Below are 115,343 nucleotides of genomic sequence, written 5' to 3' on the forward strand. Positions count from 1 at the left end.
TGCGTAAAATCACCAAGAACCGGGGCTCATTTCCAAGCGATGATGCATTGACCAAGCTCTTCTATCTGGCGCTGAGAAACATCAGCAAGAAATGGACGATGCCAATCCGGGATTGGAAATCGGCACTGAACCGCTTTAGCATCCAATTTGACGAAGGATGCCACGGCATTGAACCAAACTCCGTTTACACAAAAATTCTTACACCCTCCATGTGGGGGCAGGAATTGATGTGAATCTGCCACATCATGGCCATATGCGTATGTTGATCTAAATATGAGCTTCAGCTGCCGGATGCAAGCAGAAGGGTGCGCCCGAAAAAGCTTAGCGCTGTAATGCGAGGTTGAGCTCCGTACGCCAGTTCGCCGGATCGGGATCCGATTCTGGACCGGACAAATAGCGCTCCCAAAAGTTCCATTGTATCGACAGACCTGCCTTTGTCACATCACCGATCAATGCTCCCCAGCCAGCTCCGAGCCCTGCATAATCGCCCTGATAGAGGCGGCGAGCCACGCGAGCGGCCGGTAACCGACTCATCACGACGCGACCGTCTGGTGTGATCGGTTCCGTAACCGGAAATCCCACTTCGAAATCGAACGTATCGGAAGGGCGGCGGCGATGCCATGAAAAGAGGGGGCCGCAAGGCGTCACCTTCTGTCGGGCCAGTACGGCAATCACCTCATGGATGGCAGGCCCCATCACCATCTCGATCTGATCACGCGGTACAATCAGATGAATGACGGCGGTCATCTCCTCATCGGTATCAACCAGCTGTAGTGATGACTGCATATCCGCCTCCTGTGATATTGATAACATGATCCAATCATGCAGCACATTCTTTCGCAAAGGAAATGAAAAGAGGGCGCCCAAAAGCGCCCTCTTCGAATAAGCCAGCAGTATCGGATCAGCGCGGCAGGGTGGTTGTTCCCATCAGGAATTCATCCACTGCACGGGCACACTGACGGCCTTCGCGAATCGCCCAGACAACCAGCGACTGTCCACGGCGCATATCACCTGCGGTAAAGACCTTGTCGATACTGGTTGCATAGTTCTGATCATTGGCAGCCACGTTGCCGCGACCATCCTTCGCCACACCGAGCTCTTCGATCATGCCTTCGTGGACAGGATGGACAAAGCCCATCGCCAGAGTCACCAGCTGAGCTGGCAACTCGAACTCGGAGCCGGCCACTTCATTCAGCTTCCACTGACCATTCTCCTGAGCCCACTCAACACGAACGCACTCAATCGCCTGCACATGACCATGCTCATCGCCAATGAAACGCTTGGTGGAAACACACCAGTCGCGATCACAACCTTCTTCCTGAGAAGTGGAGGTGCGCAGCTTCATCGGATAGTAGGGCCAGGTGGTCAGCTTGTTCGGTTTGGCATCAGGCTTCGGCAGAATTTCCAGCTGAGTCACGGATTCTGCACCATGACGGTTGGAGGTACCGATACAGTCGGAGCCGGTATCACCGCCACCGATCACCACGACATGCTTGCCGGCAGCAGAAATGAACTCCTCTTCCGGAATCTCATCGCCGAGTACACGCTTGGTGTTAAGGGTCAGGAATTCCATCGCATAATGAACACCCTTGAGCTCACGGCCGGGTACAGGAAGATCACGAGGCTTTTCAGCACCACCGGAGAGAATGACGGCATCAAAATCATTGACCAGCTCGGCTGCGGATACATTACCGCCAACGGTAGAGTTGACACGGAAATCAACACCCTCGGCACGCATCTGGGCCATACGACGGTCGATCACGGATTTGTCGAACTTGAAGTTCGGAATGCCGTAACGCATCAAACCGCCAATGCGATCATTCTTTTCAAACAGGACGACATCGTGACCGGCACGGGCCAGCTGCTGGGATGCAGCCATACCGGCAGGGCCTGAACCGACAACAGCAACACGCTTGCCGGTCTTTTTGGCGGCAATCTGCGGGGTGATCCAGCCTTCCTGCCATCCTTTTTCGACGATGGAGAGCTCGATGTTTTTAATCGATACAGCATCGCCGATCAGGTTCACAGTGCACGCCTCTTCACACGGAGCCGGACAGATACGACCGGTGAACTCCGGGAAGTTGTTGGTGGAGTGCAGTACATCCAGAGCCTCACGCCAGCGACCGTGATACACCGCATCATTCCAGTCCGGGATGATGTTATTGATCGGGCAGCCGTTATGGCAGAAGGGGATGCCGCAATCCATGCAACGGGCACCCTGTGTGCACATATCCTCAGGCAAACGGGCAAACTCGTTGAAGTGAGTAATGCGGTCTGCAACCGGCGCATAACTCAGGTTTTCGCGAGCATGTTCTTTGAATCCGGTAGCCTTACCCATGGATGGTCTCCTTTGCAGTTGCTGTCTTCTCAGCTTCCATTTCTGCCAGTGCACGGCGGTATTCCACCGGGATCACCTTAACGAATTTACCGAGGTAATCGCTCCAGTTAGCCAGAATACGCTTACCCAGAGCGGAGTTGGTATAATGCACATGACGCTGAATCAGTGTCATCAGAATCTTCTGATCATTCTGGCTGAGTGCATGCTTGATATCCACGCGACCGTGGGTCTCAAGATCCGGGCCCTGATGATCAAGTACTTCCAGTGCGTCCGCTTCCGATGCCACCGGCTCCAGTGCAACCTGAGCCATGTTGCAACGGCTTTCGAATGTTCCATCCGCATCGAGCACATAGGCAATACCGCCGGACATGCCTGCTGCGAAGTTACGGCCGGTTTCGCCGAGAACGACAACCGTACCACCGGTCATGTATTCACAACCATGATCACCAACGCCTTCAATCACAGCAATGGCGCCGGAGTTACGTACGGCAAAACGCTCACCGCCGACACCGCTGAAGTAGCACTCGCCCTCGGTGGCGCCGAACAGAACGGTATTACCGACGATGATATTCTCTTCTGCAACAATCTTCGAATTGGCAGGCGGATAGATGGCGATACGGCCACCGGAGAGGCCCTTACCCACATAGTCGTTGCCTTCACCAGCCAGATCAATCGAGATACCACGGGTCAGCCATGCACCCAGCGACTGACCGGCGGTACCACGTGCCTTGATGGCAATGGTGTCATCGGCAAGACCGGCGTGGCCATAACGCTTGGCTACCTCACCGGCGAGCATGGTACCGAAGCTGCGGTTGACGTTGCAGATCGGCGTCTCAATGACGACCGGTGTTTTGTTCTCGAGTGCAGGCATCGCCTCAGCAATCAGCTTGTTATCAATCAGCTTGTCCAGACCGTGATCCTGACGCTCGGTGTGGTAAACAGAGGAACCGTTGGCCTCGACCTGATGGAAGATCGGGGAGAGATCCAGGCCCTGGGACTTCCAGTGCTTGATCGCTTCATTGGTATCGAGCATATCGACACGACCGATCATTTCATCAAAGGTACGGAAGCCAAGTTCCGCCATGATTTCACGAGCTTCCTCAGCTACGTACATGAAGAAGTTTACCACATCCTCAGGCTTGCCAACGAACTTGGCGCGCAGCTCCGGATCCTGGGTTGCGACACCGACAGGGCAGGTATTGAGGTGGCATTTACGCATCATGATGCAACCTTCAGCGATCAGGGCGATCGTACCGAATGCCACTTCATCGGCACCCAGCAGGGCGGCAATGACCACGTCGCGACCGGTACGCATCTGGCCATCAGCCTGCAGAACGGTGCGTCCACGCAAACGGTTGAGTACCAGGGTCTGCTGGGTTTCAGCAAGGCCAAGCTCCCATGGCGTACCGGCATGCTTGATGGAGGTCAGTGGCGATGCACCTGTACCACCATCATGGCCTGCAATCACCACGTGGTCGGCATGCGCCTTCACCACACCGGCAGCAACGGTACCGACACCGATCTCGGAAACGAGTTTCACAGAGATATCGGCAGCCGGATTGGTGTTCTTCAGATCGAAAATCAGCTGGGCAAGATCTTCAATCGAGTAGATATCATGATGTGGCGGTGGCGAAATCAGACCAACGCCAGGGGTCGAGTGACGTACGCGACCGATGCGCTTGTCCACCTTGTGACCGGGAAGCTGACCGCCTTCACCCGGTTTCGCCCCCTGTGCCATCTTGATCTGAATCTGATCGGCATTGGCAAGATATTCGGTGGTCACACCGAAGCGGCCGGATGCAACCTGCTTGATAGCAGAGCGCATGGAATCACCGTTCGCCATTGGCTTGAAGCGAGCCGGCTCTTCACCACCTTCACCGGTATTGGACTTGCCGCCAATGCGGTTCATCGCGATGGCGAGGGTGGAGTGTGCCTCATGTGAAATGGAGCCAAAGCTCATCGCACCGGTAGCAAAGCGTTTCACGATCTCTGCTGCAGGCTCAACCTCATCGATGGAAATCGGATTGCCGCCCCTGAATTTGAACAGGCCGCGCAGGGTCTTCAGTTTACCCGCCTGATTGTTAATCAGCTCGGCATACTCTTTATAGAGAGGGTAGCTGGAGGTACGGATCGCATGCTGAACCTTGGCAATCACATCCGGTGTCAGGGTGTGGTCATCACCACGGACACGCCATGCGTAATCACCACCGACATCGAGTGCATTCTTGTAAATCATCACACCACGGAATGCATCGATATGACGCTGGGTCGCTTCTACAGCGACTTCGTTCAGGCCTGCACCTTCGATCTGGCTGGCCGTACCGGTGAAGTATTTGTTCACCAGCTCGGATGAGAGACCGACAGCCTCAAAAATCTGGGCGCCGCAGTAAGACTGATAGGTGGAGATGCCCATCTTGGACATCACCTTGAACAGGCCCTTGCCAATCGCCTTGATAAAGCGCTTCTCGATCTCGGCTTCGCTCAGATCCTCAGGCAGCTGCCCCTGACGCTTCATATCCACCAGTGTTTCGAAGGCAAGATATGGGTTGATCGCTTCAGCACCATAGCCGGCAAGGCAGGCAAAGTGGTGTACTTCACGGGCTGAGCCGGTTTCAACGACCAGACCGGTTTCGGTTCTGAGGCCCGTACGGATCAGGTGATGATGTACAGCAGAGGTGGCCAGCAGGGCAGGAATTGCGATGTTTTCCGCATTCATGCCACGGTCGGAGAGAATAATAATATTGTAACGACCATGGACCGCTTCTTCAGCCTGCTTGCACAGGTTGGCGATCGCGGCTTCCATGCCTTCAGCACCCTGATCGACCGGATAGCAGGAGGAGAGGGTGATGGTACGGAAACGATTGTCGGTATACTGGTCGATATGACGAATCTTCTCCACATCAACATTGGAAAGAATCGGCTGATGTACTTCCAGTCGCAGCTGTGGCTCACTCTCTTCAAGACCGAGCAGGTTAGGGCGGGGACCGATGATAGAGGTCAGGCTCATCACCATCTCTTCACGAATCGGGTCGATCGGCGGATTGGTGACCTGAGCAAAGAGCTGACGGAAGTAGTTATACAGCGGCTTGGCACGGTTGGAGAGAACAGCAAGCGGGCTGTCGTTGCCCATCGAGCCGGTGCCTTCCTGACCGGATACGGCCATCGGCGTCAGCAGGAACTTGATATCCTCCTGGGTGTAGCCGAATGACTGCTGACGCTGCAGCATGGTATCGCGATCCGGAGTCTGTGGTGCAATTTCCTGCGGCAGGTCTTCCAGCTGAATCTGGGTCCTGGCCAGCCACTCCTGATATGGACGGGCGGAAGCCAGCTGCTGCTTGATTTCGGCATCATCAATGATGCGACCCTCTTCCAGGTCGATCAAAAGCATCTTGCCCGGCTGCAAACGCCACTTCTTAACAATCGTCTCTTCCGGAATATCAAGCACACCCATTTCAGAGGCACCAAGTACCAGTCCATCATCTGTAACCAGATAACGGGTAGGGCGCAGACCGTTACGGTCGAGGGTGGCACCAATCTGGCGACCATCGGTAAAGGCAACAGCGGCAGGGCCATCCCATGGCTCCATCAGTGCAGCATGATGCTCATAGAAAGCACGACGCTGCTCATCCATCAGCTTGTTGCCGGACCACGCTTCAGGAATCATCAGCATGGCAGCATGGGCAAGTGAGTAACCACCGGCAACCAGCAGTTCCAGTGCGTTATCGAAACAGGCGGTATCACTCTGCCCTTCATAACTGATCGGCCAGAGCTTATCGAGATCCTCGCCGAGCAGTTCGGACTTCATCGAGTGACGGCGGGCGTTCATCCAGTTGATGTTGCCGCGCACGGTATTGATTTCGCCGTTATGCGCCATCATGCGGAACGGATGTGCCAGCTCCCATGACGGGAAGGTGTTGGTGGAGAAACGCTGATGCACGAGAGCAAGAGCGGAGGTCACACGCGCATCGCGCAGATCCTCGTAGTAGGGAGCCACCTGATGTGAATGGAACATACCCTTATATACAATCGTACGGCTGGAGAGTGATGCGGTATAGAAGTTGGCTGCATCTTCAAAACCAAGCGCGGTCACAGCACTGCTGACAACCTTGCGAATGACATACAGCTTTCTTTCAAACGCATTCTGATCGGCACAATTGCTGCCACGGGCCACAAACACCTGGCGGATAAATGGCTCGCAGGCAGTCACACTTTCCGGCAGGTCTGCACGGACAGCATCAACCGGCACGTCGCGCCAGCCGAGCAGGGTTTGTCCCTCATCCGCAATAGCCTTCTCATAGAGATTCTGGCAGGTCAGACGGTGTTCCTCGTTGCGAGGAAAGAAAATCATACCAACGCCATAATCACCTTCTGACGGCAGTTCGAAGCCGAGGTCAGCAGTAACAGCTGCAAAAAAATGATGTGGAATCTGCAACAGAATGCCGGCGCCATCGCCTTCACGAGGATCGGCACCGGAGGCACCACGATGGGTCAGGCGCTCAAGAATCTCCAGCCCTTTCTCAACAATATCATGGCTCTTCCTGTTTTTGATATGGGCAACAAAGCCGACGCCACAGGCATCATGTTCATGTTTAGGATCGTACAATCCCTGGCGACCCGGCGCCCGTTTCACTGTCTGATTCACAGAGGGTTGCGACTGACTCATCTTTTTACCTCACTGATTGGCATACTCATCGGCAGCAATGTCATGGACAAACGACACGCAGAACGTTGCGTTGACACAGGGTGTCCAGACACCGCCCCCCCCGAAGCATTAAAAAAGGAGGCGCAATATAGCGAAAGCGATACGATTTCTCCAGTATCATCTATATATCAAAGCCGAAAGTGGAAATATGGCTATCCGTTCCCGCATGAATAAATCACGATCCTGCCCTCTGCCATACGCACAAGCCTTACCCTTTTCTTAAAAAATCGACGAGTTAGACAAACAGGATAACGTATTACTGCGCCATTCAGGGACGCAAATGGCTGGCCATCAGCCTGAGTGCCCATTTTGTCGGTGTGATTTTCTGCAACAGGTAGAGCAGCCGATGCCGCCTTCCCGGTACACAATAACCACCTCCGCGGGCCAGGGTCAGCAGTGCTGCCTGAATAATTCCGGGAACAGGGCTTCTGAAAAAACTACCCGGCCCGGACGGCATGCCTGAAATCTCACGGAAACCGGTCGGGGAGGGGCCAGGCGCCAGCGTCACAACCCGGACGCGCCCGGCAAGTTCGGTGCGAATCGCCTCACTCCAGTAGGTCAAACCGGCCTTGGCCGCTGCGTATGTACTCATATAGGGCAGTGGCGTCACCCCGGCCAGTGAAGAGACATTGATAATAAAACCCTTGTTTTTCAGTAACCCGGGCAACAGAGCGTGAGTAAGTTCGATCGGTGCTTTCAGATCCGTTTTGATCACATCTATCTGAGGCACAATGCCGGTCTGTTCAAAGCTGCCCCAGATGCCGAAGCCGGCGTTGTTAATCAGGCCGGCCAATGGCACCGAACCGATCCCGGCCAACAGTGTTGCCACACCTTTTTTGGCATTCAGATCGGCCAGTATCAGGCGGTGACGGGCAGGATGACGAAGAGTATTGAGCGTCAGCAACAGGCGGGGCTCATCTCGGCCGTGCAGAATCAGCGAGTAACCGAGTGCCTCCAGCTGCCTTGCAAACTCAATGCCGAAACCACCGGATGCACCGGTGATCAGTACCAGCCCCTGATCCGCAAGCGGCTCAGCCACGACTGATCTCCTGCATGCTTCTTTGCCGACCATCAAAGCACGCAACCGATGTCACCCCATATGACTGCAACAGCGACAAACATGCATCCATACCGTGGCCCACCTCGACAGGGGAATGGGCATCCGATCCGAATGCAAACGGAATCCCCATCGCCGCAGCTTTCTCAATCAGGTGAGCTGCAGGGTAGATTTCACCGACAGGCTTACGCAAACCTGCCGAGGAGATTTCCATCGCCACATCAGCCTTCAGGATTGCCTGCAGCATCCGATCTTCAGCTGCAGCCACACGGGCAGATCCTGCCGGAGCCCTGTGACCAAATTTCTTAATCAGATCCGGGTGGCCGATGATGTCAAACAGACCACATTGGGCCGAACGTGCAACAAGGTCAAAATAGTCACAATAGGCATCCTCGATCACGCACTGATCCCAGACATCGATCGTATCCGGATTATCAAATGCCCAGTCACCGATATAGTGAACCGACCCGATCACATAATCCCACGCGTATGAATCAATCATCTCCGCAACATAGGATTCGGTCCCCGGATGAAAATCCGCTTCAAGCCCGATGCGCACCGAAAGCCGGCCACGACAGTGATCGCGGACGCGCTCCACCTCCTGCAGATAATCAGGCAATTCACTGCGATCCATACGCCATGGCTTGTCATAGAAAGAGGGCATCGGCGAGTGATCGGACATACCGATCTCCCTTAGGCCAAGACTTATCGCCGCATCGGCGTACTCCTGTACGCTGCCGGTGGCATGGTTGCAGCGTGGCGTATGCATGTGATAATCGGGAACGGGGTTAAAGGATTCTGTCGACATGGGCTGCATACTAACCGCGCCCAACAGATAATTCATCGGTCATCACCTGTGCATTCACAGATGCAAATGCGCCTGAAACTGGCTGGATATGCAGATGAATCCACGGCAGACAGGCCTACTGACTCTGCGCATTCTTTTGCCAGGCAAGACGACATGGTTAAAAATGTTTGACAGGGACGATGAAATTGCCAAACTGCGCCGCGTTGCAAACGAACGGACGACGTTCTGGCAACTAAAATTTGCGCCTATAGCTCAGTTGGTAGAGTAGCGGACTTTTAATCCGTGGGTCGATGGTTCGAGTCCATCTGGGCGCACCACCATTTAAAAAGGGTCGGCAGAAATGCCGGCCCTTTTTTTATTATCGTGATGACAATGGCCACGATAAACAGGGAACAGAGGCCATTGCTCTATTTGGCCAGATCGGTGCAGGTTACAACACTGCCGCATCCTCACTTGCCACCTGACCGGCTACTTATTATAAATCTGAATCGCTCTTGTTTTTTCGGCTCACGCTGTCATCTGCCGGTCACACGGCAATACAATCAATACGATCGAAAAAGCACGGCCTCATGGCATCCCCTCAAAGCCTGTGGTGCCTGATGAAAGATAACAGGAAACAGTGGTAACTTTTTGATTATCCGTTGATAATCGATATTCGGAAAGAAGGAGATCATGTGAAAAAAAAGGTGGTGGATGAGTCTGCCGAAATGCAGGCGCGACTCGATCAATTTATCGATGCAGTGGATCAGGAGCTCGATCACCCACACCACCATGATGCATCCCGGCATCCACACAAAGCCGACAGCTTTTCATGGGTTGAACAGGAACCGGAAACCGGCAAGAGCCGGAAAATGAGCAGCGACAACCAGCATCCCCATGTCCACACGGCAGGGCACCCGTCCTATTTCACGTCACTACTATTCACCTTTATCGGCTCCACCAGCGTAGTATTGCTATTGCTGTGGCTCTTCTGGCCTGCTGCCGATGATATTCTGGAAAGAATGCCGGAGATCGCTGCACGACAACCTCTGGCACTTCAGCCACCATCATCGGATACTTCTCCTGCAAGTGAATCTGCACCTGCACATACGACTACACATCAGTCGCCACTCGCAGAACAACCGGCAGCCACCGCAACTCAATATGCCGAAGCTGGCCCGTCAGAGGAGCCTGGCGAAACATCCCGTAGCGAAGCTGCCGCCATTGATGCCACAGCTGCACTCAAGCAACAGCCCGAACAACCGGAAAAAGTCACGGACAGCCCTGGCAGGATGGCTGCTGCCGATGCCGTACAGTATGCAACCGACAAGTTTCTTCATGTAGCAGTCAATATTGCCATTATCCGCTCTTCACCTGTTACGGGCAGCGTGGTCGCTCGCCTGAAAAAACGCACCCGCGTCAGGGTCACAGATCGTGAAGGGGAGTGGTTCCATCTTCTCTTTTCCGATGGCCGTATCGGCTGGGGCCACAAGGACCTCTTTGCCGAGGCTCAGGCGTTGATCGACAGCGAAAAATCAGCATCCACACCGTTGGACCACATCATAGCGCCACCACCTGCCGCAACGGATGTTGCATCCACGGCCATAACGCCACCCGAAGCCCGGGATCAACAGGGTAGCACTGATCAGGAGGAGACCCCGATCGATTCACCATCGTTGCAACAGCAGCCAGTTGAGCCGGCAGCGGAGGCACCACCCGCATCGGACACCGCTCCGGCTGGCGAGCCAGAGATAGCCCCAACTCAATCGCTTGAAACAGTCCGGCCATCCCCCGAAACAGCCGCCACACCAGCGACTGCAACTGATTCGACAGCGACTCAGCTTGATCAGCCGGTTTTGTTACCGCAAGGCAGCTATTCTCCGAATAAATTTCTTACCGTATCCGCTGATATTGCCGTGATGCGTCAATCACCTGTGACAGGCAAAGTGATCTCCCGCCTGAGAAAGGGGACCATGGTCAGGGTCATTGGACGCGAGGGCGACTGGCTGCGCATTCGTTTTCCAGGTGGTCGCATTGTCTGGGGCCACATGAAGCTGTTCGACACACATGACACTGCGCCCGAAAGCACAACACCTGCATCGCTCGTTCCCGCAGCACAGACAGACAGCTCATCAACAAACAACCCAGCCGACAGCACTAACCCACACATCGATGTCAGCAAACCCAGGGATATCCCGGTTCCGGCAGTCACTACAGCCAATGAAAAAGGCGCAGATAGTGCTGATAACACCGGCCACACCACTCCAGCGCCGGTTGCAGAAAAATCATCAGAGACAGCAGCAACCACAGAGCCGCTGCCGACAGGCCGATATTCACCCCATAAATTTCCTGTCGTCACGGCTGATATCGCTGTCATTCGGGAATCACCTGTTGATGGTAACATCGTCGCCCGCCTGAGAAAGGGAACCATGGTCAGAGCCATTGGTCGCGAAGGTGACTGGCTCCATATCCGCTTCCCGAATGGCCGCCTGGTTTGGGGCCACAAGGATCTCTTTGGCCCCAGGGAAGAAGCGGAAAGCAAGGCGCCATAAGCGCGACTACGCCCCCGTATAAAACAAAAGACCCATAAAAATGGTTCATCCCGGAAGTCCGGAAACCAGTGCAGCTCAGGATGCGTTGGGATGCTGCCTGATCGCCCCCTAATAAGATTTGCCGAATAATATCGGGAGCGGCTTTCTTTCAACACTTTCTTTACCGATAAAGAAAGGGGATAGCTCTGCTTTAGCAGAGTAGTCGTATCGCTTAAAAAGCATCTTATCGCTTACAGGGAATCAAAAACTTTCCTCAGCCATTTTTCCGCTGTGCACGATGAACCTAAAAAAAGGGGAGGCCTGATGCCTCCCCTTAGGGGTCACTAAGGAAGCGCTGATTCATTCGGCGGTTCCGAGCGAGCCATGGACGGCCGCTTCAATCCGGCAGGATAGCCGGATTGGACAGCCTTGCCGCCGCCAGGTGAGCTGCAGGATGCAGCGAATCAAATCAAACGCGTAAGTGCCTGATTTGCAAGAAAAGACAAAACAAAGCCTGTGTCTTTGTGAACTGATTTTTGCCTGGAGGGCAATAAATCAGCATCTCCCTAAAAAATCATGAGCGATCTGCGTTCGTTCTACAGATGCATCTGGGTTAACCAGCGCTCCAGAAAGTGAATATTAAATTCGGCATTCTGGAAGCCGGGGTTGGCAAGCAGGCGCTGATGCAGCTCCTGATTGGTCGTAACACCAAGAATGACCAGCTCATCGATCGCACGCTGCATGCGACGGATGCACTTCTTGCGATCGCGGGCATGGGTAATGATCTTGGCGACCATGGAGTCATAATAGGGGGGGATGGAGTAACCGGTATAAAGGAATGAATCCACCCGCACACTGCGACCACCCGGTGCATGAAACAGCTCAACCGTTCCCGGAGAAGGGGTGAACTTGAACGGATGCTCGGCATTGATACGGCACTCGATGGCATGTCCCTTCATCTTGATATCATTCTGGCTGAAGGCAAGCTGTTCACCGGCTGCCACACGGATCTGCCACTCGATCAAATCGACACCGGTAATCCACTCGGTAACCGGATGTTCTACCTGAATACGAGTGTTCATCTCAATGAAATAAAACGACTTATCAGGATTCATCAGGAATTCGATGGTACCCGCACCGACATAATCCACGGCCTTGGCAGCAGCAACACCGGCAGCACAGATGGCTGCACGCGTCTCTTCATCCACAAAAGCGCTTGGCGCTTCCTCCAGTACCTTCTGATTGTGGCGCTGCATGGAGCACTCACGCTCAAAGAGGTGAACGATGTTGCCATGCTTGTCGCCAAGCACCTGCACTTCGATATGCCGCGGTTCTTCCAGATACTTTTCGATAAACACCGTATTGTTACCGAAGGCAGCACCGGCCTCGGACTGGCACATGGAGAAGGCATTGGGAAGCGATGCCTCACTGTGAACCACTTTCATACCACGACCACCGCCGCCGGCAGAGGCCTTGATGATCACCGGAAAGCCGGCCTCTTTGGCAATGCGTCTTGCATCCTCAATGTTATCAACGGCACCATCAGATCCAGGTACAAGCGGTACACCGGCGGTCTGCATTTTCTGCTTGGCAGAGACCTTGTCCCCCATAATGCGCATTGATTCCGGTGAGGGACCGATCCAGGTCAGACCTGATTCACCGACAATCTCGGCAAATGAGGCATTCTCGGCCAGAAAACCGTAACCGGGATGAATGGCTTCTGCATCGGTCAGTTCCGCCGCAGCCATAATGGCAGCGATATTCAGGTAAGATTGGCCTGCCGGGGCAGGGCCAATACAAATGGACTCATCAGCAAGGCGTGCATGCATGGCATTTTTATCCGCTTCCGAATAAACGGCCACCGAACGAATACCCAGCTCCTTACAGGCGCGGATAATACGCACTGCTATTTCGCCACGGTTGGCGATTAGAATTTTGTGAAACATGAGTGCTCCCGTTACGCCTGCGGAGTGATAACGAAAATCGGCTGGCCGTACTCCAGTGGAGAGGCGTTATCAACCAGAATTGATTCCACAACACCGCTGTATTCCGCTTCAATCTCGTTCATCATTTTCATTGCTTCGATGATACAAAGCACATCACCCTTGCTGACCCTGTCGCCCACTTTAACAAACGGGGCAGCATCAGGACTTGCAGCAGCGTAAAAGGTGCCAACCATCGGTGACTTCACAACATGCTCGTCATTTTTCTGTGCAGCAGCCGGAGCTGCCGCCTGAGGTGCAGCAGGGGCGGAAGCCTGCGGCGCAGCCATCATCTGAGGCATCATCGACGGTGCCTGCTGCATCATGATGGTCTGGGTTTGCCGCGAAATGCGCACGGTCTGATCGCCTTCAGTCACTTCAATTTCGGTAATATCGGTGCCCTTGACCAGCCCGATCAGCTTGCGAATCTGCGATAAATCCATTATTTAGCTCCTGTTTGTATCTATTTGTTTTGTAAGCGTAAAAACTCATTGAGCCCGCGCAGGGCGAGCAGGTAGGACGAAGGGCCAAAGCCGGCAATCACGCCGATAGCCGCATCAACCAGCATGGAACGATGGCGGAAGCTTTCCCGCCGGTGAACATTGGAAAGATGAACCTCGATAAAGGGCAGGGAAACCGCCAGCAAGGCATCACGCAAGGCAATACTGGTATGGGTATAAGCGGCCGGATTGATCACAATACCATCAATCCCGTCACATGCCGCCTGATGAATCCGGTCAATCAGCGCACCCTCATGATTGCTCTGAAACGCAGTGACCTCAACAGAGAGCGACTGCCCCAGATCAACAAGCGAGGCATTAATCTCCGCCAGTGTCTGATTGCCATAATGGCCGGGTTCACGGGTGCCCAGCATATTCAGGTTGGGGCCGTGCAGCACAAGGATATGAAGTCGCTTCAAGCGGTGGTCTCCGTCTGCCATTTATCTCTTAACTGTAGTAATTCAGGGTTATGCGGGTTACGCTCAATCAGGCGCGCCAGCATTGCTTTGGCCTCATCGTGTTCACCCTGCTCAAAAAACAGCCGTGCCAGTGTCAGTGAGGCAGGTGGCTCCTGTTGCTGTTGCATGGACTGCAGATGGAGGGCACGCCTGGCACTGGCAATACCGGCATCGAAATGGCCCAGTTCACGCTGGACACGCGCCAACAGCTTCCAGGCCCGGGTTTCAGCTGGTGCAAAGGCAACCAGATCGACAAGAATAACCTCTGCTGTTTCCAGCTTGCCATTTCTGACCGAGGCAATGGCAGCGGCCATGCCTTCGCTAACGCCGCGCCAGTTCACAGGCCTCGGGGCTTGTCTGGTTGAATGGCGGCTATTGGGTGCCGGAGTGCTTGCTGCTAGCATGCCCGTCACGCTACGCAGCGGAATATGGCGGGTCAATCCGGTTTTGTTAAAAATGGCCAGAAAGAAGCTTCTATCGGGCCGATTCTGAGCAAAAACGGTGCATTTCCTGAACTTTCTGAGAGGACGCATGTCGGATAAAATTGTCATTCAGTTAAATGGTGAGGAGCGCCAGGTGGCAGCTTCAACCCTGGCGGCACTGGTCAGCGAGCTCGGACTGGAGCAGCGCATGATCGCTATTGAACGAAACCTCGAAGTTGTACCCAAAAGTCAATATGCTTCGACCCCCCTGCAGTCCCATGATCGGATTGAACTCGTTCATATGATCGGTGGTGGCTGATACGGGCTGTTTTGTACAGGTAGTGTAACAATCTTCCCGACCATTTTCAGTCAGTATATATTAATAGTGATGGGGAATGCGGTTTCGGGTGCATCAAATTGGCGGAGGCAAAATGGCAGAAGACATTTTCAGGGTAGGAACCTACGAATTCAGATCACGACTGATCGTCGGTTCGGGTAAATACAAGGATTTTGAAACCACCAGGAATGCCACCGAGGCTGCCGGTGCTGAAATGATTACCGTTGCCGTTCGTCGGGTGAACATCACCGATCCGGGCAAAGAGAATCTGCTCGACTATATCGATCCGAAAAAATATACCATCCTGCCCAACACTGCCGGCTGCTTTAATGCCGATGATGCCGTACGAACCCTGCGACTGGCTCGTGAAGCCGGCGGCTGGGATCTGGTCAAACTGGAAGTACTGGGTGATACCCAGACGCTCTATCCGAATGTGGTCGAAACCATCAAGGCTGCCGAAGTACTCGTTGCGGAAGACTTTCAGGTCATGGTGTATACCAATGACGACCCGATCGTTGCCACCCGCCTTGAAGAGATCGGCTGTGTTGCCGTGATGCCGCTGGGCAACCCAATCGGATCGGGCAGGGGCCTTGCCAATCCGTTTAATATCCGCGTTATCAAGGAGCGGGCTCATGTACCGATCGTCGTCGATGCGGGCATTGGCACTGCCTCCGATGCTGCCAAGGCGATGGAACTTGGGGCGGATGCCTGCCTGATCAATACGGCTATCGCTGAGGCAAAAGATGAATGCATGATGGCGCGCGCCATGAGCGAAGCGGTCCGGGCCGGCCGTCTGGCTTATCTGGCCGGCCGCATGCCGAAGCGCTCGTTCGCCTCGGCCAGCTCACCAACCGAAGGCTACATCTGGGATTAACAGATTTTATGACCTTGCAAGAAGATATCTGATGCCTGTAGACGTTCAGGCAAATCAAACACATGTACAGGTTGATTTGTCTCGGAGAGGACTCATTTTCCGGAACGTCCGTAGCTATGGATGGATATTTTGCGACGTCGTTGAAGATTACTCGTACTGCAGGGGAAGCAACGTTTCGCAGCGTTAAAACAGGGATGGATTGAATGCAGGGCCGGCGATAGTGTCGTTGCTGCCGTTTGCCGGTGACTGGCCGTTCCGATGGAACCTCTGCGAAAATTTGTCTCCTCTGCGGTGAACAATAAAGGATTTGAACATGACTGAATTGAAAAATGATCTGTTTTTGCGCGCATGCCTGCGACAGGATGTAGAACGTACACCGGTATGGATGATGCGCCAGGCAGGTCGCTATCTGGCTGAATACCGTGCAACCAGACTTCGTGCCGGCGGCTTCCTGAACCTCTGCCGTTCTCCTGAACTCTGCTCAGAGGTGACGCTGCAGCCGATCGATATTCTTGGTGCCGATGCGGCGATTCTCTTCTCTGATATTCTGGTCGTTCCGGAAGCAATGGGCATGGAGCTGACATTCGGTGCAGGTGAGGGGCCTAAATTCCCTGATCCGATTACCTGCCGTGCCGATGTCGAAAAGCTGCCTGTATTAACAGATCCGACCAGAGAGCTTGGCTATGTCATGGATGCGGTCAGCATGATTCGTCGCGACCTTCAGGGCCGTGTTCCGCTGATCGGATTTGCCGGTTCACCATGGACCCTGGCCACCTATATGGTTGAAGGAGGCGGTTCGAAGAACTTCTCCAAAGTGAAGGCCATGATGTTCAATGAGCCTGAAACCATGCATCTGTTGCTGGAAAAGCTGGCCGACTCGGTCGCAGCATACCTCAATGGCCAGATCGCCAGTGGCGCACAGGCTGTGCAGATCTTCGATACCTGGGGCGGCATCCTGACCACCCGCGATTACAAGGAGTTCTCACTGCAGTACATGCAGCGCATTGTTGAGCAGCTGACGCGTGAAAACGACGGTCGCCGCGTACCGGTAATTCTCTACTCCAAGGGCGGCATGGGCTGGCTGGAAGCGATGGCTGATACCGGTTGTGACGTGCTGGGACTCGACTGGTCGATTGATATCGATGTGGCAAAAGCACGGGTAGGCGATCGCGTGGCCCTGCAGGGCAATATGGATCCGACCATGCTGTATGCGAAACCCGAGCGCATTCGTGCCGAAGTGAAGGATATTCTGGCCCGTTTCGGACACGGTAACGGTCATGTCTTCAATCTCGGCCATGGCATTACACCGGATGTACCGCCTGAGCATGCCATTGAGTTCTTCAAGGCCGTACGTGAAGAATCAGTGCGTTACCATGGCTGAACCTGCCATCTCGCATCATCGTTACGGGCGCTCATGAGCGCCCGTAACGAATCACACAACATGGCACTCTTCTGCGACTTTGAAAATGTCGCGCTGGGTGTACGTGATGCAAAACTGGCCGCATTCGATATCCAGCGCGTACTTGAGCGGTTACTGCTGAAGGGCAATATCGTCGTTAAAAAAGCCTATTGTGACTGGGCACGCTACAAGGACTTCAAAGCGCCGATGCACGAGGCCGCGTTCGAGCTGATCGAAATTCCTCATGTACGGCAATCCGGAAAAAACTCCGCAGATATCCGTATGGTCGTGGATGCGCTGGATCTCTGCTACACCAAGGCCCATGTCGATACATTTGTCATTATCTCGGGCGATTCCGATTTCTCTCCGCTTGTCTCCAAGCTGCGTGAAAACAACAAACTGGTCATTGGCGTTGGCGTCAAACAATCCACTGCGGATCTGTTAACATCCAACTGTGATGAGTTCATCTATTATGATGATCTGGTGCGCGATTCCGAAAAACAGGTCAAATCCCGCCGCCGTCGCTCCGGCAAGGGCAGGGCAAAGGCCAAAGCAGATAACAACAGCGAAGTTGTAACTGATGAAACAACCCTGTTGCAGGAGGGCATCGACCTGGTTCTTGAAACCATCGAGGGACTGTTCAAGGAGCGGGGCGATGAAGACAAGGTCTGGGGCTCAATGGTCAAACAGACACTGAAGCGCCGTAAACCCGGTTTCTCTGAAGGGTATCATGGCTTCAGCAGTTTCGGACAAATGCTCGAAGAGGCAGAAAAACGCGGGCTGCTGACGCTTGAGAAGGATGAGAAGTCCGGCGGCTATATTATCAAGAGCTATAACCACGAGGAATAAACAGAGAACCGGAGCATCATGCTCCGGTTTATCTGCGTGCGTGCGGATTAGCCTGATAAGCCTCGATCAATGCCCGTTTCAGTGATGGATGCTCTTCCAGATTACTGACGCCCAGATATTTCTCGGCAATCGGCTGCAGCACCCGGACTACACTCTCTTCCAGCCATGCTTCCCTGAACCCGTCAAAATCAAAGTGGCCATCATGCAGATAACGACTGGCAAGGCCGGATGCATGATGAAAGCTGAGCGCCTCCATCACCATCACGTCAAATTCATGTGAGTAACTGCCGATTCCATTCTCGGCCGCCAGCATCTTGTAGATATACTCAAGCGGCTCTTCATGGCGCATACACTCATCAAGGTTGATCACTGCCGTTGGTGTAAGGCAGCAACCCCGAAAGTAAAACTCGATACTCACTTCAATATGATTCATGCCGCCATCATAACAGCCGTAATCAACTTCGACACCACTGTTTCACAACAGTATGCGCCATGGCTGATCGGGCGGGGAAGGGTGAAACCATATGAGATCACAACCGGCAGAGAGAAAGAGGGCTGGATATGCTCACAGCCCCCAGCGTTTTTTACTCAGTGAGAAAAGAAATTTGCGGCGTTTGTCCGGTGGCATGCTGCGCAGGGCGGCAAGGTATACCGCTTCCTCTTCGGTATGAGATTCGGCAAGCATACAGGCTTGCCGCTGACCATCCGCGTTCAGGCTGTTGAACAGCATCAAAGCTTCAGTACTGAGGTTTTCAGGGTTCAATCGGGTACCGCTGCTCCACTAAAACCGTTCCGGCACGAATGTCTGGGTATCAATGGCAGGTCGCTGATAATCACCCTGCTTCACTCGTTCCGGCAGCACAATCGGCTCAGGTGTTGAGGCCTCATAGGGAATGGCATCCAGGATATGGCTCAGGCAGTTGAGGCGAGCCCTTTTTTTATCGTCGGCCTCGACCACATACCAGGGTGCTTCCGGTATATCCGTGTAAAAGAACATCTGATCTTTCGCCTTCGAGTACTCTACCCAGCGATTGCGGGACTCCAGATCCATCGGGCTCAACTTCCAGTGTTTGGTAGAATCATTCGCCCGTTTCTGGAACCGTTTTTCCTGCTCCTCATCGCTGACGGAAAACCAGTATTTCAATACCAGTATACCGGAGCGAACCAGCATACGCTCAAACTCCGGGCAGGAGCGGAGAAATTCGCGATATTCATCATCAGTGCAGAAACCCATGACCCGCTCAACACCGGCCCGGTTATACCAGCTGCGATCAAAAATCACGATTTCACCGGCTGCAGGGAAATGCTGCACATAACGCTGATAATACCACTGGGTCTTTTCACGATTCGATGGGGCAGGAAGCGCAACCACATTACATCCGCGCGGATTTAGCGGCTCAATCAACCGTTTGATCGTGCCACCTTTGCCAGCTGCATCACGACCTTCAAAGATGATCATGACACGCAGACCGTTCTCCTTGATCCAGCACTGCCACTTGACCAGCTCGCTATAAATATCCGATAGCGCCTTGTTATAGTCTGCTCGAGAAAGCTTGACCCGTTTACTCATAACTCCTCCTCCCGTCCGGATATCATAACACCGTGCCCCTAAAACACCAAAGAGGCAATCCACATTTATCGGGTCTGTCTGTTTCAGCATGCAAATCACCGGATCTGCAACTAACATGCGCCACCGCAGAAAAGGGGGAAGTTGAATAATGATTGAGGTAATCTTGCTGGCCGTGGCCCTGTCGATGGATGCCTTTGCTGTATCGATCGGTCTCGGAGCGAAAACAGACCAAAAAAGTGCAGGCAAACTTGCGATCCAGGCAGGCCTCTGGTTCGGCCTGTTTCAGGGCATCATGCCATTGATCGGTTATCTGGCTGGTCACGGACTGCTTGGCTGGGTTGAGGCCTGGGCTTCGTGGATTGCATTTGCGTTGCTGTTGCTGATTGGTGGCAAGATGGTATTTGAATCTTTTTCCGAAGGCGTCGAGGAGGAGATCGCCATCATTACCCACAGGGTGATGATGATGCTGGCCATCGCCACCAGTATCGATGCGATGGCGGCAGGGTTTACTCTGACTCTGCTGGATGTAAATGCCTGGCTTGCCTGTCTGATCATTGCAGCCACCACGTTCATGTTCAGCTGGGCCGGAGTCTATATCGGTCAGCGCAGTGGTACCTGGCTTGAAAGCAAAGCCGAGCTCTTCGGCGGAATCGTGCTGATTCTGATCGGCTTCAAAATGCTCCTGTTTTAGGGCCTGTTCACATCGATACGATCCACTGCCGCATGCACCATCCGGCTGCAATCGGGACAGCATGCAGAGATCAATACAGGCATCCTTTCCGCTTCAAACAAGCGCAGCTGATTTGTCACCTGTTCAACCTCCAGCCACTTTTCATCCAGCCGGATTTTTTTACAGAAACTGCAGATCGGCAGGTGGTGATCGGAAAGATCGTTGTCGGCCCGTAACAGTTGCATGCATTCGCGGTGTTCGCTCCACAGCAAGCGGCTGTTGAACTCAACCCTGCCATCTGCGAGCCGGTGCACCTCAAGCCTGATCAGGCGGCGCATGGATGAGCTATCGCAGCGGATGGAAAGAACGATGCTCTCTCCGGATGCCCTGACTGCATCAATGACAAGCTGATAGAGGCAGGCAGTCTCTGCATCAAAGCACGAGAGCAGCGGGCGACCAATCAGCTGAGCAGGTGTACAGCGTTCATCCGCACCATTCAGGTTGGTGAAATCAAGCCAGTTCTCACTCAATGCACAGATGCGGTTCTGTGCATCAATCTGATAAACAAGCATTTGCTCGCCGGTTAACACCATCACTCCTCCAGTCGATACGACAGGGGCAATCCTGCAATGATCACTGACTCTGATATTGCAGTCTCTGGCAGAGTTGGTCAATTACATTTATAATCCATTTCCATATGGCCCAGCCATTTCTTCCGGGATGATTCGTCCAGCCTTAGCCGCAGATTTGCCGGCACTGATCACTATTGAAAAGCGCTGCTTTGATGCGGATCGCATCTCCGAGCGCAGCTTCCATCATCTGTTAACCCGTGCGAATGCCCTGACCCTGATCGAGGAGAAGCGGGGAACCATACGCGGTTATGTAATGCTGTTGTTTCACCGCAACACCTCGATCACCCGCATGTATTCCCTGGCCGTTGATCCGTTATGGCGCGGGAAGGGGATCGCTCATGCACTGATTGCGGCCGCAGAAGCGAAAGCCCTCGATCGGGGCATGGTATCCATGCGCCTTGAGGTGCGCGTTGATAACAGCGGTGCCCAGGCACTGTATCGAAAGCTTGGCTACCGGCCGTTTGCAACTGTCAGCCAATATTATGAAGACGATGCTGACGCATTGCGGCTTGAAAAAGAGCTCGCTCCCCATCTTTCCGCAAAAAAGTCGCCCGTCCCGTTTTACGCCCAGACCCTGGAATTCACCTGCGGGCCTGCATGCCTGATGATGGCCATGAAGGCGTTGTCGCCAAAAATGAAGCTGAATCGCACCCTTGAGCTCAGACTCTGGCGCGAAGCAACCAGTATCTTCATGACCTCCGGTCATGGCGGCTGCAGCCCTTACGGCCTTGCACTCTCCGCCCGCCAGCGTGGATATCAGGTGACACTCTATGTACGCAGGGACCCGGAGATGTTTGTCGACTCCGTGCGCAATGATGAAAAGCGCGAGGTCATCCGGCTGGTGCAGAAAGATTTTATTCAGGAGATAGGGCGCTCCGATATTCAGGTGCGTGAAAGAGCCATCACCATTGCAGAGATGGAAAAGCGTTTTCGCGCCGGTGCCATCCCGATTGTGCTGGTCAGCTCCTATCGCCTGACCGGTGACAAATCTCCTCACTGGGTCGTAATTACCGGCTTTGATGAGCACTTTATTTATATCAATGAACCGTTTGTTGATCGGGATGACGGGGAGACCGAAACCACCTGTATCGGCATCCCCATTTCCCGGAGCGAATTTGAGCGCATGACCCGGTATGGCAAAAACCGGCAATACGCAGCCGTGCTACTGAAAAGGATGGAATCAACATCATGAATCTGAACCCGCGTTACACCATTGTTGTGGATCGCGCATCTGACTGGAAGTGGGAGATCGATGGCCTGCGCATTCTGGAAGCGGATGAATATCTGACCCACTGGAGTCGGCCGAAAAAACGCCCCATTCGCATCATCAACCTCTGCCGGCGCTACAGCTATCTGAGCGGTGGCTATTACTGCTCTCTGCTGGCGGAGGCCCGTAACGATCTGCCGATGCCAACGGTGGCGGATATTCTCGATCTCTCCCGTCGCAGTCTGTATGCCTTTGCGCTGCCCGAGCTCAACCAGCGTATGAATAATACATTCCAGCGCCTGGCTGAACCGCCGGAGAGCGATTTCACCCTTTATATCTTCTTCGGTCAGGCCAGTGACAGCCGCTTTCACCGCCTGGCCAACGAGATTTTTGATATCTTCCGCTATCCGCTGATCAAGGTGCGTATTGCTGTGGGTGCAAACAGAGCCATCAAATCCATCACCCCTCTGGGGCTGGACAAGGTGGTGAAGGATAATCTGGCCACGTTCTTCGAGCAGAGTATCCGCCACTATACACGCCTGCCGGAACGCCGGCGCAGCAGCCGCAAACATGCGCTTTACGATCTGGCTATCCTTGCTAATCCGGGCGAACAATTGCCACCGTCGGATGCCGATGCACTTCAACGGTTTGTCAAAGCAGGAAAAGCACTGCGCATGGATGTCGAGATCATTCAGGCACGTGACTATCATCGTATCCCCGAATTTGACGGGCTGTTTTTACGCGAAACAACGGCACTGGATAACCACACCTTCCGTTTTGCCCGTAAGGCCGAGGCAGAAGGGCTGCCTGTCATCGATGATTCCAAATCAATCCTGCGTTGTACCAACAAGGTCTATATGTGGGAGCGTTTAAGTAACCATCAGCTGCCAACGCCGCATACCATTCCGCTCAATCGGGCAGTGTTCGATGAGCAGGTTATCACCATGCTGGAAGAACAGCTTGGTTATCCGATGGTATTGAAAATACCCGATGGCTGCTTCTCGCGTGGCATGTTCAAGGCGGCCAACAGGGGGCAGGTAAGGGATGCTGCCGCCAGCCTGTTTGCCAACTCTCGCCTGATCCTGGCACAGGAGTTTATGTATACCGCCTACGACTGGCGTATCGGCATTTTAAACGGCAAGCCGCTTTTTGCCTGTAAATATAAAGCATCAAGAGGGCACTGGCAGATCGTCAACCACAAGGATGACGGCAGTGTGGTGGCCGGAGGTTTCCAGACGCTGGCGGTTGAGGATGCGCCCGAACACGTGGTCAGCCTGGCCACAAAGGCAGCGGCCTTAATCGGAAACAGCCTCTACGGGGTAGACCTGAAAGAGAATGATCGGGGCGTATTCGTCATCGAGATCAATGATAATCCGAATGTGGATCACGGTGTTGAGGATAAGGTACTCAAGGGCGAGCTTTACACGGAGATCATGCGTGAATTTATCCGGCGGATTGATGCTTCCCGTTTGTAAAGCGCTAACAGCGCGGATTGCGGGAGAAGGGGAGTGCCCCGCATAAAAACCATGATCTATTCATGACTTACCTTATTTACCTCACCTGAAAGGCCACTCAGCGCCTGGGCAATACACTGACGGCTGCGAAACAGAAGCATCTGCTGCCAGTCCCGGGTTGCCGGGTAAAAGTGCCGACGAATATCCGCCTTGATGCTCCGTGTGTGCGGTGCATGCCAGTCCGGCTCCCCCTGCCGATGCAACCAGTGATCGGCCCGCAATACCCGGATCATATTTTCAAACGAATAGGTACCGAACTCAAGGGCGATAAAAACCACCACATCTCCCAGCATCTGCTGCCAGCCGTAATCGGATAAGCCCTCTTTGGCCACTGAGGTGGATGTGCCCATTGCAGGTTCGGTGACCGATGCACCATACCACTGACGGGCAAGTCGCACACCGGTACTGTCAGGAGCATGGTCACAGATCGGCTCGCCATAGCCGAACGGCCCGAGACCTGTGTGAAAATCAAGCACAGCGACACGACGGCGCTGCTTGAGATGGAACTGCTCAACAATCGTCTCAACGGTCCGCCGTGACCATGAGGGCTGGATTCCGCCGTAAAAAAGACCATCGGCATGGGTGAACTGGCCGGCGGAAAGGGCGGATTCATAGGCTTCCCGACCAAAATAGTCGGCGTATTCGCTCAGGCGGAGATCAGCAGCAGCAAGCGCACGCTCATCAAGGTCATGTGGTACGATGGCATCAGCCAGCTGGCAGTAGCCGTGATTTTCCGGCAACGGGCGCGAGAAATCGATAAAGTTTCGATTCAGATCAACACCCTCTTCATTCACCCGGCGCAGCCAGGCAAAACCATGAGGATTCAGTGCATGCACCATCAGCACAGCCGTATCATCCGGTACACAGCCATGGCGTAACCAGTCAATTTGCGCCGCAGAACCACAAAAGCCTTCCACACCATGTGTAGCTGACAACAGCACCAGTACAGATGTCGCATCCTTAGCGCCACACCAGACCACATCAGAGGCCAGCGCCTCACCGGTCGGCCCCGTGAACGGATGCGAATAACTGGTAACCTCGAAGCCGGCCACCTGTGCTGAGGCAAGAAAGCGGCGGCGAGCATCCGCATAATCGCTGGCAAACACATCGGCATGGAATGGAGCAACAGGCATTGAAACCTGCATCATGGTGCAACCTCGCTGAGGAGATAGTGATGGATTGTGCCATCCGGGCAAACAATCAGAACGCCATCATTTCAATTCAGGACATCTCTCAATTGAGCATCATCCTGCGGCTGACAAAGCCAGGCAAGGTGCTGCAGCAACAGGCCTTGTAAACTGCCACAGCCCGACAGCATAAGTGTGTGAAAAGGGGGCTACTCGGCGGATTGATCCATCAATTCAGGCCATGCATCACGGACATATTCATACCCGGACCACAATGTCAGGCCGGCAGCAACCCAGAGCAAAACCAGTCCGATTTCATGCATGGAAATGCCCATGACATTGATATGCAGCAGCAGGGTGGCAATGGCGATCATCTGTATGGCCGTCTTCCATTTGGCAATGCGTGATACATGAACCACCGTCGCCCGCTGGGCAAGCCATTCACGCAATGCACCAATCGCGATTTCGCGACCAATAATAATAACGGCAAGAACAGCAGGGGCCTGACCGCTGGATACCAGCAGTACCAGTGCCGCCGCAACAAGCAACTTATCGGCAACAGGGTCAAGAAAGCGCCCGAATGGCGTCTCCTCACCACGAGAGCGGGCAAGATAGCCATCAAACCAGTCGGTAATAGCAGCCAGCGTAAACAGGATGGCGGATGCCCAGTAACCGGAGCTTCCCGGCAAATAGAATGCCAGTAAAAAGACCGGAATAATAATCACCCGGCCAATGGTTAACTGATTGGAAAGCGTCCACTTCATACGGGGCCAGTATCGCTGAAGTTGCCGCCGGGTAAAGGACTGATCAATGCGTTGTCACAGATGAGGGGGTCTTCAGCGGAGCAACCGTCTTGATTTCGCCATAGGCGGACTCGTAGCGGCTGATATTTTCATTAAGGATCGAGACAATGCGTTTGGCATGTGAAGGAGATACAAGCACGCGCGCATTGACCAGGCCGACCGGAGGCGTAGCCAGTATAAAATCGAGCACGAACTCTTCACGCGTATGGGTAACAACCATCTGGTTGGCATAAACGCCGCGCTGAATCTCGGCAGGAAACTGAATCTGCATCTCGTGTTGTGAATCTTCTCTGTCACTCATCGGAGTGCTCCTGTTGTTTTTTGACATCCTGATACAGCGCTTCCTGCTCATCCAGACTCAGCTGCTCAAGCGATGTTGCATGGATCTGCGCTTCATGCTCCATGCCTCTGAAACGCCGTGCAAATTTCCGGCTGGTTTTCATCAGACACAATTCAGCATCAAGATCGAGTTTGCGCGCCAGGTTAGCAAGCGTAAACAACACATCACCGAACTCATCTTCAAGCCGGTCCAGACCGGCCTGTGTCGTAATTTCATGCTCAAGCTCAGTCATCTCTTCACGCATTTTGGTCATCACATCGGCAGCATATTGCCAGTCAAAGCCGACACGCGCCGCACGCTGTTGCTGTTTCTGGGCATATTTCAGAGCCGGCAGCGGAGGAATACCATCCATCAGACTGGTACGACCGGTGTGTTCCGCATCTTTCAATGTATCCCACTGGCGGCTTAAATCAGCAGGGCGCGCATGCTCGAATACATGCGGATGACGATAAATCATCTTGCTTACCAGCGTATCGATGACATCACCGAGATTAAACTGATCGGCTTCTTCAGCCAGGTGTGCGTAAAAAACAACCTGCAGCAACAAATCACCAAGTTCGTTCTTAAGCGGGAGCCAGTGCCCCTGATTGGCCTCATCAACGGCTTCCAGAACCTCGTGAACCTCTTCAAGGGTATAGCGTCGCAAGGAGTGAAGTGTTTGCTCACGATCCCAGGGACATTCATCCCGAAGAATTTGCATCAGCGTACGCAACTTATCGTAATAATTATCTTTATCGTGGATACGTTCAGGCATGGTTACTTCCATAACTTTACATAATATTCATTATGCGACATTGCATATTGATTGCTGGCAGAGCTCATACACCTGCCTTCAGCGCTTTTACGAGCAATCCGGCGAGCATGGCCAAAACAGATTTCAAAATCAAATACACGGCCGTCAGATTGATAGAGTGCGCACACATTTTTGCCACTGCCCCCGGGCTTTGATAGTCTCAGCGGCCGGCGACGCAGCCAGATGCTTTTGCAGTAAAAGGACCCACTCATGGCTTTTGATCTTCAACCGATCACCATCTCAGGCAAGGAAGTACTTCCGCTCATTGAGGGCGGCAAAGGCGTTGCCGTATCCACAGGCGAAAGTTCCGGTGCCTGGGCTGCAGCTGGCGGCGTCGGTACATTTTCTGCCGTCAATGCCGACAGTGTTGATGAAAACGGTAACATTGTCCGCACCATTTATCATGGAAAAAACCGTTTGCAGCGCTTTGATGAGCTTGTCTCCCAGGCGATTGCCGGTGGTATCAAACAGGCGCGCATCGCGCATGAAGTATCCAATGGTCAGGGCCGTTTGCATATGAATGTGCTCTGGGAAATGGGCGGCGCCGAGCGGGTACTTGAAGGTGTCATGGATGGTGCCAAAGGCATGATTCATGGTATTACCTGTGGTGCCGGCATGCCCTTCCGACTGGCTGCACTGGCCGCCAAGCATCAGGTACACTATTACCCGATTGTGTCATCAGCACGCGCATTCCGCGCCCTCTGGATGCGCTCATACCGCAAGCTTCCTGATCTGCTCGGCGGCGTTGTTTATGAAGATCCATGGCTGGCTGGCGGTCATAATGGTCTGTCCAACTCGGAAAGTCCGGATGTGCCGGAATCCCCATATCCTCGCGTAGCTGCTCTTCGTCAGACCATGAATGAATTCGGCCTGCACAACACGCCGATTGTCATGGCCGGTGGTGTATGGTTTCTGCGTGAGTGGGCAAACTGGCTGAATAACCCTGAAATCGGCCCGATTACCTTCCAGTACGGCACTCGTCCCTTGTTAACACAGGAGAGCCCTATTTCTGATGCCTGGAAACAGCGCCTGCTTAAACTGAAAAAAGGCGATATTAAACTCAACCGTTTCTCGCCAACCGGCTTTTATTCATCTGCTGTTTACAACTCGTTTCTGCATGAACTGTATGCGCGTTCTGATCGTGAAATGGCATTTGTAGATCACCCTGCCGGTGATCATACCGCTGAATTCACCTTTGGTGTGCGCAACAAACAGGTCTACCTGACGCCCTATGATCTTAAACGGGCAAAAGAGTATGTAACCGAAGGATTCAGTAAACCGCTGGCTACACCGGACTCTACACTTATCTTTGTAACCCCTGAAAAAGCAAAGGAAATCAGACAGGATCAGCTAGACTGCATGGGCTGTCTGTCACAATGTCAGTTCAGTAACTGGGCCGCCAATGAGCAAGGCACCACCGGCCGCAAGGCGGATCCGCGCAGCTTCTGCATTCAGAAAACGCTGCAGGATATCGCTCATGGTGGTAACCCGGATACCAACCTGATGTTTGCCGGCCATGCCGCCTACCGCTTTGCTGAAGACCCCTTCTATGCCAATGGCTTTGTGCCCACAGTGAAGCAACTGATCGATCGCATCTGCACAGGCGACTAAAACCGCGTCACCCATCCTTGATGACGCCCTGTTGCACGCATGGAAACGGGATCATGCATGCAACAGGGCATTTTTTTTATTCAAAGCCGCCCCGATATTTTTGTCCTGCGAATCCCTCATACGAGCCATTCACTGCATCCGCAGCTCTTTTCTGTAGTGAATCACTCGGTTCGGCAAATCTATAAGGGGAAATCAAGCGGCATCCATTCATCTTGACCTGAACTGGTTCCCGGACTTCCGCGATGAACCGATTTTTGCTCGACCATAAGCCACGGAAACAAGCCCCCTTCTGCCATTACGCATCAAAAACCATGGCATTCATACTGCAGTGCAGGGAATCGATATCGATCGGCTTGTAAATCAGCACGGCATTCAAGCGTTCGACCTCTTTCAACAGCCCTGCATCAGCAAAACCGGTAATCGCTATGATCGGAAGCAGTGGATTATGATGACGGACCCTGCCGATCAACTCGCTGCCATCCATTTGCGGCATACAAATATCCGTCATCAACAAATCAATCGAATGATGATTTTGCTCGAACAGCGTCAATGCCTGTTTGCCATTGGCGGCTTCAATCACGTCATAACCGAAAGACTCAATAATCTGCAGCAGAAGCTCACGAATCGAGTGATCGTCATCCACCAGTAACACCCGTTTGACCTGCTCTGAACGTATCTGACCTATAGTCATCATATAACCTCACATCCAGCCACACAGGCATGCAGTCACGCCCGGGGGAAAGATTGCTGTGATTACATATCACAGTACTATTTATTTAAACATAGTCAGGATTATAAAAACCGATATCAGATAAATTCCTATTTAACAGTACGGATATATCAAATGGGTTGCCTGCAATCGCGATCAACAGTCATCAGAGATCATCAGAGTCACACAGATCAACGTTCAAGCGCACCACCACAACTTGACCCCTGGCCTGCGGTGCACCCATAGCAGTGGTCCATCACGATAACCCCGTTACCTCTGATATCCTGATGGATAAGGTCACGAAGATGCACATGCCCCCCCTGCTCCGCAGTCATGGCCAGATTCAGCATCTGATTAAAATCACAATCGTAAACATAACCCTGCCAGTCGACACTGATCAGACGTTTGCACATCACACCTGCGAGATTTTTTTCGCTGAATGATTTACGTAACAGATGCATGTAATCATCCAGTGTACCGCGCGAAACCAGCATACTTCCAAATCGCTGAATCGGCATATTGGTAATCGTAAACAAACTGTTGAAGACAATGCCATAGCGCTGGTACAACTCCCGCTTGTAGGCCGCTTCAAGAGGCTTCTGGGGAGGAGGCAAACTCGGCCCCTGCGGATTATACACCAGCGTCAGTGAAAGCCCTGAGCCCTCATGACCATAGCCGGCATCATTCAAACGTGTCAGGGCACGAATACTGCGCTCAAATACCCCCTTACCACGCTGTGCATCAACATTGTCCTCCAGATAACAGGGCAGCGATGCAACCACCTCCACGCCATGAGCGGCCAGAAAGGAGACCAGATCACCGTGTTCCGGTTCCTCCAGAATGGTCAGATTACAACGGTCAATCACCCGTACACCCACTGCTCTGGCCCGTTGAACCAGCATACGAAAGTGCGGGTTCATTTCAGGTGCACCACCGGTCAGATCGAGCGTTACAATTTTTCCGGCCTCAAGAAACTCAAGGATGCACTCCACGTTCTCCCTGCTCATGATTTCCGTCCGGCGCGGGCCTGCATTGACATGGCAGTGCAGACAGGACTGATTACATAGATAACCGAGATTCACCTGCAATGTGTCCAGACTCTCCCGCTGAATCGCCGGAAAATCAGTTCGCTTCAGTAATGGCAACATCTCGTGCATAACCAAAATCCACCTTTTAAATCGCTGTTGTGATCTTCAGGCAGATCATAGGGTGAAAGGTCATGAATTTCATTACTGGAAGAATCACATCATATGGAGCACAAAAACGGGCGCCCGGCGGATCAGTTGATGCCCCATCAAAGGCAGGCTCAACAAAAATGGCCAACTCACACGCGATGGATATGAACCAGTTATGTGAACCGACCAATGCGAACAGGCTGAAATAAAAAAAGCACCTACAGTTTCCTGTAAGTGCTTTTTGTTTGGCGTCCCCAAGGGGATTCGAACCCCTGTTGCCGCCGTGAAAGGGCGGTGTCCTAGGCCTCTAGACGATGGGGACCTGTTGGAACGCGGCGAACAATATCGTACATTTCGACCGCGTCAATAAAAAATTTCACATAAATTTTTGCATGACAATATCACGCCCGATCGGCGCTGAATCGCTCCTCCTTTACCGCGAGCGAAATGCCTGAAAACATGATGTAAATTCCTGTCGTAACCGACGAATAAACATATAAGTACATAGAGATAGACCGTGAACTCAGAGAGCTTTATCAGAGGTGGAATCACAATCCATGGCAAGATTAAAAAGGTTCATCGCGTAAGTGCGGGAGCCAGTTGCCGGTCAAGATGAGTGGATGCCGCCTGATTACCCCCCTTATGGATTTGCCGAGCAGAGTGACTCACTACAGAAACAACTGCGGATGCAGCGGCTGTAGTGAATGGCTCGCATGAGGGGATCCGCAGAACAAAAATATCGGGGCGGCTTTCTTTCCCCCCTTTCTTTAGCGCTAAAGAAAGGGGGATGCTCTGCTTTAGCAGAGTATTCTGTGTCGCTTTAAAAGCATCGTATCGCTTACAGGGAATCAAAAACTTTCTTCAGCCTATTGCGTACTGATGCGCGATGAACAATAAAAAGGGGCCCTGTCGGGCCCCTTTCGTCTGGCAGATGAAACGGCTAATTCAGCCCTGGCATTCAGCCCGGAACAGGCATGGCGTAACAGCACAGTCGGTAATCTGCTGAAAGCATGGATCATTGCCTTCTGCAACCTGAATGGCACGGATCAATTCGGCCTTGTTCAGTTTGGCTGCATTCTTCATCTTGAGTTCAGAGGCCATTTCCAATAACTCTTTCTTGGTTACTTTCTTGCTGCTCATAAAATTCTACCACCTTATTTGTTTTGTCCGCATAGTAACTAGTTATTTTTTATGGGCAAGTTAACACATGAAGAGCCTTGCCGTCGTGTCACAAAATGCCACGCTGCTGACAAGGCGAATATTTCATCGGATTTCACATACTATCAGGGTGAAAAGCATTCACTCCATCCGTCTGAGCATCACAGGCGTATGCCACAACTGGCTCATAACCGGCTCAACGATGGCACAGTCGCCACTACTCCAGAACTCGACAGCCCCACCACCTTCACCTCCTGCTCGCAACTGATGGGCTTCAAGCTGGCGTTGCAACTGGCGAGCGATGGCAGCACCTGTATCGATAATACGAATGTCATCACCCGCCACCTGCCGGATCAGCGGCATAAGAAACGGATAGTGCGTACAGCCAAGCACAAGTGTATCAATCCCCTGTTCCAGTAGCGGCTGGAGATAGGAGAGAAGCAGCAGACGCGTTTTTTCACTCATCAGCTCCCCCTTCTCAACCTGCTCCACCAGCCCCGGACAAGGCTGCACAAGAATCCGTACATGATGGTCAAACTGGGCTTTTAAACCGTTGAATTTACCACTGGCAACCGTTGCCCTGGTGGCCAGCACACCGACCACTCCCGTGCGACTGCCGGTGACTGCCGGCTTGATCGCAGGCTCCATGCCGATAACGGGAATCGGTGATCGTTCGCGCAGCGCATGAATGGCAACCGCTGTGGCTGTATTGCATGCCACCACCAGCGCCTTGACCTGTTTGTGATGAAAGAAGTCGGCGACCTCAAGGCAGCGGGCCAGCACCACCTCTGCCGGCTTGCAGCCATAAGGCATATAGGCGTTATCGGCCAGATAGATCAGTGATTCATCCGGCAGCTGAGCATGAATATGGGCCAGGACAGAGAGACCACCCACACCGGAATCAAATACTCCGACACTCTGATTCACAGACTCTGTTACCTCAAACCCATCATCAATAAGCTCACATCCGGCTAGAGCGCCCGGGCAAGCTGCACACCGAGCCAGGTCAGACCAAGACAGATCACGACCTGACCGACAATATTAACCAGAGCAAGCTGAAAGGCTCCCTCCTGCAACAGGCGAATCGACTCCAGCGAATAGGTCGAAAACGTCGTGAAAGCCCCGAGAAAACCCACTGTAACCGCCAGACGGACAAGCTCTCCGGCAGTGGAGCGCTCAACCAGCCAGACAAACAGAAAACCAAGCAGAAATGATCCGACAGTATTGACTGCCAGCGTACCCCACGGGAATGCACTGCCGGCAGCAAATTTCTGAACCGACGAAGCAACCAGCCAGCGCATCACTGCACCGATAGCCCCCCCTGCCGCAACCGCTAACAGTTGTTGCATCACAGGGATTCCCCCGTCGCTATTTTCACGACTTGTGACCTTCCCGGCGCGCAGCAAGCCAGTCCATACGCTCTTTCAGCGTTCGCTCAAAACCGCGATCCACCGGCAGGTAGAGTGCCGGTTGCCCCAAACCATCCGGGAAATGCTGCTGATTGACGACAGCATGTTCGGCATTATGGGCATACTGATAGCCGGCACCGTGCCCCAACTGCTTCATCAGTTTGGTCGGCGCATTACGCAAATGCATCGGCACATCCGCTGCACGCGTTTCACCGGCAAGCGCCCGTGCCTGTTTCTCGGCCATATAGGCGGCATTACTTTTCGGCGACAGAGCCAGATAGATTGCCGCTTCAAATAATCCCTGCTCCCCTTCCGGAGAACCGAGAATTTCATACATACGATGGGCATCGAGTGTGATATTCAATGCCTTCGGATCGGCCAGGCCGATATCCTCGGTCGCCATGCGAATCAGTCGTCGGGCAATATAAAGAGGTTGCTCACCCGCCTCCAGCATGCGTGCCAGCCAGTAGACGGCGGCATCGGCATCCGAATCACGGATGCATTTGTGCAGCGCAGAAATGAGGTCGTAATGGGCATCACCGTCGCGATCATAGCGGGCAGCCCGCCTGAGACTTTGCGCAATCACCTTCTCTTTTGACCAGATGCGCGAAGCGTCTGCCTGAAATAATGCCTCCAGAGCATTCAGCGCATAACGGGCATCGCCGTCACTGTTTTCCGCCAGCCAGGCAATGGCATCATCCGCCACGGCAAACGTGCCCGACTGTGACACAAGATGGTGGCAGGCACGCTGCAAAATAGCGGCAATATCAGTCGCCTTGAGTGGCTGCAGCACAATCACCCGACAACGGGACAACAGCGCATTATTCAGCGAAAAAGAGGGGTTTTCGGTTGTTGCCCCGACAAGGATCAGGGTGCCATCTTCAATATATGGCAGCAGTACATCCTGCTGGGCCTTGTTAAAGCGATGGATTTCGTCAAGAAACAGCAGCCACGTCTGCCCGGCAGCCCTGGCTCGCCTGACCACATCCTGCACCTCGGCCTTGCCGGCAGATACAGCGGAAAGTTGTGCAAACGGTATACCGGCAGCGGTGGCCATCAGGGTAGCCAGCGTTGTTTTACCAACGCCGGGCGGTCCCCAGAAGATACATGAACAACAGCGTCCGTCACTGATCATGGCCGCAAACCATGACTCGTTTCGGGTTAAATCAGGTTGCCCTGCCACATCCTGCAGCAGGGACGGGCGAATCCGGCAAGCCAGCGGCACAGTCACATCGGCAACGTGGGAGTAAGCTGCGTTGCCGTGATCCAGCAGTGATCCCTGTTTGCTCACAAACTGTCAGTCGAAATGTTTGGAAACAGTGAGTGCAATGGCCATACGACGATCGCGATATTCACCCGCATAGGCACCGGTTGCAGTTTTCTTGCTGTAGAACACATATTGTGCGGCAAGATCGCCATGTACACCCAGCAAATCACCGCCACCACCAAGACTGATGCGATGACCATCCTGATCAGCAATCACAGGGTTATAGTTCAGGGTACGGTTGGCCCCCTGCTCATAGGCATACCCCATGCGCAGCTGAACATTTTCACGCCATGTCCAGGTGACACCGGCCATGGCCGTCAACGTATCACGCAAATTCAGTGCATTCGTCTGGGTAACAGCGCCGGTGACATTCATGTCCTTCAACACCGACCAGCGACTCCATTTCACATCTGTTTCAAATCGCAGTACATCGCTAATGTTATAAGCGATGGCAGCGGTTGCCTGGTCCGGCAGCTTGAACGACAGAGAACTTCCCTGTCCCTTAGCCTTGACCTTGCTTCCTGAACGGTAGACCAGTCCGAGCGACCAGTCGGGCAATGGCTTCCACAACAGCGATGCGTGGCCACCGAAACCGGCAATATCACTGCCTTTAAAGTTGGTAGCGCCCTGAGATATCGTGGCACGGGTAAAATACCAGTCCGCGCCCATGCCCAGAGCCAGATCACTGCTCACAGCATAAACAACATCCGCCATGGTATGATCCACGGTAATCTTGCTGATACCACCTGTTGCAGGGAAAGCATCAATCCAGCTGTTGTTCACCTGGTAAAGTGGCGAGAAACCGAATCCTGCTGAAAGATTGCTATTGCGTGACGTCCACGCTGCATAAATATAGGCAGCTGTCGGTTCCGTACCGGTATTGGAAAATACCCCGGCTGGCGATTTAAGTGAGGAGTTTCGATAGTTCATGGTGATACCACCGGTGACATTCACACCCTCGCGCAACCAGGCGATCCCGGCCGGGTTATAGGCCAACGCCGACGCATCACTCGCCGTAGCAGCAAATGCATTGGAGACACCGGCTGCGGCAGCCGACTGATTCACCTGTTCGAATCCACCCGCCTGAGCTGATGTGGCAGAAGCAAGGGCTGCAACTAATATCACTGTACGTTTCATTTAAAATCCTTATTCGGCACGAAGTGGCAGAACTTCAGCTGAGCGGAGATCAAGTACCTCCACGCCAGCGGGCGGGGTGAAGCTAAATAGTTTCTCTGATGGTGCAACGTATGAGCAACCGGTCAGTGTCATCAGGTTGCGGTTGCCCAGCAAATCCTCACGGTCTATCGAGACCAGATGGCCCGCCTTTGAAAAACCAAGCCAGACCGGTGGCGCATCAGCCACATGCACCTTGTAGCTGTGAATCTCCTGCGTGCTATCGAAACGCTGTTCCTGCATGGTGATATCGGAAAGTTTCACATGGCCGGCAAGCAGCTGCATCACCACCGGGTTGACCGTTTCAAGGTCGGTCAGGCGTTCAGCCTGCATCAAATCCGGTTCATAATGCCAGATCACCTGGCCATCACCGATATAGAGCTGATCATATGGCAAACGGTACTGCCAGCGAAAACGACCGGGCTTCAGGATGGCAAGACTGCCGGCATAATGCTTGGCACCACCATCAGCAAAGGTCATGAGCTGATCAAAGCTGCATTGAAAGCCGCTCAAATCGGCCAGTTTGCGGATATTTGTGGAAAAACCACCGCCCTTTTGTGAGCTGTCAATCTCCCACTCCTGTTTGACACTGGCCGCCATCAGCGACGACGGGTTCACAGTGCCGATACAGAACAGCAACGGCAGCGAAACCAGCAATTTCCCGGCCCGATCGGCCTTGTCTTTAAAGAGACCCATCGTCCACATCACTCGATCACCCCGCCGCCATCCGCGGATGAACGAGCCAGCACCTTGCGCAGACCACCCGACCCGGGCGGCGATACCAGCCCTTCACGCTCCATCTGCTCCACCAGCCGGCTGGCGCGGTTATAACCGATACGCAGGTAGCGTTGCACCATCGATACGGAACAGGATCCCTTCTCAATCACCAGTGCTGCCGCCTCATCATATTTTTCATCATGCTCATCGCCACCATCACCACCGGGACCTGATGACGCATCACCGCTGCTGCCGATTTCGAATACCTCTTCCCGGTAATCGGGGGCTCCCTGCCCTTTCAAATGCTCAACTAGTGCAAGCACTTCGGCATCGGAGACGAAAGCGCCATGCACACGGCGCAGATCACGACCGCCACTGAGGAACAGGCTGTCACCATGACCGAGCAGCTGCTCTGCCCCCATCTGATCAAGAATCGTACGGGAGTCGATCTTGGATGAGACCTGAAAGGAGAGTCTGCTTGGCAGGTTGGCCTTGATCAGGCCGGTAATGACATCCACGCTTGGACGCTGCGTGGCCAGAATCAGGTGCAGACCGGCTGCACGCGCCTTCTGGGCAATTCGACAGATCGCCTGCTCCACCTCTTTGCCTGCCACCATCATCAAATCGGCCAGCTCATCGATCACAATCACAATCATCGGCAGACGCTCAGCCGACTCATCATGTTCGACGCTCTTGTTATAGCCATCGATATTGCGCACTTTGGCATCGCTCATCAGCTGATAGCGGCGCTCCATCTCGTATACCGCCCAGGCAAGGGCCTTGGCCGCCTTGTGGGGGTTGGTCACCACTGGCACAAGCAGATGCGGAATATCATCGTACACCGAGAGCTCCAGCATCTTCGGATCCACAAGAATCATACGAAGCTCTTCCGGGGTCCTTGCCATCAGCATCGAGCAGATCATGGCGTTCACCGCCACCGATTTACCTGAACCGGTGGTACCGGCTACCAGCAGATGTGGCATTTTGGCCAGATCGGAAACCACCGGATTGCCGGAAATATCCACGCCCATGCCAAGCGGCAACATCAATCGTTTATTGGCAAAGGCAGGGCTGGCAAGCACCTGATGCAGTACCACCATCTCGCGTTCATGGTTGGGAATCTCAATGCCGATCACGTTTTTGCCCGGAATATTACCGGCAACACGGACACTGATTGCAGCCATGGAGCGAGCCAGGTCATCCTGCAGAGCAACGATGCGGTTCACCTTGGTGCCCGGAGCAGGCTCCAGTTCAAACTGGGTCACAACCGGGCCCGGCTGCACAGCTACGACATTACCATCGACACGATAATCCAGCAGCTTGCTCTCCAGTGAGCGCGCAACGCCCTGCAGTACCTCAGGGTCATGCTCTTTCGGTGTTTCCGGGCCACGATCAAACAGATCCAGCGAGGGCAGTTCAAAGCCGGAATTATCGTCATGATGGCGTTCAAGTGATGCCACAGTCTCAACCGTAGCACGCTGGGAAACCTTTACCTTTACAGGCTTTAGCTCTTCCGGCTCAGGTATGGAAACAACCTCTTCACGGACAGGCGATCTGGGGGCAGGAGCCGGCTCTGGCGCTTTTTTCCTGCTCGCAGGTTTGGTGATGACAGGTTCAGTCAGCTCCGGTTCGAAATCGCCAAAGAAGGCATCATCGCTATCAGGAATATACGGCTCGACCGGTTCATCAAAAGCAGATGGTTCATAAGCCGGAGCTGCTGCTGCGGCAGCATTGCGGGTCTGACGAACCTTGTTACGCTCCTCTCGCGCTTCGATACGCACCTTGCGATGTGAAATGGCTGAAAACATTTTCCTGACTATGTCGCCAGTGGCAGCAAACCCATTGCAGGTCCACTCGTACAACTTCTTCATCAGCGCAAGCAGTGACCAGTGTGAGGCTGTAACCCCGGAGCTGAGCAACAGGGTAATGAGCAATACATCGCGACCGACATCTTTCAAAGCACCATGGATCGAGTGCTCCAGCATCATACCCAGTGCCCCACCACTGCCAGCCTTCAGAGACAGCAGATCGGCACTGCTGCCGGCTGGAAGATGGGCCTGCAGCAATGCCGAGACCGAGAGTACAACCGGCAACCAGAACAGCGATGTCCAGCCTGAGTGCCACAACTTGCGTCCCCAGGCGACCCGGACGGTCAATAAGGTCAGCAGCACCAGCCAGATCCAGGCAGCATAACCAAACAGCTGATAGATAAAATCGGCCAGATAGGCTCCGGCAATACCGGCCATATTACTCGCCGGAGCTTTTGTTACATGATTCCAGGAAGGATCGGCCGGAGAATAACTGACCATGGCCAGCCCCATCACAATGACAATACCGGCAAGCAGTAGTGCCAGTGATTCCCGGGCAAGTAAACGTACATCCATCAGTGCATGATCCCTATTACAGTCTTTTCTTCATAGGAAGCGGTAACCTCCTGTAATAATACAACTAAACAAACCACTAGATTGCCACCACCACCGGTAAAACCATCGGCCTGCGACCCAGGCGGCGCTTGCACCAGCGGCGCAGATAGAGGCGAACCTCTTCTCGTGTCGCATCCAGGTCTGCCAGCAATTCAAGATCAAGCGAGCTCAGGAAGCCGGCCAGATCTGAGGCTGCTGCTGAAAGAATATCGCTGCTGACATCTTCATGCAGAACACCGCGAGCCACCAGCTCCGGATCAGCCAGCAGTGTTCCCTCATGCTGACTGAGCAATACCGTCGCCGAGATCATGCCGTCTTCGGCGAGGAAGCGACGATCACGCAACACGTAGTCATCAATCTCATCACGACTGTCACCATCGACAAAAACAGCACCGGCATGGAAACCGGGACCGTGAGCAATGCCGTCATGATCAGCTACTACGCTGTAACCGTTTTCGGCGATAATTGTCTGCTCAAACGGGATGCCGGTGGCGACAGCCAGATCGCGGTGCTCGATCAGGTTGCGGTATTCACCATGAACCGGGTAAAAATATTTCGGACGGGTCAGCTGCATCATCGTCTTCAGCTCATGGGCATGGGCATGGCCGGAGACGTGTACAGCGGCCTGCCTTGCGTGCAACACACGCGCCCCGCGCCGATAAATGTGATTATATAAACCGGCAATAATCCGCTCATTACCCGGAATATTACTGGAGGAGAAAATCACCAGATCACCATGGCCGAGCTTGAGACCGGTAAAACGATCCTGGGCGATACGGCCGATGGCCGCTCTTGATTCTCCCTGGGAACCGGTCGCAATAATCAGCAGCTCATGATCAGGAATATGCTGTAACTGCTTGATATCTACCAGTGTTCCGGCAGGAATACGAAGGCGGTTCAGATCCTGGGTAATCTTCATATTGCGTTCAAGACTGCGGCCGGCCACCGATACGCGACGCCCACAGGCAATGGCAGCATCGATAATCTGCTGGATACGGAACATATTCGAGGCAAAGGTGGTGACAATCACCTTGCCTTTGCACTGGGCAACCGCCTGACGCAGTGCCGGCCCCACAATGCGCTCGGACGGACCGCTGCCGGAATGGGTGGCATTGGTCGAATCGGAGGCCAGAAGAAACACCCCTTTGTCACCCAGCTGGGAAAAACGGTGCAGGGCTGTTGCCCGACCATCAATCGGAGATGGATCCAGCTTGAAATCACCGGTATGGATGATCACGCCGAGCGGCGTATGAATGGCCACCGACACCGCATCCATGATGGAGTGAGTCACCGGCACACCTTCGACGTCAAACGGACCGATCTGCACGGTATCACCGTTTTCAGGCAGTGCCCGCAGATCGGCCTTGTAACCAGTTTCCGAGAGTTTACCCCTGATCAGCTCAACCGTTACCTCGGTTGCATAGACCGGCAGTTTCAATCGCGGCAGCAGATGAGGTAAGCCGCCGATATGATCTTCATGCCCGTGGGTAATCAGCATCGCATGAATTTTCAGCCCCAACTGATCAAGTGCGGAGATGTCCGGCACCACATGATCGACACCATGTTGCCCCGGTTCGGGAAACCCCATGCCGCAATCGACAATGACAGCGTCCTCATCAATGGCATAGACCATCATATTCTTGCCAAATTCTCCTACGCCGCCGAATGGAAAGCAGCGAAGCCTCGGGTCACTCATGTCATCTCCTTGTCGTGATCAATCATATTTCCATGCTACTGATTCGCCGTGCGCCCTGTCACAACACCGACTGCGCTTTTTTCAGGCGGCGCCGCGGCTGCCGGGCTTCACTGCCGGAGTCCCTTCGGCACACAAAGGGCAGCTATCAGCTGCATAGGTTTCCACATCGAGCGTCAGCGCTGTTGCATATGGCACATCAAAACGACCTTCAGCAGCCGGTGCACGATCGACAACCGCCACCACCATCACCGGATTACCACCTTGCTCACGCACAACAGCCATGCACTCGCGCACAGAACCACCGGTCGTAATCACATCTTCAACCACCAGCAGGCGTGCACCGGCGGGAATGGTGAAACCACGACGCAGCTGCATCTCCCCTTCCTTGCGCTCGGTAAACAGAAACGGCTTACCAAGCTGACGGGCCACTTCCTGTCCTATCACAAGGCCACCGATAGCTGGCGATACCACCATATCAATGCCATCTGCATCGACCTTGCCGATCAATTCGGCGGCCAGTGCGGCAGCATTATCAAGATTCATCAGCACCAGTGCCGACTGCAGATAACGCGCTGAATGGCGACCACTCGATAGAATAAAGTGGCCGTTCAGCAGTGCACCAGCCTGCTCATACATGGCCAACATCGTTGTCTCGTTCATTTGTCCATCCTTGTATGGATCGGTTACAGCCAGATGAATGGCCAACCATCCAGAAAAATTCGCGGCAGTGTAACAGCTTAAGTGTTCGGGAAGAACCTTGCAGCTGCACGGGGTTGCTGCAGTAATCTGAAATTGTTGCCTGGTGCAGTTATACAGTAGAGTGGCGCATGCTCTATTTTGACCAGCTCACACTCCGGCGCGGCAGCAAACTGCTGTTTGAAAACGCCACCCTGACCATCCATGCCGGCGATAAACTGGGAATTACCGGTGCCAATGGTTGCGGAAAATCGTCGCTTTTCGGCCTTGTGCTCGGACAACTGGAAGAAGATAGCGGACGCTTTCGCATTGATAAAGGCACCATCATTGCCCATGTGGCACAAGAGACCCCTGCCCTGCCGATTTCGGCAATCCGCTATATCATGCAGGGCGATGCCGAACTGTCGCAACTTGAGGCGGATATCCAGGCGGCCGAGCAACATGGGCATGGCGATGCACTGGCAAGGCTGCATGAACGGATGGCTGCCATTGATGGCTATGCCGCACCGGCCCGGGCTGCCCGGCTGATGCATGGCCTGGGCTTTGCTTCCGGTGAAGAAGAACATGCCGTCGCCAGCTTTTCCGGTGGCTGGCGCATGCGCCTGAACCTTGCCCGCGCACTGATGTGCAGGTCCGATCTTCTGTTACTTGATGAGCCGACCAACCATCTGGATCTGGAAGCGGTCATCTGGCTGGAAAAGTGGCTGCGCAACTATCAGGGTGCCATGCTGCTAATTTCGCATGATCGTGACTTTCTTGATCGCTGCGTCACCCATATTGCCCACATCGAGCAACAACGATTCAATCTTTATACCGGTAACTACTCGGCCTTTGAACAGATCAGGACCGAGCAACTGGCTCAACAGCAGGCTGCGCACGAACGGCAGCAAAGCCAGATTGAGCATATGAACAGCTATATCAATCGCTTCAAGGCCAAAGCCTCAAAAGCCAGACAGGCGCAAAGTCGGATCAAGGCACTTGAGCGCATGCAGCTGATTGCACCTGCCCATGTGGATTCACCTTTTTCGTTCAGCTTCAGTTATCCGGGGGCCGTTCCCAATCCGCTTTTGCGCTTGCACAAGGCATCTGCCGGTTATGACGGGCGCATGATTCTCAAAGACACCTCATTCAACCTGCTGCCGGGAGAGCGTATTGGCTTGCTTGGCCCCAACGGAGCGGGCAAATCGACGCTGATCAAACTGCTGGCCGGAGAGCTGGCACCGGTCAGTGGTGGCCGCGAGGCAGCCAAAGAGCTGCGCATCGGATATTTTGCCCAGCATCAGCTGGAACAGCTGCATGATGAACTGACTCCGCTGCAACACCTGCAGATGCTGGATGACCAGTTGGGAGAAAAGAATGCACGCCTGTATCTCGGTGGATTTGCTTTTCACGGGGATATGGCCACCAGCCCCGTTGCCCCGCTTTCCGGTGGTGAAAAGGCGCGCCTGGTACTGGCCATGCTTGTGTATCAGCGACCGAACCTGTTGCTGCTGGATGAGCCAACCAACCATCTCGATCTTGATATGCGTCATGCGCTCTGCATGGCACTACAGGATTTTGAAGGAGCGATGATTCTGGTCTCGCACGATCGACACCTGCTGCGCAGCGTGTGCGATGAGCTGGTGCTGGTAGCCGATGGCAGTGCCACCCCATTTCAGGGGGATCTGGAAGATTATGGTCGCTGGCTGATGTCCACGCGCGATGCTCAGGAGACCACCGACACCGCTGCCAACCAACCGTCACGGCAACAGGAACGGCGCAACCGAGCGGATATGCGCAAGGCGCTGCAGCCGCTGCGCAGCCGGATCAAAAAACTTGAGTCCGACATGGAAAAGTTACACCGGCGCAAGGAGGAGCTTGATTTGCAGCTGGCTGATCCAGCACTCTATGATGGCAGCCAGGTGGAGCTGCAGAAAAAGCTGGCCATCGAATCAGGCCAGTTAAACCAGAAAATTGATGCCAGCGAAGCGATATGGCTTGAAGCATGTGAAGAGCTGGAACTTGCCGAACAGGAGAGCCAGTAAGCCTTCTTCATCAGCCGAGTGGATGACCAGTGCCCCCGCAGGGCGAGGGCATGATGACCGAGTCATTTTTTCTTTGCCTATAAATAAGGCGCATATGCACATGATTTAACTCACTGCCTCCTGCCGCTCACTGGACAGATAGTGAACGCCAGTCACTTCGTCGTTAAAAACCAGGAGTGTGGGCGCACCGGCATACTTTGAGTATTTATAGGGAGATGCGGATTTATTGCCCTCCTGGCAAGAATCAGTTCGCAAAGACAAAAGCGTGACAAAGAGGCAGGAAGCCGATTGGACGGCCAAAGGCCGCCCGCAGGGCGAGGGCATGATGACCGAGTCATTTTATCTTTGCTTACAAATCAGTCACTTACGCATCTGATTTGATCGCTGCATCCTGCAGCTCACCTGGCGGCGGCAAAACCGTCCAATCCGGCTATCCTGCCGGATTGTGGCGCCCGTCCATGGCTCGCTCGGAAGTGCCGAATTGATCAGCACTTCCATAGCGGATGAGCTTACTTGCCTGCGCCAACTGTACCCTGATTTCAGCTTAACCAGGCAAAGCAGCAGGATGCTGGCCTGATTATTGCTGCGGATCGGACTAACAAGCGCTGAGTCAGGTGGTACACGATGTCCAGGCCCCATGCAGAACAATCCCATAGTGAACTGATTGCACCGCCAAAACGTGCATGGCACGATATTTTCCATAATGAAATCACAGCCTGGATTGTACTGATCACCTCTCTTTCGCTGACCCTGATTGCCTGGTCGATTTCGCGGCATTACGTGGGCATTCATGCTCAGGACAATTTCAATTTTGCAGTAGAAGATGCGCGCCAAAAGATCATTCAACGCATGCTCGAATATGAACAGGTCTTGCGCGGCGGCGTTGCATTGTTTGAGGCCAGTGATGAAGTCACTCGCATTGACTGGCACAACTATGTTAGCACTCTGAAGATCGACCTCTACTATCCCGGTATTCAGGGGATCGGCTTTGCATCCGTACTGAAACCGGATGAAGTAGCCCGACACGAGACAATCATCCAGGCGAATGGATTCCCCGATTTTGCCATTCATCCGACCGGCAAACGCGACACCTACAGCAGTATTGATTACCTCGAACCCTTCGATTGGAGAAACCGGCGTGCATTCGGCTATGACATGTTCTCCGAGTCCACCCGTCACAGCGCCATGCTCTATGCCATGAGTACCGGTAATCCGGCCCTATCCGGCCGTGTAATTCTGGTGCAGGAAACGAATCAGGATGTGCAGGCGGGCTTTCTGATGTATCTCCCGCTTTACCGCAAGGGCGCAACCATCGATACACCTGAAGAGCGGCGATCCAATATCATCGGCTTTGTTTACAGCCCTTTTCGCATGCACGATCTGATGCAGGGGATTCTGGGAGCAGTGCCGAATAATCTCTCGTTTGAAATCTACGACAGCAACACCGGGTCGGATGACCAGTTAATGTATCGCTCAACTCACGATGGCTCCGGACACACATCCGAGACCAACATGTTCGACACACACACAACCATCGAACTGCCGGGTCATACATGGCATGCCCATTTTCACAGTACAAGCAGTTTCGAGAAAGAGCTTTCCAGCGCTCAACCCGCAGTCATCGGGGTCGGCGGTGTCGCGGTCGATCTGCTGCTTTTCACTATCCTGCTCTCTCTGTCCAATCAAAAGAAGCGGATTGCCATCAAGAATGCAAAGCTGATCGCCATTGATGCCAAACTGCAGGAAGCACTGCATCAAGTCGAACAGATGGCCTATTACGATTCGCTCACCGGTCTGGCCAACCGACGCATGATGGATGCGCGCCTGCAGCAGAGTATGGCCATGAGTCATCGTGACCATCATTACCGGGCCCTTCTGTTTCTCGATCTGGACAAATTCAAGGCCGTCAATGATGAATTGGGCCACGACGCAGGTGATCAGGTGCTAATCGAGGCGTCCCGCAGAATGCAGGGAAGTATCCGCGAAGTGGACATCACCTGCCGCCTGGGTGGCGATGAATTTGTCATCATTCTGGAGCAACTGGGCAAGGATTACGCCGTCGCCCTGCAGCAAACGCGCAACGTGACCGAAAAAATCCGACAGGCGCTTTCTTATCCCTATGCTCTGGAAAAGGAAGAGCGCATTTGTAATCCAAGTATCGGCATCACCCTGTTCAATGACAGGGAAAGCAAGCTCGGACAATTGCTACAACTGGCCGATGAAGCCATGTATGCCGCCAAATCTGAGCAAGGAAATATTCCGCACCTGGCAATCCGGGAAAATGACGATATCAGGATTCATCCCTGCACTTGAGCCTCGCCCATCTGTTCACCAGATCCGGGATCAGGTGCCAACTTAACTGGTTGAGCCCCTATATTGCTGTAGTTAAAAACATGATTGAGTGATCTGACCCGGGCAGATCACCGGATGAATCGCTCCCGGTCAGGGAAGCAACAACAAACAGCGGGTTTAATCAGCCCCCCCCCTAATCGGCTCAACTATAAACTAAAGAACTGACCCTCCGGGTTAAGAACTGACCCTCCGGGTTCGATCAGCCCCCTGAGCAGACCCGGTTTCGCCCTGCCTTTTTGGCCCGATACATCGCTTGGTCGGCACGAATCAGCAACGCATCAATATCCCCCTCCCCCTCGTCAAGCGTCACCACACCGAATGAGGCGGTGATGCCAAGCTGATCCCCGCCCGGCAGCGCAATGCCATCCTCGGCCATTGCCATACGCAGGCGCTCGGCGACATCCAGCCCCTGCTGCAGATCTGTCTGAGGCATCAGGATGGCAAACTCCTCACCGCCCAGACGTCCGATCGTATCGATATCACGCAGCACCGTTCCGCACCAGTCGGCAACCTTGCGCAGTACCTGGTCCCCCACATCGTGTCCATAACTGTCGTTCACTTTTTTGAAAAAATCGATATCAAACATGGTCAGGGAGAGCGTCCCGCCATAGCGCCTGCAGCGACCAATTTCACTCTCTGCCTGCTGTAGAAAATAGCGTCGATTCGCCAGGCCGGTCAGCGCATCAAAATGAGCCTGTCGTTCCAGCTCTCTCTCCATACGTTTGCGCCCGGTGATGTCCTGACCAATGGTGAGAATGCCAGAAATCGCGCCGGACTCGTCGCGTTCAGCAACCATGCTGACCAGATGGGTCTCTTCGCCGTCAATCCCGGGGATTTCAGTTTCAAAGACACGCGCTTCGCCGGTTGTCACGATTTGGGATACCTTATCCATGAAAAATGCGGCAAAGGGCAACTCTGGAAACTCATCGAGGCGTTTGCCGATAACCGTTTCAACAGGCACAGGAAAGTTGTACTTCAGCTTTGGGTTGCTGTAGAGCAATCTACCTTCGCAATCATATCGGGCAATGAGTACAGGAGCATTTTCGGCCAGCGTGCGAAATTCCCGCTCACGGGCTTCCAGAAGCTGCTCCATCTGCTTGCGCTCACTAATATCCCGACCGATCGCCAGCACGCCGACAATCGCGCCAGCTTCATCGCGCTCGGCAACCATATGTATCAAATGGGTAGGGGTATCATCCATCGCACCAAGTGCACCAAACTCGAACGAGACCTCCTCACCGGTTTCAATTACATGCATCAATTGTGATTCATAATAGCATTCATAACCCTGGGCATGTTCGGCCGGACGTCTCCCCAGCATCTTTTCGGCAGGGGCGTGCAGCGTTTGTTCCAGACGCGGATTGGCATAAATCATTCGTCCATGCAAATCGTATCGAGCAATATTATCGGGGGCATTCTCGGCCAGACTGCGAAATTCGCGCTCACGTTCTGCCAGTTCGTCACGCGTGTTTCTGTTTTCAATAGCAATCGCGGCAATATTGGCGGCGAAGGTGATGCGCTCGATATCTTCAGGGCTCGGGGTGGATGGCTGGCTGTGATAGATTGCGAAAGTGCCTAATACATTGCCTTTGGAGCCGAAAATGGGTTCTGACCAGCAAGATCCGAGGTTGGCCTGTTGGGCTATTTCGGCAGCTACTCGCCAATATTCATGAGTGGAAATATCTTCAACAATAACCCGCTTTCCCGAGAAAGCTGCTGTTCCGCAGGAACCTACGCCCATACCAATCTTTAACCCGTTGACGATATTGTTATAGAAGTCGGGAAGACCGGGAGCAGCCCCCGTATAAAGGCACTGGCTCTCCTGATCCAGTAACAACACACTGCACATTGAGCTGGGCTCTTCCGCTTCGATGGCGCTCACAATGGCAGACAGAATATCGGACAAAGGTAATCCCCTGGCCACCATCTCCAGCATGGCATCGTGAGCACGGTTGCGCAGTTCGCTCTGCCAGTGGTCAGTGATATCGCTGAAATTAACCAGTCGTTTGTTGCCGACCCATGAGACGCGGATGACGACGCGGCGCACACTCCCGTCCCTGCATGTCACATTAACTTCCAGCTCAGGTGGTACCGTGCCCTCCTGATGAGCCAGTGCCACTGCTTGCTGCCACGGGACAACCACCTTTTCCCGGTAGTCCGGATCTGGGTAGGCTGATTGATACCAGACCGAAAGGTCGGGCAGATCACCCAGCGTATAACCGAACAGTTCAGTAAACCGCCTGTTAACATACTCAACCGTACCGTTTGCATCGGACCAGCCGATACCGATCGGCGACAGGTTCAGCAAATCCTCCAGCTCAATACGCTGTTCGGAACTCTTCTTCAAATCATGCTCAAGCTTTGTCTCACGCAACCTTGCCAGTCCATTGCTCGCCAGAACCTGCGCCATGCCGACCATACACGCCATGTGTGCCTCCATCCGGGCCTTGCTAACAATGGGCACCGCACGAATGGCATCGAGGTAGCTGGTCTCGTCAAACTTGAAAAGTTCCGCCTGTTTTCGGAAAAATTCCATGTCCGGCGCCTCGCTAAATACCTGACCGAGAAACAGGGTCGCCAGTTGCTGCCCTTCAATCACGACAGGGGTCGCATAGTCGTACAGACCATTTTCACACAGGCAACCGGTGACTTCACCCTTATGCAACTTCCCCATCAACCTGATATTACTCTGATGACAACGATGCTGCATGTCCGGATTCGCCCTGTGAAAGTACACGCATGCATCGACCCAACCGGCCTGCGTTATAAGCTCACCACCGGGAGCGACCAGCCCGTTGGGAATGCCGGTCGCTTTGAAGAAACTCTCCAGCAGTTGTCCGAATGACGTCACATCAACCAGATCACCGAATTTAAAGACGGGCACCGAACTTTCACTTTCTTTATTCATCATTTCAGCCAATTTCTGCCTCCTGATCATGGCATGCGACATGACATGATCAGAAGGCAAGAAATGTGCCGAAACATTTAAAATGTACGCTTTCGGATCAGTTCTTGAGCAAGATGATGATTTACGGCCCATCCTGGCTAAAATAAAGCCCAACGCCCCCTCTCTTTTCCAGTTCTGGCTGTCTCAAGCTATAATGATTTCCGCGGGGAAGAGCGGATACGATGCCGGTTTAAGCAGGCCACACTTACCCGGAATTATCTCTGGAGGTTGAAGTCATGTGGAAAATATTTTTCTTGTTTGGCTTGCTCTTGTTCGTGCCCCAGGTACAGGCGCAAGACACCCGCCTCTTCGATGCAGCACTCTATAGCCAGAAAACCGATGTCATTCGATTGATCGAAAGCGGCGCTTCCGTATCGCAGGAACGAGATGATGGTGCCCAGCCACTTCATGGTGCGGCATTTGGTGGAAGTGTGGAGATCGTTAAATTGCTCGTCGATAAAGGCGCACACATCGACTGCCGGAACAAGGCAGGCATGACCCCGCTTTATTTTGCTGCGGCAGAGGGTCATCAAGAGGTGGTTGATTGGCTTTTAAATCATGGCGCTAATGTAAATGCCAGCAGCGGGCAAGGTGCGCCTGCTCTGTTTCCAGCCGCCGGCAATGGCCACGTTCATGTCGTCCGCACTCTGTTACAGCATGGTGCCGACATGAATGCAGTCAATCACTCGGGAGTATCGGTGGTGCATGCAGCCACATCCGGAGGGTTTCCAGATGTGGTGAAGCTGCTTATCGAAAGTGGTGCCAATGTAAATATCAAGGAGCGGGAGTATGATGCCACGCCTCTGCATTGGGCTGCTTTTTTCAGGAAAGATGACATTGGCAGTCTTTTAATAGCGGCAGGGGCCGATCTTTCGGCGCGGGATAAATTTGGTGCCACCCCTTTGCATTCGGCAGCAATGGCCAATGACCTTGCCCTGGCAAAGCTGCTCGTCGAACATGGTGCAGACATCACGATTCAAACCAGAGATGGTCAAACCGCTTATGACTTTGCAAAGAAGAAAAGAAGTCGTGAGGTTGCCAGCTACCTTAAATCATTAAAACGCCGCTAAGGAGGTATGCTGGAGCAGACACTGCTGATCGGTGCGACCTGACCGGTCGTCACCCCTGCACCATGAAACGATCTTCGCCCCTCTCGCCCGTCAGCACCTCCCTGGCGCTATCTTCGTTGATCGAATGCTCTGTATTCCGACCTGAAAGGATGTCTATAATCGCCGCCATCATTGCTTGTGTCCGAGTGGTGATATCACGGAGAAAATCAGGATCGGAAAGGGATGCTGGTTCACTGCCACCACAGGAGTAAATTGATATGACAAAGCAGCATCACGATCAACCACCTGAAATGAGCTCTGTCGAACATCAATGGGGCGAACAGCCAGATGATCACTTCGGCTATGCCTCCGAGGATGAGAGGCGGGCCAAACGCGGGCTGGAAGACTGGGAAATGGTCGAGCAAATGAGTGAGCATGAAAGCAACCTTTCGGCCTGGCTGCGCACGGCAGTGGGCGCTACCATGGTGGGAATCGTCGTCTTCATCATGCTGGCTTATGGTGTCTATTACTTCCTGATGCACTTCGGCTCCCACTTTTTCAACCGGTAAAACAAGACCGTTCCGGCATCACCGCCAGGGCAGTCACTCTGTCACTCCTGTAACGGCAAAGCCCCCCGGCCACCAGCCCTCTCAGCCGTTGCTGCCAACTGCCCCTTGAACGCGAGACATAAAAAAACCCGGCACATGGCCGGGCTTTTTTTACAGATAATGAATAGTGGTTCTTCAGTAGAGCGTCTTCTCCAGCTCGGCAACATTACGAATACCGGTATGCTGAGACACGGGCATCTCTTCAAGCTGGAACACCGCCACAAGTGCACGCAATGTTGCCGCCTGCTGATTCAAGCGCTGACTGGCAGAAGCGGACTCCTCCACCATCGCCGTATTCTGCTGCGTACCGGAATCGAGCTGGGTAATCGCCTTGTTCACCTGATCGATACCACTGGCCTGTTCGATACTGGCTGAAGCAATCTCGGCAATCAGCTCACTCACCCGACTGACGTCATGTACAATCTCTGACAGAGCGGAACCGGATTCATTGACCAGCTGGCTACCGGTCTCGACGCTTGCCACGCTCTGCCCGATGAGTGATTTAATTTCCCGTGCCGCATCGGCAGATCGCTGGGCGAGTGAGCGCACTTCACTGGCAACAACGGCAAAGCCGCGTCCATGCTCCCCGGCTCTGGCTGCCTCGACGGCTGCATTGAGCGCCAGCAGATTGGTCTGAAACGCGATGCCATCAATCACACCGATAATATCGGAGATGCGGTGGCTGCTGGCCTGAATTTCCGCCATCGCCTGAACAGCTCGCCCGGCAACACCGCCCCCCTTCGCGGCCTTGTCCCTGGCTTCGGTCGCCAGCATATTGGCCTGACGGGTGTTGTCGGCTGTCTGCTGCACAGTTCCGGTAATCTGCTCGATGCTGGCTGCGGTCTCCTCCAGGGCTGCCGCCTGATCCTGTGTGCGGGAGCTCAGTGAATGATTGCTTTCAGCAATTTCACCCGAACCAGACTCCACCTCTTCAGCCGAGGCTCTGACCGTACGAATCACCTCGGCAAGCTTGATCGATGTACCGTTTACTGCCGATTTTACCGCATCATAATCACCCTCGTATGAGGTGCTGATGCGATAAGTTAAATTGCCCCCCTCAATCGCTTGCAGTGCTTCAATCGTTTCCCGGAACGCCTGATCCACCGTACCGGTCACCTCATTGAGTTTATGCGCGAGATCGGCAAAGAAACCTGTTTTCCCTTCCACATTCAACCTTACTGCCAGATCCCCGCGCTGAACTGCAGCAACCATCGCGGCAATTTCCCGTTCGGCCATCACCTCGCGACTGCGATCCATCCACTCCAGTACATTACCCACCTTTTCACCGGCCTCATTACGAATCGGTGTGACTGCAAGCTTCACAACAAACTCATCACTGAAAGCCCAGTCATCGGATGTATAACTTCCCAGCAGGGAGTCCAGTAATCGGCGCTGATGCCCTGGCTTGCTATGGAATATATCTATATTACTACCCAGCACCTGCTCAGGATTAAAACCGGGTAACCGTTTACGGAAATCATCCTGATGTTTGTGGAACATCTGCTGTGCAGCCTGATTGAAGTAGAAAATATTATAATTGTGATCGGTTAACTGGACCGGAGTCTGTACATTATCCAGGGCAGCCTTGATTCTCAAAGCCTCCATGGCCTGTCCGTAAAGCTTGCGCACCGAGTAACCCTGACGCACCTGCATGGTCTTCAATCCTACCTGCAAAAGACCGATCTCATCATGCTGACTGATATGGATCCAGTCAAAATAGTCTCCTTTGGCAATGCTGTTCAGTTTCCCGGTCGTGTAGTGCAGGCGCTTGTTGAAGTTCCGAATCAACAGCAACGAACAAACCAGGGCGAGCAATAGTGACAGAGTCACAAAGCCAAGCGAATGCTCACGAATATCATGGTATGCCTGGGTTGATGATGTCACTTCAGACTTGCTTGCCTGCTGCTGCAGCTGTCTGAATGCAGTGCCCAGCTCTTCCATCGATTTAAAATCAGCATTGTGAAGTCTGAACATCGCCGGTGTAATCACGTCATTTACAGATTGAAGCTGATCGGCCAGCGGCTTCAACGCTCCGTTTACATAAACGGAGGATGCCTGCAAAAAGGCTTTTGCCGCATCAGCTTCCGCCTCACTCAAATCAGCCGAGCGAATCAGCTCGGCATCTTTTGCGATTCTTTCAAGCGTCTCTGCCACAACGCTGTACCCCTGCTGATGCAGTACCGCCTGCCGCTCACTCTGAATATCACGCAAATCCGCCATCATCGAGAGGATCGCGTGTGGAATATCCACAGCTGCCAGTGATACCTCCCGATCATTGGCCGACATAAGCAGACCATCATTTGCAACCTCGAGCCCACGTAGCGCCATCCACCACGACGCCAACATCAACACCGCAAGCATTACCATAGTTGCAACAATTTTTTGCCATATTTTCATCGCATGCAGAGGGTTGAAACGTGACCACAGAGCACTGCGATGATCGCCCCCGCTTCCCTGCTCATTTCGGGCATGATGCATCTTGCGTGCCTGCGCAATCTCAGCCGGGTCGGCGCAGGTACATACAAACCAGTATTCGTTTCCGTCCAGCGCAGGGGCGACATTGATACTTACCCAGTAAGAACCGCTCTTGCGCAATAGCTGGACCATTCCCTGCCAGAGATGACCGCCCTGAATGCGTCGCCATGCCTCCTCGATCAGGGATGACGACATATCAGGGTGATAGAAGTCTCTGTAATGGTGACCAACGACCTCTCCACGTCTGAACTCACTGACATTCAGATACTCCTGATCCACATCTGTGATGATACCTTCACGGTCTACGGCAAAGATGATGACCTGATTCTTCTGTAGCGTATGGTCCTGATGGTTTTGTGGCGATGAAAACATAAGAGCCTCTCAATCCTGATGGTGATTTAAATGACGATTATTGTTCATCATGCTGAATATTTATGACAAAAAAATGACCTGCCGGGATAATCAGCCATTTTCTTATTGTGACATGCAGATGAAATGGAGATAGCAAACTGGATATGATGTTCTGGCTACTGCAGGATGACACTGTATATGCCAAACAGACCATCGAATTATGGGTTATTTCGTTGCCCTGATAACAGGGGCAACCCGGACATATGACGCTGTACAGGTGATTGAAACGACTTTATCAGTACATCGGTAACGCTTCTTGATCCCCACATTGCCTCCTGGCCCGGATATGATTTTTCAAGGCATTCCGCTGGTTTCAGTAAACGGCGCACCTCGCCGTAGACAGACAGAGTTCAAAGCCAGTTCAATCAACTCCTGCCGGCGTTGAATATAGATATGCCCTGCCACCGCCGGTATCGGAATAATTCTGATTTTGAAAGGGGTATTGGAGGGGCGCATATATTGGGCAGAGTGCCTCTTTAGATGGTACGCTACGTCTGGTCACCATTGAACGAATAGAGTTAGTTGCCGGGGCTCGCACCAACAGCTCTACCTCCGCATGCCAATTCGCAGCCCGACAACCTTTCGGGATTGCGAAGCAGCTGCTCATATGTATTTTCCATATGGAGCGTCCCACCTCATCATCCGGAGCAATCAACCCATCATCCCGATCCGGAGTCGCAAGGGCAGATAGAAAATAATATACGGTTGGTAATCAGGCCAGGAAAATAGGTGTTGCCGACACCAAGCCAGGGAGATGTTAATGTGTCGATCCCCCGGGGCGATTTCTCCGTTTGGCCGTGAGCAGGCCCAATCCCCTCCTTCCCCCGCGTATTGTTGGTTCTTTTTCAAACCAACACAAGGATAATAATTCCTTTTGCAAAGGCAGGTTATGATGTTTTCAGATGCAAAGATGATATCCGGATTTCCCCTGCTGAACCTGTGTACACACCTCTTGTCCTGCCCATAAAAGTCTGTTGGTGCGCCTGCAGGATAAGCAAGGTGCCTGCCCTGTCCGCACGGGAAGATCCGGGCAACTTGATTTCACTTCAAAGAGATCCGGAAGACACAGGATGCGCCCCCTCCCAAGCCACCGTTTATTGTTGGTCTTTTTTTCGCGACACAGCACCCACCTTCAGGCAAATGCACGCCAAATAGACCAACACCACAAAAACCAACACAACTCTATCAGGCGGCAGGCTCCGGTCGGCGAATTGCCGGCACCCAGAGACGCCCCTCCACCACTTCCAGGCCATGACGGGTCAAGGTGGCTACCCACACATCGGATGTTTCAAGACGAATCACCTGCTGCTCACTCAACCAGGCCAGATCCGTTCGCAACCGATCAAATGATATCTTGTGGCCCGTTGTATCCAGTCCCTGCTGCAACAGGTATTCATTCGTCATATAACCATTGGCACGGATCAGTTGCTGCAGAATTCGTAAGCGCCGATCCTCCAGCCGCTGCTGTTCACTACTCTCCAGTGACGCAGGAACCGCATTGATCGGAGTGTTTTCAACCGCAGCCACAGCCTCATCCCCGACGGATGCAGCTATGGGCTCTTCAGGAGGTGGCGGTGCTACAACAGCGGTGGCTGCGACCACACTCATCATACGTTGCGCATACCGCTCCTGCTGCCGCACATAACCGGGGTCGATATTGCTTGCCAGCAATCTTTTTGCCGCTTCCCGCCTTTCGCGCGCCGCATCCAGCCCCACATCAGGATATACCCCCAGGGCCAGAGACTTCTGCTTACCACCGAATCGATAAGCCAGTTTCCAGTAGCGCCCCGAAGGTTTAATCAGCAAATAAAGACCACCACCATCACTGATTTTCAGCTGGTTCTTTCCATGAGGGATTCGGGCAGATCTGATGGTTCCTTCGGACAGCGGCATGTTGACTCCACGGGCTCTTGTTGGTCCTTCTGTTTGTTGGTTCAAATGTCACTCACATAAAGGACCAACCACAACCAAGCCAACAATACCCGCGCCTGAAAACCAACACAACTCATTAAAAACCAACACGCGATTCTGGTGAATTCCTGACAGAAAATGCATGGATTCCCTTCAAAATAAACCAGAATGCCCCCCTGCGAAAATGGTATCTGTTTGGCACTTTATGTAGTGATCAACGACACCGCACCTTGATTTACCGATCAGGATAGAGAATCCCCCGATGTTTGCTCTTCCTGCCATTCTGTCACAAGAATCCGTGATCAATGGCTGGCTGCTCAACATGGCGGCAGACATCAACACCCTGGCAACCAGTTTGATCGTCATGATAAAAATGTGCCTGCCGCTCTCCCCGTCCATTTCGCCAGCGCAACCCGGGATCTCACATCCATTGAGCACCAGTTTTCTGTCCCGTCGCGCGCGATGCCAGCATACAGCTTCCCTTCATTGATTAATCCACCTTCCGGAAAACAAAGTACCACGAACCATCCCCGGGCATATACAACACGCACATTGATGAATCTCTCTGCACAACCGGCCATGGTCTGTTTTTAATCACCGGGATCGTCACCGACCGATGCAACGTCATCTTCTGAAAAATTGATCATCGCTGGCACTGTATGAAACTGCTCATCCACGGATGTTTTCATGATAGAAGGCCCGGGCATCTTGCTACTGCTTCAGCGTGAAGAGCGATCCATCTGCTTCCCCGACCGGGTGTGGCCAGACAAGGTCTGGCCTGTTCGCCCTGGGTTGCACCAACCTGTAAGAAGGGACAGCTCCGATTCTCTACAGGTTCATGTGACACAGGATGTGCCTGCATCTCCTGCCCGGAGCGGATGATCGGTCCGGGCAGCCATCACCGGCAGCCTATACAGGGCCAGATCATAAAACCGTGGATATCCCGCCCGACGGTCCCTCCCCTACCCTGCCTGTTCGGCAAAAAAATAAAAAACAATCAAATTCAGGCGGATCAGATCTCCAGATGACACCTCCGGCTTCCGGCACACCGTTCACTGATCCGGCTGCAAAGTGATTGTATCCCCGCCCGACCAGTTCAAACGATCTGCCAGCCCCGTACTGCGATTGACTGTTTGAATCACCGCCCACCTTACCGCCTCGCTACCGGCAAACAGGGTGAAGTGATTTTTTGCACGCGTCACGGCCGTGTACAGCAACTCCCGGGTCAGCACAGCTCTCCCCGCCTCGATATCCGGCAGAATTGCCACGACGTGCTCAAACTCCGAGCCCTGCGACTTATGCACGGTCATCGCCCATGACAATTCATACTGTGGCAATGACTGAACCGAGATATCACGCAACGCGTTATCGCCGGCTCTGAAATACGCTCTCAACTGACCATCCTGATTTCGCCACAGCAGTCCGACATCGCCATTGAACAAATTCAGCTCATAATTGTTACCCGTGATCATGACAGGCATGCCGGCCACGGCCTCACCGTGCAAGAGCAATCCTCGGGCGATGAGCCTCCTGGCAATCTCACGATTGACGGACTCCATACCATACGGACCCTGACGGACAGCACACAAGACGCGCTGCTTCTCGAACAGATCGAGTGCCTGGGCAATATCCTGCTCCAGCAGATATGGCATATATGAATCAGCAATCTGTTCAAGCAGGGTGTTCAACACTAAATCCGGTGCCCAGGACAACTCGGCACAGGAGTGATCGGAGAGCCAGGCAATCGTCTGGTCCGCAGCTCCGCTGTTGATATGGCGGGCCAGGTTGCCGATACCGCTGTTTTCATCAAAGCGATAGCTCTTTCTGAGCAGCGCAATCGCATCGGCAACAACCGGGGCATCCGGATTCACCGGCAGCAGCCCCATATTCACACCGGTCAGCGATGCGAGCAGCTCCGCTGTTTCAGGGCGGTATTCGATTTCATGGCCGTGACCGGTAAGATCGCCCAGCACATTGCCTGCATCCACAGAGGCCAGCTGATCGCGATCACCGAGCAGAATCAGCTGCGCAGTCTGAGGCAGCGCGTCAAGCAGCCGCGCCATCATCGGCAAATCCACCATAGATGCCTCATCGATCACCAGGCAATCGAGTATCAGCGGATTCATGCTGTGGTGGCGGTAACCTGCGGGACTGTAGCCAAGCAGGCGGTGCAGGGTTGACGCCTCATCGGGAATTGCCGCCCGAATCGCATCATCGATATCGAGTTTCGACTTGGCCTGCCGGATCGACTCCATCATACGCGCGGCCGCTTTGCCTGTGGGGGCCGCCATACGAATATACATCCCGGGATGCTGCTCCAGTAGCAGAGCCAGCACTTTTACCAGTGAAGATGTTTTACCCGTACCCGGACCACCTGAAATAACCGAGAAGTGACGTGTCACAGCGAGTGCGGCTGCAAGTTTCTGCCAGTTCACCCCTGCTTCACGATCATCTCCGAACAAACGCACAAGTCCCTTCTTGAGAGCTTCATGCTCGACATGAACATGGGTCTGCAAGCGTGATTTTATCGCACCAGCTACCGTATCTTCATAGCGCCAGAAGCGGTTCAGATAGAGGCGATGGCCATCAAGAATCATCGGGGTATGTTCACCCGGTCCGCCGACACATATGCCATCACGCATCAATTCACGACACCACACATCAAGATCGGGAGTCAGGTCACTGCGATTCATGCCCTTTTGATCCGGCCATGGTTTACCTGTGTACAGAGCCAGGTCGAGACAAACATCTCCATTCTGCTGCACTTCAGACAACCATGCGGCTGTTCGTGCCAATACACTGTTCAGGCTCTGGTTCGCCTTTTCCGCGATAAAGCGGGAAAAGAGAAGCGAGAGACGGGATTGTGGCTGCTCGATGTGTTGACTCATGCCACCACCTCCTCATTGCGACCATCCCGGCCAAACACCTGCTGATCCAGTGCATCGATCAATGCTTTTTCAGGTCTTGCATAATACACACCGAACTTATCGCCATGGTCCGCTCGCATACCACGCAAAAAGAGATAATAAACGCCCCCGAAGCAGGTTTCGTAATCATAGTCCGGCAGCCGCAATCTCAGATAACGGTGCAGTGCCAGCGAATAGAGCAGATACTGAAGATCATAGCGCCGGTCGAAGACAGCCTTTGCCAATTTCTCCGGTGCATATGCATCGAGTGAGAAGCCGAGATGATTACTCTTGTAGTCGGCCAGATAAAAGCGGCCATTGGCCTCGAATACCAGATCGATAATACCGGTGATATATCCCCGGCAATCATTCATCACCAGTTTCTGCAGCGGCTGACCGGCAGCAGCCTCCAGTGTTTGATTCAGCAATGCGATATCGATGTGGCCGGCGGAAAAATCAAACTCCAGCTCGTTCAAACGCCTGTTGTGCGGAATCTGGCCGAGTGTGATACCTGCCTCACTGAGTGGCGTCGCCAAAACATCGGCCACCCATGCATCGACCACTGACACACTATCTGCATCGAGCCCGTAACGTGCAGCCTGACTCTCGGTAAACTGGCGCACGGGTTCTGAATGATCCTGCTGAAAATCGAGCTCCTCAAACAGTGCGTGCAGGAATAGTCCCGTCTGACTACCGGCGGGAAAGTTGAATACCGGATCCTCACTGCGCACCTGCTCACTATGAGTAAATAGCTGATGGACATCACGCGTCATGCCTGAAAAACTGGAGATACGCCAGTCTGCGGCAATCGAACCGGTAAATGGCGTCACCGTGCACACATCAACCATCCTGTCACTCTGATCAAGAGTGACAGCTTCCGAATCGGTTGGCAGAGGAATCACCTCGATATGCCCGCATAAGTCAGCAAGCCTCTTCAGATCATCACCCACATCAGTGCCTTTCCCCATGGCCATGGGCTGTGCCACAGCCAGATCCTGCGGATGCTGGTGATGATGAAACAACCAGCCTGGTGCGGATTTCGACGCATCACCGGCATGTCCCCAGGCCAGATACACTTTGGCGCGCGCGCGCGTCAGAGCGACATAGGCAAGCCGAATATCCTCAGCCAGTCGCTCTTTCTCGGCGAGATTCAGATGCACATCGGCGGGATCGGCATGCAGACAGTGCTGTCGCTGCTGCTCATCGTAAAAGGCGAGCAGCGTTTTCGCATCGCTCTTGCGCGAGCGGCATGACCACATATAGGGCAGAAACACGATCGGATACTCCAGCCCTTTACTGCCATGAATGGTCACAATACGTACCAGATCGCCATCATTCTCCAGTCGCAATTCCGCTTCACTGCTTTCCCTGACCATCTGATTCTTAAACCAGTGCAGCAATGCATCCATTCCGATCACCGATTTCGACGCCTGTTGGGCCAGCTCCCCCAGATGCAACAGATTGGTCAAACGGCGCGAGGCATCGTGGCGTGCGGCAATTCGCTCCCCGATATCCAGCCTCCGCAGCATCTGCTGGAACATGGCCATAAACCCTTTTGCTGCCCAGGTCGCATTGAGCTCCCTGAAATGTTCCATCCACGTCAGCCATTGCTGCTCATCACCGATCAGAGCGTGCATACTGCTGTAGTGATAATTAAGCAGTGAACTCGCCAGCGCACAGCGGAGCGTTGACGCACTGCGGAAATCGATCACTGCCTCCAGTAACTGCAGCAGGCCGGTGGCCTCATCACTGGCGTAGACCTGTTCACCACCATTGGCCACGGCACTGATACCACGCGCTCTTAATGCATCCTTCAACGCATTGGCTTCAAAGTGTGTACGCACCAGCACCGCAATATCACCAGGCTCCACCCCCTTTTCTCCCAGTTTCAGTGCCCCCGTCCTGCCAGCATGCAGCAGCCGGGCAATTTCGTTGGCCGTATGAGCATGCATCAGAGGCCCCATCGTATTTTTGGGGATCGCTTTTTCAGGTGTATCGCTCTGTATATGCCAGATCGTCATCGGTGCAACCGGCACACCGTTTTCATGCAACAGGTCATGCGACTTGTCGGCTGCAGCGACGGGTGAAAACGGAATCTCCTTATAGATAAAGGTTTCATCCCCTCGCTGTGAGAAGATACGGTTCACCGCTTCAATCAGCCCGGGGGTCGAGCGCCAGTTGGTGCCCAGCGTGTAGTGGCCAACAGCATCCAGCTTGGCCTGAATATAAGTAAAGATGTCACCACCACGGAATGAGTAAATCGCCTGTTTAGGATCACCTATCATGATCAGGCCACCCCGACTACGGCCCTGATAGATATGCCTGAAAATGGAATATTGAATGGCATCGGTATCCTGAAATTCATCGATCATGGCGATCGGGAAACGCTCATGAATCTGGCAACCCAGCGCATGATTATCAGCCAGCGCACGCTCCAGAAATTCCAGTTGATCATTGAATGAAAGCTGGCCTGCCGCCCTTTTGGTGGCCGAAACATTTTCACCGGCTACTTTATTTACCTCAGCTAACGCCGCGACTTTAAATTGTTTTACAACACCGCAGACCTTATCGAGATAATGATCAACAGCGACAAAGAAGGGGTGATTAAATGGCTCTTCACTCTGCCCTTTTTTCAGTTGCGCCTTCAGCTCTGTAGCTCGCATGGCATTGAATGCATCCGATGCATTCAGTACCGGCTCACCGGCCAGGCACGTTTCCACCGCCGCAATGACTGCCTCCAGATTCGCGCTCTTGTATACACTCTTTCTCTGCATCAAAGCCCCGGAACAGAGCGCTTTGATCAGCTGTTCTCTGGATGATCCCCAGCTCTTGCCGATAGCCCCCCACTCTGCAGCGAGCTGACGCCAGGCTTTCAGCAGATCAGCAGTCGATTCACCTGAATCGGGTAACAGTTTGACCTTCGGTTTACGCAGCTCCTTCTGCAAATCAACCAATGACTCGACACTGCCAAGGGCTGCGGTAAACAGCTGCAGACCAGCCCGATCCAGCGGATAGGCATGGACGCGCCACCAGTCCTTGATGGCCGCATCCCACATGTCGCTGTCATCGGTCATCATCTCGACATCAAATGTCTGGCGACTGTGAAACGCATGTTCCGTGAGCGCCCGCTGGCAGAAGCCATGAATGGTATAGATCGCCGCCTCATCCATGCTGTTCAGCGCGAGCTTTAACTGCCTGCCAGCCCTTTCTGTTGCCGCAAAGTCCCCACCGAAGGCATCACCCCACTCGGCCAGAAACAGATCATCGCTGGCTGCTGTGCCTGCCTGCAGCTGTTCCAGATACACCATGGCATCGTGAATGCGCAGACGAATGCGTCCTCGCAGCTCCTCTGTCGCCGCATTGGTAAAGGTCACCACCAGAATCTCGCTAACCTTATAGCCATCCATCAGCATGCGCAGGTAGAGATTACCAATGGTATAGGTCTTGCCAGTGCCGGCACTGGCCTCAACCAGTTTGAAACCGGCAAAGTCCATATCCAGCACGGCAGTGGAATCGAGTGTCATCGGTGAATTCATGTGACTGCTCATTTCATCCCCTCCGGCCAGGCATTCAACAGTGGCCGGTAAAAGCGCTCCGCCCAATCTGTAAATGCTGCTGTACCTACAGGTGATTCGCTGACATCACGCATAATCACCCGGACATAGGCATCATCCTTGTCGCCCGGAATATCCTGAAACTCCTGACCATGCCAACATAGGTCACGCACTTTGCCGCTGGTGGCCTGCTCCCAGCTTGAGCGTTCGAATACCGGCAACGGGTACTGCATACCTTTGAACATGGCGTCCAGATAGCCGGCGAGAACCAGCTTCGCCTCATCAGCCGGCAGTGGTTGCAAACAGATATGGGTATCGGAGCAAATCAATGTACTCTGCTCTGCGCTTGTCAGGCAGCCACTGGCGCACAGAGTCAGGTGCTCAATCCAGAATGACATGGCATATTTTGATTTGAGTTTCGACGGCGTCACATGCAGTAACCCCCGCTTCGGGAAATAATTCCGCACCTGCCCGATGAGTTGCACATGGCGATCATCCACCTGTATCAACAACTCAATCATCCGGGCTTGCGGGCGAGTCTCCTGATATGCTTCCAGTACAGGCTGATAGGCGGCAACAGCAGCTGCCTGCTCAGCGTACGCCTGCGTGGCCAGGTTACCGTGCGGCAGCATGCCCTCAGCCTGCATCCGGGCCTGATCGGCCGGCGCAAGGCCCAGCCAGGCATCCAGCATGCGCTTTTTCACCTGCCAGCTTGCCAATCCATCCAGCGTGAATGGCTCCTCATCCTCGGGCTCATCATGTTCATTCAAATAGATCGATAACGTATCGTTAAAGAAGAACTTTACCGGATCACGCATAAACCGGGAAAGTCTCGAAATATCGATGGTCGCGCAGCTGCACTGATCGATTTCAACCGGCTCGGATGGCCACCCATCGCCATCCCGGTTGAAACTGTTGGCAGCAACCTGGTTGGCCAATTCACACCAATAGCGATCGTAGCTTTCCGCGTACAGATAGTTGGCTGTCGAAAATGGCTGCATCGGATGCTCATGCGTGATGCGCTTCATCAGCACATCACCGTACTGGCCCGTCAGTTGATCGAGCAGCTCTCCTATCAGCACGGAAGGCTGGCACTCGCTGTTATCTTTGATGCTGCGGCCGGTATAACTGATATGGATGGCATCACGCGCGCAGAGCAGTGTTTCAAGCATCAGGTAACGATCCATCACACCGGTTAACGGATCAGCCGGATGCGGGCGTTCATTTAACATTTGATCGAACTCAAGCCTGCGCTCACGTCCCGGAAAGGCACTATCCTGCATCCCCAGCAGACAGATCACCCGGAACGGCAGACTGCGCATCGGCCGCATACCGCAAAAGCTGACGCCACCGGAAAAATAGTTGCCGGCACTATCGCGTGCATTCAGGCGCGTCTTCAGCCAGGTGCACACAAGGTCGCGCGACAGGTGGTTATCGCCGGCATGCCGGGCAAGATCCGCAATGGCATCGCGAATCAGCTGCAATCGTCCGCCTGTCTCCTGCGTATCGATAAACAGAGATTCAAGCATGGCCGTCATTGTCCCCTGCCATGCCTGCGCTGTGTGATTACCAGCCTCAGCAAGGACGGCACGCCAGTGTTTCAGTTGTTCAAACAGTGCCCAGAAATCGGCCAGCGCAGCAGCATCACTACCACCGATATCAAACGGGGCAATGCCCTGCCACAGACCGCCCCCCTGCATTGAAACGTCGCCCATGGCGAAACCGGCCATCAAACGCTCTTCTGCCTGCTTCCAGCTATTTTCAATGGTAGCAGGCAGATGCAGTGCTTCTTTATGCGCGCCATCAATTCCCCAGCGCACATTCAATTGTGCCAGCTTGCTGCGAATCACCTCGAGTTTATCACCATCAAGATCAAACCTCTCCGCAATTTCAGGGACATCCAGTAACGACAGAATCTCTGACAAGGTGAAACGGCTGGCCGGTAACTCGAGAAGCTGCAGGAATGAACCGATCACCGGATGCTCATCAACCACGGAGATATCGGACAAATTCCACGGCAGGAATGGCCGTGATTCATCCTGCCTGAACACCGCCTCGATATAGGGCGCATAGCGGCTGATCTCGGGCACCATGACCAGTATATCTTCCGGCTTCAAATCCGGATCATCGTTGAGCTGCCGCAAGAGCACATCATGCAACACCTGACATTCGCGCATCGGGCTATGGCAGATATGGACGGCAAGTGAATGATCATACTCGGGTAGCACCCGCTCAGGCATCTGCACCTCAAACAGATCACGCTGCAAATTCCCCAGCAAGGTGTCAGGCCATTCGCATATGTAGGGTGAAGAGGTCAGCGATTCAAACGTTTCATCCGCATACAACAGATCCTGAAACACCTGTCCCTGTTTTCCCCATGAGGCCAGCAACTCATGGCCTGTCTCGTAATAGTCTGCATCCTCGCACTTCTCCAGACGGATTTTTGCCAATGTTTTCTCGGTTTTCAAATCGGCCCAGTACTGGTCTGTCGGGGTCAGGTAATAGAGGTAAACATCAGTAAAGCGGGCCACGCGCTGAATCAGGCGCAATAACAGTGGCGGTAAACTGGAAACTGCAAAGAGAGAGATTCTCTCGGGTAACCCCTGCACATCCCCACGGTCCAGTTTCTCCATAAACGTTTCGATCAGCGCCAGGCGGTGTTGTTTACTTCCCGCTTCTGTGATCAGTGCCCGCCATAACAGTGCCTGCCAATCGCTGCCTCCCCCCGCACTCCAGGTTTGAATCAGTTCAGGCCGGTAGTACTGATAGCGATCAAACACATCGGCAATACGTTCAGCCAGCTGCCAGCGTTTGATGCCTGTATTATCGTTTTCGAGATACTTGTTCAGCTCTTCGAATGGCTCATCAAAACGGGGATCACCGATAAAATTATCAAGCAGTGCGAACACTTTCCAGGTTGCCTGATCACGGGCAAGCGGGTCCATCTTCGGTGCATCGACCACATGATCGGACACCAGCTGCCACAACCACGCTGCAGGTAAGGGGTAATCATTATTACAGTTGATGCCTGCAATTTGTGCCAGTTGCAGCCCGAGCCAGCGCTTCATCGGCATACTCGGCACAAGCAGTACCTCCGGCTCAAACGGGTTGCTCAACGGCGATTGCAGCAGATGCATTGCCAGTTCTGCCGTCAGCTGCTCAACCCTGTTAGAACTGATTAAATGAAATCCCATCAAATCCCCTCTTCAACACATCGACCCCCTTCTGATGTCATTTCCGGCAACCGGCCTTCGCAGCAGAGCCAACCCGCGGCACATGCAGACTGCCCCCTACAACCTGCTGCAGTGATCGAATACGATGCAACGATTGCATCTCACCCGACAAATATTGTCGCTACTGTTCAGCACCCTGTCCCGGCCAGATGAACTCGATTCGGATGCCTCCCGGTTCATAGCACATCATATGCATGGCAGGGCCCTCTCGAAGCAGCTCCGGTGCAAATTCAATCACACATCGATGATCGACCAGATGCTGATGCAGCGCTTCCAGCGCCGGCTGATCGGCAACCTGTAACGCCAGATGATGCAGCCCGATATGAGACCTTCTGTCAAACGGATGAACCAGCCCACCTTTTGCCGCCCAAAGCGTCAGCATGATCACACCATCACTGACAAAAATGGCCGGATACTTTTGATCGCGTCGCACTTCTTTCCAGCCGAGCAAACGAATAAAAAACTCAGCACTTACCTCCGGATCGGCCACCGTCAGACCGATATGATGAACTCCATGTGTGACTGCTGCTGTCATAACTCATCCTGTATGATCGATCACTATTTTCGATCTGCTTATGCTGATCTCGTAAATAGTCCAAACCGGACTTTTTACTCTACCCCTATAGGGAAGCGCTGAGTCATTCGGCGCTTCCGAGCGAGCCATGGACGGCTCGTCAAATCAGATACGTAAGTGCCTTATTTGTAAGAAAAGACAAAACCACACGTTTGTCTTTTCGAACTGATTTTTACCTGGATGGCAATAAATCAGCATCTACATAGGCACGATGATGACTTATGACCCGTCATCATTCCCTGTGGCGAAATTTGAATATCAGGGCAAGCATGGTTACGCAGCAGCTCGTACCGAATATTGAAACAGCCACCATCATCCACTGCTCAAGATGGACGTAATAAGCAGCAAATGCCGCCGAAGCAGCGGCAAAAACAAGCCATTGCAGCAATGAGAGACCATCCACTTCCCGCGTTTTAAAGGTGATACGCAACTGGTCGACAAATCCCAGTGTGAATGACAGTGCGGCTGCAGAACCAAGCAACTGCCAAAGATCAATATTCATACAACTTCCACTCCAATACCGGGTCATCCCGTCTGTCGGGCAGTATGGCAGCGACCATGACTTCTTCCAGCTGCAACTTGAAATGAGTCGCTGAATGCAAGCATTCACGATTGCCACACGCCCTCTCTTTCAGCCAATGTCACCGTTCTTATTTTTACCTCTCCTGCGTGCATGAAACATCTTGAAGCAGCCCTGCATATCTGGTATAAATACACCTGTTGAAGGACATGTCTGACAGTAAGGAGGATACAATGCTTGGTAGACATCAACACACCTCACCTGAGGAAACCACTCTCATTACAGTTGAGTGGAAGTCTCGTCATCAGTGGCATATTCATGCCAAAAGGCGCTTGAAGAGAGCCATGAACAAGCGAATGAGACAAGCCCTGAAGATCGAGGCCTTGCAGGATCTCTCCCCTGTCAATTGATCTCACCTGATACACCGTCAGAAAGCCATCCGCCCGGGTGGCTTTTCTGTTTCCCCAAAACAGGAATGTGCCGATTGTTTCGCCTGCTGCCAGCCACATGGACAGCAGTGGTATAAAGAATTAATTTCATAGCATAGCACTGCACTTGTATATCTCATGTCCGCCACTAAGCTGCGCAACCTCTCAATGCCATACAGATGCATGGTAAATCTTTTTCACAAACGGACCTCACCTTGATTTCTACATCCGGCATTACAATGCAATTCGGGGATAAGCCCCTGTTCGAAAATATTTCGGTCAAGTTTGGTGACGGCAATCGATATGGCCTGATCGGCGCCAATGGTTGCGGCAAATCAACACTGATGAAAATTCTCGGTGGTGATCTTGTACCGACATCGGGAACCGTGAACATCGATCAGCATGAGCGCCTCGGCAAGCTGCGCCAGGATCACTTTGCATTTGAAGAATATACCGTTCTTGATACTGTGATGATGGGGCACGAAAAGCTTTGGAAGATTAAGGCTGAACGCGAACAGCTCTACGCTCAGAGCGAATTAAGTGAAGAAGATGGCATGCGTGCAGGTGAGCTGGAAAGCGAGTTTGCCGATCTGGATGGCTACAGTGCAGAGCCAAATGCCGGCGACCTGCTGATCAGTATGGGTGTTGATGTGGATGATCACTATCGACTGATGAAATCGATCTCCCCCGGTCAGAAGTTGCGCGTATTGCTGGCGCAGGCGCTGTTTGGAGATCCCGAAGTCATCCTGCTTGATGAACCGACCAACAACCTCGATATCAATGCCATTCGCTGGCTTGAAGGTGTCATCAACGAGCGCAAAAGTACGATGATTATCATTTCACATGATCGTCACTTTCTTAACAGTGTATGCACCCATATGGCCGACCTGGATTATGGCGAGCTGCGCATTTATCCGGGCAACTATGATGATTATATGGAAGCGGCAGCCCTTGTTCAGCAGCAACTTTTGGCCAGAAATGCCAAGAAAACCGAAGAGATCCAGCAGCTTCAGGCATTTGTCCGGCGCTTCTCTGCCAATGCTTCAAAGGCGACACAGGCCCAGTCTCGTGCCAAAAAACTGGATAAGATCACGCTTGATGAGGTGAAACCATCCAGTCGGGTCAGCCCCTTCATGCGCTTTACCGAGGATAAGAAGCTGTTTCGAGTTGCACTCAAGCTGGTTGAACTGAGTAAGGGCTATGAACCTGGTCACCTGTTGTTTGAAAATTTCGACCTGACCGTCAATGTGGGTGAACGTGTAGCCGTTATCGGCTCCAACGGCATTGGCAAGACCACGCTGCTGCGCTGTCTGGCCGGCGACCTTGAGCCCACCAGCGGAACGATCAAGTGGTCGGAAAATGTGAATATCGGCTACTATCCTCAGGACCACTCAGCTGACTTCGCCGAAGATCTGACACTGTTTGACTGGATGGCTCAGTGGAAGAAGAAGGAATTCGGGGAACAGGAGGTTCGCGGCAACCTGGGACGAATGCTCTTTTCACAGAATGATATCAAGAAAACAGTAAAGAAACTCTCCGGTGGTGAAAAAGGCCGCATGCTGTTTGGCAAGTTCATGTTCCAGAACCCCAATGTCATGCTGCTCGACGAACCGACCAACCATATGGACATGGAGTTTATCGAGGCACTCAACACAGCTCTGGAGCAGTATCCGGGCACCCTGATTTTTGTCAGCCATGATCGTGAACTGATCTCTTCAGTCGCAACACGCATTATCGAACTCACACCCGAAGGCATTGTCGACTACCATGGTACCTATGAGGAATACCTGAACAGTCAGGGGATCAATTAGGGAGATGCTGATTTATTGCCAGGATGGCAATAAATCAGTTCGCAAAGGCAAAAGCGTGACAAAGAGGCAGGAAGCCGACTGGACGGCCATCGGCCGCCCGAAGGGCGAGGGCATGATGCCCGAGTCATTTTGTCTTTGCTTACAAATGAAACACTTACGCGTCTGATTTGACTCGCTGTATCCTGCAGCTCAGCGGATGGCGGAAAGCCCGTCCGCTGAGCTATCCATGCCCCACCCGGAGAAGCCGGAACCATCAGCGATTTCTTTGGCCCCATCCAATTTTACTCTGTCCCTGTTGAAATAGTCATTCAAGTATACATAGACGGGGATGCGCTGATGCACTGCCATCCTGGCAATCCATCAGTTCGTAACATCGCTCTAACCTCTCATATATGCACAGGCAAGAGAGACCGTTGATGTCTGACTCTTTTGATAAAATAATCATTCCTCTGGTAGATTGACGCACGCGTGATGCCTTATTTCTACGACCATCCTTCACATCAGGACCTGCAACAGAAACTGGCATCCACACACATGTGCAACACACAGCAAAAAAGACCCTATTGATTTACCGACAACACCATCTCTGACCCTATTGAATTATACATGGGAAGATCATACAGCAAAAAGTCGTATGCACCGACATGAAGCTGCGCTTCACTTTATCCCTGCCGGATAAAGATCCGGATCAGAAATAAGAGACGTTTGGACGTTGACGTCATCTTGGTATGGATCGTGCATCACCCGAATAGGCTCACACCCTGCAGATTTTCGCCAGGGCTCTTGCATCATGGAAACATGATCATTCACCCCATCTGCCTTATCGAATCACGGCAGCCGAAAGCAATGGCGTCAGACCCTACTGATTCAACATGATCTGGAAGACTGCGGCGAAGGAGACAATCCTGATTTTTTACACACTTCCTGCCATAAGGCCATGTAGGCCGTGCCCGCTCGCCCATGAGGGGCATAGGCCGCGACCGGCTCTCTTCGCTCAGCCATCTGTTCAACTTCACTGGCATAGGGAACAAAGGCTTCGAGCATCCAGGACTGTGCGCGCAACGACGACTCGATCACATCATTGTGTAATTTTTTGCGTCGATCCACCATCGTCAGAAATGCCAGTAACTGCAGATCTTTAATGGCATGTTCTTTCCGAAAATCGATCAGCATTTTCAGCGTACGAAGGGAGAGTATGGATGGCAGCGTTGGTACAACCAGCATATCTGCAGCCCGGAAAACTGCTTCGGAAAGCAATGATAATCCGGGCGGACAATCAAGAATGACAATATCGTAATCCTGCTTCAGCGGCTTGAGCACCTTTTGCAAACGGTTAAGCGGCTGTTTTTCATCATGCAAGAGAACATCAACATTGCGATAGGAGAAATCTGCAGGCAACAGGTCCAGTCCATCATAGGAGGTGGAGCGAATAATATCCGCGGCATCCGACTTCCCCCGCAGCAAGCGCTTGCCATGTGCCCTCCCCTGTACCCTGAAGCAGTAACCTGCCGCTCCCTGAGAGTCGAGATCCCACAACAGCGTGCGCCTCCCTTCGCGGGAGGACAACCAGGCAAGATTCACTGCCGTCGTTGTTTTGCCTACTCCACCCTTAATATTGTAAGAGGCAATCACACGCATAGTTACTCCTTGGGGAGGCGCTGATTCAGTCAGCGCTTCCGTGCGGGCATGGAAAGCCGCCACAATCCGGCAGGATAGCCGGACGGGACAGACCTCAGAGCCCGGTGAGCTAAATGCAGCAAGTCAAATCGAGCGCATAAGTGCTTACTGACTTTTGCCTGGAGAGCAATATATCAGTATCGCCTTATGGTTATCCCCGGTTACTCAACACTCCTGCAACCGAGGCCAAAGCCTCAGCCAGCTTACCCGGCTCAGTGCCACCCGCCATCGCCATATCGGGTTTTCCACCACCCTTGCCGCCGCAAATCATCGCGACTTCACGGACAATATTGCCCGCATGGAAACGGCCAACCAGATCGGCTGTGACACCGGCAACCAGCTGCACCTTCTGCTCATTTTTCATGCCGAATACCAGTACACCGGACTTCAGCTTGTTCTTCGCCTTATCCATAAAGTCGCGCATATCCTGGACATCCGAAACTTCGGTTGCCAGAAGTTTGACCCCATTGATCTCAACAGCCTGTTTGATCAAATCATCGAGCATCCCTGTCGACTGTCTGGCTCGCAGCGAGGTCAACTCTTTTTCGGTCTCTTTGAGTTTACCCTGCAAAGTGGCAACAGCTTCAGCCGCCTCAAACGGGCGTACTTTCAACTGGCCGGCTGTTTCCGCCAGCACATCGAGATCGGCAACCAGACTCTGGTAAGCCGCAGCCCCCGTCACTGCCTCAATTCGACGCACACCGGCTGCAATGCCGACTTCAGAGATGATACGGAACGGGCCGATATCACCGGTAGCCGAAACATGGGTACCGCCACACAGCTCGGTAGAGAATCCGGCCGATACGACGCGAACTTCATCGCCATATTTCTCGCCGAACAGCGCCATCGCCCCTGAGGCAATCGCCTCATCCTGAGACATCAGACGGGTATCCACCACATCATTGGCCCAGATAGCAGCATTGACACGTGCCTCAATCTCTTTCCGTTCAGTATCGGAAACAGGCTGAAAGTGATTGAAATCAAAGCGTAATCTCTGGTCATTCACAAGCGAGCCGGCCTGTTTGACATGATCTCCGAGCACGCTGCGCAATACGGCATGCATCAGGTGCGTGGCGGTATGATTGCGGCGGATGGCCATGCGTCTGGATTCATCAATGGCAAAGTGAGCCACCTGACCACTGCTGAAGGTACCACTGACCACTTTACCGATATGAACAAACAGGTCAGACAACATTTTTTTAGTATCACTGACCTGGAACACGGCATCACCCATCGTGATGACACCGGTATCGCCCGCCTGACCACCGGACTCGGCATAAAACGGTGTTTGATTGGCAACCAGCCACGCTTCATCACCGGCCTGCAGCGAGTCAGCCATCTCTCCATCACGGATCAAACCGGTAATGACACCCTCGGATACCTGTGTCGTATAGCCGACGAACTCCGTTGGGCCATGGTGCTCACGCAGTTCAAATACCGCCTTCGGCAGAGCTGATTCTCCACTTCCACCCCATGCGGCACGAGCCCGTTGCCGCTGCACTTCCATACAGGAGGTAAAGCCGTCCATATCCAGTCCGACATTCCGCCCTTTAAGAATATCAGCGGTCAGATCGGTCGGGAAGCCATAGGTATCATACAGTGCAAACAGGGTTTCGCCCGGGATGGTGCCGCCTTCACCGGCATCGGCTGCAGCCTGTTCAACAAGCTTCAACCCTTTATCCAGCGTATTGATAAAGCGCTCTTCTTCAATGCGGATCACCTGCATCACATTTGCCTGGCTCTCTTTCAGCTCGGCAAAGTGATCCCCCATCTGACGAACCAGCGCTTCGACCAGTTTATAGATAAATGCCTCATGCATGCCGAGTAAACGACCATGACGGCAGGCACGACGCAGAATGCGGCGCAGCACAAAACCACGCCCTTCATTACTTGGCAATACGCCATCCGCCAACAAAAATGAGACCGAACGCAAATGATCGGCAAGCACACGCAGGGACACATCGGATTCGTTGCTATCGCCAAGGCGAACACCGGTCAGATCACCGGCGGCTTCGATCAGCCCGCGAAACAGATCAATATCGTAATTGTTATGAACGCCCTGCATGACAGCTGAAATTCGCTCAAGCCCCATACCGGTATCCACGCTCGGTTTGGGCAACGGATTCAGGGTACCATCTTCTTCACGGTTGAACTGCATGAATACAAGGTTCCAGATTTCGATGAAACGATCCCCATCCTCTTCCGGTGTTCCGGGAGGACCTCCGGCAACTTCCTCGCCATGGTCGTAGAAAATCTCGGAGCAAGGGCCGCATGGGCCGGTATCACCCATCGACCAGAAGTTATCCTTGGCACCGATACGGGCGATTTTATCGGTCGGAATACCGACCTCTTTCGTCCAGATATCATAGGCTTCATCATCTTCTTCGAAGACGGTTACAAATAACCGCTCCGGATCAAGCTTCAACTCAACCGTCAGAAATTCCCATGCATAGTCGATCGCTTCACGCTTGAAGTAGTCACCAAAAGAGAAGTTGCCCAGCATCTCGAAAAAGGTGTGATGACGGGCTGTGTGGCCGACGTTTTCCAGGTCATTGTGCTTGCCGCCTGCGCGCACACACTTCTGACTCGTCGCAGCTGTGACATACGGACGCGTTTCATGGCCGAGAAAGACCTGTTTGAACTGCACCATACCGGCGTTGGTGAACATCAGACTGGGATCACCATGAGGAACCAGCGAGCTGGAATCCAGCACGGTATGTCCCTTCCCTGCAAAATAATCGAGAAACTTGTTACGTATTTCCGATGTTCTCATGCCCTTCCTCTTTCGGATCAGTTATCAAACTGCTCATGCGTATCATTCATGACGCGCAGAATCGTAGCAGTATTAAAGCCCTTGTTCTGCAAAAAACGAGCGTGTCGCTGCCAGATGCGGCTATCACCGCGATAGAGCCCCTGCGGATCACGCCTGCTCAACAGCTCCCTGCAGGCACTATCGGCATCAAATGACGCCTCGGCCTCAGCCAGAGCAATTGCCAGCGCTGTTTCATTTACACCCTTGCGACGCGCCTTCATGGCCGCCACCCGGGGGGTCTCCCCCCTTTTTACCCGGGAACGGATGGACACCTCGGCAAAACGCTCTTCGCTGAGGTAGCCATCCGCAAGCAGGCGGTTCAGCACAGATGTCACTGCATCCGCAGCATGACCTTTATCTATCAGTCTGCCACGCAACTCAACCGTACAGTACTCCCGCATTGCCAGCATGCGCATTGCGGCACTGTAGGCTGCCATCTCATCACTGTTCAGAGTGATCAGCCTCTTTCGTCGCTTTTCTTTCAATCAGTCCCAGCTGTTCACGAACACCGGCCTCAATCTGATCAAGCATTTCCGGGCGCTCTTTCAGATAGGTAATCGCATTATCCCTGCCCTGACCGATACGCTCACTACCACAGGCATACCAGGCACCGCTCTTGTTCACCATCCCGTACTGCACGCCCATATCGAGCACTTCGCCTGCATGGGACACACCTTCGCCATACATGATCGAGAACTGTGCCTGCTTGAATGGTGGTGCAACCTTGTTTTTCACCACCTTGACCTTGGTGTCATTACCGAGCACCTCTTCGCCCTTCTTGATGCTGCCGACACGGCGTACATCAATACGGACAGAGGCATAAAACTTCAGCGCATTACCACCGGTGGTGGTCTCAGGATTACCGAACATCACACCGATCTTCATACGAATCTGATTGATGAAAATGATGGTGGTATTGGAACGGGAGATGGAGCCGGTCAGCTTGCGCAAAGCCTGGCTCATCAGGCGCGCCTGCAAGCCCATGTGCGAATCGCCCATGTCACCCTCGAGCTCAGCCTTGGGGGTCAGTGCGGCAACAGAGTCGACAATAATAATATCGACCGCGCCTGAACGAGTCAGCATATCAACAATTTCCAGCGCCTGCTCACCGGAGTCAGGCTGCGACACCAGCAAATTATCCACATCCACGCCAAGTTTTTCGGCATAGATCGGATCCAGTGCATGCTCAGCATCGACAAATGCCGCCTGCCCGCCCAGACGCTGGGCCTCTGCCACAGCATGCAATGCAAGTGTAGTTTTACCGGATGACTCCGGTCCGTAAATTTCAATCACACGGCCGCGCGGATAACCACCCACACCCAGTGCCGCATCCAATGCCAGAGAGCCACTGGGAATCACATCCACGGCAACCCGGGCCTGGTCGCCAAGACGCATAACGGTACCTTTGCCGAACTGTCGCTCAATTTGTCCCAGCGCTGTTTCCAGCGCCTTGGTTTTATCTGACATCTTATCCCCTCACTCAGGCATGCCTGTTGGCACGTCCTGATAATTGAAATGTTTCCAGCCGCCGATACTGCGCACCTTCGGCGTGTAAAACTGACTGAAACAGGCAGAACCGGCCGGCTGTCCATGCCAGCTCCGGAAGTTGCGGCAATGCCTGTAAATCCGGTGCGGCAAAAAATGCGCCATGATCACTCCTGCATCGCGCCAGCGTAATATGACCGCGAAACGGTGCCTCTCCTGCAGTATGTTTGCGAACGGTAGCATGTCCAGCCTGTCTGCAACAACGGGCAAGATTCCTCATGGCACCACTTTCGGCAACATCATCCACCCCGGCCCAGAATACATGCGGTCGCTGCGGTCGGGGGAACACACCAAAGCCGCTGCAACATAGTTTTAATGGCGGCGAAACCGCTGCACATGCAGCAAGTGATTCGGCCAGATCATCGATATCTCTGCCAGCAACCTCACCAAAATAGGCCAGGGTCAGATGCCACCCGGCGGGTTTGACCTGACGCCAGTACTGCGGGTCAAAATGCTTGCCAGCAAGCAGCCACCATTCGGCAAGCTCCGCCTCTACATCAGGAGAAATCTCTACTGCAGCAAACAGCCTCATGACATCAGCATGGAGCCTACCCCCCACCACTTTTCATTTAACGCACATGCAATGCGCCCGATCATCTTCCGCCACCATGATGACTGTTCATCATCGGGGTTCAACCTCACGGTCCAGTTCGCCACTGCGCAATCGGGCAAGATATTCCTTCAGGGCAAACGCCACCTTTCCCTGTAACAGGTAGAGAGCCAGCAGATTCGGAAATGCCATTGCGAGCAGAAGAAGGTCGGAAAAATCAAGTATGTTTCCGGCACTGACCAGCGACGCGAGCACAATAAACATCAGAAAAATGATGCGATAAACCATTGAGTAACGCTCCCCAAACACATAGGTCCAGCAGCGCTCCCCGTAATAAGACCAGGAAATCATCGTCGAGTAGGCAAACAGTACCACAGAAACCGATAGAATGATCGGGAACCAGGAGATCACCGAACCAAATGCAACGGCTGTCAATGCAGCCCCTTTGCTCGCCTCAACCAGAGCATGATGCTCAGGCGCGTTGTAAACCCCGGTCAGAACAATCACCAGCGCCGTCATCGTACAGATGATGATTGTATCGATAAAAGGCTCATAAAGCGCCACAAACCCCTGCCGGATCGGATAGCGCACGGATGCTGCCGAGTGCGCAATGGCGGCCGAACCGATACCTGCTTCACTTGAAAAAGCCGCACGCTTAAAGCCTTGCACAATCACGCCAATCACACCGCCCGCTACTGCCGTGGGAGCAAATGCCTCGCTGATAATCATAACAAATGCGCCCGGCAGCTCTGATGCATGCGAGAGAATGATCCACAGGCAGGCCGAGAGGTAAATCAGCACCATGGTTGGCACAATCGCTTCGGCGGCCTGAGCAATACGGCGAATGCCGCCAATAATCACAAGACCGACGGCACCGGCCATAAATACGCCGAATACCCAGGGGTAGGTACTGAAAAATGGAATTTCGTTTTGTACGGCCCCCAGTGCCTGGGAGACCTGAAATGCATTTCCACCACCGAATGAGGCACATACACAGAGAACAGCAAACAAGAGTGCCAGCATCCGCCCCGTCGTTGCCATGCCTTTCTCGGCAAAACCTTTGGAGAGATACTCCATCGCCCCGCCCATCACGCGTCCGTCAGGCCGGAACTCGCGGTACATCTGGGCCAACGTAACTTCGGTAAATTTCGCTGTCATGCCAAAAAAGCCGGCAACAATCATCCAGAATGTTGCCCCTGGCCCACCAATACTCACCGCAATGGCTACACCGGCAATATTACCGAGTCCGACTGTCGCAGAGAGAGCAGCACTGAGCGCCTGAAACGGTGAAACCTCACCCTTATCCTCAGTTGATTGGTATTTACCACGAATAATATTGAAGGCATGCCCCATCATCCGGACATTGATAAAGCCAAAACGACAGGTCAGGTAAATGGCTCCAACCACCAGCCAGGCAACGATAAACGGCACCGCTGCCTCTCCCGGCATGACATCATGAAAAAGCACACTGGCAAGATAACCGTTCAGAAGCCCGAAAAAGGCATCCACATCCGGAGCGACCTCTGCTTCGCCAAAGGCGACGCCGGCAGGCAGCAGCAGTAATAGAGATAATCCCAGCAACCGTTTCATATTCCCTCCAGCCACAGCGTTAACCCTGCCGAAAGAGCCCTGCCACGAAAAGCTTTCCGCTCTTTACCGGGGTCAGGTCTTGATTTGCTAATTTTTTAGCAAATCAAGACCTGACCCCGGTGCACCCGAGAACAACTGTTTGCATCATTGCTCCTGCTCTTCGAAAAACCAGCGTACATCGGCAAGGTCGGCACGGATCGGAGCAGCGGGTAAATTGGCCACTGCCACACGGCCATATGCCTTCTGATAAAGGCGGGAGTCGAGCAATGCCATCACACCACGATCATGTTCACTGCGAATAAGACGCCCCGCCCCCTGCCGAAGGGTTGCAATCGCTTCAGGAAGCTGGATATCCCTGAAACCATTCCCGCCCTCCTCCTCACATCGTTTGATACGCGCCTGCAGCAAGGGATCATTGGGAGGAGAAAACGGCATTTTGTCGATAATCACCATACTCAACGATTCACCGGGGACATCCACCCCCTCCCAAAAACTGCGCGTCCCGCACAAAACCGAATGAGTGTCCCTGCGAAACACATCGAGAATCGCATCCCGGCTGCCCGACTCCCCCTGAATCAACACCTCCCATGGCAATCGCCTCGCCAGTTCGGGCGCCACCTTGCGCAGCATCGACCAGGCCGTGAACAATACAAATGCCCTTCCCTGCGAAGCTCGCAACAGGGTTTCAATTTCATCAATCATGATCTCAAGTGCTGCAGGTGAGCGGGCATCCGGCATATGGCGTGGCAGATATATCAGTGCCTGACGCCCGTAATCAAATGGGGAGGGATGAAACACCTCCTCAGCTTGTTCAATCCCCAGTCGCTTGCGGGCATACTCAAATGAGCCGGACACTCGCAATGTCGCTGAAAGCAAGACAAACGCTGCCGGTCGGTCCCACAGATATTGAGCCAACACCGGCCCTGTTTCAACCGGAGCTACGGTATGCCGGCACTGCTCGCCCTCACCCTCCGACCATCCGACAAAACCGGCCGCCGGTTGCCGAACCAGCGCGATCTCTTCAGCCAGCAGTTCAGCCCGTTCAGCCAGCTTGGTCAGTGCCTCGCTACGCTCACGTCGCGAATCGGCCAGTGGTAATACCACCGACCATGCCTTGTCCAGCTCATCCAATCCCTGCAGATAGGCATCCAGTACGATGCGCCCCTGCTCGAGAAACTCTTTTTTGAGCGCCGGCTCATCGCCCATTTCATCCAGTTCGGCCTGCATATCATTCAGCCACTGAATGAAACGCATACGGGTCAACTGTACCCCGAAATGCTGACCGGCAAGTTGCGGAAGCGAATGGGCCTCATCAAGTACATACGCATCAAAATCCGGTAACACCTCACCAAAATCCCCTGACTTCAGCGCAGCATCAGCCAGCAACAGGCTGTGATTGGTCACAACAATATCAGCTCCCTGCGCTTTTTGCCGCGCCTTCATCAAAGGACAGTGCTCAAACTCTGCGCAACGGGAGCCGCTACACTGATCGGCCGTTGCCGTCACCATCGCACCAATACCTTTGGCGAACGGATCAAATGACAAACCGGACAGATCTCCGTCACGTGTTTTATGCGACCACTCCAACACCTTGAGCATGCTTTTCTGGGCCCACATCTCCAGCTGATGACTGGCGAGATAGGTTTTCAACCGCTCCGGACAGAGATAATTGGAGCGCCCTTTCAGCAAAGCTACTCGTCGCTGAACACCAAGAGCCTTCTGTACCGCAGGCAAATCTCGGTGCACCAGCTGATCCTGCAGTGCACGGGTATGAGTCGAGATCAGAATCTTGTCAGCCGATCGCAGAGCCGGAATCAAATAGGCGAGGGTTTTTCCTGTCCCCGTTTCAGCCTCTGCCAATAGTCGGCTCCCCTGATCGATACAGCGGGCGATTTCATCGGCAAGGGAGATCTGTTCCTGCCTGCGACCATAACCGGGCAGCTTTTTATCCAGCACCCCGCCTTCCTGAAAATCGAGGGCAACACGTTCAGGCAGCTTTTTCATGCCGGCTGGCACGGATGCAAACAGGCAAACCCTGCCTGGTTAAGAGCACCATCAAATGCAGCACAATCCGGCTGGCTGAACGGGCAACGAGGCTGGAATGGGCAGCCCGTTGCTGCGACCCCCTCATCTGCTCCGGCAGGCAGATGAATATTTTGCCGCTGCGACGGGTGATCAATCGGCCGGGCATCCAGCAATGCCCGGGTATAGGGGTGCCGGCAATGAGAAAAAACCGCCTCGGATGTGCCTGTCTCCACAACTCTGCCGGCGAACATCACAGCAAGCCGGTCAGCGATGTGACGCACCACCGAAAGGTCGTGCGAAATAAACAGGTATGAGAGCCCTTTATCCTGCTGCAGCCTGTTCAGAAGATTAAGGATCTGGGCCTGCACTGACACATCAAGCGCCGACACCGGTTCATCCAGCACCAGTACACGCGGCTCCACAATCAATGCCCTGGCAATGCCGATGCGCTGACGCTGACCACCGGAAAACTGATGCGGATAACGATCCATACCCGAGGCATCAAGGCCGCACAGCGACAGCGTCTCCGCCACTCGCTCGCGACGCTGACTCGCTGAAAGATGGCTAAAATGAATCCTGAGCCCCTCACCGACTGATTCACCGATTTTCATCCGCGGATTCAGTGAAGCGAACGGATCCTGAAATACCATCTGAATATGATGACGACGGCTGCGCAAGGCATGCTGGCTCAGATGGGTGATATCCTCACCATCCCAGAAGATCCGACCTGAGTCGGCGGGTAACAAGCCCATGGCCATACGTGCAACTGTCGACTTGCCGCTCCCCGATTCACCGACAATCGCCAGCGTCTCTCCGGCAGCAAGTTCAAACGAAACATCACTCACCGCCTTTTTTTTCTCGCCGCTCACAGCAAACATACTGCCGGAGCTGAAACTTTTATGCAGATGTTGAATCGCCAGCACGCTCATCGCACCACCTCACCGGCATGAACACAGCGAGCCACATGCGTCTGCTGCCGCCATGCGTCTGCTGCAACCGGTTGTTCACAGGCTGCATCTGCCAGCGGACAGCGCTCGGCAAAACGACATCCCGAGGGCCAGCGACCCGGCTGCGGGACCTGGCCGGCAATCACAGTTAGCTCCCCGCTATCAGCAGACAAACCCGGCCGACAACTCATCAGCGCGCGCGTATAGGGATGAGCCGGATGGTCGAAAATCTCATGCACCGAGCCTGCCTCGACCACCTGACCGGCATACATCACCGCCACATCATCGCACATCTCCGCCACCAGACCGAAATCATGCGTCACCAGCAATAACCCCAGATTACGCTGCTTCTGCAGATTCAGCAGCAACGCGATAATCCGTTTCTGTACCGATACATCCAGTGCAGTCGTCGGCTCATCGGCAATGATATAATCAGGATCAGCTGCCATAGCCATGGCGATCAATACACGCTGACGCATACCGCCCGACAGGGCATCGGGATATTGTGACAGCAACTGCTCAGCCTGCTGCATTCCCACCGCCTGCAACAGTGTGGTCGCCCTCTCTTTTGCCTGTCGCTTATCGAGTTTCAGGTGTAAACGGATCACCTCAATCAGCTGACTACCGATTGTAAATACCGGGTTCAATGCCGTCATCGGCTCCTGAAATACCATTGCCAGACGGCTGCCGCGAATGCGGCGCATGGCCTCGTCATCCATATCAAACAGGCTGATGCCATCAAGGCGGATATCACCGGCTGTTCTCTCCACGCCCTGATATTCACCAAGGCGGAGCATGGCCTGTGCTGTCAGCGATTTGCCACAACCGGACTCACCGACAAGCCCGAGTACACGGCCTTCTTTCAGCGTCAGGGAAACGCCGGAAACAGCTTCAACACGGCGCCCCTGAACCGATACGGAAAGAGAAAGAGCAGATACTTCAATCATCGCGGCAGTTTGACCGATGGTCTCGCGGCTTTCCAGGCTTTTAGATCACCAGGGCAGCTGCTGACCCATTGTCATCCGGCCAAGGATCAGCGTCTGTTTAGGGAGATGCTTATGTATTGCCACCCTGGCAAAAATCAGTCCGAAAAGATAAAAGCGTGGCTTTTCCTTTATTTACAAATCAAACACTTACGTGCCTGATTTGACTCGCGGCATCCTGCAGCTCATCTGGCAACGGCAAAGCCGTCCAGTCCGGCGATCCTGCCGGATTATGGCATCCGCCCATGGCCCGCTCGAGAGCCGAATTAATCAGCGCTTTCCTGGCCGATTGTGGCTTGAATCAACTGCAACAGCTCGGGGATTTTCACCGGCTTTTGCAGGGATTCACTGTGGCTGATGGCGCGTGCAGCCTCCATTTGCGTGCTTTCACCATATCCGGTTTGAAAAATAATAGGTACGTGCTCGTCCATGCACCTGATTTCGGAAGCTGCGGCCACGCCCCCCTTGTTCGGCATCACCACGTCCATCAGCACAAGATCTATCTCGTGCCGGTAACGACGATACATCTCCACAGCCTGCTCGCCATCATGCGCTTCCCTGACAGAGAAACCATTGTGGCGCAGCACCTCGGCCAGCACCTTGCGCAACTTCTCCTCATCATCCACAAGCAGCAGCCCCTTGCCCTGCCCGTTCACCTGAGCATCCACCGTTGAGGACTGCCTTGCGACACCGGCCTCACTCAACGGCAAATAGACAGATATCGTCGTTCCCTGACCTTCATGGCTGTCCACATGAATGACACCGCCATGGTTCTGAACCGCGCCATAGACCATGGCCAGCCCCAATCCCGTACCTTCACCTACAGCACGGGTCGTAAAAAACGGATCAAAAATATGTTCGAGATGCTCCCCGGCGATACCGCAACCATTATCCGTGCAGCGCACGCAACACCATGCCTGAACATGGCCATCACCAGATACCTCCGGCAAAGCATCGGGCGCATCCAAACTGAGTTGAATGGATATTTCCGGTGACTCAACATCATGCACCGCATGCCGCGCATTGGTCACAAGATTAAGCAACACCTGCTGCAGCTGTGTGGCATCGCCGCGAACCCATACCCCCCCTTTCTCAGGGTACTCCAGCCTGCTGGCAATATTTTCCGGCAGCGACGCCAATGCCAGCTTATACGCTTCCTTGATAAAGGTGCGCAGATCCATTTCCACCATTTCAGGGCGATCCTTGCGGGCAAATGTCAGCATCTGCTGAATCATCTTTGCACCGTGCTGAATGGTGGACTCCATTTCACGGGTTCGTTTGACGATTTCCCGATCTTCTTTATGACGCATACGCAGCAAATAAAGGTTGCCGATCAGACCAGCGAGAAGATTATTAAAGTCATGGGCAATACCACCGGCCATCACGCCGATCGACTCCATTTTCTGGGACTGCATCATCTTTTTCTGCAATTCCTCGGATGTACTCAAATCTTCATGCACCACAACAAAGTGGGTCGTTTCTTCACGCTCATTAAATATCGGCGCCACCGAAAGATAAACGGGGAAGATCGTACCATCCCTGCGATGATCGAGCATACGACCTGACCACGGCATGCCTTGCTGCAGCGTATCCCAGAACTGCCGGTATATTTCCGGTGTCTTTTCCATACAGCTTAAAATAGGCGGCTTGCGCCCCAGAGCCTCCTCAGCGCTATAGCCGCTGTTTTCAACAAAGGCGGGGTTCACGTACACAACCACACCATCCGCATCGGTAATGATGATGCTCTCATTAACTGCCGCCACGGCACTTTCTAGCAGACGCATCTGCTCTTCATTCCGTACACGCTGGGTGATATCGCGTCCGACTCCGAGCACACCGACAATATGCCCCGTATCATCCCGCATCGGTGTTTTCACTGTCTCCAGCAGTGCCCGATGCCCGTCCGAGGCAAAAGTCACCCACTCTTCATTCATCCTCGGTACGCCGGCAGCCATGGCTTCACGGTCATTGAGACGAAAAAACTCGGCCAGTTCACTATTTACATAATCAAAATCGGTCTTACCGACAATCTCCGCTTCGCTGGCGCCGAAGAACTGTTCGAACCGGGTATTGCAACCAAGGTATACTCCATCCTGGTCTTTCAGCCAGATCAGATCGGGAACAGCCTGAACCAGCGCCTTGAGCTTGCCCTCACTGATCTTTAGCGCCTCCATGGTTTTGAGCATGCCGCTCTCCTGGATGGCCAGTGACACCTGGGTTGCCATATCGGCGACAAATGCAACCTCATCGGCAAACCACTGCCGCTGCGCACTGATATGCTCACAGCACAAAACGCCGGCCACTTTACCTTCCAGGCGAATGGCTGAATCAAGCATGGAAACAATATCAAGCGGCTTCAGATAGCTGTCTGCAAACTCACTGGTACGCGGATCACTACAGGCATCCGATGCATCAATGGCGCGGCCATCTGTAAGTGCTGCAAAGTAGGCAGGATAATCTGCCGCAGCCAGCGCCATGCCATCACTGTGACTCTGCCTGTCCTGTTCATAAAGGTTGCGACACACAAGCGAACGTCCATGGTCTGACAACAGCCAGATACTGACCCTATCCGCCTTTAATGTGGATGCGACAAGCTCACAAATCACCTGCATCTTTTCAGTTAGCGGAACGCTCTGCGGAACCGAAGCAACCGAAACAATGCTCTTCTGATGCATTTTCAGGCGTTCGCCATACGCCTTCCGCTCACACTCGGCAGTCAGCATATCCGAGATATCACGGGCCATTCCGGCCGTTCCGCTCACTTGCCCGCCAGCATCAAAAATTGGTGATTTATAGGTTTCAAACCACCGGCTGCTGCCATCCGGTTGCATGACCTGCTCATGCACTGTTTTTGAACAACCGGATTCCATCACTTCCCGGTCATCATCAAGATAGCCCTCAGCCATCGGCCGTGGCCAGAGGTCAAAGTCCGATTTTCCGGTCACCGCAGCAGCATCCGCTACTCCGCACAGCCTGGCAAACTGCTCATTCACCGCCAGGAATCGCCCATGGCGATCCTTCAGCCAGGCGATAAACGGGAGATTATTGAGCATGGCCTGCAGTGCTGCACGATCCCCCTCTGCCTGGTCCAATGCGGCAGACAACTTCTCCTCAACCTGCTTGCGGGCAGAAATGTCATGCATAATAGCACGAGCCGCGATGACCTTCCCATCCGCATCAAACTGTGGCGTTGCTGCAATTTCGACGTGGACAGGCTCACCACTTCTGGTCTGGAAAACAGTCTCATAACCACTAAACGGTTGCCCTGACAAAACCTTGCCTACAGCCATGATACATGCCGATCGGAAAGCAGGAGCCACCAGTTCCAGAATGGAGCGACCAACGAGCTCATGATATTCATAGCCAAAGCGCTCTAGCTCGGCCCTGTTCATATCAGTAATCCGCCCTTCAGCGTCGGTTATGTGAATCATATCCAGCGCATCATCAAACAGACTGCGATATTTTTTCTCACTGAGCTCCAGCTGGTGCTGAGCCGTGCGATAAGCGGTAATATCACGGGCTACTCCAAGCACCCCGATGATCGCACCGGATTCATCATGCACTGCCGTTTTGACCGTTTCCAGACACACCTCATGCCCGTCATCAGCGAAGATAACATGCTCTTCATTGACTATCGGTCCTGTCTCCTGCATGGCCTGCCGGTCATGTTCAGCAAAACGGGCTGCCAGCACCGGGTCGACAAGCTCTGCATCTGTGCGTCCAATAATGCTCTCTTTGGGACGCCCGTACACGCGCTCAACCATACTGTTACAAAACAGGTAGCGACCCGCCTCATCCTTCATAAAGATGGAATCGGAAACCGTATTAAGAATCGCCTCCAGTCGCTGGCGACTCGACTGTAACTCCTGTGCCGCCAGCTGATTTCTGGTCACATCCAGCCAGGAGCCCACCATTTCAATCGGATGATTCTGAGTGTCGGTAATGACTCTTGCATGATCGAGAATCCAGACCCATGCGCCTGACTTGCTGCGCAGGCGATATGTAAGATCCTGCTCTCCGCTTTGAAGAATGCTTTGCAGGCAACGGCTCACGGCATCGATATCGTCAGGATGTATGTGTGCCTGCCACCAGCCAGGCTGGCGCCACTCCTCATCACAATAGCCAAGCATGGTGCGGATTTTAGGACTGAAGTAGGTCGGCACCCATCTCCCCCCATCCGTATCAGCATGATACTCACAGCGATACAGGACAGCCGGAGAGATTGAGACAATCCGCTCAAGCTCGGCTTTTTCCACCAGCAGCTGCTGGCTCTTGATCAGCTGCTGCTCCGTTCGTGCATGCAGCTTCTTGAAATGGCTGATGCGACGGGCCTCCAGCCCACGGATCACATCAAACTGTGTGAGTATGCCGGCGGTACTCCCATCCGTAGCGGTAATGACCACCCTGCGGATACCGGCATTGCGCATCATCTCGGATGCCTCCAGCAGCGAGGAACCAACCGGCAAGGTGACCAGCGGCGATGTCATGACGCCGGCCACTGGTACCGTTGCCAGCTGGCAATGTGAAGCAATCATTTTGGCGGAATCCCTTTCGGTAAAGATCCCCACCGGCTGCTGTTCCTGTTCAATAATAACGCAACTGATTCCTTTCCTGTTCATCTGCGTCATTGCATCCAGCACCGAAGCATCAAGCCCGATGGTGACAACGTGATCGCTCATCTCCTCTTCAACGAGTTTGGCTTTCATGAAGTCGTCCATGGAAACGGCCTGAATCATGTCGGTAAACGTGACCAACCCATCCAGCAATCCATCCGGCGTGACGGTCACCAGATGCCGGATATGATGATCGATCAGAAAATCAAAGGCCTCGTAGATACTCTGGTTTACAGAGACAGTGACCGGTGGATGCGTGATAAACTCCCCCACCATGATCCTGTCGACATCCAGTTGCAGGCTACCTGCGCGCACCAGATCAGCCTCAGTGACAAGCGAAACGGGACGCCCCTCGATGACGGCGACAATGCAGCTGATCTGATGGCTCGCCATCAGATCAGCTGCTGTAGCTATCGTCGTCTCAGGTGTAATCGTCAACACATTGCGGGTCACGATATCGGCAATCGTCAAACTCATACGCGAGGGTAGCCTCCCGTGGCTGATGCTGAGCTATCGGTACAGGGAAGAGGCGTATTCTCCCGATACCGCAGCCAACAGTATTGTGGTTCCATAGAACCGGCCATCATCAGCGGTTCGGCTTCAGCATGGTTGCCGGATCAAGCAAACGGTTAAGCTCCGCCACCGGCAAAATGGCATGCTCCTCACAGAGCTGGCGCACCGTTTTACCTTCTGCAACAGACTGTTTGGCAAGCATGGAGGCTTGATCATAACCGATCACAGGAGCAAGAGAAGTCACCATGCTCATGCTCCACTCAATCTGCTCCAGGCAACGCTCACGATTGGCCTGCAGTCCGATGATACACTTATCGGTAAACATCCGGCAGGCCGATGCCAGCAAACGCTCTGACTCAAGCAGGTTGTGCGCAATAACCGGCAGCATCACATTCAGCTCCAGCAGGCCGGAGGCACCGGCAAACGCAATCGTGGCATCATTGCCAATCACCTGTGCACAAACCTGCGCCAGTGACTCTGCAATCACCGGATTCACCTTGCCGGGCATAATAGAGCTTCCCGGCTGTACCGCCGGCACCGTAATTTCACCGATTCCGCAGCGGGGCCCTGCATTGAGCAGGCGCACATCATTGGCAATTTTGACCAGGCTGACGGCCAGAGTGCGCAGCTGCCCTGAAAGCTCAACGGCTGCATCCTGTGCCGCCTGTGCCTCAAAGTGATTGACTGCCTCATTAAACTTAATGCCATAGGCGCGTGACAGCTCCATGGCTATCCGGGAACCGAATTCGGCATGCGTGTTCAGGCCGGTACCTACAGCCGTCCCCCCCTGCGCAAGCTCAGTAAGCCTCGGCAGGGCCGATTCCAGCCGGTGAATCCCCAGCTCAACCTGCCTGGCCCAGCCGGAGATTTCCTGACCAAGTGTCACCGGTGTCGCATCCATCAAGTGGGTACGACCGATTTTAATCACAGACTCGAACTCTATCGCCTTTTTTGCCAGCGCACTGTGCAACGATTTTAATGCCGGCAGCAGACTTGATTGCAGCAAATCGGTGGCAGCCAGATGAATCGCCGCAGGAATCACATCATTGGACGACTGCCCCATATTCACATCATCATTGGGATGAACCGACGGCTGGCTGGCCAGTTGACTGCAACGATGAGCAATCACCTCATTGGCATTCATATTGGTCGATGTACCGGAACCTGTTTGAAAGATATCAAGCACAAAGTGGCTGTCCCACGTACCATCGACCACTTCGCCGGCCGCTTTCCGGATCAGATCGGCGCGCGCTTTGGGAAGGCGACCGAGATCCTGGTTCACGGTCGCTGCTGCCAGTTTGATTCGACCGAGTGCCTTGATAAATTCGCGCGGAAAGCGAAGTCCCGATACGGGGAAATTCTCAACAGCTCGTGCCGTTGATGCACCATACATGGCGTCGGAAGGAACCTTCATCTCCCCCATGGAGTCCGATTCAATTCTGTAATCGCTCATTATTTCTCCTGTTTTTTTGCATTGCGGCGAACGCATAACAGTGTCAGATCATCATCCTGTTCACTGCGCCCGAAAGCATTCAACCTGGCCAGCAGCGCTCGCGGCAACTGGTTCAGCTCACCATTCCCCTGCTCAAGCAACCATTGACGCAAGCGCTGCTCTCCAAATCGCTCCCGCCCGGTACGACTTGAAGATTCTGTAACCCCGTCGGTATAACACAACAGCGTATTGCCGGCATCGAGTGTCGTACGCGTCACATGATAGCTCACACCTTTGACCAGTCCCATCGGTGGTGCCGTTGCCAGCAGCGGCTCCACCCTGGACTCACCACATAGTAATGGAGGCACATGACCGGCATTCACCCATATCAGTGCATTGGACTGAGGCTGCAACTTTCCCATAAACAAGGTGACAAAACGACCAGCGGTCAGTGTTTCGCACAATGCATCATTCAAATAGGTAGCGGCAGCTTCTATCGGCCAGTTCAACGTGGCAAGCCCCCGCAGCATCGCCTGCAGATTGGCCATCGTCAGCGCAGCCGGGTAGCCCTTGCCGGACACATCGGCAATCATCAACCAGACACGTCCATCTTCCAGCTCAATGTAGTCATAATAGTCGCCACCGACAGAGTAGCAGGTCTGCTGAAACCCCTGCAACTGGTAGCCGGGAATCACCGGTGCAAATTTGGGCAGCAACCCCTGCTGAATTTCGGCAGCTATCTCCAGAGAGTCCTTCAGGCTTTCTCGCTCCCGCATACCACGCATGGCGGTATTCAGCCCCAGAGCAAGGTCGCCGAACTCATCATCCATCAATACAGGAACATAACGATCATAGCTGCCATCTGCCAGCCGCTTCAGGCCGCTCTCCAGCTCATTTGTCACCTGCTTGAGTGTATGGCTGATCGTCCACACAAGCAGCATACTGGCGGATACGGACATCACCAACAGCACCAGTGCCTGCTGAAGAATAAAATGACGACTGGCCTGATCCCCGTACAGTCCCAGATAAACGTATATGGACAATATCAGGGTCGGCATCAAACCGGTCACCATAAATACCAGCCACGGCCGATGTGACGCCGAGGTAAACTGGCGAAAACTGTGCCCATCAGCCAGGTGCCCCTGAAACAAGCCCGATTCCGAAAGGTGAAGACGCAGATTCACGGTAAAAACAATTGCATTGGAAACGGCCAGCGAAGGAGCCAGCACCGCCGCGCCAAAACCAAAGTTCAGCATCAATGTGATTAACATGCTGACCGTCAGATCACGCTCACCTGCTATCGCACTCAGACTGACAGCAGCGAGCAAATAAAGTGCAAAACAGCCTCCGGCAATGCTGAACAGCTTCAGTACACGCCATGGAAAATCGGCCATTAATGTCTCTACCCGCACCGAACTCTTTTCCGGACTGGCATTGAGCATACAGCGATTAAGTAAACTGCAGGATTGCCAGGCAGCGGTACCGAAAACAATCAGAAAAACGGCTGAATCTGCCAGCGACAATAACGGCGAGATGGCAAGCGCCTCAGAATTCCCTGTCACACGCATCATCAACTGCCCGGATGCAAATACCAGCAGCAGCGGCCAGAGATGACGGACAAACTTTATAAAGGTATGTTGCAGCATCACGCCCTACTATAGGTTTCTGACTACATTAGGCAATTCAGATGCAACTGTGGCCAGCCACCTGCGAGAGCAAGCACATTTCGCGCTCCCGTTCAGGGTTACCGGGTTTGTCCATACCACCAATCTGCCCCCGTCACAGGTCCATCCTGACAGGCAGTCGTTGACGACTTACTGCTCCGCAAGCATGGCAACAGCCGACGTCGCTGTTGAGAAATGAAGTGAAACCGTACCGGTACCACTCAGAGCCGGTCCCGAATATGAGACGAAGGGCAATGTACTTTGCTGTGACAGGGGCAACTCCATCGTCACTTCAGGCATCAATGACGAGAGCCATGAATCCAGCCGCAACGCCAGCCGTGCACAGCGCACCTGACCATTGGCAGTAGCAACCATTCTGTGATCGATCAATACCGTACGAAAACGATACACCTTGCCATCACTGTAGTTGATCGCAGAAAAACGCATCTCTCCGCTTGCACCGGCCCGAATGGCATCACCCAGAATCACCGGCAGTGTTCCCAGGTCGAGCAACCCCTGCTCATTCGTCTCCTGCTCCACCACCGCTGTATCGTTGCTGCGGGTGAAGTGAGTCCCGCCGTCAGACGGACTATGGTAAGTCACCTCAACATGATCGCCACCCTGCTTGTCCACCCTGCTCATATACAGCGGCCTGCCATTGCTGGCGTTTAACACATGACGGGCAAGCATCCGGTGATCTTCCCATACCACCTCCCGTGCCCTGATTCCGTGAAAGACCACCGGGTGAATACGATAATAGACAAGCTCGCCACCTGACTTGCTCTGATACAGATACTCTTCTCCGCCGGCAGGCATGGCATACAGTTGCTGTGCGGCAATCAACAGCAGCACAAGTGCGAGCAAAACAGCGCTGAGCGTCGCTGCTCCATACCGCAATCTCATCATCAACGTTTTCATACCCATACTGATTGCATCAGACAGGCCAATCGGAAATAGCGCAGGTGTCGTCGTGCCAAATCGCTCCATCGGCAAGATGTGATTCACTGACAGGCGATCGACATTAAGATGAAACGGCGAACAAACAACTTAAAATCAATCAGTTACAGCTAAAGATACAGGCCATACATGACAGTAATAGAGATCACGATTCATTCAACACGGAGCGAATGATCAAGCAGACACCGATATCAACCTTGCATGGCGATGGTGAAAATTTCCCGCGGGCAGGCAAGAATCTCCATCAAGGCATCTTCTGTGCCGGTTTTAATAACCTGCGTTGGCACAACCGCCAGTGCCGGCTTCGGAAGGCGTAAATGACTTGCCACAGCCACAGGTCGATGCCGCATTCGGATTTCTGATCACAAAAGATTCCCCCTGAATCGAGGACTGATAGTCAATTTCAGCACCATTGAGCAGATCCAGACTCATCTGATCGACCAGCAGGCGAACACCATTTGACTCCACGACGGTATCATTGTCTTTTACCTGATCATCAAAGGTAAAACCATACTGGAAACCGGAACATCCACCGCCGGAGACAAATACGCGCAAATGCAGATCTGCACTCTCTCGTTCCATCAATCCCTGCACTTTTTTTGCAGCTGCTTCGGTAAGTACTACGGACATATGCACCTCTGATAATCCTCATCCGTTTTACACGGAGAGAGGAGTAAGTGTTTGAGTTATGAACCGGACGCACCGACCCAATAACCGAGCGGAATGATCGGATACTAATTCGCAATTGGCAAGCCTCCGCATAAAAAATCGCACTTGCCTGCCTGCCTGGTATCGTAAGTATGGAGCCATGCGCCTGCTGCTACATCGCCTCTCATTGCTGACTGCTATCATGCTGCCTGTTTCCGGCTGCACGGCTCCTGCCGATATTCACGATACCCGTTTCATGATGGGAACACTGGTCGAATTCACTGTGACAGGTATCCCCCGTGAGACAGCGGAACGGGCGATTACCGATGCAGCCGCTGAAATGCAGCGGGTTGAAGATGCATTTACCATTTATGGCAATGTTTCCAATACCGTCAAGGCATTCAATGCCAGCCCCCCCAACACGGCCATCACACTCCCTGATGAAGTCAGCGACCTTCTTGAATTATCACTGCAGATTCAAAAGCAAAGTCAGGGCGCATTTGATCCGGCTCTCGGCGGAGAAAACCTGCTATGGGGTTTTTCAACTGACAGCCCCCCTGTCACCCCGCCTGCAGCCGGCGCTATCGATAAAGCCATGGCGCCAGCGGATTGCGTTCGCCATGTCAGCAGCCAATGGTTGCGCAGCGATCGCCGTTGCCTGCTGGATTTCGGCGGCATTGCCAAAGGTTACGCCATTGATCGTGGTATCGCCGTCCTCAAAGCACACCATATTGAAAACGCCATCATCAATGCAGGTGGTGATATCAGGCTAATCGGCCGTCATGGTAACCGGCCATGGAAAATCGGTATTCGCCATCCGCGCAAGGCAGGTGAAGTGCTTTTGTCGCTCTCGATGGAAGGCGATAAAAGCATTGTAACATCGGGTGATTATGAACGCTTCTTTACGTATAACGGAAAGCGATATCATCATATTCTTGATCCAAAATCCGGCCAACCTGCGATGTACAGCCAGAGTGCGACCGTCATTGCCCCCTCGGCCACACTGGCTGATGCCTGGAGCACCGCACTGTTTATTGCCCCGGTTTCCCCGCTCCCCCAATCACTGCAACTTATTCGGGTCGATGCCAGTGGAAAGGTGTATCGCTCCGCGACCCCCTGAAGCCCGGGAATACCTACATCGCCCGTCGATGTGATCTCAACATCACAATGAGTATCCACAACCAGCGATAACTTCGCTACACTGCGCCCCCTTTAATGATTCACTGGCACCACCCGTTGCCGGCATGGGATACAGCTGCATGGAAAGCATGGCCTGGCAAGAGTAGTCGTTAACGCGCCTGTGCAGAAAGCGTAAACCATGTGTTTGCATTGGCCTAAAAAGCCCCATGTATGGGGTTTTGCGGCTGCATCGACCCATTGAGTGAAACTGAACCCGTCCGGAGAGACATGCATGAGTTTGAACAAGGAAATCCAGAAGCGCCGTACCTTTGGCATTATTTCCCATCCGGATGCCGGTAAAACCACACTGACCGAGAAGCTGTTGATGTTCGGTGGCGCCATTCAGATGGCTGGTGCGGTCAAGGCACGCAAGGCATCACGGCATGCAACCTCGGACTGGATGAAAATCGAACAGGAGCGCGGCATCTCCGTTGCCTCTTCTGTTATGAAGTTCAATTATCGAAACTTTGAAATCAACCTGCTTGATACACCCGGCCATCAGGACTTCTCGGAAGATACCTACCGGGTACTGACGGCGGTCGACTCGGCGATGATGGTCATCGACTCAGGTAAAGGTGTTGAGCCACAAACGGAAAAACTGATGGAGGTGTGCCGCATGCGCAACACGCCTATCGTCACCTTTATCAACAAGCTCGATCGCGAAGGCCTGGAACCTCTTGATTTGCTGGCTGAAATTGAGGACAAACTCCAGATTGAGTGTACCCCGCTTTCATGGCCGATCGGCATGGGAAAATCATTCCGTGGCGTTTATAACCTTTACAAAAAAGAGCTGAATCTGTTTACCGCCGGTATGGAAACGGCCGATTTTGAAACCATTCATATCGATGATCTGAACGATCCCAAACTTGATCAAATTCTGGGCCACCAGGCTGACGAGCTCCGCTCGGACATCGAACTGCTTGAAGGTGCTGCTGACCCTTTTGATCTGGATCATTTTCTTTCCGGCACCCAGACGCCGGTATTCTTTGGCTCGGCCGTCAATAACTTCGGTGTCAAAGAGCTGCTCGATGCATTTGTCGAGCTCTCTCCCCCGCCCGGCCCCCGTGAAGCCATGGAGAGAACCGTTTCCCCGGATGAAAGCGACTTCTCCGGTTTCTGCTTTAAAATTCAGGCCAACATGGACCCGGCTCACCGTGACCGCATCGCATTCTTCCGTATCTGTTCAGGCCGATTTGAGCGAGGCATGAGTGTACGTCACCACCGCATTGGCAAGGACATCAAGGTACCGAATGCCACAATTTTCATGGCACAGGACCGGGCCCATGTTGAAGAAGCCTATGCCGGTGACATTATCGGCATTCATAATCACGGCACCATCAAAATCGGGGATACCTTTACCAGCAAGGAGCTGCTGAAGTTTACCGGTATTCCGAACTTTGCACCGGAACTTTTCCGCCGCATCCGGTTGAAAGACCCGATGAAACGCAAACAGCTGCACAAGGGACTGGTACAGCTCTCCGAAGAAGGAGCCGTGCAGGTGTTCAAAACACTGATTGGTGGAGATTATATTCTCGGTGCCGTCGGTGTGCTGCAGTTTGATGTCACCGTGGAGAGACTGAAAACCGAATACCGTGTAGATGCCGATTACGTAGGCACGGATTTTCAGGTGGCCCGCTGGATCACCAGTCAGAATGACAAAAAGCTGGCAGAGTTCCGGCGCCTGTTTGAAATGAACCTGGCAGAAGATGGCGATGGATTCCTCGCCTACCTCGCGCCGAGTCAGTGGAAGCTCAACTATACCGTTGAGCAGTGGCCGGATATCACCTTCCATAAAACTCGCGAACATATTTAGGGAGATGCTGACTGATTGCGCACGGGTGAAAAACCGCATTTCACCTGTGCGCAATTAATCAATCACTTACGCGTTTTATTCAACACCCTGCATCAAGAGACTGACCGAACCCGACTCTCCCATGCGGCTGCATGGCTGATGCTGGCGCTATTACGTCAGCGCTCCATCAGAGCGCGACAACCCGCAACAGGTGTTACTATGGCTGATACAGTAACTCCCTGAGAATCCTGCTCAGCTCGCTGACCTGGTAAGGCTTGCCAATCACCACCGCGCCATCATCAAGCGTATTCTGCTTAAGAGCATCCTCCCTGTCGTAACCGGTAGCCAGAAGCACCGGTATGTCCGCCCTGATCGATTTTATGCGGCTGGCAGCCGCCCAGCCGCCCAGGCGAGGCATCACAAGATCCAGTATCACCAGATCAATCGCTGCCGGATTGGCTGCGAATATTTCTACCGCCTGCTCTCCATCCACTGCTGTGAGCACCTGATAATTCAGATTCTCCAGCACCGCCTGCCCCGTTTCACGCACGCTTGCTTCATCATCAACCAGCAGAATCATCTCGCCATGGCCATTGACCACCCCGCACGGCTCTTCATCCAGCTGCAAGCGAACCTCTTCCCCCAGCAGGGGCAAATATATATGAAAATGAGCCCCCCGGCCCTCACCGCTTTCCACCTCAATGATGCCCCGATGGCTCTGTACCGCCCCATAGACCATCGACAGCCCGAGCCCTGTGCCCTTGCCAACCTCCTTGGTCGTATAAAACGGATCAAAAATTTTGCCCAGCTTCTCCTCAGGAATACCGCAACCATTATCAGCGACCGTCAGTCGGGCGAATACGCTTTCATCCGGTGAGGGATGGCGACTGCGAAATGCAGCATCCGGAATATACTCATCCAGCCGCAATGTAATCAGCGGCGACTGCTGACCACTCACCGCATCATGGGCGTTGGTAAGCAGGTTAATCACCACCTGCTGCAGCTGTGTTTCATCTCCGAGTACGATCAATTCACGTTCAATGATTGAACTGTAGAACGGAATGCTTTCAGGGATTGCCAGGCGATTCAGATCAAGCACCTCCTGCAGAAAGGAGGTCAACCGAACCGGTTTCATCTGGATCGAATCCTTGCGGGCAAAGGTGAGCAGCTGCTGAATCATTTTTGCGGCGCGAAAGCCCAGCTCTTCGACCACTGCCAGGCGACTGACTGCCGGATGTGTTCCCAGCATCGTGCGGGCGAGGTATAGGTTGCCGGTCATTCCGGCCAGCATATTGTTAAAATCGTGAGCGATGCCGCCAACAAGCGTACCAATCGACTCCATTTTCTGTGACTGCCGCAACTGCTCCTCAAGCATGGCGTGATCCGTCATGTCCTGCTGGATGCCCACATAATTGCTGATACTGCCGGATTCATCGAATACCGGTGCGATCGACATCAACACATGATACATGTCGCCATTTTTCCGCCGGTCTACAAGCTTCCCTTCCCATATATGACCGGAACTGATGCGCTGCCACATCGCCGTATAAAATGCGGCCTCCTGCCTGCCGCTTTTGAAGCGAGCAGGGGTTTGGCCGACGAGCTCGTCCGCCGCATAACCTGACTGCAGGCAAAGAGCCGGATTCACATACTGAATAACGCCTTGAGGATCAGTGATCATGATGCCTTCACCAGCAGCATCAAGGGCACCGGAAAGTGTACGCAGCTGCTGCATACGGGCATCCCGCTCCTGCTCACGATTCAGCCGTTCGGTAATATCACGCGCGAGCAACAGGTAACCAAGCTTCTCATCCTTCTCCCAGATTGCGGATACAGTGATCTCGATACTGCGCTTATCTTCACCGCTGGAGGTAATCATATGTTTGCAGGTACCATGATCAGCGATCTCGCCAACAATGACCGATGGCTCCGGAGCGGTAAATCGGGCCTGCTCCATAGCCTGCTGCCATTTCAGCCCGATGAACATATCTGACTCTGATGAGAACATTGCGACTGCTGCCGGATTTGCAATGACAATCATCATCTCACAATCAAGCGCCATAATGGCTGTATCAATCGCGGAGTTCATGATGTTTGTCAGCAACACCCCCTGACTCAAGCGCTCCTGAGCCAGCTGAAGCTGATTGCGCATGTGTTCAACATAGCGGGCATCAAACGCCATCAACAAACTCGATTGCGTAATAATACCAGCCATGCATCCATCGTGATCAATCACAACCAGCTGCCTGATATGATTCCTGCGCAACTTTTCAGCCGCCTCATATGCCGATGTATTCAGCTGTACCATCTGCACAGGTGAACTCATCACATCTGCAGCGGTCAGGGTATGAAGATGATCTACACGTTCAAGTACAACCGGAATGTCCCGCTCCGTAATGATCCCCACTGGCCGGCGTTCATGGGTAATCACCACCGAGGTCACTTCCCGCTCCACCATCAGTGCGATCACTTCCTGCACCAGGTCATCGGAGGCAATGCGGGCCACACTGGAAAGCATGATGTCACTGGCACTTTTTCTTTGCAGAAGCTCAAACATACCAACAGCACGCATCAGATCCGAATGCGTCAACACGCCGGCCGCAAGTCCATCCCGGGTCACCACAAGATGCCGGATTTCACCACGCTTAAGAAGCTCGTAGGCATCGAAAATCGAGGTATCCGAACTGGCTGTTCTGACCGGATGACTCATCACCGTCGCAACCGTCTGGTTCATATCCATGCTGCGGTGAATCAGGCGCATCACATCACGCTCTGTCATAATGCCGACGGCTATGCCGGCATCATCAACAACCGGAACGCAACTGATACGTTTATGTCGCATCAGGCTGACTACTTCGGCAGCCGTCGCAGTTAAATCCACACTATACAGCTCACCGGTCAGCAACTGCTCAATATTGGCTGGCAAAGAGCCCCCCCTGCATCATTTTTCAGTCAATTGCGAAGAGTGATCAAATCATTATGACAGCGGACAATGAAATCCTGATCATCAACGCCCCGTACCCGCTACAGAGTGCAGCGACGGGTCAAATCTGACCTAAGGCAAGCAAACTTGATGCCGCATCATGCGGTGATATGACAAACGTGATGGGGCCAGCGTCAGAACACCAGCCAGCCCAGCCACCATGCAGCACAGCCACCGGCAAGTGCACTCATCAACAATATCCACGGCCAGCCGGATGGCTTGTCCGCAAAAGGATCATCAAGCCTGCGCTGGGCTCCTTCAGGTAGTCGAGCCACCTGGGTCAGGGATCGTCCGAAGCTGATATTGATGCGTGCCTGTGTATTGACTGCCCAGCCATTGGCATCCAGCAACGGTGCAAGGTTACGCTGGCGCAACTTCAGCGATGCAATGACCATGGATGGTAACGAGATCGCCAGCACCACTCCGACCAGGGCCAGTGGCATCTGCCACCATGGCAGAGAGAGAAAACCGGTGACGAGTGTGGCAATGGCTGTACCGATAGCACCAATCGCCAGACCGATAGCGGCAAAGATACCGGCAAACTTGCCGACATCGAAGGCTGCAGGCTTGGCCGGTGCGGCGCCCTCCACCTTCTTGCCCGTTTCAGTGATGGTCGTTGCCGCCCGGGTTTGCATCTCCTTGTCACGTGCGGCAGCCATTTTTTCAATCTGCTCTCCGATCATTTTACCAATCCGCTTGTAGGGGCTCCAGAATGCCTGCGCCACACTGATCGGGTGATCGATAATCTTGACGATGGTGGCATCCCAGTCCCGCCCCTGTCGATCATAAAAAACACCATTGCGTCCCACCATCAGGTTTTCCGAATCACCTGCCATAAATGCGGCCACAATAAACATCTTTTCGGCACTCTTGTGACGTCGACACTCACAATAGGCAAGATATGTACGACCAAGGTGGGCGACAGCAGCATGTTTCGCCACATCATCCACACGAATACACAACTCACAGCTGCGACCATCCAGAAACAAGGTACCGGCCTGAAAAATAGCGCGACTGTCCCGATTGTAGAAATTGGCAAAATTGACAAAGTTCCTTAACAGAGTTACCAGATCACGTCGAAAACGAAGGAGTTTTTCAACTCCGGCTATCGCATTCGCCTCCTGCTGTCGCTCCAGATCGCGGGCAATGAGTGCGTCGATCGCCGGCTGATAACCAGCTGCCAGAATCGCCTGTAATCGCTCACCACCTAACGCCTCAACCGTTGTCGCTGGCCGGCTGGCCTGCCAGCCGGCGAACGGAGCCAGACGCAACTTGATGATGCTCCACTCCTCTGCCGACAGCAGCTCTCTCTCCCCAAGCAATGGTTGCACAACCTGCTGACGAAACGACTGAACTGCCGCAGCCCAGGCAGGATTCACCCCTTCTACGAGTGGCAGCGATTGGCCAGCCTCAATCCGGGCCAGCGGCAAATCACGTGTTTCCTGTGCATCTCCGGAAAGTGTGGCCGAGCCGATCGCACTCAACTGACTGTCCGTACAATTCATATGAAGCACAGCCCGCGGATCAAAGGAGGCCAGACGACAACGCGAAAAGTAATCATCAATTTTAGCCGCCACGACACTATAGCTACGATGCGCTGCCGCCGTCTCCTCACCGAGAGGAAGAATCACATCAGCATCGCTGATCGATTTTTCGTGCCAGCGACAAATGGACGCCACATCTTCAAAAAATTGTTTGCTCATGGAGGCATCCATACCCGGATCACCGCTTCGATCTGCAACACCGCCCATACACTGGACAATTTCACTGATTAAGCGGCGGAGCTCTTCATCATCAGCCGATGCGGAGGTAATAATACCATCCCCGTTAAATCTGGTTTTACCAAAAACAGACTGGATATCGAGCACATCGGCAATGTCGATAGTGTCAGCCCCGCAACTGCCGCGATTAACGAGAATCTGCTGTGCAGATGCTTTCAGAAGTGCACCTGCCGGAGTGGAGTCGTTGATTGCTGCAAGCGGAAGTGAACTCCCCTCCTGTAGCATGATCCCGGGATTATGCAGCATGGAGCATGCCCAGCGAACGGCTGTAATAATCTCGGCAAGTCGAATCCGCCCGTCCGTATCGCTATCGATCAATTGCAAGGTAGCGGCATCCATTTCAAGGTTATGCGTCGGACAGCTGAGCGAAGCCCACAGTTTGGCGTCCAGTTCATCCAGCCGACAAAGATCCTCTGCATTTTCGATCAGTACCTGATCAAACCCCCCTGCACGAAAAAAACGCCAGTTATGAGAACGTGCTGATTCTGCCATCGATGCCCCCTGTTCACCTGATTTTGTTTACCCCTGCATATTCAAGCTCTATATCATAAAGTTGTGAGACCATCGAATCAACGCAAACAACCCAAAGACCATGCTCAAGTGCAGCGTTCCAGCTATACCCTGACAGCATTGCAGAGTCTGAAGATCACACCTATTCTCAGATAAGGATCGACGGGACTATGGCAGGATGCCGTGGACAGGGCGTGGCACTCACGGAGGTCTGACATGGCAGTCGTTGATTACTCACTACTGAACAAGGATACGCAGGCACTTGCCGTTGCACTGCGCTATCGGGACAAACACACCCATTGGCACTCCCGGCGCGTTCACGCACTTTCATGGCAAATGGGAAAACAGATCGGACTGGACGCACCTGAACTTGAACTGCTCGCCATCGCCGCATCCTTCCACGATATTGGCAAAATCGGCATTCCGGATCATATCCTGTTCAAGCCCGGTCGACTCGAACCGGATGAGCGCACGATCATGAACAGGCATGCAGAAACCGGCGAAAAAATTATTCTGGCCACATCCATTGAGGGCTGCATTGAGGTTGCAGAAGTCATCCGTCACCATCATGAACATTTCGATGGCGATGGCTACCCGGACCAGTTGCGAGGTGAAACCATACCCATCGCATCCCGCATTATCAGCCTGAACGACAGCTACGATGCAATGGCTGAAACCCGCGCATATCATCGCGGGCGTACACATGCAGAGATCATGCAGGTGATTGAAAGTGAATGCGGCAGCAAGCACGACCCATGGTTGTTTAAGCAGTTTGCGCCCCTGATCGAACGCAGTGAGTTCAGAGCCCATCCATGAATCGTCACGGCAACGGACAAAGCAGGTCAACAACTCCACGCCATCCGGTATCGCATGCAGCACCCGGGCCATCCACATTTCACATCGGCAAAACCATATAAACAGTGATTTTGTCTTTCACAGCACTCTTTGTTAGTATGCCCCTACAAGGCGGCATAGCCGAATCCATAGAAAAGGTGAATTCCATGAATGTAGATCAGCATCTGAAAGTAGCCCAGTGGCATATTGAGCAGGCCCGTTTGCATGCAACCAGCCAGCACAGCTGCGGCTGCCCGGTTAACGAGCACTACCAGAAGATCATCAACGAAATTGAAAGCGGCAAGGAAATCGAGGAAGAGCTGGTTTGTTCAACCGAAAAATAAATCGGTCCGCGTGATCGTTGAAAAGCCGCCCCTCCGGGCGGCTTTTTTTTGTCCATCGCGGAAGTCCGGGAACCAGTGCCGGTAAAGGTGAGCTGATGCCACTTGATTCCCCCTGATAGATGCGCCGAGAATCAAGTAGCGGATACAGCGGCTCCAGGGAATCGATGAGTAACCCAGCGATTTCGAGCGAGCCAATGCCTTCACTACACAGCCTGTATCGCATCCGCCAACAGAGGAGCAAGACAGATCACATTGCTTGAGTGAGAAATGCTATCGGTGCTCCATATGTGATCGAATCCGGCATGCCGCAACTTGCTCCAGGCATCGCCGGCAAACAGAGCATGGGTGACGACTGCAGAAACCGAAGCGGCTCCTGCCGCCCTTGCAGCTTCTGCCGCAGCCAGCAAAGTACGACCGGTACTGGCGACATCATCGACCAGCACAACATTGCGACCAGCAACATTCGCACCGCCGGGCAGATGAACATGCACATTGCTATCGCCCAGACGCTCCTTCTCAGCCACACCGACATCAAAGCCATGACCGGCAGCAATGGCTTCAACCCACTGTCGCGACTCCGCATCGGGTCCAAGTAACCACGGCCGCTCCACGTGCTCCTGCAGAAAATCGGCCATCAGGCCCGTTGCCGAAAGAGCAATTGCAGTGGCTGCCGGTACCGCCTCCTGCAGTTGATGCACCCGATGTAAATGCGGATCAACAGTCATCACAACATCAAATGCATCAGCAAGCAGCTTCCCGATCACGCGCTGACTGACAGCTTCCCCTGCATGGAAGGCCTTGTCCTGGCGCATATAGCACAAATAAGGAACCACCAGTATCAAGCGCTTCACGCCCTGATCGCGGGCTGCTGATGCTGCCAGTAACAGCTCGATCAGCTTCCCCTCCGGCCGGTCCAGACTACAGAAGATAACGACCTGCTCAGGCAAAGGGGTCGGCACCATGACCCGGCTTTCACCGTCAGGAAAACGATGCACCTCAATCAGGGCATAACTGATCACCCCGGCATCACCATGGCTCAGCGCGTCTGCCAGTCGTGCTGCCTGCACCTCACCATCCGGAAATGTTAACACCTTCATGGTACCCTCCTTTCGCTACAAGGATGGAAAATAACGGGGAGCCGGCGGAGTATCACCGATGGCAAACCCGTTGTTTTTTTCAGCCAGATCCTGAGCAAATTCGAAGTCAGACGGGAACTCGGCATGAATCCGGTATAGGGGCTCCCCCTCTGTCACCGGGTCCCCCATCTTTTTAAACAGATCGACACCAGCCCCCTTATCCATCGGTGCACCAGCCAGGCGGGCAATGCGCGCCATCTGCAGGTTATCGATCGCCACCACAAAACCGTTCTCGGTCGCCATCACCTCTTTGACCAGTACCCCCGGCTTGGCCCGCAACTCGTTCATCCCCTGCGCTGCAATCAGGGACTGCATTTTTCGCATCGCCCGACCGGTTTCCAGAATATCGCGTGCGATGGCATACCCCTGGCCGCCGCGCACATCGGGATCAAACTCAAGAATACGCCCGGCCAGCCTGAGCGCCTTTTCCCTCAGGTCGGTTGGTGCTGCCGGATCATTCTCCAGCACCTGAATCACATCACGCGCCTCCAGAACCGGTCCGATACCGCGCCCGATCGGTTGCTCGCCGTTGGTAATCACCACCTCCAGATGAAGACCGGAACGATCACCCACATATTCAAACATCTTACGCAACCGCAACGCCTCATCCATGGTGCGAACCTTTGCCGTAGGCCCGATCGGTATATCGATCAGCAGATGGGTGGAACCGGCGGCAATTTTTTTGGAAAGAATCGAGGCAATCATCTGTCCGGGAGAATCGATGGCCAGCGGTCGTTCTACAGAAATCAGAATATCATCGGATGGTGCCAGCTTCGCCGTCCCGCCCCATGCCAGACAACAGCGCTCATGGCGCACAATCTCGCGCAACCGCTCAAGACTCAGCTGTACCCTGGCCAGCGTCTCCATGGTATCGGCCGTACCTGCCGGCGAGGTGATGGCCCGGCTTGATGTCTTTGGAATCAGCATGCCATGTGCTGCCACAATCGGCACCACCAGCATCGTCGTCCGGTTACCAGGAATACCGCCAATACAGTGCTTGTCAGCGACCAGCGGTTCGCCCCAATCCAGCCGTTCACCGGTATTGACCATTGCCTGAGTCAGATAAAGCAACTCATCCCGCTCCATGCCGGTCTGACTACAGGCTACTAAAAAGGCCGACATTTCCATATGGGAATAACGATTATCCACTACATCCTGCATGATGGCGAGAAAGTCCTCGCCATTCAGGCGCTCCCCGGCAATCTTGCGATGCACGGCATCGAGGGAGGCTGGTGGTACGGCATGGGAGATACAGACCGTCTCACCTTCGGCCAGTCCCAGCTGTTCGAAGGCCTGCTCACTTAAACCGAGCTCATCCACTGCCATCATACAGTCATTACTTACCACATTGAGTACGGCCAGCAACTGCTGATCACGAGGGCGACTGTTCACCTCCACCTTGGCCAGAGCCTGAAACCCCTGTGCCCGGTAAATCGGGCAGTCCCGATGTAAGTAGGCGACATTTTCCTTGTAGGTATCAATGCCGACACGGCGCAACTTGAGATAAAAATCGGGTATATTCATCGTCAACTCCCTGCGCTTAAAGTATCTGTATGCTGCATAAAAACCGATTCTGCCAGTGGTCTGGCAACGCAGGAAAAAGCGTCGCGACTCACTCCGTCCGGAATGCCGAAGCAAGCCCCAACAGCGAGCCATCCGCCGCTGGCGTAAACCCGCCTAACCGGGCCCCGCTTACAGCAATCACCGGTTCGTACCATAACGGTATATAGACCATATCAGCATACATCTGCCACTCTACTCTGCCATACAACTTTTTGCGTTCGTCAGCATCTGTGCTTGCACTTGCCTGGTCAAGCCATGCATCAACCTGTGGATTGGCATAACGGCCCCGATTGGAGCCCTTCGGAGGCCACATCGACGAATGCAGAACCCAGCGATAAATATCCGGATCGCTATTGCCAACCCAGGCCAGCGAAAACACCTGAAAATCCCCCTGTTTGATACGCGCATAAAAGCCGCCCCACTCCAGTGACTCAATATGGACATCAATACCCACGCGCCTCCACATCGCTGCAATGGCTGTTGCCAGTTGCAGACGGGCCGGGTCGGTACTTGTTCGATAGGTGATCGAAAAGCGGATACCATCGGCATGCAGCGGGAAACCGGCCTGATCCAGCAACATAGCCGCCTTCACCGGATCAAATGATGTTTCCGGCAAATTCACAGCAGCCCAGTGAGCCGGCACAAGCATCGTCTCCGCAAGTACAGGGAGATCTGCAAACAGTGCTTTTTTGAGCTGATGACGATCAAGAGACAGAGCAAGCGCCTGGCGTACGCGCAGATCTTTCAGCTGCCGGTCATGCAGGTTGATACCCAGATAGGAGAAGGTTGTTGACGATCGCGTCTGCATGGTCAGCGAAGGTTGCTTGCGCAGATAGCCCAGCAGATACGGAGGCAGGTCATTCTCAACAAAATCGAGCTCCCCGCGTGCCATCTTCAAGACCCTGGTCACCGGATCCTTCACCGCCGAGAAATGAATCGTGGTAAAACTGTCGGCCGGATGTGCCCCCACGCGCTCAAGTGTCAGGCCGCTCTGATTCCACGCCGCCAGGGCAAACAGGCCACAACCAAGTGTGTTGCGCGGCTGTTGCGGCTTGCCAGCCAGCGCTACCGGCAAAATACCAAGGTTAAGCCGGGGCAACAGCGAAGCATCCGGCCGCTTAAGATAGAACCGTACCGTTCTGTCACCGTTTGCCTCAACACGTTGTACAGCATCAAATGCAGCTCTGAGCGGGCTGGCCAGATCGGGGTTGAGTACGGCATTGTATGTGGCAGCCACATCAGCTGCTGTCAGCTTGCTCCCATCGGAAAAATGCAGGCCTTCCCGCAACCTAAACTGCCAGATCAACGGCTCAGGGTGCTGCCAGCTTTCTGCCAGATCCCCTTCTGCCTGAAATGTATCATCCAACCGCAATAATCCGCGATGAATCAGCTCCTGCACGCGAACTGAAGCCGCATCGGTAGCAAATCGAGGATCAAGGGTAAGTGGTAACTGGGCCAGTCCCACTCTCAGCAAACCCGGTGAAGGGGGGGCTGCGTGGCAAGAGGCAAGCATCAAGACCAACGGAATAAGCCATCGCCACATGCTCATCCGGTTACAATCAGGCCCGTTCCCAAAGACTCATGGCCTCGACATGGCCGGCATAGGCAAACAGATCGAGTGCCTGCAATCGTTTTAGCCGGTATCCATGCTGCTGCAACATGGCTCCATCTCTGGCGCCGGCAACCGGGTCGCAGGAGATCATGATGATTTTTTTCGGCATCAGCTGGCCAATATGACTACAAATCCGTTTGGCACCGCGGCGAGGCGGATCCAGAATCAATACATCCGCAGCAATATAGGGCTCCATCTCAAACTGCTCAAACAGATTCGCCTGCTCAAATCGACCACTCACCCCCAAACGTTTGGCATTGAGTGTTGCAGCTCTGACGCTGGCAGGATTAAGTTCGGCACCACAGACAACAGCCCCGGTCGCCACCGCCAGTGGCAGCGACAAATTACCGATACCACAGAAGAGGTCGGCAATTCGTCGTACCGGCCCGCTCCATTGCTGGATCAGCGAAATAAGCAGCCTGTTACCTGCCTGCTGCCCCTGCACAAAATCATCAGGTCCTACCGCCAGCATCACATCCGCAGAACCGGCAGGCAATGCATCATGAAACACCTGCACCGGCCGCGTCAGCGGACGCGTTACCTGATCATGGCGCCACCACCACTGCAACGGTATACCGGCCAGTTGATCGGGAAAGCCGGAGAGTGTGGCTGCATCACCTTCGATAACCACATGGATGCCATCGCTCAGCTCCACTGCCTGTACCGCCTCTGCCGCACACAGATCATCACGCTGCTGCAAATAGTCGTGCAGCTGATTCAATATCGGCGTCACTGCGACACATTGCTCGTGGTAAATCACCTGATGGCTGGCGCTGGCATAAAATCCGGGAACACAGCCGCGCTCACTGCGGCCCATCACCCAGCGCACCCGCCGACGCAAACCGACAGCCTCTGCCGCTACTCCGGTCACGATGGTATCCGTCTGGATCAGTGACCTGAACGCATCACTTACCCACTCACTTTTAAGGCTGCGCTGATCGGCCTGTGCAATAAACTGAAGGGCACAACCACCGCATTCGGTGGCAACAGGGCATGGTGCCTCCACCCTTTTTTCCGAAGCCTTCAACAGCTGCACCACTTCACCGCGCATGGCTCCCCGCCGCTTGCCCACAGGACGAACCAGTATGCTGTCGCCCGGTACGACATTCTCTACCAGCATCGTCATCCCTTCCGCCCGTACAAGGGTTTCTCCGCCGGGCAGAATACGCTCGGCAACAGCTGTGATGGACGATGTTAACGACATGGGGACAGCAACTCCTTCAGATGATCAAACTGTGCCAGATAGGCCGGGCGCTCAATGGCCACATTGGCAGACTGAATCAACAACTTGAATACCTCCCCCATCCCAAACGGCATCAGCAATCGCTTGGCGTGGGCCAGCAGGTGCATGCTGTTGGCATCAGGCTGCCGGGCCAGCGACTCCACAAATGACTGCAGGGAAGGCGACTGGGCCAACCAGCCCCCCTGGGTCATCCACATCACCGGCTGCAGGCCGGCACTTCTCCCGCAACGAACCAGCTCTGTAAAATCGACATGCGCAGTTATATCACGGCTTCCCGGTCCGGTGAACACATCAGCGACAGCTGTATGCCCTGCGTGAGCCAGCAGTGTCCCCTCCACACGACCGGGGCGATAATATTCAGCCTGACTATATCCGTAGTCGAGTGTCATCACGACACCCCGTTGCACTATGCGGGCGACAGACTGCTGCCAGCCGGAAAGCCCCGGATTAAACTCACTGATATAACCATCCGGCCAGCTGGCGATCAGCTCGGCGGCAATTGCGGGCGGGGCCTGCATCGGCTGGTCAGCGCTGCGCCAGGCCAAAGCGCCATCGTCTCCGACAGAGATTCCCCGCTCGAAGAACTGGCCACTGCGATAACAAAAGCAACGAACAGGGAACGCATCCGGCAGCTCATTGCTAAGGACAACAATATGCTCTACCGGTTCAATCTCATCCAGAGATGCATATTGTTCGACATGCATCCCCCTCTCATCAAACAAGGCTTTTTGCCGTTGTCGCAGGCCTTCACTGCGCTCAATAGAAATCAGCCTCCTGGGTGGCGCGGGCAACATCCGGCCCAACAGTTCGCTGACCAGTACCAGTAACTTGCCACTGCCAGATCCCTGCTCCATCAATGTCCAGTGTTCTGGTTCGCCCATCTGCTGCCAGACATTGGCAATCAGGTCGGCAAACCCCAGCCCCAGCCATGGCCCGAGCTCCGGAGCGGTAATAAAATCACCCGCCTTGCCGAATACCGTTTTGCTTTCGTAATAACCGAGTGCAGGCTCATACAGTGCAGCCTGCATATACTCATCCATGGGAAGAAAACCGCCTGCATCGGAGATGCGCGTACGGATGATCTGCTCAAGCCGGCTCTGTTCTGTCATGGTTGACGCCTCCCCCCCCCCGAACTAACGTATCGAACATTCCATACGAAAACGAGGAAATCAAATGTCTTCAGATCTAATCATTCATGTCAGCGATGAAAGCTTTGACGCCGATGTATTGAAAGCGTCAGGCCCGGTGCTGGTTGATTTCTGGGCTCCATGGTGCGGACCCTGCAAACAGATCGCGCCGATTCTGGACGAAGTTGCAGGCGAGAAGCAAGGTCAGGTCACCATTGCGAAAATTAATATTGATGACAATCCTAATACCCCCGGCAAATATGGTGTTCGCGGCATCCCTACCCTGATGCTGTTCTCCGGTGGTAATGTTCAGGGTACCAAAGTCGGCGCTGTGAACAAGGCCAAACTGATTGAATTTATCGATGAGCATCTGAACTAAATCATCCGATAACGATGACTTTTTGAATGGCAGGAGCATTAGCTCCTGCCATTTTTATTTATGGCCGTCCTACTCTGTTTCCCAGGTTACAAGATCTGAACAGGATTGGGCAATTTTTTCCATGGCCCGCGCCTCTATCTGGCGAATGCGTTCAATCGAAACACCAAGCTCAACCGATAGCTCCTTCAATGTCACCGGTGGCTCAATAAGATGGCGCTGCCGGATTATATAACGATCGCGCTCAGGCAACTGGTCCAGCGCAAGTTTCAGCTGTGTCCGTGTAAATGACTGCCACTCCTGCTCTTCCATCAACTGCTCGGGGGAATCATCAGGTGCCGGCAATTCAATCACCGCCCCCTCTTCGGTTGCATCCGAATCGATGGAGAAATCACGTCGTAAAAAGGAGGCGGCAATGGCCTGATATGATTCACCGGATGTGCCGTGCTGCTCGGCCACAGCCTCAAGATCCCGCCCTTCAAGCGCGGCAATCGCACACTCCGCCTTTTGCAAACCGGCAAAGATACGCCGCTGCAACTTGTTGGTCCCCATTTTGACAATACTCCACGAGTTCAGGATAAAATCGTGGATTGACGCCCGAATCCAGTAGGCGGCATAAGTTTTCAGCCTGAAGCCCCGATCCGGATCAAAGCGTTTGACCGCCTGCATCAGCCCGAGCGTTCCCTCCTGAATCAGATCCTCCTCAGGCAGGCCAAAGTGACGGTATTCACGGGCAATCGCTGCGACAACATGAAGGTTGGCGTTGATAAGCTGCTGCACGGAAGCAAGATCGTGATCACGCTGCCACTTGCGGGCAAGGGCCTCCTCTTCCTCTCTGTCCAGCCTGGGGATTTTTCGTAATTCCTGATAGAAGCGGTCCAGACTGGTTAGTGCTTTCAGCGCCCGCGTTTCACTCATTTCAACTCCTGACTCTCTGACATCGCAACGATACTACGATTCGAGCCAAAGCATAAGCTGAATCTCCCGAATAAATGCCACTTACCACCCATTCCGCCTTCTCTAATCAGAGCGACGCCAACACCATGCCGTTGCCGAATTCGGCAATGAAAGACTCTGCTTTTACCGGTGCCAACAACTGAGCTGACTGTTCTGTGTTGTTGCGATATGACAGCCACCATACAAGGATACAGCACATGAGTAATCCAATTCATATCGTACTGGTCGAGCCGGAGATCCCACCCAATACCGGCAACATCGCCCGTTTATGCGCCTGCACCGGTTGTGCGCTGCATCTGGTCCATCCGCTGGGGTTTTCGCTTGATGATCGTTACCTGAAGCGGGCCGGACTGGACTATTGGCAGTACCTGGATGTATTTGAATATGACAACTGGGATGACCTTCGCCTCCGGCTGAATGGTGAGAGAAACTGGTTCGGCATGAGCTCCAAGGCGAGCAAAAGCTTTTGGGATGTGCGCTATAAAGCCGGAGACGTGCTGGTATTCGGTCCGGAAACACGCGGGCTCAGCCAGCGCATTCTTGCTGATATCACCCCTCTGACGGTTCCAATGCGGCAGGATGCGCCGGTGCGCTCGCTTAACCTCTCAACAGCCTGCGGTATTACACTGTTCGAAGCCCTCAGACAACTAAAAGAGCAGTAAATATCCACTGCAGCAAACAGATCCGCCCGACTTTTACACTTGTCTGCCACGGGCAACAAATGCACTTCACAAACCAACGTAATTAATTGATAAATAACAACAATGCAGAAGGCCTAAATTTTAGGCAAAACAGACATCTGTCACTTCAGTGTAATAAACCATTACCTTCTCACAGCTTTATCCACCGGGTTATCCACAGGTTCTGTGGAATAGACTAAAAAAACCTTTATCCCGTTCGAGTTACGGTAAAATCGGAGGGATATTCCGCCGATGTTGCAGAGCCGGAAGCATTCGACGTACCGATTCAAGCCGGGCAAGAGAAAGATCAGCCATGACCACCCCTTCGCCCGCTTCCTGCATCGCCATCACCTCTCCCCACGGGTCAATGATCATCGCATGCCCCCAGGTTTTCCGCCCGTCGGCATGCGTCCCGGCTTGAGCTGAGGCAATCACATAGCACTGGTTCTCAATGGCACGGGCGGTTAACAGTGTCTGCCAGTGAGCCTTGCCGGTCTGTGCGGTGAAGGCAGCCACAACGGAAACCATATGACATCCTGCATCTGCATAATGGCGATAAAGCTCAGGAAAGCGGAGGTCATAACAGATCGACAACCCGATTCGGAACGCCCCATGCTGCACGACAACCGGAGCATGCCCAGGCTGAATCGTGGACGACTCGTGGTATGACTCACCATCTATCTCCACATCAAACAGGTGTATCTTGTCATAGATATCCAGCAATTTTCCATCAGCATCAAATGCCGGAGAGCTGTTACGCAGCAGCCCCTGGTCACCGCGCAATAGAATACTGCCACCAATGATCGCCATTTGATGCGCTGATGCCTGTTGCGACAGAAAATCCAGCACCGATGAGTGCTGCTCCGATTCGGCAAGCGCCCTTTTCTCCTGATCTGACACACTCATCAGGGAGAAGTTCTCCGGCAAAACCGCCAGCTCTGCCCCCTGATCAGCCGCCTGCTGCAATAACTGTGAAGCCACACGCAGGTTTTGCATGCGATCGGGTCCTGATGTCATCTGGAGAGAGGCAACCCGCATTACAACTCCACCGCGTAACGGCCAATACCCTTCAGGGCACCAAGGTTCGCATGATCACTCAGGACAGGTACCAGCTTTTGGTCACAGGCACTCATCAATGTCATCATACCCGGACCATGGCCGGCCAGTGGTGAGTCTGAATGAATCACCACTCCAATTGTGACCGCCCCTTTACGCCAGGTACGTCCATACCTGTTATCGTGATCCATCACCGCAACAAAATCACCAAACCTGAGCCTGTCGAGACCATACTCAGCGACTGTTTCGGCATCATGGCAAAGAATATCGTAATCTCCGGTCGTCACCGAGAGGGAGCCGATTCCTGATCCCATGGCATGACCGGGAACCATGACATGAACCGGCACCTCTATCTTGCCATCCTCACGCTCATGCAGACCCCATGTATCCAGGACATCCGGATCAAGATTATAAAGATATACATCCGGATGATCGATCAGTTGCAAACCCTGGCCATAGCCACGGACAAGAAACTTGTCATCACAAGTCAGCTTTTCAAGGGTGGCATCGGGGAAATCAATCATCAAATGGTTCACACCGCCATGATGCCCCAGCACCGTGCCGAATTCACCTTTGGCCTCCCCGCTGATGACGCGCACCTGATTCCCGCAACAGGCTAAAAAATGATAACCGGCTTCGACCTTGCGATTGCTGTGACTCAGGGTTGAGGACACCCCCGGCTCGATATGTTCACCGGCCCAGCCGAATACCGAATCACCGATTTTGACGTTGTAGGTAATACCTCCGGTTGAAGGCCAGGAAAATACCTCACCGCCGGATCCCACTTCAAATGGCGCCCACTGGTGGGCCGGCGCAACCCCGCCCTGGACTGCCGTCATCACAAGCTGTTTACGATTTGTTTTCAAACTCATAGCTATCCTTTGCTGAGGCATCATATCACTCAGCGAACCTGCGGATTATATGACTCATGCTTACCACACCCCAACATCAGAGCAAGCAACAATAAACGTTCCACCCACCGGGGTCAGGTCTCGATTTGCTAACAAAATTAGCAAATCGAGACCTGACCCCGGTGGAGGATAAGTAAAGCAGACATTATGATCCAATCAATTGCATAAAATCGCGTCGTGAAATCTCCCGGGCACCGAGACTTGCCAGATGGTCGGTATGAAACTGACAGTCGACCATCACCCATCCATGTTGATCTGCCATTGAAATCAGATGGGCGAGTGCCATTTTTGAACCATCCGTTGTTCGACTGAACATTGATTCAGCAAAAAACACACCATGTAACAACACGCCATATAATCCTCCCACCAGCTCATTGCCCTGCCAGACTTCAACAGAGTGTGCATGCCCCAACGCATGCAGCTGTTGATAGGCACCGATCATCTCCGGCAGGATCCATGTACCAGTCTCCCCTTTTCGGACAATGCCTGCGCACCAGCCGATGACATCCGCAAAGGCTTCATCCCACGACAAACGATACTGGCGCAGGCGACGAGCCAACCGACGGGAGCAATGAAACTCGGCGGGAAACAGAACCATACGGGGATCGGGAGCCCACCAGAGTACGGGGTCTCCTTCGGCATACCATGGAAAAATACCTTTGCTGTATGCCGCCAACAGCGTTTCAGGCTCAAGATTACCGCCGGCGGCAAGCAGCCCGTCGTCATTGGCCAGCTCCGGATCAGGAAAAGTGATCATGAGGGCTTGCTGTCGCTGGTTTTCAGCAGGCGCACAAACTTTCGATTAATCAAACTGACCAGCATGCGATACCGGCGCTCCCTGCCCGGCGATGCCATATAACCACCCGCATTATTTTCAGCATTTAAATGCCATGTATGCAGCAGTTGATTCCCCTTGAGCAACATGATCTGCACCTTCAGCTGATCAGGGCGCACAACCGGATACAGCAGAAACGTCACCAGTGTCGTGCGCAAGTGCATCTGCTCAAAACAGATTTCTGCACGTAATGGCGCATATGGATCGATCAACCCTTCCTGATCAAGCCTGTCACCCAGCTCTTTATCCAGCGTCTCGCGGGCAAAATCAAGCAGTGCCGGATCTGCATCCAGATGTGCCCCCTGACAGCCCCTATCCACCTGATAGGCCGAAAGAGTAAGTGCCGGCACCGATGCAACAGGCACCTTTGCCTGCCCCGCACAAGAAGACAGAGCAGTAAGCGCACAGCAGAGATACCATACTTTTTTCGCAACAGACATAAGCCCGCATGATAGTCAGGCTTTGTTCAGTGAGCACGACCCGATCCGCCTCAATCCACGGCCTGACCACCATGAATCAGGGCGTGGATGTGTTGTGACAAGCGATCAAGCCTGAACGGTTTCTCACACAACATGACATGGTTCAATGAATCAACTTCACGTATCATCTCTGCGTCACCATGCCCCGTCGCAAACAAAATCGGCATCCATGGGGACAGCAAGCGCATACGTCGTGCTGCTTCGCTGCCGGAGAGACGCGGCATCACCATATCGATAATTGCCAGGCTCAGATCGTGGTGATGCGCTTCCAATATCAGCAACGCCTCCACCCCGTCAGCAGCCGTCATGGTTCTGTAGTTCAATACGGCCAATGCTTCTGTCAATGCATGGCGAAAGTTTTCATTATCATCCACCACCAGGATCAACTCACCATTCCCTTTCAGCACCACCTCGTCACAGACAGAAAGGACCTTCTCACTCTGATCCATCACGGGTAGAAAAAAGTGAAATACCGTCCCCTTATCCACCTCTGACTCAACCTCAATCACACCACCGTGCTCCTCGATATAACCGAACACCATCGACAACCCGAGACCGGTACCATTACCGGCACTCTTGGTGGTAAAAAACGGGTCGAATACCCGCTCCATCACCTCTGGCGGCATACCTGCTCCATTGTCTCTGATGCTAAGGTGAGCCAGTACCTCGGCATGAATACAGTGATGGCGATCGAGAAATTCCTGATCCGGAATATAACGTTGCAATGCAAGTGATAACTCGCCCTTACTTCGCCCTGCCAGTGCATCACGCGCATTATTGAGCACATTCATCAACACCTGCTGCAAGCGACGCACATCACCACGCACAGGAAGCTTCTCCCGGCTCGGCATAAAACTGAATTTCACCTCCGCAGGAATAGAGACCTGCAACAGCCGGAGACTGCTCTGCACCATCTCATTGAGCTCCAGCTCCTCTTTTATACCGTTGTCATCACGGGAAAAAATCAACAGATCCCGAACCATGTCGGATGTCTGCATGACAAGCTTCTCTGTCATATTCAGTCTGTCAGTCAGCTTGTCAGGGAGGCGTACCTCCTTGCGGGCCAGATAGAGATTCATCAACAGACTGGCCAGCATATTATTAAAGTCATGGCTGATCCCGCCAACCAGGGTACCGATGGCCTCCAGTTTCTGTGCCTGTCTGAACTGGGCCTCCAGCTGCTCATATTTACTCATATCCTGCTGGATCGCGGTATAGTGGGTAATTTCCCCTCGCTCCATGACCGGCACGATCGTCATCAGCGCAGGGTAACACTGACCGCTCTTTTTCCGGTTGATCAGGGTGCCTTCCCACACACGCCCGGAGCGAATGGTGCTCCACAAATGATGAAATACCCCTGCATCATGTTCACCACTATTAAGAATCGAAAGCGTTTTACCGCGTATTTCATCCGGACTGTAGCCATTGATGCGCTCGAATGCAGGGTTCACATACTCCACCCGTCCGGCATGGTCAGTAATGATAAATGCCTCAGCCGACTGTTCAATCGACATCAACAACAGTTCAAGCTGCCTGTTTTTCTCTTCAAGTTCACAGGTTCGTTCACTCACCCGCGCTTCCAGCTCTTCATTCAACCGCTTCAGCTCTGTTTGCAACGCGACCCGTTCGGTGATGTCACGCAGCATCCCCTCTACGCCGACGGCTCTCTTCTGCTCGTCAAACATGATATGGGCATTGGCCGAAACGTGAATCACCCGACCGTCATGGTGCATCAGCTCCAGCTCGTAATCAGAGACAAATGCATGCTGATGCAGCAGCTGGAGAAAAATTTTACGATCTTCGGGGTGACGATAAAAAAAGGTGGCAGGACGACCGATAATCTGATGGCAATCATAACCGGCCACGGTCCTTATGGACGGGCTTATCTCTGTAATATTTCCATCCATATCGGTACTGTAATAAACCTCGTGGATGGCATTTAGCAGGCGATAGTAGCGAGACTGATGATCACTGACCCTGTGCCTCTTCTGGTGAAGGGTCTGCTCTTGAAGTGGCTGGCCGGATGTTCCCATTCCCCCTCCTGCAGGATGATCTGCAAGCCTCTGCATCGATCGCAGACAAGCCGGTGCCCGCCTACCTGCAGAAACTATTGCCATCCCGATCTGACCGTCGCTCCGACAGCTGGCTTATTGTAGCAGAAATTTATGACTGCACAGGAATTTTTGAAGCCATCCAGCGAGCCGTCGCAGCAAGCAGTAATGACTCCGCCCGAGCCATGGCATTTGCACATGTCATCGATTGAGGACGCACACTGATCACCTGATCAAATTCACGCGCCAGTGCCTCTGCAGCTGTTACGTCACCGGAAATAAGCGCACTCCTGACGCCCGCCTGACGAGCCTGCTGCGCCACGATCAGTGGCAACTTGCCATGCAGGGTTTGCAGATCACTGCGTCCCTCACCTGTCACAACCCAGTCGCACTCATTCAGCAGCCGGTCAAATCCGCATTGCCGCAATACCCAGGCTCCTCCCGGCACCACGGCTGCACCAAGCAGTTTTAAGGCAAAGCCCAGCCCGCCGGCAGCCCCCGCTCCCGGCAGCCCTGCAACCTTGCAGCGGAATACCCTTTCGCACAAATCAGCCCAGCACTGCATGGCCAGATCAACATGCTCCAGCTCATCCATGTCCAGCCCCTTCTGTACGGCATAGGTGTAAACCGCCCCCTGTTCACCGTAAAGCGGGTTATCAACATCGACCAGTGCCGTCAGGCGACAGGATTGAAGCCGATGATCCAGTGGCGCTGCATCCAGCTGCCTTACTGCCATCATACCGGCAAGATCCGGCGTGCAAATCTGCCCCTTTTGATCGTAAGCCCGGCACCCCAGCGCCTGCAACATGCCCAGCCCACCATCGCATGTGCCACTGCCACCAAGAGCCAGCCATATATCGCGAATCCCTTCATCAAGGAGTCTCTTCACCATCTCACCTGGCGCAGACGTACCTCGTTGATGAATCGGCCTGTGACTCAGCTCCGCATGCAAACCAATCCATAGCGCCGACTCGATGACCGCATGGCGGCGCCCGTCCATGTCAAAATAACCGACACCCTCGCGAACAAACCCGTCCAGTGCTGCCATCAGTACATCGCGGGTCCCTTCTCCGCCGTCAGCCAGAGGCATCAGACGAAGCGTGGCAGCAGCGCATATCTGTCGCATTCCCTGCGCCATCACGGCAGCCACCTGAGGTGCAGTCAATGTGCCTTTGAAGCTGTCCGGCGCGATTAATATCCTCATATCACCAACCACACTGCCTTCATACCTCGGCCAACAATTGGTCCATCATATCTTCCGCCTGCCTGACATAGCCGCCGCCAAACAGGTTGGCATGGTTAAGGATGTGATAGAGGTTATAAAGCCTCCTCCGGTGCGGATAGCCATCATCCAGAGGATATGCGTCCTGATAGGCAGCGTAAAACTGGCTGTCAAAACCACCGAATAATTCTGTCATGGCAAGATCAGTCTCCCTGTCGCCATAATAGACCGCAGGGTCGAATATGACCGGTGCTCCATGATGATCAAAGCCGACATTGCCACCCCAAAGATCGCCATGCAGCAGCGATGGCTGTGGAAGATATGTATCAAAAAATCGGTCAATGACTGCCAGCAACGCCTCCCCCTTGTGCTGCAATCGACGGCCATAGCCATGCTCTGCTGCACATGAGAGCTGAAAAGCCAGTCGCTGCTGACGAAAGAAATCGGGCCAGTGCCCGGCCTGAGCATTGAGTTGCGGCGTTGAACCGATGGTATTATCGCGAAACCAGCCAAATTGCCCGGATCGATGATGATGCATGGCAGCCAGCTGTTCCCCCAGTTGCCGGGATGATGATGCCGAAGGAGAGCCTAATTCAATATATTCGATGACCAGATATGCTTTGGCAGCGGCCCCGTAACAGAGTGGATATGGCACCCTGATCGCCTGTACGCGGCCAAGCTCATGCAAACCATCCGCCTCAGCCATCAACATGGGCAATAAATCTGCCCGATTGGTTTTAACGAAAAACGTGACCTCTTTGCCAGCCATACGCCCATCAAGCCTGTATGCCCGGTTAATGCAACCACCGCCAACAGAATGGTGCCTTAATGACTGAAAGGGATGACCGGAAGCAACAGAGATACTATGGGCGATAGCCGCCCACAACGGATCAGGCAGAGAGTTTATGTTTGTGGCGACGGCGCCAGCGACTGAGCACTATCGCCTTCCATGTCAGGTGCATACCTACATAGCCGATGAACGCACTG

Annotated in this window: 87 protein-coding genes, 2 tRNA genes and 1 pseudogene (1 of these 90 running past the window's edge); 22 read left to right on the forward strand and 68 right to left on the reverse strand. The window is 53.6% G+C overall.

Annotated features, from left to right (window positions below):
- Positions 1-155 (forward strand): annotated as a pseudogene (locus FEF65_RS04940) (IS256 family transposase); the annotation flags it as partial.
- A 166-nt stretch (positions 156-321) separates the two neighbouring features.
- Here FEF65_RS04940 and FEF65_RS04945 read toward each other — a convergent pair.
- The 5 genes from FEF65_RS04945 to FEF65_RS04965 form a co-directional block, all read right to left on the reverse strand.
- A complete protein-coding gene (locus tag FEF65_RS04945) occupies positions 322-813 on the reverse strand; it encodes a GyrI-like domain-containing protein (RefSeq protein ID WP_202978233.1) in 492 nt (163 codons plus the stop codon).
- An 88-nt stretch (positions 814-901) separates the two neighbouring features.
- Complete coding sequence (locus tag FEF65_RS04950; RefSeq protein WP_138238698.1) at positions 902-2,338, reverse strand: glutamate synthase subunit beta; 1,437 nt, start codon at positions 2,336-2,338, stop codon at positions 902-904.
- Positions 2,331-7,001, reverse strand: coding sequence for a glutamate synthase large subunit (gene gltB / locus FEF65_RS04955; RefSeq protein WP_138238699.1), 4,671 nt, complete (start codon positions 6,999-7,001; stop codon positions 2,331-2,333). Before gltB ends, FEF65_RS04950 begins: the two co-directional genes overlap by 8 nt.
- 307 nt (positions 7,002-7,308) lie before the next feature.
- A complete protein-coding gene (locus tag FEF65_RS04960) occupies positions 7,309-8,079 on the reverse strand; it encodes an SDR family NAD(P)-dependent oxidoreductase (RefSeq protein ID WP_238701192.1) in 771 nt (256 codons plus the stop codon).
- Positions 8,072-8,905 carry a histidinol-phosphatase HisJ family protein gene (locus FEF65_RS04965; protein ID WP_238701193.1) on the reverse strand — a complete coding sequence of 278 codons (834 nt, stop codon included), beginning with the start codon at positions 8,903-8,905 and terminating at the stop codon, positions 8,072-8,074. The genes FEF65_RS04960 and FEF65_RS04965 overlap by 8 nt, the downstream gene beginning before the upstream one ends.
- A 241-nt stretch (positions 8,906-9,146) precedes the next feature.
- Here FEF65_RS04965 and FEF65_RS04970 point away from each other — a divergent pair.
- Together FEF65_RS04970 and FEF65_RS04975 are read left to right on the forward strand one after the other, a co-directional pair.
- Positions 9,147-9,222, forward strand: a tRNA-Lys gene (locus FEF65_RS04970).
- Positions 9,223-9,579: 357 nt separating this feature from the next.
- A complete protein-coding gene (locus tag FEF65_RS04975) occupies positions 9,580-11,436 on the forward strand; it encodes an SH3 domain-containing protein (protein ID WP_138238701.1) in 1,857 nt (618 codons plus the stop codon).
- A gap of 575 nt (positions 11,437-12,011) precedes the next feature.
- On the opposite strand, the gene accC is transcribed toward FEF65_RS04975, so the two are convergent.
- From accC to FEF65_RS04995, 4 genes are read right to left on the reverse strand one after another with little or no spacing between them, the layout of a single operon-like run.
- A complete protein-coding gene (gene accC / locus FEF65_RS04980) occupies positions 12,012-13,361 on the reverse strand; it encodes an acetyl-CoA carboxylase biotin carboxylase subunit (protein ID WP_138238702.1) in 1,350 nt (449 codons plus the stop codon).
- Positions 13,362-13,372: 11 nt separating this feature from the next.
- Complete coding sequence (gene accB / locus FEF65_RS04985; protein WP_138238703.1) at positions 13,373-13,840, reverse strand: acetyl-CoA carboxylase biotin carboxyl carrier protein; 468 nt, start codon at positions 13,838-13,840, stop codon at positions 13,373-13,375.
- A 20-nt stretch (positions 13,841-13,860) separates the two neighbouring features.
- Entirely contained in the window at positions 13,861-14,337 is a 477-nt protein-coding gene (aroQ, locus tag FEF65_RS04990) for a type II 3-dehydroquinate dehydratase (protein ID WP_170304422.1), read from the reverse strand.
- A complete protein-coding gene (locus tag FEF65_RS04995) occupies positions 14,313-14,759 on the reverse strand; it encodes a tetratricopeptide repeat protein (RefSeq protein ID WP_238701194.1) in 447 nt (148 codons plus the stop codon). The genes aroQ and FEF65_RS04995 overlap by 25 nt, the downstream gene beginning before the upstream one ends.
- 127 nt (positions 14,760-14,886) lie before the next feature.
- Here FEF65_RS04995 and thiS point away from each other — a divergent pair, with 127 nt between their 5' ends.
- From thiS to FEF65_RS05015, 4 genes are all read left to right on the forward strand, one after another.
- A complete protein-coding gene (gene thiS / locus FEF65_RS05000) occupies positions 14,887-15,096 on the forward strand; it encodes a sulfur carrier protein ThiS (protein ID WP_138238705.1) in 210 nt (69 codons plus the stop codon).
- Between the two features lie 112 nt (positions 15,097-15,208).
- Positions 15,209-15,988: a thiazole synthase gene (locus FEF65_RS05005; protein ID WP_138238706.1), complete on the forward strand. Its 780-nt coding sequence runs from the start codon at positions 15,209-15,211 to the stop codon at positions 15,986-15,988.
- A gap of 313 nt (positions 15,989-16,301) precedes the next feature.
- Positions 16,302-17,369 carry a uroporphyrinogen decarboxylase gene (gene hemE / locus FEF65_RS05010; RefSeq protein WP_138238707.1) on the forward strand — a complete coding sequence of 356 codons (1,068 nt, stop codon included), beginning with the start codon at positions 16,302-16,304 and terminating at the stop codon, positions 17,367-17,369.
- Positions 17,370-17,402: 33 nt separating this feature from the next.
- Positions 17,403-18,236, forward strand: a complete 834-nt coding sequence (locus FEF65_RS05015; RefSeq protein WP_138238708.1) for an NYN domain-containing protein — start codon at positions 17,403-17,405, stop codon at positions 18,234-18,236.
- Positions 18,237-18,264: 28 nt separating this feature from the next.
- Here FEF65_RS05015 and FEF65_RS05020 read toward each other — a convergent pair whose 3' ends face one another.
- The 3 genes from FEF65_RS05020 to ppk2 form a co-directional block, all read right to left on the reverse strand.
- Positions 18,265-18,669 carry a hypothetical protein gene (locus FEF65_RS05020; protein WP_138238709.1) on the reverse strand — a complete coding sequence of 135 codons (405 nt, stop codon included), beginning with the start codon at positions 18,667-18,669 and terminating at the stop codon, positions 18,265-18,267.
- A gap of 132 nt (positions 18,670-18,801) precedes the next feature.
- Positions 18,802-18,966 (reverse strand): hypothetical protein, encoded by a 165-nt coding sequence (locus FEF65_RS13485; RefSeq protein ID WP_162847944.1) that lies wholly within the window; start codon positions 18,964-18,966, stop codon positions 18,802-18,804.
- Positions 18,967-19,017: 51 nt separating this feature from the next.
- Positions 19,018-19,806: a polyphosphate kinase 2 gene (gene ppk2, locus FEF65_RS05025; RefSeq protein WP_202978139.1), complete on the reverse strand. Its 789-nt coding sequence runs from the start codon at positions 19,804-19,806 to the stop codon at positions 19,018-19,020.
- Between the two features lie 148 nt (positions 19,807-19,954).
- On the opposite strand from ppk2, the gene FEF65_RS05030 reads away from it, so the two are divergent.
- On the forward strand, positions 19,955-20,497 hold the full coding sequence (locus FEF65_RS05030) for a manganese efflux pump MntP (protein WP_138238711.1): 543 nt from the start codon (positions 19,955-19,957) through the stop codon (positions 20,495-20,497).
- On the opposite strand, the gene FEF65_RS05035 is transcribed toward FEF65_RS05030, so the two are convergent.
- The gene (locus FEF65_RS05035; protein WP_138238712.1) at positions 20,494-21,069 is read right to left on the reverse strand and encodes a hypothetical protein; all 576 of its coding nucleotides are present in this window, start codon (positions 21,067-21,069) and stop codon (positions 20,494-20,496) included. The genes FEF65_RS05030 and FEF65_RS05035 overlap by 4 nt on opposite strands.
- Positions 21,070-21,196: 127 nt before the next feature.
- Between FEF65_RS05035 and FEF65_RS05040 the strand changes: the two genes are divergently transcribed.
- Positions 21,197-22,300, forward strand: a complete 1,104-nt coding sequence (locus FEF65_RS05040) for a GNAT family N-acetyltransferase/peptidase C39 family protein (RefSeq protein WP_138238713.1) — start codon at positions 21,197-21,199, stop codon at positions 22,298-22,300.
- Positions 22,297-23,790 carry a RimK family protein gene (locus FEF65_RS05045; protein ID WP_238701195.1) on the forward strand — a complete coding sequence of 498 codons (1,494 nt, stop codon included), beginning with the start codon at positions 22,297-22,299 and terminating at the stop codon, positions 23,788-23,790. Before FEF65_RS05040 ends, FEF65_RS05045 begins: the two co-directional genes overlap by 4 nt.
- Before the next feature lie 56 nt (positions 23,791-23,846).
- Here FEF65_RS05045 and FEF65_RS05050 read toward each other — a convergent pair whose 3' ends face one another.
- The 4 genes from FEF65_RS05050 to mazG all read right to left on the reverse strand — a co-directional run bounded on the left by FEF65_RS05050 (position 23,847) and on the right by mazG (position 26,853).
- Positions 23,847-24,962 (reverse strand): M14 family metallopeptidase, encoded by a 1,116-nt coding sequence (locus FEF65_RS05050; protein ID WP_202978234.1) that lies wholly within the window; start codon positions 24,960-24,962, stop codon positions 23,847-23,849.
- A gap of 203 nt (positions 24,963-25,165) precedes the next feature.
- Entirely contained in the window at positions 25,166-25,720 is a 555-nt protein-coding gene (gene pgsA / locus FEF65_RS05055; RefSeq protein WP_138238714.1) for a CDP-diacylglycerol--glycerol-3-phosphate 3-phosphatidyltransferase, read from the reverse strand.
- Between the two features lie 43 nt (positions 25,721-25,763).
- Complete coding sequence (locus FEF65_RS05060; RefSeq protein ID WP_138238715.1) at positions 25,764-26,060, reverse strand: DUF3467 domain-containing protein; 297 nt, start codon at positions 26,058-26,060, stop codon at positions 25,764-25,766.
- Positions 26,053-26,853, reverse strand: coding sequence for a nucleoside triphosphate pyrophosphohydrolase (gene mazG / locus FEF65_RS05065; protein WP_138238716.1), 801 nt, complete (start codon positions 26,851-26,853; stop codon positions 26,053-26,055). The genes FEF65_RS05060 and mazG overlap by 8 nt, the downstream gene beginning before the upstream one ends.
- Positions 26,854-27,102: 249 nt before the next feature.
- Between mazG and FEF65_RS05070 the strand changes: the two genes are divergently transcribed.
- Positions 27,103-28,503, forward strand: a complete 1,401-nt coding sequence (locus tag FEF65_RS05070) for an NAD(P)H-dependent flavin oxidoreductase (RefSeq protein ID WP_138238717.1) — start codon at positions 27,103-27,105, stop codon at positions 28,501-28,503.
- Positions 28,504-28,798: 295 nt separating this feature from the next.
- Here FEF65_RS05070 and FEF65_RS05075 read toward each other — a convergent pair whose 3' ends face one another.
- From FEF65_RS05075 to pyrE, 12 genes are all read right to left on the reverse strand, one after another.
- Positions 28,799-29,194 (reverse strand): response regulator, encoded by a 396-nt coding sequence (locus FEF65_RS05075; protein ID WP_161595179.1) that lies wholly within the window; start codon positions 29,192-29,194, stop codon positions 28,799-28,801.
- 209 nt (positions 29,195-29,403) lie between these two features.
- Positions 29,404-30,369, reverse strand: a complete 966-nt coding sequence (gene arsS, locus FEF65_RS05080; RefSeq protein ID WP_138238719.1) for an arsenosugar biosynthesis radical SAM (seleno)protein ArsS — start codon at positions 30,367-30,369, stop codon at positions 29,404-29,406.
- Between the two features lie 264 nt (positions 30,370-30,633).
- Positions 30,634-30,709, reverse strand: a tRNA-Glu gene (locus tag FEF65_RS05085).
- 623 nt (positions 30,710-31,332) lie between these two features.
- A complete protein-coding gene (locus FEF65_RS05090) occupies positions 31,333-31,527 on the reverse strand; it encodes a Rho termination factor N-terminal domain-containing protein (RefSeq protein ID WP_138238720.1) in 195 nt (64 codons plus the stop codon).
- Between the two features lie 159 nt (positions 31,528-31,686).
- Entirely contained in the window at positions 31,687-32,472 is a 786-nt protein-coding gene (gene murI, locus FEF65_RS05095; RefSeq protein ID WP_138238721.1) for a glutamate racemase, read from the reverse strand.
- A gap of 44 nt (positions 32,473-32,516) precedes the next feature.
- Positions 32,517-32,894 carry a fluoride efflux transporter CrcB gene (gene crcB / locus FEF65_RS05100; protein ID WP_138238722.1) on the reverse strand — a complete coding sequence of 126 codons (378 nt, stop codon included), beginning with the start codon at positions 32,892-32,894 and terminating at the stop codon, positions 32,517-32,519.
- Positions 32,895-32,919: 25 nt separating this feature from the next.
- On the reverse strand, positions 32,920-34,245 hold the full coding sequence (locus FEF65_RS05105) for a replication-associated recombination protein A (RefSeq protein WP_138238723.1): 1,326 nt from the start codon (positions 34,243-34,245) through the stop codon (positions 32,920-32,922).
- A gap of 6 nt (positions 34,246-34,251) precedes the next feature.
- Positions 34,252-35,358: an OmpP1/FadL family transporter gene (locus tag FEF65_RS05110; RefSeq protein ID WP_138238724.1), complete on the reverse strand. Its 1,107-nt coding sequence runs from the start codon at positions 35,356-35,358 to the stop codon at positions 34,252-34,254.
- Positions 35,359-35,367: 9 nt separating this feature from the next.
- Positions 35,368-36,090, reverse strand: a complete 723-nt coding sequence (locus tag FEF65_RS05115; protein WP_138238725.1) for a LolA family protein — start codon at positions 36,088-36,090, stop codon at positions 35,368-35,370.
- A gap of 8 nt (positions 36,091-36,098) precedes the next feature.
- Positions 36,099-38,495, reverse strand: a complete 2,397-nt coding sequence (locus FEF65_RS13590; protein WP_138238726.1) for a DNA translocase FtsK — start codon at positions 38,493-38,495, stop codon at positions 36,099-36,101.
- 76 nt (positions 38,496-38,571) lie between these two features.
- Positions 38,572-40,230 carry a ribonuclease J gene (locus FEF65_RS05125; RefSeq protein WP_138238727.1) on the reverse strand — a complete coding sequence of 553 codons (1,659 nt, stop codon included), beginning with the start codon at positions 40,228-40,230 and terminating at the stop codon, positions 38,572-38,574.
- Between the two features lie 81 nt (positions 40,231-40,311).
- Entirely contained in the window at positions 40,312-40,890 is a 579-nt protein-coding gene (gene pyrE, locus FEF65_RS05130; RefSeq protein WP_138238728.1) for an orotate phosphoribosyltransferase, read from the reverse strand.
- A 167-nt stretch (positions 40,891-41,057) separates the two neighbouring features.
- Between pyrE and abc-f the strand changes: the two genes are divergently transcribed.
- Both abc-f and FEF65_RS05140 read left to right on the forward strand, forming a co-directional pair.
- Positions 41,058-42,950 (forward strand): ribosomal protection-like ABC-F family protein, encoded by a 1,893-nt coding sequence (gene abc-f / locus FEF65_RS05135; protein WP_138238729.1) that lies wholly within the window; start codon positions 41,058-41,060, stop codon positions 42,948-42,950.
- 624 nt (positions 42,951-43,574) lie between these two features.
- Positions 43,575-45,263 (forward strand): CHASE domain-containing protein, encoded by a 1,689-nt coding sequence (locus FEF65_RS05140; RefSeq protein WP_138238730.1) that lies wholly within the window; start codon positions 43,575-43,577, stop codon positions 45,261-45,263.
- Positions 45,264-45,501: 238 nt separating this feature from the next.
- Here FEF65_RS05140 and FEF65_RS05145 read toward each other — a convergent pair whose 3' ends face one another.
- On the reverse strand, positions 45,502-48,213 hold the full coding sequence (locus FEF65_RS05145) for a diguanylate cyclase (protein WP_238701210.1): 2,712 nt from the start codon (positions 48,211-48,213) through the stop codon (positions 45,502-45,504).
- 272 nt (positions 48,214-48,485) lie between these two features.
- Here FEF65_RS05145 and FEF65_RS05150 point away from each other — a divergent pair, with 272 nt between their 5' ends.
- Positions 48,486-49,319 carry an ankyrin repeat domain-containing protein gene (locus FEF65_RS05150; protein ID WP_138238732.1) on the forward strand — a complete coding sequence of 278 codons (834 nt, stop codon included), beginning with the start codon at positions 48,486-48,488 and terminating at the stop codon, positions 49,317-49,319.
- A 257-nt stretch (positions 49,320-49,576) separates the two neighbouring features.
- Positions 49,577-49,867: a hypothetical protein gene (locus tag FEF65_RS05155; RefSeq protein ID WP_138238733.1), complete on the forward strand. Its 291-nt coding sequence runs from the start codon at positions 49,577-49,579 to the stop codon at positions 49,865-49,867.
- 174 nt (positions 49,868-50,041) lie between these two features.
- Here the strand turns inward: FEF65_RS05155 and FEF65_RS05160 are convergent, their stop codons facing one another.
- From FEF65_RS05160 to FEF65_RS05195, 8 genes are all read right to left on the reverse strand, one after another.
- Entirely contained in the window at positions 50,042-52,753 is a 2,712-nt protein-coding gene (locus tag FEF65_RS05160; protein WP_138238734.1) for a methyl-accepting chemotaxis protein, read from the reverse strand.
- A 1,224-nt stretch (positions 52,754-53,977) separates the two neighbouring features.
- On the reverse strand, positions 53,978-54,685 hold the full coding sequence (locus tag FEF65_RS05165; RefSeq protein WP_138238735.1) for an Arm DNA-binding domain-containing protein: 708 nt from the start codon (positions 54,683-54,685) through the stop codon (positions 53,978-53,980).
- A 171-nt stretch (positions 54,686-54,856) separates the two neighbouring features.
- Positions 54,857-55,069 (reverse strand): hypothetical protein, encoded by a 213-nt coding sequence (locus FEF65_RS13360; RefSeq protein WP_161595181.1) that lies wholly within the window; start codon positions 55,067-55,069, stop codon positions 54,857-54,859.
- Between the two features lie 686 nt (positions 55,070-55,755).
- Entirely contained in the window at positions 55,756-57,591 is a 1,836-nt protein-coding gene (recD, locus tag FEF65_RS05175) for an exodeoxyribonuclease V subunit alpha (protein WP_138238737.1), read from the reverse strand.
- The gene (gene recB / locus FEF65_RS05180) at positions 57,588-61,157 is read right to left on the reverse strand and encodes an exodeoxyribonuclease V subunit beta (protein WP_138238738.1); all 3,570 of its coding nucleotides are present in this window, start codon (positions 61,155-61,157) and stop codon (positions 57,588-57,590) included. The genes recD and recB overlap by 4 nt, the downstream gene beginning before the upstream one ends.
- The gene (gene recC / locus FEF65_RS05185; protein ID WP_138238739.1) at positions 61,154-64,357 is read right to left on the reverse strand and encodes an exodeoxyribonuclease V subunit gamma; all 3,204 of its coding nucleotides are present in this window, start codon (positions 64,355-64,357) and stop codon (positions 61,154-61,156) included. Before recC ends, recB begins: the two co-directional genes overlap by 4 nt.
- 160 nt (positions 64,358-64,517) lie before the next feature.
- A complete protein-coding gene (locus tag FEF65_RS05190; protein WP_138238740.1) occupies positions 64,518-64,931 on the reverse strand; it encodes a VOC family protein in 414 nt (137 codons plus the stop codon).
- A 271-nt stretch (positions 64,932-65,202) separates the two neighbouring features.
- On the reverse strand, positions 65,203-65,472 hold the full coding sequence (locus FEF65_RS05195; RefSeq protein WP_138238741.1) for a hypothetical protein: 270 nt from the start codon (positions 65,470-65,472) through the stop codon (positions 65,203-65,205).
- Between the two features lie 661 nt (positions 65,473-66,133).
- On the opposite strand from FEF65_RS05195, the gene FEF65_RS05200 reads away from it, so the two are divergent.
- Entirely contained in the window at positions 66,134-67,729 is a 1,596-nt protein-coding gene (locus tag FEF65_RS05200) for an ABC-F family ATPase (RefSeq protein ID WP_138238742.1), read from the forward strand.
- Positions 67,730-68,596: 867 nt separating this feature from the next.
- Here the strand turns inward: FEF65_RS05200 and FEF65_RS05205 are convergent.
- The 14 genes from FEF65_RS05205 to erpA form a co-directional block, all read right to left on the reverse strand.
- Complete coding sequence (locus FEF65_RS05205; RefSeq protein WP_138238743.1) at positions 68,597-69,367, reverse strand: ParA family protein; 771 nt, start codon at positions 69,365-69,367, stop codon at positions 68,597-68,599.
- Positions 69,368-69,557: 190 nt separating this feature from the next.
- Positions 69,558-72,179, reverse strand: coding sequence for an alanine--tRNA ligase (gene alaS / locus FEF65_RS05210; RefSeq protein ID WP_138238744.1), 2,622 nt, complete (start codon positions 72,177-72,179; stop codon positions 69,558-69,560).
- Between the two features lie 17 nt (positions 72,180-72,196).
- Positions 72,197-72,655, reverse strand: a complete 459-nt coding sequence (locus tag FEF65_RS05215; protein WP_238701197.1) for a regulatory protein RecX — start codon at positions 72,653-72,655, stop codon at positions 72,197-72,199.
- 4 nt (positions 72,656-72,659) lie between these two features.
- Positions 72,660-73,685 carry a recombinase RecA gene (recA, locus tag FEF65_RS05220; RefSeq protein ID WP_138238745.1) on the reverse strand — a complete coding sequence of 342 codons (1,026 nt, stop codon included), beginning with the start codon at positions 73,683-73,685 and terminating at the stop codon, positions 72,660-72,662.
- Between the two features lie 13 nt (positions 73,686-73,698).
- Positions 73,699-74,295 (reverse strand): RNA 2',3'-cyclic phosphodiesterase, encoded by a 597-nt coding sequence (thpR, locus tag FEF65_RS05225; RefSeq protein ID WP_138238746.1) that lies wholly within the window; start codon positions 74,293-74,295, stop codon positions 73,699-73,701.
- Positions 74,296-74,385: 90 nt separating this feature from the next.
- On the reverse strand, positions 74,386-75,903 hold the full coding sequence (locus FEF65_RS05230; protein WP_138238747.1) for an alanine/glycine:cation symporter family protein: 1,518 nt from the start codon (positions 75,901-75,903) through the stop codon (positions 74,386-74,388).
- Positions 75,904-76,047: 144 nt separating this feature from the next.
- Positions 76,048-77,907, reverse strand: a complete 1,860-nt coding sequence (locus FEF65_RS05235; RefSeq protein WP_138238748.1) for an ATP-dependent DNA helicase — start codon at positions 77,905-77,907, stop codon at positions 76,048-76,050.
- The gene (locus tag FEF65_RS05240) at positions 77,904-78,806 is read right to left on the reverse strand and encodes an ABC transporter ATP-binding protein (RefSeq protein ID WP_238701211.1); all 903 of its coding nucleotides are present in this window, start codon (positions 78,804-78,806) and stop codon (positions 77,904-77,906) included. Before FEF65_RS05240 ends, FEF65_RS05235 begins: the two co-directional genes overlap by 4 nt.
- A gap of 47 nt (positions 78,807-78,853) precedes the next feature.
- Positions 78,854-79,822 (reverse strand): ABC transporter ATP-binding protein, encoded by a 969-nt coding sequence (locus tag FEF65_RS05245; protein ID WP_138238750.1) that lies wholly within the window; start codon positions 79,820-79,822, stop codon positions 78,854-78,856.
- Positions 79,823-80,124: 302 nt separating this feature from the next.
- A complete protein-coding gene (locus FEF65_RS05250; protein ID WP_138238751.1) occupies positions 80,125-84,948 on the reverse strand; it encodes a PAS domain S-box protein in 4,824 nt (1,607 codons plus the stop codon).
- Between the two features lie 109 nt (positions 84,949-85,057).
- Entirely contained in the window at positions 85,058-86,437 is a 1,380-nt protein-coding gene (locus FEF65_RS05255; RefSeq protein ID WP_138238752.1) for a class II fumarate hydratase, read from the reverse strand.
- Positions 86,437-88,062, reverse strand: a complete 1,626-nt coding sequence (locus FEF65_RS05260; protein ID WP_138238753.1) for a PP2C family protein-serine/threonine phosphatase — start codon at positions 88,060-88,062, stop codon at positions 86,437-86,439. The genes FEF65_RS05255 and FEF65_RS05260 overlap by 1 nt, the downstream gene beginning before the upstream one ends.
- Before the next feature lie 168 nt (positions 88,063-88,230).
- Entirely contained in the window at positions 88,231-88,986 is a 756-nt protein-coding gene (locus FEF65_RS05265; protein ID WP_138238754.1) for a hypothetical protein, read from the reverse strand.
- 318 nt (positions 88,987-89,304) lie between these two features.
- Positions 89,305-89,667, reverse strand: a complete 363-nt coding sequence (erpA, locus tag FEF65_RS05270; protein WP_138238755.1) for an iron-sulfur cluster insertion protein ErpA — start codon at positions 89,665-89,667, stop codon at positions 89,305-89,307.
- Positions 89,668-89,845: 178 nt separating this feature from the next.
- Here erpA and FEF65_RS05275 point away from each other — a divergent pair, with 178 nt between their 5' ends.
- On the forward strand, positions 89,846-90,805 hold the full coding sequence (locus tag FEF65_RS05275) for an FAD:protein FMN transferase (RefSeq protein ID WP_138238756.1): 960 nt from the start codon (positions 89,846-89,848) through the stop codon (positions 90,803-90,805).
- A 291-nt stretch (positions 90,806-91,096) separates the two neighbouring features.
- Positions 91,097-92,677: a peptide chain release factor 3 gene (locus FEF65_RS05280; protein WP_138238757.1), complete on the forward strand. Its 1,581-nt coding sequence runs from the start codon at positions 91,097-91,099 to the stop codon at positions 92,675-92,677.
- Positions 92,678-92,873: 196 nt separating this feature from the next.
- On the opposite strand, the gene FEF65_RS05285 is transcribed toward FEF65_RS05280, so the two are convergent.
- Both FEF65_RS05285 and FEF65_RS05290 read right to left on the reverse strand, forming a co-directional pair.
- Entirely contained in the window at positions 92,874-95,582 is a 2,709-nt protein-coding gene (locus FEF65_RS05285) for a CBS domain-containing protein (RefSeq protein WP_138238758.1), read from the reverse strand.
- A 191-nt stretch (positions 95,583-95,773) separates the two neighbouring features.
- The gene (locus FEF65_RS05290; RefSeq protein ID WP_138238759.1) at positions 95,774-97,912 is read right to left on the reverse strand and encodes a hypothetical protein; all 2,139 of its coding nucleotides are present in this window, start codon (positions 97,910-97,912) and stop codon (positions 95,774-95,776) included.
- 234 nt (positions 97,913-98,146) lie between these two features.
- Between FEF65_RS05290 and FEF65_RS05295 the strand changes: the two genes are divergently transcribed.
- Both FEF65_RS05295 and FEF65_RS13490 read left to right on the forward strand, forming a co-directional pair.
- The gene (locus tag FEF65_RS05295) at positions 98,147-98,746 is read left to right on the forward strand and encodes an HD-GYP domain-containing protein (RefSeq protein WP_138238760.1); all 600 of its coding nucleotides are present in this window, start codon (positions 98,147-98,149) and stop codon (positions 98,744-98,746) included.
- A gap of 185 nt (positions 98,747-98,931) precedes the next feature.
- Positions 98,932-99,108, forward strand: a complete 177-nt coding sequence (locus tag FEF65_RS13490) for a hypothetical protein (RefSeq protein ID WP_162847954.1) — start codon at positions 98,932-98,934, stop codon at positions 99,106-99,108.
- A gap of 203 nt (positions 99,109-99,311) precedes the next feature.
- On the opposite strand, the gene FEF65_RS05300 is transcribed toward FEF65_RS13490, so the two are convergent.
- The 5 genes from FEF65_RS05300 to FEF65_RS05320 all read right to left on the reverse strand — a co-directional run bounded on the left by FEF65_RS05300 (position 99,312) and on the right by FEF65_RS05320 (position 105,771).
- Positions 99,312-100,205 (reverse strand): ribose-phosphate diphosphokinase, encoded by an 894-nt coding sequence (locus FEF65_RS05300; RefSeq protein ID WP_138238761.1) that lies wholly within the window; start codon positions 100,203-100,205, stop codon positions 99,312-99,314.
- A 15-nt stretch (positions 100,206-100,220) separates the two neighbouring features.
- Positions 100,221-101,768 carry a thymidine phosphorylase family protein gene (locus tag FEF65_RS05305; RefSeq protein ID WP_138238762.1) on the reverse strand — a complete coding sequence of 516 codons (1,548 nt, stop codon included), beginning with the start codon at positions 101,766-101,768 and terminating at the stop codon, positions 100,221-100,223.
- An 88-nt stretch (positions 101,769-101,856) separates the two neighbouring features.
- Positions 101,857-103,356 (reverse strand): ABC transporter substrate-binding protein, encoded by a 1,500-nt coding sequence (locus tag FEF65_RS05310; RefSeq protein ID WP_138238763.1) that lies wholly within the window; start codon positions 103,354-103,356, stop codon positions 101,857-101,859.
- Positions 103,357-103,366: 10 nt separating this feature from the next.
- Positions 103,367-104,623, reverse strand: a complete 1,257-nt coding sequence (locus tag FEF65_RS05315; protein ID WP_138238764.1) for a class I SAM-dependent RNA methyltransferase — start codon at positions 104,621-104,623, stop codon at positions 103,367-103,369.
- Positions 104,614-105,771 (reverse strand): class I SAM-dependent methyltransferase, encoded by a 1,158-nt coding sequence (locus tag FEF65_RS05320; RefSeq protein ID WP_138238765.1) that lies wholly within the window; start codon positions 105,769-105,771, stop codon positions 104,614-104,616. Before FEF65_RS05320 ends, FEF65_RS05315 begins: the two co-directional genes overlap by 10 nt.
- Before the next feature lie 64 nt (positions 105,772-105,835).
- Here FEF65_RS05320 and trxA point away from each other — a divergent pair, with 64 nt between their 5' ends.
- Entirely contained in the window at positions 105,836-106,168 is a 333-nt protein-coding gene (gene trxA, locus FEF65_RS05325; RefSeq protein WP_138238766.1) for a thioredoxin TrxA, read from the forward strand.
- Positions 106,169-106,237: 69 nt separating this feature from the next.
- Here trxA and FEF65_RS05330 read toward each other — a convergent pair whose 3' ends face one another.
- Positions 106,238-107,083: an RNA polymerase factor sigma-32 gene (locus FEF65_RS05330; protein WP_138238767.1), complete on the reverse strand. Its 846-nt coding sequence runs from the start codon at positions 107,081-107,083 to the stop codon at positions 106,238-106,240.
- Positions 107,084-107,319: 236 nt separating this feature from the next.
- Between FEF65_RS05330 and FEF65_RS05335 the strand changes: the two genes are divergently transcribed.
- Entirely contained in the window at positions 107,320-107,784 is a 465-nt protein-coding gene (locus FEF65_RS05335; RefSeq protein WP_138238768.1) for a tRNA (cytidine(34)-2'-O)-methyltransferase, read from the forward strand.
- A gap of 240 nt (positions 107,785-108,024) precedes the next feature.
- On the opposite strand, the gene FEF65_RS05340 is transcribed toward FEF65_RS05335, so the two are convergent.
- From FEF65_RS05340 to FEF65_RS05375, 8 genes are all read right to left on the reverse strand, one after another.
- A complete protein-coding gene (locus FEF65_RS05340) occupies positions 108,025-108,840 on the reverse strand; it encodes a carbon-nitrogen hydrolase family protein (RefSeq protein WP_138238769.1) in 816 nt (271 codons plus the stop codon).
- Positions 108,840-109,730 carry a DUF4438 domain-containing protein gene (locus FEF65_RS05345; RefSeq protein ID WP_138238770.1) on the reverse strand — a complete coding sequence of 297 codons (891 nt, stop codon included), beginning with the start codon at positions 109,728-109,730 and terminating at the stop codon, positions 108,840-108,842. The genes FEF65_RS05340 and FEF65_RS05345 overlap by 1 nt, the downstream gene beginning before the upstream one ends.
- A 184-nt stretch (positions 109,731-109,914) precedes the next feature.
- On the reverse strand, positions 109,915-110,526 hold the full coding sequence (gene aat / locus FEF65_RS05350) for a leucyl/phenylalanyl-tRNA--protein transferase (protein WP_138238771.1): 612 nt from the start codon (positions 110,524-110,526) through the stop codon (positions 109,915-109,917).
- Positions 110,523-110,969, reverse strand: coding sequence for a hypothetical protein (locus FEF65_RS05355; protein ID WP_161595182.1), 447 nt, complete (start codon positions 110,967-110,969; stop codon positions 110,523-110,525). The genes aat and FEF65_RS05355 overlap by 4 nt, the downstream gene beginning before the upstream one ends.
- A 125-nt stretch (positions 110,970-111,094) precedes the next feature.
- The gene (locus tag FEF65_RS05360; protein ID WP_161595183.1) at positions 111,095-113,116 is read right to left on the reverse strand and encodes a PAS domain-containing hybrid sensor histidine kinase/response regulator; all 2,022 of its coding nucleotides are present in this window, start codon (positions 113,114-113,116) and stop codon (positions 111,095-111,097) included.
- A 130-nt stretch (positions 113,117-113,246) separates the two neighbouring features.
- Positions 113,247-114,338: a glycerate kinase gene (locus FEF65_RS05365; protein ID WP_138238774.1), complete on the reverse strand. Its 1,092-nt coding sequence runs from the start codon at positions 114,336-114,338 to the stop codon at positions 113,247-113,249.
- A gap of 19 nt (positions 114,339-114,357) precedes the next feature.
- The gene (locus FEF65_RS05370; RefSeq protein WP_138238775.1) at positions 114,358-115,242 is read right to left on the reverse strand and encodes a fructosamine kinase family protein; all 885 of its coding nucleotides are present in this window, start codon (positions 115,240-115,242) and stop codon (positions 114,358-114,360) included.
- 4 nt (positions 115,243-115,246) lie between these two features.
- Positions 115,247-115,343 carry the final stretch of a DUF2062 domain-containing protein gene (locus FEF65_RS05375; RefSeq protein ID WP_138238776.1) on the reverse strand. The gene runs 428 nt beyond the window's last position, so the window shows 97 of its 525 coding nt (coding positions 429-525); its start codon lies off the right edge, out of view — the gene reads right to left on this strand; its stop codon occupies positions 115,247-115,249.

Origin of the sequence: Mariprofundus erugo (genome assembly GCF_005818865.1) — a bacterium.
GTDB lineage: Bacteria > Pseudomonadota > Zetaproteobacteria > Mariprofundales > Mariprofundaceae > Mariprofundus > Mariprofundus erugo.

What these genes read in the sequence shown, in the direction of transcription:
- FEF65_RS04945 (WP_202978233.1), bottom strand. Translation starts at nt 813, where the DNA reads ATGTTATCAATATCACAGGAGGCGGATATGCAGTCATCACTACAGCTG.
- FEF65_RS04950 (WP_138238698.1), bottom strand. Translation starts at nt 2,338, where the DNA reads ATGGGTAAGGCTACCGGATTCAAAGAACATGCTCGCGAAAACCTGAGT.
- gltB (WP_138238699.1), bottom strand. Translation starts at nt 7,001, where the DNA reads ATGAGTCAGTCGCAACCCTCTGTGAATCAGACAGTGAAACGGGCGCCG.
- FEF65_RS04965 (WP_238701193.1), bottom strand. Translation starts at nt 8,905, where the DNA reads ATGTCGACAGAATCCTTTAACCCCGTTCCCGATTATCACATGCATACG.
- accC (WP_138238702.1), bottom strand. Translation starts at nt 13,361, where the DNA reads ATGTTTCACAAAATTCTAATCGCCAACCGTGGCGAAATAGCAGTGCGT.
- accB (WP_138238703.1), bottom strand. Translation starts at nt 13,840, where the DNA reads ATGGATTTATCGCAGATTCGCAAGCTGATCGGGCTGGTCAAGGGCACC.
- aroQ (WP_170304422.1), bottom strand. Translation starts at nt 14,337, where the DNA reads ATGGCAGACGGAGACCACCGCTTGAAGCGACTTCATATCCTTGTGCTG.
- FEF65_RS04995 (WP_238701194.1), bottom strand. Translation starts at nt 14,759, where the DNA reads ATGCTAGCAGCAAGCACTCCGGCACCCAATAGCCGCCATTCAACCAGA.
- thiS (WP_138238705.1), top strand. Translation starts at nt 14,887, where the DNA reads ATGTCGGATAAAATTGTCATTCAGTTAAATGGTGAGGAGCGCCAGGTG.
- FEF65_RS05005 (WP_138238706.1), top strand. Translation starts at nt 15,209, where the DNA reads ATGGCAGAAGACATTTTCAGGGTAGGAACCTACGAATTCAGATCACGA.
- hemE (WP_138238707.1), top strand. Translation starts at nt 16,302, where the DNA reads ATGACTGAATTGAAAAATGATCTGTTTTTGCGCGCATGCCTGCGACAG.
- FEF65_RS05015 (WP_138238708.1), top strand. Translation starts at nt 17,403, where the DNA reads ATGAGCGCCCGTAACGAATCACACAACATGGCACTCTTCTGCGACTTT.
- FEF65_RS05020 (WP_138238709.1), bottom strand. Translation starts at nt 18,669, where the DNA reads ATGAATCATATTGAAGTGAGTATCGAGTTTTACTTTCGGGGTTGCTGC.
- FEF65_RS13485 (WP_162847944.1), bottom strand. Translation starts at nt 18,966, where the DNA reads ATGCTGTTCAACAGCCTGAACGCGGATGGTCAGCGGCAAGCCTGTATG.
- ppk2 (WP_202978139.1), bottom strand. Translation starts at nt 19,806, where the DNA reads ATGAGTAAACGGGTCAAGCTTTCTCGAGCAGACTATAACAAGGCGCTA.
- FEF65_RS05030 (WP_138238711.1), top strand. Translation starts at nt 19,955, where the DNA reads ATGATTGAGGTAATCTTGCTGGCCGTGGCCCTGTCGATGGATGCCTTT.
- FEF65_RS05035 (WP_138238712.1), bottom strand. Translation starts at nt 21,069, where the DNA reads ATGGTGTTAACCGGCGAGCAAATGCTTGTTTATCAGATTGATGCACAG.
- FEF65_RS05040 (WP_138238713.1), top strand. Translation starts at nt 21,197, where the DNA reads ATGATTCGTCCAGCCTTAGCCGCAGATTTGCCGGCACTGATCACTATT.
- FEF65_RS05045 (WP_238701195.1), top strand. Translation starts at nt 22,297, where the DNA reads ATGAATCTGAACCCGCGTTACACCATTGTTGTGGATCGCGCATCTGAC.
- FEF65_RS05050 (WP_202978234.1), bottom strand. Translation starts at nt 24,962, where the DNA reads ATGCCTGTTGCTCCATTCCATGCCGATGTGTTTGCCAGCGATTATGCG.
- pgsA (WP_138238714.1), bottom strand. Translation starts at nt 25,720, where the DNA reads ATGAAGTGGACGCTTTCCAATCAGTTAACCATTGGCCGGGTGATTATT.
- FEF65_RS05060 (WP_138238715.1), bottom strand. Translation starts at nt 26,060, where the DNA reads ATGAGTGACAGAGAAGATTCACAACACGAGATGCAGATTCAGTTTCCT.
- mazG (WP_138238716.1), bottom strand. Translation starts at nt 26,853, where the DNA reads ATGCCTGAACGTATCCACGATAAAGATAATTATTACGATAAGTTGCGT.
- FEF65_RS05070 (WP_138238717.1), top strand. Translation starts at nt 27,103, where the DNA reads ATGGCTTTTGATCTTCAACCGATCACCATCTCAGGCAAGGAAGTACTT.
- FEF65_RS05075 (WP_161595179.1), bottom strand. Translation starts at nt 29,194, where the DNA reads ATGACTATAGGTCAGATACGTTCAGAGCAGGTCAAACGGGTGTTACTG.
- arsS (WP_138238719.1), bottom strand. Translation starts at nt 30,369, where the DNA reads ATGCACGAGATGTTGCCATTACTGAAGCGAACTGATTTTCCGGCGATT.
- FEF65_RS05090 (WP_138238720.1), bottom strand. Translation starts at nt 31,527, where the DNA reads ATGAGCAGCAAGAAAGTAACCAAGAAAGAGTTATTGGAAATGGCCTCT.
- crcB (WP_138238722.1), bottom strand. Translation starts at nt 32,894, where the DNA reads ATGCAACAACTGTTAGCGGTTGCGGCAGGGGGGGCTATCGGTGCAGTG.
- FEF65_RS05110 (WP_138238724.1), bottom strand. Translation starts at nt 35,358, where the DNA reads ATGAAACGTACAGTGATATTAGTTGCAGCCCTTGCTTCTGCCACATCA.
- FEF65_RS05115 (WP_138238725.1), bottom strand. Translation starts at nt 36,090, where the DNA reads ATGGGTCTCTTTAAAGACAAGGCCGATCGGGCCGGGAAATTGCTGGTT.
- FEF65_RS13590 (WP_138238726.1), bottom strand. Translation starts at nt 38,495, where the DNA reads ATGGATGTACGTTTACTTGCCCGGGAATCACTGGCACTACTGCTTGCC.
- FEF65_RS05125 (WP_138238727.1), bottom strand. Translation starts at nt 40,230, where the DNA reads ATGAGTGACCCGAGGCTTCGCTGCTTTCCATTCGGCGGCGTAGGAGAA.
- pyrE (WP_138238728.1), bottom strand. Translation starts at nt 40,890, where the DNA reads ATGAACGAGACAACGATGTTGGCCATGTATGAGCAGGCTGGTGCACTG.
- abc-f (WP_138238729.1), top strand. Translation starts at nt 41,058, where the DNA reads ATGCTCTATTTTGACCAGCTCACACTCCGGCGCGGCAGCAAACTGCTG.
- FEF65_RS05140 (WP_138238730.1), top strand. Translation starts at nt 43,575, where the DNA reads ATGTCCAGGCCCCATGCAGAACAATCCCATAGTGAACTGATTGCACCG.
- FEF65_RS05145 (WP_238701210.1), bottom strand. Translation starts at nt 48,213, where the DNA reads ATGATGAATAAAGAAAGTGAAAGTTCGGTGCCCGTCTTTAAATTCGGT.
- FEF65_RS05150 (WP_138238732.1), top strand. Translation starts at nt 48,486, where the DNA reads ATGTGGAAAATATTTTTCTTGTTTGGCTTGCTCTTGTTCGTGCCCCAG.
- FEF65_RS05155 (WP_138238733.1), top strand. Translation starts at nt 49,577, where the DNA reads ATGACAAAGCAGCATCACGATCAACCACCTGAAATGAGCTCTGTCGAA.
- FEF65_RS05160 (WP_138238734.1), bottom strand. Translation starts at nt 52,753, where the DNA reads ATGTTTTCATCGCCACAAAACCATCAGGACCATACGCTACAGAAGAAT.
- FEF65_RS05165 (WP_138238735.1), bottom strand. Translation starts at nt 54,685, where the DNA reads ATGCCGCTGTCCGAAGGAACCATCAGATCTGCCCGAATCCCTCATGGA.
- FEF65_RS13360 (WP_161595181.1), bottom strand. Translation starts at nt 55,069, where the DNA reads ATGACGATCAAACTGGTTGCCAGGGTGTTGATGTCTGCCGCCATGTTG.
- recD (WP_138238737.1), bottom strand. Translation starts at nt 57,591, where the DNA reads ATGAGTCAACACATCGAGCAGCCACAATCCCGTCTCTCGCTTCTCTTT.
- recB (WP_138238738.1), bottom strand. Translation starts at nt 61,157, where the DNA reads ATGAGCAGTCACATGAATTCACCGATGACACTCGATTCCACTGCCGTG.
- recC (WP_138238739.1), bottom strand. Translation starts at nt 64,357, where the DNA reads ATGGGATTTCATTTAATCAGTTCTAACAGGGTTGAGCAGCTGACGGCA.
- FEF65_RS05190 (WP_138238740.1), bottom strand. Translation starts at nt 64,931, where the DNA reads ATGACAGCAGCAGTCACACATGGAGTTCATCATATCGGTCTGACGGTG.
- FEF65_RS05195 (WP_138238741.1), bottom strand. Translation starts at nt 65,472, where the DNA reads ATGAATATTGATCTTTGGCAGTTGCTTGGTTCTGCAGCCGCACTGTCA.
- FEF65_RS05205 (WP_138238743.1), bottom strand. Translation starts at nt 69,367, where the DNA reads ATGCGTGTGATTGCCTCTTACAATATTAAGGGTGGAGTAGGCAAAACA.
- alaS (WP_138238744.1), bottom strand. Translation starts at nt 72,179, where the DNA reads ATGAGAACATCGGAAATACGTAACAAGTTTCTCGATTATTTTGCAGGG.
- FEF65_RS05215 (WP_238701197.1), bottom strand. Translation starts at nt 72,655, where the DNA reads ATGGCAGCCTACAGTGCCGCAATGCGCATGCTGGCAATGCGGGAGTAC.
- recA (WP_138238745.1), bottom strand. Translation starts at nt 73,685, where the DNA reads ATGTCAGATAAAACCAAGGCGCTGGAAACAGCGCTGGGACAAATTGAG.
- thpR (WP_138238746.1), bottom strand. Translation starts at nt 74,295, where the DNA reads ATGAGGCTGTTTGCTGCAGTAGAGATTTCTCCTGATGTAGAGGCGGAG.
- FEF65_RS05230 (WP_138238747.1), bottom strand. Translation starts at nt 75,903, where the DNA reads ATGAAACGGTTGCTGGGATTATCTCTATTACTGCTGCTGCCTGCCGGC.
- FEF65_RS05235 (WP_138238748.1), bottom strand. Translation starts at nt 77,907, where the DNA reads ATGAAAAAGCTGCCTGAACGTGTTGCCCTCGATTTTCAGGAAGGCGGG.
- FEF65_RS05240 (WP_238701211.1), bottom strand. Translation starts at nt 78,806, where the DNA reads ATGTTTGCTGTGAGCGGCGAGAAAAAAAAGGCGGTGAGTGATGTTTCG.
- FEF65_RS05245 (WP_138238750.1), bottom strand. Translation starts at nt 79,822, where the DNA reads ATGATTGAAGTATCTGCTCTTTCTCTTTCCGTATCGGTTCAGGGGCGC.
- FEF65_RS05250 (WP_138238751.1), bottom strand. Translation starts at nt 84,948, where the DNA reads ATGAGTTTGACGATTGCCGATATCGTGACCCGCAATGTGTTGACGATT.
- FEF65_RS05255 (WP_138238752.1), bottom strand. Translation starts at nt 86,437, where the DNA reads ATGAGCGATTACAGAATTGAATCGGACTCCATGGGGGAGATGAAGGTT.
- FEF65_RS05260 (WP_138238753.1), bottom strand. Translation starts at nt 88,062, where the DNA reads ATGCTGCAACATACCTTTATAAAGTTTGTCCGTCATCTCTGGCCGCTG.
- FEF65_RS05265 (WP_138238754.1), bottom strand. Translation starts at nt 88,986, where the DNA reads ATGATGAGATTGCGGTATGGAGCAGCGACGCTCAGCGCTGTTTTGCTC.
- erpA (WP_138238755.1), bottom strand. Translation starts at nt 89,667, where the DNA reads ATGTCCGTAGTACTTACCGAAGCAGCTGCAAAAAAAGTGCAGGGATTG.
- FEF65_RS05275 (WP_138238756.1), top strand. Translation starts at nt 89,846, where the DNA reads ATGCGCCTGCTGCTACATCGCCTCTCATTGCTGACTGCTATCATGCTG.
- FEF65_RS05280 (WP_138238757.1), top strand. Translation starts at nt 91,097, where the DNA reads ATGAGTTTGAACAAGGAAATCCAGAAGCGCCGTACCTTTGGCATTATT.
- FEF65_RS05290 (WP_138238759.1), bottom strand. Translation starts at nt 97,912, where the DNA reads ATGGCAGAATCAGCACGTTCTCATAACTGGCGTTTTTTTCGTGCAGGG.
- FEF65_RS05295 (WP_138238760.1), top strand. Translation starts at nt 98,147, where the DNA reads ATGGCAGTCGTTGATTACTCACTACTGAACAAGGATACGCAGGCACTT.
- FEF65_RS13490 (WP_162847954.1), top strand. Translation starts at nt 98,932, where the DNA reads ATGAATGTAGATCAGCATCTGAAAGTAGCCCAGTGGCATATTGAGCAG.
- FEF65_RS05300 (WP_138238761.1), bottom strand. Translation starts at nt 100,205, where the DNA reads ATGAAGGTGTTAACATTTCCGGATGGTGAGGTGCAGGCAGCACGACTG.
- FEF65_RS05305 (WP_138238762.1), bottom strand. Translation starts at nt 101,768, where the DNA reads ATGAATATACCCGATTTTTATCTCAAGTTGCGCCGTGTCGGCATTGAT.
- FEF65_RS05310 (WP_138238763.1), bottom strand. Translation starts at nt 103,356, where the DNA reads ATGAGCATGTGGCGATGGCTTATTCCGTTGGTCTTGATGCTTGCCTCT.
- FEF65_RS05315 (WP_138238764.1), bottom strand. Translation starts at nt 104,623, where the DNA reads ATGTCGTTAACATCGTCCATCACAGCTGTTGCCGAGCGTATTCTGCCC.
- FEF65_RS05320 (WP_138238765.1), bottom strand. Translation starts at nt 105,771, where the DNA reads ATGACAGAACAGAGCCGGCTTGAGCAGATCATCCGTACGCGCATCTCC.
- trxA (WP_138238766.1), top strand. Translation starts at nt 105,836, where the DNA reads ATGTCTTCAGATCTAATCATTCATGTCAGCGATGAAAGCTTTGACGCC.
- FEF65_RS05330 (WP_138238767.1), bottom strand. Translation starts at nt 107,083, where the DNA reads ATGAGTGAAACGCGGGCGCTGAAAGCACTAACCAGTCTGGACCGCTTC.
- FEF65_RS05335 (WP_138238768.1), top strand. Translation starts at nt 107,320, where the DNA reads ATGAGTAATCCAATTCATATCGTACTGGTCGAGCCGGAGATCCCACCC.
- FEF65_RS05340 (WP_138238769.1), bottom strand. Translation starts at nt 108,840, where the DNA reads ATGCGGGTTGCCTCTCTCCAGATGACATCAGGACCCGATCGCATGCAA.
- FEF65_RS05345 (WP_138238770.1), bottom strand. Translation starts at nt 109,730, where the DNA reads ATGAGTTTGAAAACAAATCGTAAACAGCTTGTGATGACGGCAGTCCAG.
- aat (WP_138238771.1), bottom strand. Translation starts at nt 110,526, where the DNA reads ATGATCACTTTTCCTGATCCGGAGCTGGCCAATGACGACGGGCTGCTT.
- FEF65_RS05360 (WP_161595183.1), bottom strand. Translation starts at nt 113,116, where the DNA reads ATGGGAACATCCGGCCAGCCACTTCAAGAGCAGACCCTTCACCAGAAG.
- FEF65_RS05365 (WP_138238774.1), bottom strand. Translation starts at nt 114,338, where the DNA reads ATGAGGATATTAATCGCGCCGGACAGCTTCAAAGGCACATTGACTGCA.